The organism is Pseudomonas sp. NPDC088322 (assembly GCF_044740745.1).
GTDB lineage: Bacteria > Pseudomonadota > Gammaproteobacteria > Pseudomonadales > Pseudomonadaceae > Aquipseudomonas > Aquipseudomonas shirazensis.
In genome coordinates this window covers 1-115343 of record NZ_JBIURK010000005.1, presented here as the reverse complement: position 1 = coordinate 115343, position 115343 = coordinate 1, and the positions used below count along the sequence as shown (strand labels likewise).

Genomic DNA, 115343 nt, shown 5'->3' with positions numbered 1-115343 from the left:
GATAACTCTTTGCTGCAAGCCATGGTCTTTATATGCCCCAAAGCCTGAATGCTGCCTGACAGGAGATTGCCGGCCACGGCGTCGTGATCGTTGATCATCTGATTGGCCATGGCTGGGCACATCAGTGGGGTGCGTTGCTTTGCTGGCGCCCTTGCGGCGTTATCAAGCAGCCGCCACCTGTCCGCTGCTGATGCTGCTCACTTCAAACTGCCCCACCAGTTTTTGCAGTTTGTTGGCATTGAGCCGCACGGTCTCGGCACTGCCTTGCAACACCACTACCGTCTCACGCATCTGCGCCGAAGAGTGGTCGACCTGTTTGATTGTCTTGCCGTAGTCAAGGCTGCGCTTGTTCAACTGCTGAATGACCGCAAACATGCTTTCCACCGCTTGATGCAACTGCACGTTTTCCGAGGACGCGTCTTCGGCCAGGCGCAAGCTGTTATCGACGTTCTTGACGCCTTCCTTCATGAAGCTGACGGCGGTTTGTGTTTCATTCTGCAAGCCCTCGACCATCTGCCGAATATCATCGGCAGCCCGAGAGGTACGTGAGGCGAGGCTACGTACCTCATCGGCAACCACGGCAAAACCTCGCCCATGTTCGCCTGCGCGTGCGGCTTCGATGGTAGCATTGAGTGCCAGCAGGTTCGTCTGGTTGGTGATGTCACTGATCAGCCCGGTAATGTTGCCGATTTGCGTCATGCGGCTGTCGAGTAACTGCACGCTTGCGGAAGAGCGCTCGACCACATCCCGAATCGACTGGGTGCCTGTCTGCACCGCGAGAAACTGCTCGCGAGCACGGGTTACGACTTCGTCCATCGCCTGTTTCATTTGTTCGGCACTGGCAGAGGCTTGTTGAATTTCACCCAGTTGCTCTTCAACGATGATCATCATGCAATGCACCGCTTCGGCCACCTCGGCCGAGGTGATGCCGGCTTCCTGGCTGCGCCCCAGCATCATCTGATTGGTGGCGCCGACGGTGCGACTGGCCTTCACTACCTGGCCGACCACCGAGTCCAGATTATCGATGAAGCTGTTGATCCAACGCCCCATGTCGCCGGTCTCGTCGTTGGCCATTCGCGCGGTGTCCAGACGCTGACGAAGGTTGCCCTCGCCCTCGGCAATGGTCCTGATCACGCCTGTCATCTCGCTCAACCGTTGCGCAAGCCGTTTAGGCCCCAACAGGCTGAACAACGCAGCGGCGCAGACCATGCCCAAAACCTCCAGGGCATCGATCATGCCCTGTGTGAGGCCGCTGTAATGTTGAATCGTGTAATTGCAGGCAAAGAGCCCTGTCATGGTTGCGAGATAAGGTTTCATCAGGCCATAACTGAGTGAGCGTCGACGGTAAACTTCCTCCAGATCGGCCTCGCACATCATTCCCCAGCGATCAGGTGAGCCTGGCAGTTGGAACGTAACTCCCTTGCCCACCACCGGGATGTGCCGATAGTCCGAATAACCGGGATACGTCACGAACAGATTGGAGCCCATGCGGATTGTTTCGCGCACACCTGGGTGCAACTCTTGTGTCGCCGGGTCGGTGAAGCGCAGTTCCAACTCAGTATGCCGTTGAATCTGCACGGTCTTGTAGGGCGTGTGTACGCCACTTTTCAGATTGTCTGCGTGGGTAAACGTGCCGTCCTCGAAACGTGAACGCGACAACGCGGTTCCCGGCACGACCGCAGGATCAAAGCGTGATTGCGCCATGAACAGATAATTGTCGCCCGACTCGGCATAGATGTGCCCGGCCTCACGTTGTATAAGATCGCCCAAGACATCGTTTGGCACACGACCGCAAAGGCAGCCTAGAACTTTTCCTTCGGCCATCAATGGCTGATAAAACATCAACGTGACTTCATCGTGAAAGCGTGAAGTCGATGGACCGATCTGCAACGTCAATGGATCGATGTAGGGACCATGTAGAAACGGTGCTTTCAATCCTTCGGCCAATGCGCGGGTGTTCTCAAGCTTATTGTTGCCGCGTCCGCTCCAGGTGGAGGTGATGACCTTGCCGTCGACACCCACAACAAACAGCTCGGAGAAATCTTCGGCTTGGCTGAGCTTGTCCATCAGCGCACGCCTGTCGGTATGGGCAATATCCCGACCGAGCGTTTCCGCCAGTTCCGCGAGGTGTTCCCATTGCTCGCGGGTCCAGTTGTGTAGCAACTGCACGCGGGTTTGTGCAATGGCTTCAAAGGTTTGTTCGATCACAGGATAGGCCGACCGATTGAGCCGGCATGACCACCCCATCGCAATCTTTCCTGTTTTGCCGAACCAGGGTAGCCAGTTCTTTTCGCTAGAGGATAACTGCATGACTTTACTTGAAAGCGACATTTGCCTCTCCAACCGCGACACTCGGATGGCAAATTGATAGCAAATAGCAAGCCAGGTCGTAAGCACCCTACCAATTACCTTAATCGTAAGGTCGTCTGCGGTCGGCAGCGTTGCGCGCGCTTGAGCCTATGAGCCTGGGTGCTTCAACGTGGTGCGCAGGAGATCTGCATGCACTGAAAAATGCTGGTTGATGAGCGAGTGAAAGGTTGTGTGTGGGGGCTGTTGCAAGCGTGCTCCATTTGCTACCGATTACGACCGTGCTGCAAAATCGAAATCGCACGCTACCTGAATCCCCCGGGATTTCAGTCACAAGCTGTCCGGATCGCCAAAAAACATCTGTATCCGCGACCTCAACCACCGCTCTGCCGGGTCATTATCCTGCGCTCCACGCCAAGCCATGTGCAGCTCAAAGCTCTGCACCTCAATCGGCAGATCCTCCGCCCGCAACCCACCGCCTGCTGTCAGCACTGCGGCGGTGTAATCAGGCACCGTAGCGACAATGTCGGTCCCGCCCAGCAAACTCCCCAACCCATTGAACTGCGGCACCGCCAGCACCACATGGCGCTTGCGGCCAAGCTCATCCAGCGCTTCATCGATGAACCCGGACAGGTCGCCAGCGAACGACACCAACGCATGCGGGCGAGCGCAGAAGTCGTCCAGGGTGATGCTGCCGGGCATGCTGTCGGCACGCAGCAGCTTGGGCTTGCTGCGCCGCAGCACCTTGCGCTTGGCGTTGGCCGGGAGGTCATTGGTGTAACTCACTCCTACCGAAATTTCGCCTGAGCCGAGCAGGGTCGGCATCAACAGGTAGTTGACTCGGCGCACCACCAGCACGATACCTGGCGCCTCGGCGCGGATGCGTTTGAGCAGTTGCGGCAGCAGGGCGAATTCGGCGTCGTCGGACAAACCAATGCGAAACACCGAGGTGCTGGTAGCCGGGTCGAACTCGGCGGCGCGGCTGACGGCGGTGGAGATCGAGTCGAGCGCGGGGGAGAGCAGGGCGAAGATTTCCTGAGCACGCGCCGAAGGCTCCATGCTGCGGCCGGTACGCACGAACAACGGGTCGTCGAACAGATTGCGCAGGCGCGACAGCGCAGCGCTGATCGCGGGCTGGCCGAGGAACAGCTTCTCGGCGGCGCGGGTCACGCTGCGTTCGTGCATGAGGGTCTCGAACACGATCAGCAGGTTGAGGTCTACACGACGCAGGTCGTTACGGTTCATCGATGCGCTTAGCCTATCGCCAGAGGTGGGCAGGGGTGAATCTTACGGCCAAAGGCTGTTACCCTGCACCGATTTCCGGGAGCCAATCTGCGAATTTGCAGGGGGCCCAATCAATGACAGGCATGTCGACTATTAATCGCCACTGATGGTCTAACGGTGAAAGCCCGGATAAAGTTCGTGGTAATACGAGATTCACACAGGCGAGGTATGCGATGTCCCGCATGATCCGATTCCACTCCTTCGGCGCCGCCGATGTGCTCCGCATCGAGGAGCAGGGCGCGCCGTCGCCCGCTGCCGGCGAGCTGCAGATCCGCGTCGAAGCGATTGGCGTCAGCTGGTATGACGTGCTCTGGCGGCAGAACCTGGCACCGTCCAAGGCGCGCTTGCCAGCCGGCATCGGCCAGGAAATGGCCGGCGTGGTCACCGCAGTAGGCGCTGGCGTCGACGATATAGCTGTTGGTGATCGGGTAGCGAGCTTCCCGGCCACCAGCGCCAATGATCATCCGGTGTACGGTGACGTTATCGTCTTGCCGCGCACGGCGATCACCCGCTACCCGGATATTCTCTCTCCGGTCGAAGCGAGCGTGCATTACACGCCGCTGCTGATCGCCTACTTCGCCTATGTTGATCTGGCGCGGGCCAAGGCCGGCCAGACCGCGCTGGTCACTGATGCCAGCCACTGCGCCGGGCCGGCATTTGTCCAGTTGGGCAAGGCGCTGGGCTTGAAGGTGTTTGCTGCAACCAAGGACCCGGAACAGCGCGAATACCTCTTGGGCCTGGGCGCTGACAAGGTCATCGTCACCGAGGAGCAGGATCTGCTCATGCAGATCGGCAAGTACACCGATGGGCGCGGCGTGGACATGGTCCTCGACGGCCTGGGTGGGCCGCAGATGTCGCTGTTGGGCGATGTTCTGGCGCCGCGTGGCAGCCTGGTGCTGTATGGCCTGCAAGGTGGCAACCAGACGCCGTTCCCAGCGTGCGCGGCGTTTCAGAAGAACATCCAGTTCTACGTGCACTGCATCGGCAACTTCATCGGCAAGCCGGAGCTGGGTATCAGCCAGGACCAGGTCGCCTTGCAGCGCGCGCTACGCGATATCAACCAGTTCACGGCTGACCAGTTGCTGACGCCGCAGATCATCAAGGTGTATCCGTTCAGCCAGGTGGTCGAGGCTCATCGCTACATGGACGAGTGCCCATGCGGTGGCCGGGTGGTACTGGACATGGGCCAGGTTTGAAACCTGCTGCCGCCAGGCTGGCGGTAATCAGTCCCACCTTTGAGAGGGCCGCATTGCGGCCCTTTTTCGTTGTTGATTGCGGCTAATTCCGTATCAAAGCGTTACTTCGGATAAATCCTACGCGCTTTAAGTAAATATCCTACAGCTTGCCCTGTCGCTGAAACTTCTCCGTCTAATTTACGATGGAGCTGCTTGATTGTTGTGCTTGCTTGCTGATGGTTTTCTCGTTAATTCTTGAATGAAGCGTTTATTCCCAGAACTTTGGCGTTAATCGCCCAGGACGAACTCATCAGCTTGCAAGGCTCACAGCACGCGCCGCAGTCACAGGCGCTCAGGCGCTGGTCCGGAGGAGGGGCGAGCGGCGCTTGTGCCTAGAGGATGTAAAGCTCAGCAACTAAGCCATGGTTTCGCAATTGCTTGTGGGAAATTTCCCAAAAGTTTATCGACACATTGAGATTGCTCATACTCGGTAGTTCGAGGATGAGTGGTCTGAAACAGGGAGTGCCGTCATGAGCAATATCCATGAACAAGCGTTGGAATATGTCTACACGCAAGTGCTTGAGCACTTGATGGAGCATATGTCGCAAGCACTGCGCGCTTCGATGCAGCTGCTGATTCAACGGCTTATGGTCGCAGCGGGAGGGGTTGACTGTCTTGGCCAGTTTCAACTGCTGGTGATTCACGGCGCAGACCGTGACAGCGCTTTGTTGCTGAGCACGCTGCGCGCAGCTCAGCTGACCATCGCCCAGCGTGCGCCGCAGACGTTCAGGCTGAAAGTGCTGGTTGCCTCGCTGCCGGCGGCCAGCGAGGCCGTGTTGGACTATCACGAGCGGTGTTTCAGCACCTTGTTTCTGCAGGACGATCCGCGCGTGGAGTTGCTGATGATCCAGGGCCAGCACCTGGTGCCCTTCAGCCGCAGGCCGCAAACACAGCACGCGGACTGGATACCGACCCGCGATGCGTTATTGCTGTTTGGGCATCTCAATGGCGGCGCGGCAGAGGCGCTGCTTGGCAGCCGCCTGCATTTGCAGATGGCCAGCGCGTGTAACCAGGTGCTGAGCGATGCGCAAGGCGTACTGGCACTGATCACCATGCTGCCGCCCCGCCAGCGCTACCGCTACCTGGCGTGGTGCCGGCGTTGTTTGCGCCTGGCTGACGAGCCCGGCTTGCACCCGCTCTCGCTGGATATCGCCTACCTGATCAGGGCGCTGGCCTGGCTGCATGACGTTGTCGCTACGCCGTCGCAAGCTGCGCTTGCGCCTACCGATAGCAGCGATGGTGCGTCCTTGCAGGTGATCGCAGTTGGCGACCTGCTCGATCAAAAGCCGGCAGACCTTGAGTTCGAGCGGCTGTTGAAAGCGCCCCTCGTCGCGGCTGGGTGTTTGCCACCGCTGGCGTTGTGCTTTGAGGTGGATGCCTTGATCCAGCTTCGCCAGTTGCGCGAGCGCATTGTCCAGCGTCGGGTCAAGGGCGCAAACCTGCGGCTGGGCCTTAAACCACGCACAGAACAGGCCGCCGACGAAATGGCGCAAGCGCGTCTGATGCAGGTGCTGGAACTGACCGAGAAGCAGTTGATCTGTTTGCTGCATGCCCCATTTGCCGGTCACGGTGCTGGCCTGGTGAGCTTTATCGAGTGCTATCACCCGGGGATGCTGGTGGCCATGCCCTACCTGCATCGGGCCCTGCTGGGCAAAACATGCCCCGATGGCGTCCTGCATTGGCTGGTCGAGGCAAGCGGCTTGAGCCTGGTGCAGTTGCGTGCGGTGTATGGGCGGCAGGTGGGGCAGCCCGCCAGGCGCATGCTGGAGTACCTGGCCCGACGCGACATGGCCCTGTGCTTGCTGCGCAGTGCCGATGAGCTGACGACCACTGATCCGGAGTGCTTGCCAGGATCAGCTGTCTGTATGTATAACCAGTAGCTGTCCCCGCTGCCTGACCCGTACCGTGATTGCCCATTCCGTCGAAGACCCGCTCTACTACCTGCATAACTTTCGCCAGGTGCTGGGGTGGGTCGCCCAGCGTTACCACGATCTGCTCGATGAGCCCGAGCAGGCTTTTCTGATTGCGTTCGAGCGCCTGCCGCAGCCCGCCCAGGCGCTGCTGGTACGTATGGTGATGCGCAAAGGTGAGCTGTTTCGCACTGACAAGCTGACCTATGCCGAGATTGGTGATGCCCACTCAGCCCTGCGACCGCTGGGAGAGCTGGGCTGGATCTGCGAGCGCGCGCCACTGACGATCGAGCAGTTGTTCGCCTTGCTGCGCAAAGACGAACTGGCAGAGTGCTTTGCCGCGCAGTTGGTCAGGCCACGGGCAGCCAAGGCTGATCTGCTGCTGCAGCTGCAAGCCCTGCAGCTGGAACCAAGGCCGCTGGCCCAATGGTTCGCCGGCTTTGACGTGAAGGTCATCCACTGGCGATTGCAGCCGCTGTGTGATCGGTTGCGCCTGCTGTTTTTTGGCAACCTCTACCAGGATTGGTCAGACTTCGTGCTCGCCGATACCGGCGTGCTGCGCTTTGAAAAAGTCCCTTTCAGTGATGACTCGCGCGCCCTGCGCAAACGTGCCGAAGTCGACCTGGCCATGGCCCTGCATCACTGCGCCGAGCGCCTGGAGCAGGGCGAGGCGCCGGCAACCCTGCTGGCGGAACTCGACGGCCTGCACAGTGACAACCCCTGGCTGGCGCGGCGGCGCTCGCGGTTGTTGTTCAGCGTTGGCCAGCACTGCGAGCGCCTGGCCGAATGGCAGCTGGCATTGGCGGTCTACGAGCAGAGCCGGCATCCTGAGGCACGTATTCGCCAGGTGCGTGTGCACGAGCGCAGCGAGCAGTGGAGCAGGGCGTACAGGCTTGCTGAGCAGATGGCCAGTGCGCCTGCCAACCCGCTCGAAACACAGGCCCTGGCGCGCATGCTGCCGCGCCTCGCACGCAAGCTCGGCGGGCCACCGACGCCGCGGCGGCGGGTTGGTGCGGTTACCCTCCTCGAACTCGAACTGCCCGCCGAGATGGCTGCGCTGGGTGTCGAGCGGGCCGTGCAGGAGCACCTGGCACAGGAGGGTGGCTCGGTGCACTACGTCGAGAACACCTTGTTCAACAGCTTGTTCGGGCTGCTGTGCTGGGAGCCGATCTTCGCGCCCGTGACCGGGGCGTTTTTTCACCCGTTTCAGAGCGCGCCGCAGGACTTGCATGACACTGACTTTCGCGAGCGCCGCAGCGCGCTGTTCGACAGCTGCCTGGGGCGGCTCGATGATGCCAGCCATGGCGAGTTGATCCGCGCGTGTTATCAGGCCAAATATGGCCTGCAGTCGCCGTTCGTGTTCTGGTCGATGCTGCCCACGGAGCTGCTTGAACTGGCCCTGAGCTGCCTGCCGGCAATGCATCTGAAACAGTGCTTCCTGCGCTTGCTGCAGGACATCCGCAACAACCGCACCGGTATGCCTGACCTGATTCAGTTCTGGCCGGAGCAGGGCAGCTACCGCATGATCGAGGTCAAAGGCCCGGGCGATCGGCTCCAGGACAATCAACTGCGCTGGATCGAATTCTGCCGCGAACACGGCCTGCCGGTTACCGTCTGCCATGTGCGTTGGGCGGCTGCCCAGGCATGAGTTATACCGTCGCCGTGCGCGCCTTGTGCGAATTCAGCGCCAAGGTCGGCGACCTCGACCTGCGCTTTACCCCATCACCCACTGCGCAGGAGGGCATCGCCGGCCATCGCCGGGTAGTGGCACGCCGCGAGGGGGGTTATGAAGCTGAAGTCAGCCTGCAAGGCCAATACCTCAGCCTGCAGGTGCGTGGCCGCGCCGATGGTTATGATCCGGCGCGCAACCGCCTCGAAGAAATCAAGACCCACCGCGGTGATCTGGCGCGCCAGCCTGCCAACCATCGCCAGTTGCATTGGGCGCAGGCCAAGGTCTACGCCTGGTTGCTGTGCCAGGCGCGGCAGTTACCCAGCATCGACGTAGCGCTGGTGTATCTGGATGTCGACAGCGACCGCCAAACGCTGATCAGCGAGCACTACAGCGCAGCAGATCTGCAGCTGTTTTTCGAGGTTCAATGCCAGCGCTTTCTTGCCTGGGCCCAGGCACAGGAGCAACGTTTGCAAGCGCGCGACCAGGGCTTGCAGGCAATGAGTTTCCCCTACCCGCAGTTTCGCCAGGGCCAGCGCCAGTTGGCCGAGACACTGTACAAGGCCGTCAGCACCGGTCGCTGTCTGATGGCTCAGGCCAGTACCGGCATCGGCAAGACACTCGGCACGTTGTTTCCATTGCTCAAGGCGGTGGTGCCGCAGCAGCTCGACAAGGTGTTCTTCCTGACCGCCAAGACCCCGGGGCGGGCACTGGCCCTGGATGCCCTGCGCCAGCTCACCGCCGCCAGCCCGCAGCCGGCTCTGCGCAGCCTTGAGCTGATCGCGCGGGACAAGGCCTGTGAATATCCAGGCAACGCCTGCCATGGCGAGTCGTGCCCGCTGGCCAAAGGCTTTTATGATCGCCTGGCGGCTGCCCGCGAGGCCGCTGGCGCTGTGCCGGTGCTGGATCGCGAAGCGTTGCGCGAGGTCGCGCTGGCGCATCAGGTGTGCCCTTATTATCTGGGTCAGGAGATGGCGCGCTGGGCTGACGTGGTCGTGGCGGACTACAACTATTACTTTGATGCCCACGCATTACTGTTTGGCCTCGCGCAGCTCAATCAGTGGCGCGTGGCAGTGCTGGTGGACGAAGCACACAACCTGGTCGAGCGTGGTCGGGCGATGTACAGCGCCAGTTTCGATCAGGGCCAGTTGCTGACGCTTCGGCAAAGCAAACCGCAAGGGCTGAGCAGCGCGCTGGATCGGCTCAACCGCCAATGGAATGCCCTGCATAAAGACCAGCGTGTCCCGTATCAAGCCGGCGAGCGCCTGCCAGAAGCCTTTATCGGGGCGTTGCAGCAATGTGTTGGCTTGATCCAGGAGCAGCTCAACCAATCGCCTCTGGGCATTGATCCGCTGCTGCTGCAGTTTTTTTTCCAGGCCCTGCAGTTCACGCGCATTGCCGAGCTGTTCGACGAGCACTTTCTGTTTGATGTCAGCGTGCGTAATGGCCCGCGTAACAGACGCCTGAGCACGCTGTGCCTGCGTAATGTGGTCCCGGCCCGCCTGCTTGGGCCGCGCATGAGCGCTGCGCGCAGTGTCACGTTGTTTTCTGCCACGCTCAGCCCTCGGCATTACTATGCCGATCTGCTTGGGATGCCGGCCGACACGGCCTGGCTCGATGTTGCCGCGCCGTTCCAGGCCGAGCAATTGCAGGTACGCATCATCAGCCAGGTGTCGACGCGTTACCGCGAACGGCAGGCGTCACTGGCGCCCATCGTCGAGCTGATCGCCGAGCAGTACCGCAGCAAGCCTGGCAACTATCTGGCCTTTTTCAGCAGCTTCGAGTACCTGCAACAGGTGGCCGCACTGCTTGCCGAGCGCTATCCGCAGTTGCCGCGCTGGGAGCAGGCCAGCGGCATGGACGAAGCTGCGCGCGAAGCGTTTCTGGCGCGCTTTGTCCCGGATGGCGAGGGCATTGGTTTTGCGGTGCTTGGCGGCGCATTCGGAGAGGGCGTCGACCTGCCGGGAACCCGCTTGATCGGCGCATTTGTTGCCACGCTGGGTTTGCCACAGGTCAATCCGATCAATGAGCAGTTCAAGCAACGCTTGGCCCGGCAGTTCGGCGCCGGCTTTGACTACGCCTATCTGTACCCCGGCGTTCGCAAGGTAATCCAGGCCGCAGGGCGGGTCATTCGTGGCGATCAGGACCGCGGCGTGTTGCTGTTGATCGACGAGCGCTTCGCTGAAACACGCGTTCAGCAGATGTTTCCCAAATGGTGGCAGATAGCTAGCGAATAATCCCCGCAGGCCCCATCGCACGGCATTGCAACTCCCAGTACACTGCGTGTTCCAACACTCACATTCGTTGAACTCGAGGTTTCTGCATGACGCTCAGTCCTTTGGCAGGCAAGCCGGCTCCGGCCAGTGTGCTGGTCGATATTCCCCGCCTGTTGACCGCCTATTACACCGGCCGCCCTGATGCGTCCGTGGCAGCCCAGCGCGTGGCCTTCGGCACCTCGGGGCATCGCGGTACGTCGCTGGAGTTGAGCTTCAACGAGGCGCATGTGCTGGCGATCACCCAGGCCATCTGCCTGTATCGTGAGCAGCAAGGCATCGACGGGCCGCTGTTCATCGGTGCCGATACCCATGCGTTGTCCGCGCCGGCGGCCGCCAGCGCGCTGGAAGTGCTGGCCGCCAACGGCGTGCAGGTGATGCTGTCCAAGGACGATGAATACACCCCAACGCCTGCGGTGTCGCACGCGATCCTTTGCTACAACCGCGGCCGCCAGAGCGGCATGGCAGATGGCATTGTCATCACGCCGTCGCACAATCCACCGCAGAGCGGTGGCTTCAAGTACAACCCGCCCAATGGCGGGCCGGCCGACAGCGACGTGACCAAGTGGGTCGAGGCCAAGGCCAACGAACTGCTTGGCGCAGATCTGGCTGGGGTAAAGCGCATGGACTATGCGCAAGCGCTGCAAGCGCCGACTACCCAGCGTCACGACTACTTGGGCAATTACGTCGCCGACCTGGAAAACGTGATCGATTTCGAGGTAATCCGCTCGGCCAACCTGCGTCTGGGCGTCGATCCGCTGGGCGGTGCCGGGGTACGTTACTGGCAGGCGATTGCCGACCACTACCAATTGAACCTGGAAGTGGTCAACACCGAGGTCGACCCGACCTTCCGCTTCATGTGCGTTGACTGGGACGGGCAGATCCGCATGGACCCGTCCTCGCCTTACGCCATGCAGGGCCTGATCGGCCTGCGCGACCGCTTCGATGTGGCCTTTGCCTGCGATCCTGATCACGACCGCCACGGCATCGTTACCGCCGAGGGCCTGTTGCAACCCAACAACTACCTGGCCGTGACCATCGACTACCTGTTCCGCAACCGCCCGCAATGGCGCAGCGATGCTGCAGTGGGCAAAACCGTGGTCAGCAGTGGTTTGATTGACCGCGTGACTGCAGCGCTTGGCCGCACCCTTTACGAAGTGCCAGTCGGTTTCAAGTACTTTGCTGCGGGTCTGTTCGACGGCTCGCTAGGCTTTGGCGGCGAAGAAAGTGCCGGCGCCTCGTTCCTGCGTCGCGACGGATCGGTCTGGGCCACGGACAAGGACGGGCTTATTCCAGCCTTGCTTGCCGCGGAGATGACTGCCCGCACCGGACGTAACCCGAGCCAGATCTATGCCGACCTCACTGCGAAGCTGGGCAAGCCCTACGCAACCCGAGTCGAGGCCAAGGCCGATCCACGGCAGAAAGCCCTGCTGAGCAAGCTGGCGCCCGAGCAGGTGACGTCGACTGAACTGGCGGGCGAGCCAATCGAGCAGATCCTCAGCCACGCGCCGGGTAACGCTCAGGCGATCGGCGGGCTCAAGGTGATGACGGCCAATGGCTGGTTTGCCGCGCGGCCGTCGGGCACCGAAGACATCTACAAGATCTACGCCGAGAGCTTTATCGACGAGGCGCACTTGCAGCGCCTGGTCAAGGAGGCTCAGGTGCTGGTGGATGCAGCTATCGCCTGACCAGCGAGCTGAGTTGAATATCGAAAGCAGAGAAGGGGCCTTGTGCCCCTTTTTTGTGGGCGAGCCTTGCGGCCTTCAGAGATAAGGCATTGCCGCCAATCATCGGCAATTTACATAGCCCCCTAATCAAGGCTTTGACATTCACTGCCTAAGCAGTAATATTTGCACACACATTTGTCTGAGCTGGGGTGCAAGCCGATGTCGCATTTCAGTCCTGAAAACTTCCAGACCTGCACGATCGGCATGCTGCTTGGCCGAGCGGCGCTGCTCAAGGACCGCATTCTTGATGCGCATCTCGAGGGCGAAGGTGTTACGGCCGCGCAATTCAAGGTGCTGATCATCGTCACTCAGTACCAGGTCGACACCCCGGCCGAGCTGTGTCGCTACCTGGGCCTGGACAGCGGCTCGATGACGCGCATGCTCGACCGCCTCGAACACAAAGGGCTGATCCTGCGCAATCGCTGCCCGGACGACCGCCGTCAGGTGCGCCTGGCCCTGACCGCCGACGGTCAGCGCCTTGCAGATCGCGTGCCCGAAGTAGGCGCAGCGGCAATGAACGAACTGGTCGGCGTGCTCCAGCCTGAAGAATTGCAGACCCTCGAAGGCCTGTTGGCCAAGGTCCTGCTCAATGCCGGCGACCCTCTGACGATCCGCCGCTTCGGCGATCGTTGATCCCTGTTACGAATTCTCCAAGGTACTGTCATGGCCACTCCTGCGGACACAACCCAATCTTCCCCGGCTCCGGAAAATTCGCGCAAGCGCAAGACCTGGCTGCTGGCCGTGCTCTTGCTGGTGGTACTCGGTGGCGCTGCTGCCTGGGCCTGGTACAGCCTGGTCGGGCGCTGGCACGAGAGCACCGATGACGCCTACGTCAACGGCAACGTGGTGGAAATCACCCCGCTGGTGACCGGCACGGTTACCAGTATCGGCGCCGACGATGGCGATCTGGTGCAGGCCGGCCAGGTCTTGCTGCGATTCGATCCCGCCGACAGCGAGGTTGCCTTGCAGTCATCCGAGGCAAAGCTGGCGCGTACCGTGCGCCAGGTCCGCGGCTTGTACAGTAACGTCGACTCGCTCAAGGCACAGATGCAAAGCCGCGCTGCGGAATTGAAGAAAGCCCGCGATAACTACAACCGGCGCAAGGTCTTGGCCGACAGCGGGGCGATCTCCCGTGAAGAGATCTCCCATGCCCAGGATGACCTGAGTTCCGCGCAAAGTGCCTTGGACAGCGCCCAGCAGCAGCTGAACACCAGTACTGCGCTGGTTGACGACACGCTGTTGGCCTCGCACCCGGAGGTGATGGCTGCCGCTGCCGATGTACGCCAAGCGTATCTGGATAACGCTCGCACTACCTTGGTTGCACCCGTTACAGGCTATGTTGCCAAACGCACCGTGCAGTTGGGCCAGCGCTTGCAGCCGGGCACTGCGACCATGGCCGTGATCCCGCTGGATGAGGTGTGGATCGACGCCAACTTCAAGGAAACCCAGCTGCGCAATATGCGCATCGGCCAGCCGGTAGAGATCAGCGCCGATCTGTATGGCAGCGACATCAAGTACACCGGCACCATCGACAGCCTCGGTGCCGGTACCGGCAGCGCGTTTGCCTTGCTGCCTGCGCAAAATGCCACCGGCAACTGGATCAAGATCGTCCAGCGGGTGCCAGTGCGTGTGCACCTTAACCCCGAGCAGCTGCGCGATCATCCGCTGCGCATCGGCTTGTCGACGGTGGTTGAAGTCGACCTGCACGATCAGACCGGCCCGACCCTGGCGCAACAGCCTCCGCAACAAGCCAGCTACAGCACCCAGGTGTATGAGCGCCAACTGGTCGACGCTGACCGGCTGATTGCGCGCTTGATCCATGACAACAGCGCCGCAGGCAAGACGGCGCAGCGATGAACAACAACGGCGCTGCGCAGTTCACTCCGCCAAGCCTGCTGCTGACCACCATTGGTCTGTCGCTGGCGACGTTCATGCAGGTACTCGATACCACCATCGCCAACGTCGCCTTGCCGACCATTTCCGGCAACCTCGGTGTCAGTTACGAGCAGGGCACCTGGGTGATCACCTCGTTTGCGGTGAGCAACGCGATTGCCTTGCCGCTGACCGGCTGGCTAAGCCGGCGTTTTGGTGAGGTCAAGCTGTTCATCTGGGCGACGCTGTTGTTCGTGATGGCGTCATTTCTGTGCGGGATCGCCCAGTCGATGCCTGAGCTGGTTGGCTTTCGCGTGCTGCAAGGGGTGGTCGCCGGGCCGCTATACCCGATGACGCAGACCTTGCTGATTGCAGTGTATCCACCGGCCAAGCGGGGGATGGCGCTGGCGCTGCTGGCGATGGTGACGGTTGTTGCACCGATTGCCGGGCCGATCCTGGGCGGCTGGATTACTGACAGCTACAGCTGGCCGTGGATTTTCTTCATCAACGTTCCAATTGGCCTGTTCGCCGCTGCCGTGGTGCGCCAGCAGATGCGCACGCGACCGGTCGTGACCAGCCGGCAACCGATGGACTACATCGGTTTGATCACCTTGATCATTGGGGTGGGGGCGTTGCAGGTGGTGCTCGACAAGGGTAACGACCTGGACTGGTTCGAGTCGTCGTTCATCATCATGGGCAGCCTGATCTCGGTGGTGTTCCTGGCCATCTTCATCATCTGGGAGCTCACCGACCGCCACCCGGTGGTGAACCTGCGGCTGTTTGCCCATCGCAACTTTCGCGTCGGCACCATCGTGCTGGTTGGCGGCTACGCAGGCTTTTTCGGCATCAACTTGATCCTGCCGCAATGGCTGCAGACGCAGATGGGCTATACCGCCACCTGGGCCGGGCTGGCCGTGGCGCCGATTGGCTTGCTGCCGGTGATCATGTCGCCTTTCGTGGGCAAGTATGCGCACCGCTTCGATCTGCGGGTGCTGGCCGGCCTGGCATTTCTCGCGATCGGCGCCAGCTGTTACATGCGCGCCGGCTTCACCAGCGAGGTGGACTTCCAGCACATTGCCCTAGTGCAGCTGTTCATGGGCATCGGCGTGGCGCTGTTCTTCATGCCGACCTTGAGCATTCTGCTGTCTGACCTGCCACCGCAGCAGATCGCCGATGGCTCAGGCCTGGCGACATTCCTGCGGACCCTGGGCGGCAGCTTTGCGGCATCGCTGACAACCTGGATCTGGATTCGCCGGGCCGATCAGCATCACGCCTATTTGAGCGAGCACATCAGCCAGTACGATCCCGCCACTCGGCATACGCTTGAGCAACTGGGGGGCGCCAGCCCGCAGAGCTACGCGCAGCTTGAGCAGATCGTCAACAGCCAGGCCTACATGATGTCGACGGTGGACTACTTCACCCTGATGACCTGGGTATTCGCCGGCCTGATCCTGTTGGTATGGTTTGCCAAGCCGCCGTTTACGGCCAAGGCCGGGCCGGCCTCAGCGGGACATTAGTTGTCAACTCAGGCAAGCAAGCGTTAGCCTTGTGCCATCAGTCGCCCAGGGGCAATCGATGGACAAGGTTATCGTGATTACCGGCGCCAGCCGTGGCATCGGCGCTGCTTCAGCGCGGCTTGCCGCTGAGCAAGGCTATCGTATCTGCATCAATTATCGTGCTGACGATCAGGCAGCCGAGCGCATCCTTGCCGAGGTCCGCGAGCGCGGTGCCGAAGCGATTGCCGTGCGTGCCGATGCCAGTGTCGAGGACGAGGTCATCCAGCTGTTCCAGCGCGTTGACCATGAGCTTGGGCCGGTAACGGCACTGGTCAACAACGCTGGTACCATCGGCCCGCAGAGCCGCCTGGAAGACATGTCCGAGTTCCGCCTGCTCAACCTGATGAAAACCAATGTGGTCGGGCCGATGCTGTGTGCCAAGCATGCTTTGCTGCGCATGGCCCGTCGGCACGGCGGCCAGGGTGGGGCGATCGTCAATGTGTCGTCGTTGGCGGCGCGCCTTGGTTCACCTGCGGAGTACGTTGATTACGCTGCGTCGAAAGGCGCGTTGGATACGTTCACCATTGGCTTGGCCAAAGAGGTGGCCGGCGAAGGCGTGCGCGTCAATGGGGTGCGGCCCGGTTATATTCTCACCGGCTTTCATGCGCTCAGCGGTGATGCCGAGCGCGTGCACAAACTTGAGGCAGGGTTGCCGATGGGGCGGGGCGGCCAACCAGAGGAAGTCGCCGAGGCGATTCTCTGGCTGCTGTCGGATAAGGCGTCCTACTCGACCGGCAGCTTTATCGAACTAGGCGGCGGGCGCTAGCCGAAATCCCCGTCATTCAGGACCGGCTTGCGATGGTGCTGACGGCGCCAACAGTTGACTAACGCGTTGGGCCAAGGTCTTAAGGTCAAAAGGTTTGAGCAGTATCTGCGAATTCATGCCTGTGCCGTTGTCGGTGCCTGTCGCGTCCAGCGTCTGCTCGAGCTGCTTTGGCTCACCGGAGGGCAAGACCTGGCCGTAGAACTCGACCCAGAAGTCCGCCTGACGGGGGGCAACTGGCGAATAGTTCTGCCCAGTGGGTCGATCCCGGCATGGGTGAAGCAAGCTGTATTAGTCAGTACATGCCGATAGTCGCTCAGCGGGCCTGCCGGGCCGTCGAAGAATTCGATGATGCAACAGCCCATGTCCATGGTGTCGAAGACAAAGCGATAAAGACTTTGCTCGCTTCACTGGCGCTGCGCGAGTTGTGCTTCAAGGGCGTTGTTGCGTTGCTGCAAGGCGTCCAGTTGCTGGCGCAAGGCGCGCAGTTGAGGGGTCGTGCATATTTGCATCCTGCGCTATATCTCACTGCGCAACTGTAGCTTGACTGGTCGGTCACCGCTAGAACGAGCGCACAATTCGCCCCAAGGTTTCCATGGCTTGCTCGGCGCTCGCATCCCATGGGCTGCCGTAGTTCAAGCGGATGCAGTTGCCGAAGCGCCGGGTCGGCGAAAAGATCGGCCCAGGGGCAATACTGATGCCTTGTGCGGCAGCCATATGAAACAGCTTCAGCGCATCCATTTGTTCTGGCAGCTCAAGCCACAGGAAATATCCACCAGAGGGCTGACTGACCCGCGTCTGCGCCGGGAAGTAGCGCGCAATCGCTGCCAGCATGCTCGCCTGCTGACCCTCCAGCGCATAACGAAGCTTGCGCAGGTGACGGTCATAGCCGCCGTGCTGCAGGTAATCGGCGATGGCCGCCTGCGCAGGCATGGATGCGCACAGCGAGGTCATCAATTTGAGCCTCTCTACCTTCTGCGCAAAGCGCCCGGCCGCGACCCAACCAATGCGATACCCCGGCGCCAGGCTTTTGCTGAACGAGCCGCAGTGCATTACCAGGCCATCGGTGTCGAAGGCTTTGGCCGGTTTGGGCGCTTGCTGCGAGTAGTACAACTCAGCATATACATCGTCTTCGATGAGCGGCACCTGATGCTGCCGGAGCAGTTCTACCAGTTCCTGCTTCTTGTGCTCAGGCATGCTCGCACCGACCGGGTTCTGAAAATTGGTCATGCACCACACCGCCTTGACCGGGTGCTTGTCCAGGGTCTGTGCAAGCACCCCAAGGTCCATCCCTTCACGCGGGTGTACGGGGATTTCCACAGCCTTGAGCTTGAGCCGCTCCAGTACCTGCAAGCACGCATAAAATGCCGGCGCTTCGATGGCCACCAGGTCGCCTGGCTCGGTGACTGCCTGCAAGCACAGGTTCAATGCCTCGAGCGCGCCATTGGTGATCAACAGCTCTTCCATCGGCAACATCAGCCCGGCGACCATGTAGCGCAGGGCGATTTGCCGGCGCAGTTGCGGGTTGCCGGGCGATAGGTCGGTGACCGCCATGCGCGGGTCCATTGCGCGGTTGGCGCTGGCCAATGAGCGCGACAGGCGTTGCAGTGGGAACAACGCAGGGCTGGGGAATGCCGAGCCAAACGGAACCGTATTGGGATCTTTGATCGAGTCGAGGATGGAAAATACCAGCCCGCTGACGTCAACCTCGGTTGACTCGCTGACTGGCGCCATGATCTGCGGCTCACTCATCTGCTGCGGCGCATGCGCATTGACGAAATAGCCTGAGCGCGGTCTGGCACGGATCAAACCTCGCCGCTCGAGCAGGTAGTAGGCCTGAAACACTGTCGACGGGCTGACCCCGTGGGTCTGGCTGGCGTAGCGCACAGAGGGCACCCGCTGGCCAGGGCCGAGTACCCCGGAGCGGATCAGTTCAGCAATGTCATCGGCAAAGCGTTCGTAGCGTTTCATGGGCGGTCGGCAGGCATGGTGATGGCTCAGTGTAAGGGATCAGCGGTTCAACGGCGCGACGAAGCGGCTGCGCGCGCTGCTGCGAATGCTTGGCTCGTCGCTGTCCTGGATCTCGAAGGTCAGGTCCTGGGCGCTGCTGCTAGGCCGCTCTGCAAGCATCGCGACCGATACCGGCAGCTCGCCCATTTCGCCGGCGCGCAAGGTGAATTCGGTGCTGCCGTGCAGCTCGAAGCCGTCCGCATCCACCAGGCGCAGCTGGTAGCGCTGTGGCTGCTGGGTCTTGTTGATGACCTTGAGCAAGTAGATATTCTCGATCTGGCCCAAGGCGTTTTCGCGGAACAAGCCGCGGTCCTTGATCACATCCAGCGACACCATCGACCGCTCCTGCAGGGCGAGCACCAGGGCGCCGATCATGACCACCAGCGCGGTTACATAGCCGAGCAGGCGTGGGCGCAGCCAGTGGGTGGAGCCGCCTTGCAAGGTGTGCTCGGACTTGTAGCCGATCAGCCCGCGCGGGTAGCCCATCTTGTCCATCACCCCGTCGCAGGCATCGATGCAAGCGGCGCAGCCGATGCAGGCCATCTGCAGGCCTTGGCGGATATCGATACCGGTCGGGCAGACCTGCACGCACAACGTGCAGTCGATGCAGTCGCCCAGCTGCTGCGCGCGCGGGTCGCTGCCTTTCTTGCGTGGGCCTCGCGCTTCGCCGCGACGCGGGTCATAGGCGACGGCCAGGGTGTCCTTGTCGAACATCACACCCTGAAAGCGCGCGTAGGGACACATGTGCATGCACACGGCTTCGCGCAGAAAACCGGCATTGAGGTACGTGGCGCCGGTGAAAAACAGCACCCAGAACAGGGCAACACCCGTCAGCTGCAAACTCAGCAGCTCCTGCGCCAGGGGGCGGATAGGCGTGAAGTAGCCGACAAAGGTCAGCCCGGTAAGTACGGCAATGGCCAGCCACAGCGCGTGTTTCAAGCTCCGCCGGGCAACCTTGTTCAGGCTCCATGGCGCTGCTGCCAGCTTGATGCGCTGATTGCGATCGCCTTCGCTGATTTTTTCGCACCACATGTACAACCAGGTCCAGGTGCTCTGCGGGCAGCTGTAACCGCACCAGACTCGGCCTGCGAAGACGGTGATGGCAAACAGGCCAAAGGCGCTGATGATCAGCAGCGCCGACAGGAGGATGAAGTCCTGCGGCCAAAAGGTGGTACCGAATACGTGAAATTTACTGCCAGCAAGATCCCACAGTACTGCCTGGCGGCCATCCCAGTCCAGCCAGGCCGTACCGAAGAACAAGGCAAACAAGGCACCGGCAAAACCGATCCGAAGATTGCGGTAGATGCCGCTGAAGCTGCGCGTGTGAACGGCGCCGCCGCTGTAACCGCTGCCTCTTTGGGCTGCTGGGGGTGTTACCTCAATCACGTGGTACGGAATCTTATCGCTCATGTCGCGTGGCTCATCAGGCTTCAACAGACCCGGGCACTATGGGCCGGTGACTGTTTGCAGCACAGACTCAGCTAAGGCGATAAAAACCGTATCAGTTATCTGGTGGGCCGCGGCGAACCCTTAGATTACCGAGCCAGGCTCACTTGCCTTCAGATGCCTGCGGCTATCTACCGCACCGATAACAGTGAGCGCGTCAGCCTCCGCTTCGGTGATCGGTATCCGCTCCCCGGCAAGCACAGCGACGGACATGCGCAGCTGCTCGTCAGTGACGATCTCGACTTCCGGGCCAGTGCCCTCGATCCGCAGCTTGTCGCCGATGAGCGTGCAGTGGCGGCTGTTCTGGTCAACTTCTATAGGCATGTCAGCGTCCTCTGGGTGGTTGCTATTAGTGACCGCACGGTTGCCCGGGTTGCTGCATTGGCTGATCGAACGGCACTTCGGCGTGGGCTGAGGGGTCAACCGTCAACACGGGCAGAGGAGGGTGTTAATGGAAAGCGGCTGGGAGAGGATTCTGGTTACTATCCAGACCGAGTTTGCCGATGTGACCAATGTCGAGGAGGTCACACGCATTCTGGTGCGTTTGCTGATGGCCGCGGTGTTGGGCGCCGTGCTGGGCTTTGAGCGTGAACACCGCGGCAAGTCTGCTGGCGTGCGTACGCACATGCTGGTCTCCGTGGGTGCAGCACTGTTCGTGCTGGCGCCGAGTATGGCCGGCGCAGATGCTCAGGCGCTGAGCCGGGTAATCCAGGGCATCGTTGCAGGTATCGGCTTTTTGGGTGCGGGTACCATTCTCAAAGGCAATGGCAAGGATCCCAGCCACGTCAAGGGGCTGACTACTGCGGCGGGCTTATGGATGACCGCAGCCATTGGGACGGCTGCCGGGATGGGGCGGGAGGCAACTGCGCTGATCAGTACGATCCTGGCGCTGCTGGTGCTGAGCACCATGCCCAAGCTGGTAGACAAGGTCGAAGGAGGCAACGATCAGAAGCAGCGGGAAGAAGAGGGCTGATAGCACTGAGGGGAGCCGAAGCTCCCCTCAAATCGTTGCTGCCTGCTCTGTTGTTATTATTGAAGACGGGCCTTTTGTTGTTTTTGTAAGCCTGCCTCGGTGCTGCGAGCAACCCCCATGCGGGGTCAAGAGCAAACGTATTTTTTTGAGCGCTGACCTGCTTTCATCATGTTGATCCGACCGTGACTGTGGCTACCTGGAGGTAGTTTTGTTGTTCTGTGTCAGGCCGCGGGGTTAACCCCCAGGAAACCAGTTCTACTCCAAAAAAATCTGCTTGCTACGCCTCTGCCGTGTTGTTCTTGTTATGTCAGAGCCGTTACCTGTTGTTTTTATTGGGTGTCACGTTTTTGTTCTTGTTATGCCAGAGATATAGCAGGTGGCGTGCCAACTTTTTAAAAACCTTGTAAATCAAGGGTTTGGCTATTTTCTGCATCTTCTCGCTGCGGGAAATTCTGTCGAATTGTTTCCCTGTTACCCGAATTTCCGCTGCGCAACGTGGGGGCGGTAACACCAGGCCCACACATTGATGACATTAGCGTGACTCATTGTGCGCTTCGGGCCCGCGCGACACGCGAGCCTGTCGGTCGCCCCAGCACCTGGCTGATGCGCTGGCCGGCGGCGATCAGCCGGTCGAGGTCTATGCCGGTTTCGATCCCCAACCCCTGCAGCAGGTACAGCACATCTTCAGTGGCGATGTTGCCGGTAGCGCCCTTGGCATAAGGGCAGCCGCCAAGCCCGGCGACCGAGCTGTCAAACACCTGGATACCTTCCAGCAGGCTCGCGTAGACGTTGGTCAGGGCCTGGCCATAGGTGTCATGGAAGTGCCCGGCCAGTTGTGCACGCGGCACCTGCGCCGAGACCACTTCAAACAATCTGCGTGTGTCACCGGCAGTGCCGGTACCGAGGGTGTCGCCCAGCGATACCTCATAGCAGCCCATGTCATGCAGCGCCTTGGCGACCGGAGCAACCTGCTCGGCGCTGACCCGGCCTTCATAAGGACAACCAAGCACACACGACACGTACCCGCGCACCCGCACACCATGGCTGCGCGCTGCTTCCATGATCGGTTCGAAGCGCTGCAGGCTGTCACTGATCGAGCAGTTGATATTGCGCTGTGAGAACGCCTCGGTAGCAGCGGCGAATACAGCTACCTCTTTGACACCCGCAGCAACCGCGTCTTCAAAACCACGCAGGTTCGGCGCCAGCGCTGCGTAGGTGACCCCAGGAAGCTGCTTGATCGCGCTGAATACTTCGGCCGAGCCGGCCATCTGTGGGACCCACTTGGGCGAGACGAAACTGCCCACCTCGATGTAGGACAAACCGGCCTCGCTCAGATCATCGACCAGGCGCACCTTGTCGGCGACGCTGATCGGCTGGGCTTCGTTCTGCAGGCCGTCGCGCGGGCCGACTTCAACCAGGCGAACGTGTGTTGGCAATGACATGGCAGGGTTCCTGTGGCGAGTCAGCACGTGCTGTCGGAAGGTTTGGGCGTGGCGGCAAGCGCTTGCTCGCAACGCTCCTGAGCGGTATCCAGTTCAAGGTGCATCTGCTCAATATCGAGCATCTGCTGCTCCAGCTGAGCGCGCCGCTCGGCAATTTTCACCAGCATGCTGTTGAGCTGCTTGAAGTTGCCGCCGCTCGGGTCATAGAGCTCGATCAGCTCGCGGCACTCGGCCAGGGAAAAGCCGATGCGCTTGCCGCGCAGAATCAGCTTGAGCGTGACTTTGTCGCGGGCACTGTAGATGCGCTCCAGCCCGCGCCGCTCAGGGCTGATCAGGCCTTGCTCTTCATAGAAGCGGATGGCCCGAGTAGTGATGTCCAACTCACGGGACAGGTCGGAGATGCTGTAGGTCTGGGTGCTCATGCTTGGGCTCGGAAGATTTATCGCACTAAGCTACTGGGAGCTTTACGTTTACGTCAAGGCATCCTGGGCTTATCCGCCCTTGGCGGAGCACGTGGGTGGTTCAGCGCTGGCAGGCATGCTAAAAGTCAGACTGATCATTTATAAATTGAATCCTCTGATGTCTATCAGCGTTAAATCGAATAGGGCGTTGTTCGATCTCGACTTGTTGCGGGCGATCGTTGTGGTGGCCGATTGCGGCAGCTTCACAACTGCCGCAGCCCGCTTGCACTCGACTCAATCGACCATCAGTCAAAAAGTCAGGCGGCTGGAAGAAATGGTCGGCCATCGCCTGCTGGTGCGGGGCAATCGTGATGTGTTGCCTACCGATGCCGGGCAGACCTTGCTTGGCTATGCCAGGCACATGCTGGCGCTCAACGATCAGATGCTCGAAGCCCTGGCCGGCGCGATGGTCGGCACTACGGTGCGGCTTGGGGTGCCGGAGGATTTCGTCGGCGGGCGCACGACCAATGCGCTGTCTGACTTCAGCCGGCGCCATCCGCAGGTCAAACTCGAGGTGACCAGCGGGCTTTGTCGCGACCTTAGCCAAGCCTACGACAATGGTGAGCTGGACCTGGTGCTGCTCAAACAGCGGCGCAACAGCCGCGAAGGGGTGGCCTGCTGGCCCGAGCGCCTGCAGTGGATCGATAGTGCGCGGCTGCCGGCGTTCGAACTCGATCCAATTCCTCTTGTGACCTTCCCCCCGCGTGGGCTGTACCGCGATGACATGATCAACGCCATCGAAGGCATGGGCCGGCGCTGGCGCATCAGCTTCACCAGCTCCAGCCTGAGCGGGATTCAAGCGGCGGTTGCCGATGGTATGGGTGTGAGCCTGCTGCCGCCGCGTGCTGCGACGGCTGAACACCGCGTACTGGGTAGCGAGCACGGTTTGCCGGAGGTCGACAGCTACGAGATTGTCATAGTGCACAGGCCAACTGCCGAGCAGATGGTGCGCTCGTTGGCGCAGGTGCTGACAGAGCTTCTGATGGTCCATGCCATCTGACAGGCACGCAGATTGTCCTGTCAGCGAGACAATCAGTGCTGTTTGCACCGTCTATTGCACGATTATCACCGCAGGTAAGCTTGTACCCAGTCAAAAAGGAGACCTCTCATGAAAGACATTCTGGGCGTTCATCAAGCCCCTGCCGGGCACTGGGTGGGCGATGGTTTTCCGGTGCGCAGCCTGTTTACTTATGACCAACTGGCTCGGCATATCAGTCCGTTTCTGCTGCTGGACTACGCCGGCCCGCACGATTTTGCGCCCACCACCGCTCGGCGCGGCGTTGGCGAACACCCGCACCGCGGCTTTGAGACCGTGACCATCGTCTACCAGGGCGAAGTCGAGCATCGCGACTCCACGGGCGCCGGCGGTTTGATCGGGCCGGGGGATGTGCAGTGGATGACCGCTGCCGATGGCATCATCCATGAAGAATTCCATTCGCCAGCGTTTGCCCGCAGCGGCGGAGCACTGGAGATGGTGCAGCTGTGGGTCAATCTGCCGGCGCGGGACAAGCGTGCCCCGGCGGGTTACCAGACACTGCTGGCAGCGAATATTCCGGTTGTGCCGCTGGCAGACCAGTGCGGCAGCCTGCGAGTCATTGCCGGCGAGTTCGAGGGCGCCGCGGGCCCGGCGCGCACATTCACCGCGATGGATGTCTGGGATGTCCGCCTCAACGCCGGCGCAACGCTGCAACTGCCGGTCGCCACTGGGCGCAACGCCGCCATAGTCGTGCTGCGCGGCAGCGTAACGGTCAATGGTAACCGCGCAGCCGGCCCGGCCAGTTTGGTGCTGCTTGACCGAGCCGGCGCGGGGGTCCACCTCGAGGCGCAGGCGGGTGCGGTCCTGCTGCTGCTCAGCGGTGAACCGATCGACGAGCCAATCGTTGGCTATGGGCCTTTTGTGATGAATAGCCAGGCGCAGATTGCCGAGGCGTTGGATGACTTTCAAGCGGGTCGATTTGGACGTATGGGTGGTAGGCATGGCGCCGCCCACTGAGCGGCAGGCATAGGCGGACCGCCCGTCGCGCGAGGGCGATGGCAGATCGAACGGTCGTCATGGCTCGGCGATCTTCCACTAAGGTGCTAGTGGGTGGCTGGGCAGTGGATGTTCTGGCGAATGGACCGCCGCTTGAAATTGAGCAACCTCAGCTGACGCCTCGCCCTTGACGGTGCACTCAAAGACAACAGGCCATCCCATGAAGAGGGTCGTACCATGTCGTTGATAGGTGTTTCAATGTTGGAAATGCGGCAAATCATCGAACAGGCCTGCCTGCCTGATCGGTGCGAGGTCAGTTGCCCTGATGGTGCCAGCCTGACCATCCGGCTGGGCGAGGGCCAAAGCTTGAAGCACTGCGTAACCCTGACTGATGTGCCGATCGATAGCCTTAACAGTTGCCGCGATCTGGTGGGTTTGGTTGCAGAGCTGCGCGCTCAGCAACGTCAGGCACAGCAGCCGGTTGCAGCCAAGCGGATCGCCTGACAGCGAGTCGTCGATGTGTGCTGCGGCGCCGATCGCGGTAAAGGGCCGCAGCTAAGCGGCCCCGTTGTGCTGACTCAGCGCTGCGGATTGAGTGTCAGGTGCACATGACGGTTGACATCCTTGTACAGCAGGTAGCTGAACGGACCCGGGCCGCCGGCATAGCAAGCTTGCGGGCAGAACGCGCGCAGCCACATGAAATCGCCAGCTTCAACTTCAACCCAATCCTGGTTCAGGCGATACACGGCTTTGCCTTCCAACACGTAAAGACCGTGCTCCATCACATGCGTCTCGGCGAACGGAATCACGCCGCCGGGCTGGAAGGTGACGATGTTGACGTGCATGTCATGGCGCATATCGGCCATGTCGACAAAGCGCGTTGTGACCCAGCCACCGTTGGTGCCCGGCATCTCGATCTTGGTCGCATTGTCGCGGTGGGTGACGAACGCTTCTGGAATATCCAGGCCTTCGACGCGCTGGTAATGCTTGCGCAGCCAATGGAAGGTGACGTTGGCCTTGCTGTGGTTACGCAGGCTCCACTCGGCGCCTGGTGGAATGAACGCATAACCGCCAGGCGCCAGGGTGTGATGCTTGCCCTGCAGGGTGATGTCGATTTCACCCTCGACCACGAACAATACCGCTTCGGCGTTCGGGTCCAGCTCTGGACGCTCACTGCCGCCTTCCGGAGCGACTTCAACGATGTACTGCGAGAAGGTCTCGGCAAAGCCGCTCAGAGGGCGAGCGATAACCCACATGCGCATCTTGTCCCAGAACGGCAGGTGGCTGGTGACGATGTCACGCATCACGCCTTTGGGGATAACGGCATAGGCTTCGGTGAACATGGCACGGTCAGTCAGCAGCTCGGTTTGAGCGGGGTGCCCACCGTGAGGGGCGAAGTAGGAATGGTTCGACATGGACAGTCTCGACTTGTTGTTCTCTCCCCGTGCCGGAAACCGCACCGGCCGGTGCGCCGCAGGGGATGCACGGACAGGATAGGGTCCGTGCACAGCCATCCACAAATTAAATGTTGAAATACCCGCTATTCGATTACTGAATGCTCACCTTGCGCCCCGCGTGGTTCTCGGGCAAGCGATCACCTTGGCCGAACAGCTTGTGGCGCAATGTGCCTTCCGCGTAGGCCACAGGGTAGCGGTCGCGCCGTTGTAGCTCTGGAATCAGCAGCTCGACGACATTGCTCAAATCATCCGGTTGTACGGCGTAAGTGAGGTTGAAACCATCGACACCGGTCTGGTCGAGCCAGCGCTCCAGTTGGTCGGCAACCTCGCTGGCGGAGCCGATCAAGACTGGGCCGCGGCCGCCAAGGCCGATGAATTCGGCGGCTTCGCGCACCGTCCACTGCCGGCCTGGGTCGGCCGCGGTAAAGGCGGCCAGGGCTGCGCGGCCAGCATCATTCTCGACATATTCAATCAGCGCATCCGGATCGAGGCCGGCGAAGTCGATGCCGGTCCAGCCGGACAGCAGCGCCAGCGCGGCGTCAAGATCCACATAACTGCGGTATTCGGCAAAGCGCGCCTGCGCCTGCTCACGGCTGTCCGCGACGATCAACAGCGCCTGCGCGTAAATCAGCACCTCGTCAGGGCCGCGTCCCGCCGCGGCGCTGGCCTGGCGCACGCCGTCAGCATAGCGGCGCAGCACCGTCGGCGTCGGTCCGCTGATGAATACGCACTCGGCGTGCTCCGCAGCGAAGGCCTGACCGCGCGCGGAGGCGCCGGCCTGGAACAGCACAGGCGTGCGCTGCGGCGAAGGTTGGCACAGGTGCATCCCGGGGACCTGGAAATGGTCGCCGTGATGGCCAATCGGATGGACCCGCGAGGGTTCAATGTAGCGGCCCGATTCGCGGTCCAGCAGTACGGCATCGTCATCCCAGCTTTTTTCCCAGAGCTTGTACAGCACCTGCAGGTATTCATCGGCCAGGTCGTAGCGCTGGTCATGGCCCAACTGCCGAGCCAGGCCAAGATTGCGTGCGGCGCTGTCCAGGTAGCCGGTGACGATATTCCAGCCGACCCGGCCATTACTCAGGTGGTCCAGGGTCGACATGCGGCGGGCGAACGGGTACGGGTGCTCGTAGGTCAGCGAGAAGGTCACGCCGAAGCCCAGATGCTCGGTGACCCCGGCCATGGCCGGGACCAGCAGCAGGGGATCGTTGACCGGGACCTGCACGCCCCCACGCAAGGCCGCTTCGGGCCCGCCTTGGTAGACGTCGTAGATGCCCATGACATCGGCAATGAACAGCGCGTCGAACAGGCCACGTTCAAGCAGACGAGCCAGGTCAGTCCAGTAATCCAGCCGGTTGAACGCCACGCTGGTATTGCGCGGATGGCGCCACAGCCCGGGGGACTGATGACTGGCGGCGTTCATGCTGAAGGCGTTGAAGCGAATCGGGCGGGGCATGCGAGGCGTTCCTTGGCGTCAGGGCAGGACGGCGGTCGGGTACACCGCGTCAGCCACGGTCAACTTGTGTGGGATCAGACCCAGGCCCTGGAAGGTGTCGGCCAGTTTTTGCTGTTCGGCAACGATTGCCGGGGTAATCGGCACGGCGTTGTAATTGCGGCGCTCGCTGGCCACTTCCAGCACCTCAGCCTTGATCCCTAGTTGCGGTGCCAGCAGGCTGGCAACTTCCGCTGGCTTGGCATTGGCCCACTGGCTGACTTTGGCCAGCTCGCTGAAGAACGTCTTCAGCCATTCGCGGTGCTGGTCGGCAAAGCTCGCGGTGGAGAGGTAGAAGGTCCGGTTGTTGGTCAGGCCGCTACCGTCGCGCAGGTTTTTCAAGCCCGGTTGCTGCTCGGCTGCTGCCAGGAATGGGTCCCACAGCGTCGAAGCCTGCACGCTACCCGACTGTAGGGCGGCGACGGCATCGGCGGCGTTGTTGACGTATGCCGGGGTAATGTCCTGATAGCTCAAGCCAGCTTGCTGCAACGCGACGGCCAGCAGGTATTGGGCATTCCAGCCGCGGCCAGTGGCAACTCGCTTGCCCTTGAGCTCCTGCACGCTGGTGATGTGATCCTGTTCGCGTACCACCAGGCCAATCCCGCGCGGGTAGGGCTGTTCAGCCGCCAGATAGACCACAGGCTTGCCAGCGGCCTGGGCGAACACCGACGGTGCATCAGCGGCGTGACCCAGGTCGATCGCACCGGTGCTCAGCGCTTCTAGCAGTTGCGGGCCGGCGGCGAATTCGTGCCAGCTGACTTTCACGCCCTGTGCAGCGAGCGCCTTTTCCAAGGCGCCCGTGCCCTTGAGGATGTTTACGCTGTTGAATTTCTGGTAGCCGATGCGCAAGGTCTTGGCATCGTCGGCTATGGCTTGTGACCAAGGCAGTATGGAGCTGACGACACTGGCCAGCAGGCCGCCGAGCAAGAAACGGCGGAGGGGAGAAAAGGCACGGTTGGACAAGGCGGGTGCTCCTGAGCGAAGGCTGGAATGTGGGCTCCAGCGTAAGGGAGGCGGCTCAAGGCTTTCAATTTCTTTATTCCATTTGGTTAGATTGTTTTGTTATTTTTATATCCTTTTGTGTTTGCGGGGTTTCAGCGTTATTCCTTGTGTGTCAGCTCTGCGACCAGCAGTAGCGATTGCGGAACGGTGCTTTGTGGATGCTGCGGTTCCTGCAGTTGGAGGAGGGTTAGTCCGGCCATGTCCAACGCCGCGAGCCAGCTTGTCAACGTGCGCATGTACCACGGCATCGGCTTCCAATCACCCTTGAACCCAGCGAAGGATTCTTCACGCCAGCCATCTTGATAATCACCGTTGGCGGCGCTCCATGGGTGTAGCGACTGGATCACCAGCACGCCGCCCGGAGCCAGCAAGGTGGTCATCGCGCTCAGCAGCGGGATGATGTCCTGATGAAGCAGTGCGAAGTTGGCGCAAATCGCGTCGTAGCATTTGCCGAGTCCCACATCGCCGCTGGCGAGTTGTTCGTAGCTGCAGTGGTGGACGGGTGACGAGCCGGCTGCGCGTGCTGCCTCGACCAGGGTTGAATCGCCATCCACGCCTACGGCTTCGATACCCCGAGCAGTGAGGGCGCGCAACAGCCATCCCTCACCGCAGCCGAGGTCGAGAACCCGCTGTGGCTGGCGTGACAGGATGGCCAGCAGGATCGCTTGATCGGTGACCTGGCGGCGGCTTTCGATACTGCCACTGCGCACGGCTTCGATCCAGGCGTGGGCGTTGTCATGCCAGCTTTGCTGGAGGCGGGTTTCAGGGTCGGGGGAGGACATGGCTGGCTCCGGCAGTGACAGATAGGTACAAGCTTAGGCGGTGCACTGGGCCCAGTGACATCGATACTTCAGCCGACCAGCCAGCCGCTGTCGCCCTCGATCAGCGTGCCGCCATGGTCAGTGGTGTCCCCAAGTCGGGCCACGGCCTTGCCTGCGATGGCGTAACTTGGCGAGCCGCTTTCAATGACGGCGCCGCAGCTTATGCGGTCGCCAACACAAGCAACCTCGCGCCCGCCGACCCTTGTCGCAGAAGTGCCCGAGACCACTTCGCCGATGCCGTGAATTGGGCAGTCATGTTTGTGGCCGATCAGCACAATGGGTTTCATCGGTGAAGGACTCCTTGGCTGTAGTGGACTGGTTGCCGGGCTTGGCTCGTCTACGGGTAGCGCGTGGTTTTTTCGCCGGCCGCTGGCCCGGGCGTATGGCCCACAGATGGGCGTTCGCACGCAGGCGCTCCTGGATATGAGGCGGCCTGTCGGCCAAAGTGGTTAGCGGCGGGATGGGTTTGCCGGGCAATCCTGCTTCGCGGATGATTTTTGGCCACCGAGGTTTCCAGCACAGCAGCAGGCTTAGCCAGTGGCCCAAACCGAGAATGAGGAAGGCGGGCGAAATAAGAATGAGGCCTAACTTGATGATCCGCGACGAATTCCAGAAGTAGTGGGTAAGGCCCTCGAACTGCGGAGTGAATGCCTGCCATGGCCAAGGGAAGTGTGAAGTGATGCGTGGGCGGGGTAGGCCCTCGGGGCCTTCGTCCATGAAACGGCGGATGAATTCCCATTCGGCCTGGATTTCAGATTGATTGTTTCCTGCTTTTCCAACCCACGCACACTCTGGATAGTGGCTTCGTGTAAACGATTGTGACCAATATAGGAATAGCGGAAAACCAACCCCTCCTGCGATTGCAGAGTTGTGATTAGCGCCTGAACTGCTCACGCCAATCCATGGGAGTGTCACTAGACCACCGCAGTAGTGCGGTCGATGTAGATAGACCTGTTGAGTTTTGCGATTGAAGCGTATGATTAAATGTCGTGACGTGAATATCTCCAGTCGCGATATTGGTAGTCCTAATTTAATGTATGCAATCGTAAAGCCAGAGCTCAGAAGTCCAAGGTAGATGCTGAGTGCAAGTGCGAAAAAGTCCACGGTAGAACCGTCGGTGGGATCTTCATACGGTACGGCGAAGGCGAAATTTAACGAGCCTGCTATCCCTGCTGTGATAGTGGCAAACAACGCTAAGGACAATATGGTGATAAGGCCGCGCTTGCCTTCCCCCATGCCACATCTCATTTCTATATTCGTATCATCGTATACATAAACCGCCCCCCTTGAAGCGGGTGCCAAGCTAGCACTCAATCTAGCGGCAGCAAGGCTTTCGATTTCGTCGCTTTCATACGCGGGTATGTCCGTAATATCAATGTCGGTAGGGAGCTTGTTTCGTGGTTCATCAGTCTCAGATCGTATTACAGTCTGCCAGTAGCCCCATTCAAATAAGAACATTAGAGGGTCTCCGATACGGCATTAATAAATGATGCAAGTTCTTCTTGGTCTAGCTCATAAAATTTGGTGTTTTTGCTTCGGCTGAAGCAGCATTTTTCACACCATTTCTCCAGTTCGTTCTCATCTATGACCAAGAGTGTAAACGTCATTCCGATAGCTACTACGCCACCTATCCACCCCATTCGACTTAATAGCAATAGCAGTGCGCGATTCCCTGCTAGGGTCTTGGAGAATGCAGCCAAAAGTTTCGCGGGGCCGCTTATGTGTTTACTAGATGCATTTAGTGCTAGCCACCGGAAGTAGGCGCCTGCTTGGGAGAACGCGATTCCTCCTTGCCCGCTCAGAAGGATAAAGGTCGCGAAAGCCCTCGTTGAGTAGGCTCCGGCTAACATGCCTTTTTTGAGATCGCGTGTATCTCTGTAATTGGCGCCTGCGCTGAGGGCATCGTTGATGTCCCACGCGATGCTCACTGCTCCTCCTGCGCTGGCCATTGCGGCCCCCCAGACACGATACCGGCCTAGACTAATGCTCGCTCCCCTCGCCGAGGCACTCCTCCTTTCAAGAGATGCCAGTGCTTGCTCTGTCCCCACAGCCAACAACTCCATCCCCGCCGCCGCACTCGTCAACGCCCCCGCAGCCACTTCGCTCCAGAACCGTCGATCCTTATCTTCTCGCCTGCCTTGCAGCAGCAACAGGCTCGCTTCCAGCAACAGCAGCGCGCTGCTGACTCGCAGGCGGTAGAAGCTGTTGCTGTGCGCGCCGTTCAGACTGTCGACATAGGCCTGATCAAGCCGGCGCATGATCGGTGCGGCAACGCGGCCCGGTGAGGGTGTGTGGCCGGCCTGCGCGTGTTCGGCCATGCGCAAGTTGAGTGCTTGCTCACCCAGCGAAGCAGTAAGGAGAGTTACCAGACGCCTATGCAGTGCTCGGTCTACAGCGTTGGGCGCACCGGCGCTCAGGGCTTCACGCCCTAGATGACCAATCCAGGCCAGTGCGCCGGCAGTATTGACGTGGCCATGTTGGGCTAATTGCTCCAAATGGCCGTCGATTGCGCTGAATTGGGCCGCCAGTGCCTTGGCTTGTTGCAGTGCGGTTTCCAGTTTTTGCCAGTCGTCCGCTGGCCCGTGGAGAATGCGCATATCGCTTTGGGTCTTTGCCAGTACCTCGGCAACCGATTTCTGATTGAACACATAAGCGCGCATGGCCAAGTTGCTCGCTTCAACTTCGCCGCTCTGCCACCAACGGCTGAGCAACTGCGCGCCTTTGACGGTGCCTTCCATACCCAGCACGCAGAGGCCGGTCTGGTGTGCAAAGCACAGACCGCTGCTGAGGTCTTCCTGATCGTAGAGATCCAGCGCTGCAAGCAGTCGCGGATGCTGCAGCCACATCAGGTGGTCGCCTGCCCGGGCATCAGCCTGGCGTTGCGCTTCGCGGCTAACGGTCTCGAACCAGCCCAGCTGAACGTGCATGGCGGGCAGATCGACCCTTGGCAAGTAGCGCTCTTCGAAAGCCTTGGCAAACTCGCCAGTGGCAGCACGCGCTTCGAGATCCTTGCGCTTGAACTGCGCATCAACTTCAAGAATGCCTTCGCGTGTCTGCGCCCACCATTCGCGGGTTGGACCGGGCGGCAGGCTTTGTGCGCCATCTGTCAGGTACTCACGCAGGCTCTGCGTGTGGCGGCTCAGCAGCGCGCCGACCTTGCGCTCACTGAACTCGGCGTGCAGTTGAGTGAACGCTTGTGCCACCAGCACCTTGCGCTCGTTGCTGATCCCCGGCTGGTCTGGTTCAGCGCCGGGGGTGGTGGTTTCCAGCCAGCCTTTGAGGTGTTCCAGGCCCGCGTTGCGCCAGGCATTGAGATCCTGGGTAATGCCGATCGCGTCTTCCACCACGATGGCGATACCTCGCGGCGTATCGCTGTTTGGCTTTGGCTTGAGCATCTGCCGAGAGGCCACCAGCGACATGATCTTCGGCGTCGAAGACAGCTGTGCGTCAAGCATCTTGCGCAGGTCTGGATCGTTCTCTGCGGCGAAATCGGCCACCAGGTCGAGTTGACCGTAAGTCAGTACATGCGACTCAGGGACTGAGCAGGAAGGGGCGGCATACTTGGCCACGTTCACAGCCGGCAAGCTGGAAGCCTGGTGGAACAGCCGCATCAGCGTAGCTCTGCTCAGTGGGTCAGGGCTGTAGAACAGCCGCAGCCCGATCAGGTCATCGACATCGTGGATAGTCAGAGCCCATGCCAGGTTGCGCATCACGTCCTGCGCCGTCAGCGAGGCCGGCGGGGCTTGCCAGGGGTCATCGAAGCTGGAGATGGCCAGTGAGCCATCTGCCGAAATGCGGAAAGGGTCAAGAAATAACAACCTGTTGCCTATTCGGCGAGCTTCCATGACGTAAAGAAATCCTTCACGCAGTGGCCGTATCGCGTAGGCAGCCTGAGTAAAGGCGCCAGCCTGATGCGCGTGATGCAGGTTGTCTGGCAATTGCGGCAGGCGCTCGCGTAAGCCGGAGTTGCCGCCGACGGCGGCGTAGCGCAGTGGCAGAATGGTGAAGCTGCGGGTGCAGCTGACTGCAGGGCCTGCGGCTAACGGTACGCTGAGGGCCTCGCAGGCAGCCCGATTAATAGCGAAGAGCTTGTCCATGCTGATCATGGTGGCGTCCTTATCGAGGCTGGCAGGAGAGGGGCGCTAGCAGGGCGTCTGCCAGCGGGCGTTTGAGCTCGCTTGCTTCGGCAACGGCCTGCTTCCACGCGGCCGACTCAGCCAGCGCATCGCCGTTGAGGGTCATCATGGTCACGTAGCTGATCAGGTCCTGCTGGCGGCTCAGGCCAGCTTTGCGAGCTGCACTCAAATGCGCGCGAGCAATGCCTAGGCGAATGGTGTGGCATTGGCCGGTCATGCCCGCAGCTGCCATCGCGGTGCCGATGGCGTCGGCCAAGGTGTATTCCAGCGGGTCGCCGGTCAGCGCCTGCCAGCACGCGGAGTCCAGCGCGAAGGCGTTGCCTTGGCTGGTCGGCGCGCGATCCTCTCCCTCGAGGCATACCCAGCGCTCGCGACCTGGGTCAGGTACCGGTATCCATATTTTATGGATAGGCGCGAGCCACTCGCGTACCGCCGGCAAGTCGCGCCGTGCATGCAGAACCTGGAGACTGCGTGCGATGTGCCAACGCAGCAGGTAGCTATTGCCATCAGGCGCGACCGTGCGATTGGCCTGGCTCAGGTGCACGAGCAGTTCTGGCGGCGGCATCGCACTGACGATCCACGCGCAGATGCCCTCTTTGCCGTAGTGTTCGACATCCCAGTAGTTGCCCCACTGACCGTCCAGGCCATAGTCGGGCGCTGGAGTGATCAACCGTGGCCCAAGCGCCTGCAGGTTGGCGAATTCGGGCTGCTGAAGTAATGGCAACGCGTATTCCTTGATACGGCGCAGCAGTTCGCTGCGATCTCGCTCGCTCAAGCGGCTTATCTCGACGATGCCAGTCAGGCGGTAACGCGGGTTGCGCAGTACGTCGACGATCTCGTTTCCAAGATTGGTGGCCGTTGTGGTCATGCGTTGACCCCTTCGAGGCGGACAACACTGCGCCCCTCTTGAATCGCTTTGAGCAGGCAACTCAGGCAGACAGGCTCACCCGGCTCAGGCTTGCCGCTGATGCTGAAGGCGTAGGAACTCCCCTCAGGTGCTTGACCGATAGGGCCTTTGAAATTTATCGCGACACCGTCGAGGGTTATCCCGGAAGCATCCAGGCGTAACGTGCCGCCCGGCGATTTGACCGAGAAGCTGCCAGCGACCTCGATCTCGAAGTCCTGGGTCTGGTAGCGAATAGCTTGGCCGGCTTTCAGGTCGACGTGGCCAGCGACCTGTTGTTCGAGGTGCCCGCCGATATCGACGGTGTGGTTGGCAGCTGTGGTGTCGCGGCGGTGGTTGCCGACCTGCTCGATGCGGTCCTGAGCGATAGTGATGCTGTGGTGGCGGCCGATTTCGAGGACGTCATCGCGACCAGTTTGATGCTGACGATCCTGACCAATCGAAACCTTTTCATCATTGCCTATCGACTCTGTGCGGTCATGGCCGACGCTGAGGGTTTCGTCACGCTCGACTTGCTCGGCGCGATCATTGCCGACTTTGGTGGTTTCGTTGTGGCGGACCACGTTGTTCTGGTCTTTCTGGGCGTGAATGAACACCTCTTGCCGGTCCAGCTCATCCTCGAAGCGCAGCTCATTGAAGCCTTGCCCTTTGTGGGTCTGGCTTTTGATGGTCATGCGGGTCTTGTGCTGCGGTAAATCATAGGGCGGCAGCTGGTTGGCGCAGTAGGTGCGGCCGGTAATCAATGGCTGATCGGGATCGGCATTGACGTATTGAACGATCACTTCCTGGCCGACTCGCGGTATGGCCATCGATCCCCAACTGCCACCTGCCCAGCCCTGGGCAACGCGGATCCAGCACGAGCTGAACTGGTTGTCCTTGCTTTCTCGGTCCCACGGAAAGCTGACCTTGACCCGCCCCCACTGGTCGCAATAAATCTCTTCCTCGGGCGGCCCGACCACCGTCGCCATGTGCGGCCCGTCAATGCGCGGCCTGGCCAACAAAGCGGGCTTCCAGTCGATGCGGCCCGGTACCAGCTCAGCATGCTGGACATAGTGTGTGCCCTGATCGGCATCCGCCGCCTCTTCCTGCAGACTGGTGAACTGGCTGCCGACGTGACGCACGCTGATCACCCGCCAGTGGGCGTTGAGGTCCTCACGGGGATGATTGATCAGATTGAAGCTCAGCCCAGGTTGCAGACGAACATCGTCGCCTTCCACTTCAGCCAGGCGCACCGCGTGGCGGCGTGCGGTCAGCCGCGTCTGGGTGAACGGCTTGCCAACCACATCGAGGTTGTAGCGGCCGGGATAGTCGAAGCGTTCGTACTTGTTGCAGGGCAGCTTCCACTGGCTGGCAACCACCCCGTGTTGTTGGCGGTAGGCTGGCCGCAGGAAGGTATAGTCGCGCTGCTGCTGGTGAGTGGTTGCCACCTGCTCGCAATAGCGAAGCCTGCGCAGGCAAGGGCCGGCGGGATCGCCGCCACTGTTGGAGTGATACAGCACGCTGAGCGGGTCGGCGGTGCCATCCTCGGCATAGCTGCGTAGATCGTCTGCGGGCTTGATGACGCTTCTGTTGATCTGCCCGAGGCTCATCACCCGGTCGGTCACGCGCAGGGTGTGGGCAGTAGCGCTGTGGTCAAAGCTGTAGATGTAGCCTTCTTCTGCAGCCAGACGTGCAATGAAGTCGAGGTCGGTTTCGCCGGCTTGCACGCAAAACTCGCGGACCTGGTGGTCGCACGTGGTGCTGAATTCGATCTGGGTCAGGCCTTGGCGCTTGAACATGACCTCGAGGATCTGCGCTGCGCTCTGCTGCTGGAAGATTCGCCAGTTGGAGCGCAGGCGTGCGCGTGCCAGTTGTGGTTCGATGACGGCTTGATAGCGGGTGCGATAGAAACCACTTTCGCCCTGGCTAAGGCTGCTGATCAAACCATGCACGTAGCGTACTGGCTGCTGGTCGCGGCAAATGGTGAACAGCGCTGGCTTGTCAATCAGCTCGGCGAAATCGACATCAGCTCGGTAGCTGATCAGCTCCAGCGTGAGCTTGAAAGGCGTGCTGAGGGTTTCTTCGAGGGTGAACGACACCACTTCGAACGGCGTGCGGCTGGCCAGAGGCTCGAAGCGGAAGCTCAGGTCGGATTGGCTGGGCATGGGACGTCCTTTTCAGCGTCTGCAAGCGTCGCCGATAGGGCCGATGAGTTGCCGACGGGGCTGGGGCGGGGCCGCTGTTTTCACGGCTTTGATTGCCTGCCAACCATACCGGGGTAGGGCTTTTGAGGGACCTATCCGGCTTCTGAGAAGGGCGTAGGAAAATTCGCTATCGAGGGTGAAAGGCTACCCGGCTGGCTACCTAGGCCCGACGCGTCGGCAGCAACGCCAACGCAACCCCACCGAGCACCACCAGCGAAGTCAGGCCCAAGCGCCAGGTCAGTGGCTCGCCGAGCAACAACACCCCACCAAGCGCTGCCAGCACCGGCACACTCAACTGCATGGTCGCCGCCTGCTGCGAGCTGATGCACTTGACCACGCTATACCAGAGGCTGTAACCGGCACCGGAGGCCAGCACGCCGGATCCGAGCGCATACAGCACGCCTTCGCCGCTCCAGTGCAGCGATGCGCCGCTCAGCGCCATTGCCACAACAGCGCCAAGCACCAGCGGCAAGCTGCGCAGGAAGTTGCCTGCAGTTGCCGCCAGCGGGTCGGCTGACCCTTTGCCCAGCAGTGAATACGCGCCCCATGCAATGCCTGCGGTAAGCATGACCAACGCGCTGGCAAGCGGCGGTGCGTCGGTGCCGGGTAACAGCAATGCAAGCAGTCCGGCGAAGGCAATCAACATCCCTAGCAGCACCTTGCGCTGCAGCAGTTCGCCTCGACACATGCCGAAAGCGTACATGCTGATCTGTACTGCCCCGAACAGAATCAGCGCGCCGGTGCCTGCACCCAGTTGCAGGTAGGCGAGCGAGAACAGCCAGGCATAGGCGAACAGGGCCAGTCCTCCGGTCCAGCTGCCTGCCGGATTGCGAGGCCGCCGAGTGCAGTACACCAATGCGGCGAGCACTAGCGCGCCACTGCCGAGCCGGATCGCCGTGAAGGCGGTGGCATCAATGGCGCCGTCGCGCAGGGCCAGACGGCAGAATACCGAGTTGGCGGCAAACGCCAGCAAACTCAGAAGAATGGGCAGCAGCAGCGATCGGTGGGTTACCGGCACGCTGAACGTGGTCTTGTCGTGCATAAGCAACAGTGGCCTGAACGGCTTGGCGAGCAAGCCTGCGTCGGGTGGTCGTGGACGTAGTCTTGCCGGGCTTGGGCTGGACCGCAACGGTACTTTCGAGATGTATTGCTTCGTCAGGTGCACGAATCATCTGTGCCAGGCCTGATTGCTCGACGGCAGATGGCTATCTAAGCTGCAACGGCATTCTACCAACCAGAGAAATTGGCCATGTCCGCACGAATCGTTCTGACCGACACCGGCACCACAGATGTACTGCAACTGGAGACTGTGCAACCGCAGCAGCCGGGGCCGGGTCAGGTCTGGCTTGAACAGACCGCCATCGGCGTCAACCCGCTCGACCTGCTGCAACGCAAAGGTGCTGCGCCGCTGGTGCTGCCAAGTGGCTTGGGGCTGGAGGGTGCAGGGCGGGTGACGGCTGTGGGCGAGGGCGTCGCCTCATTGCAGGTTGGCGATCGGGTTGCCTATGCCACCGGCCCGATTGGCAGCTACGCCAGTGGCCGCTTGTACCCGGCCGAGCGTCTGGTCAAGTTGCCGGCCTCGGTCAGTGATGAACAGGCCGCCGCAGTGTTGTTCAAGGGCATCACCGCACAGTACTTGATCAAGACAACCTATTCAGTAGGTCCCGGCAGTCAGCTGCTGGTCTACGGTGCTGGTGGCGCGGTGGGCCAGTTGCTGGTGGCTTGGGCCAGGCACTTGGGGGCGACGGTGATTGGTGTTGTGTCCCGGCCTGAAAGTGTCGGTCGCGCACAAGAGGCAGGCTGCGCGCACGTGCTGGTATTTGATGCGGCGACCTTGGCCGCCCAAGTCAAGGAACTGACTGCGGGGCAGGGCGTGGACGTGGTGTATGACAGCATCGGTAAAGTGTCGCTGCAGGCCTCACTGGACAGCCTGCGAACGCGCGGGCTGCTGGTGTCGTTCGGGGCGACCTCGGGTGCCCCTGCGCCCATCGAGGTGAGCACGCTCAATGCCAAGGGCTCGCTGTACCTGACACGGCCATCGCTGGCCGCCCATACCCAGACTGCCGAGGAATATCAGCAGCGCGCGGCAGACGTGCTGGAGGCTGTCAGCCAAGGTATCATCCTGCCGCGTATCTGGCGCCGCTACCCGCTGGCTGATGTTGCCCAGGCTCATACGGATCTGGAGCAGGGCCGTTCCGAGGGGGCGCTGATACTGATCCCTTGACCTTGTTTGAGAGCCTGCCCATGGACGCCTTCGACAGCCGCCGCGCGGATGAACTGGCAAGCTTGCTGGCCTTGCACGAGCAAGGTTCATTCGCCGCTGCCGGGCGCCAGCTCGACCGCCACCCGTCGGTGCTGTCGCGGCGTTTGAGTGCGCTCGAACAGCGCCTGGGAATTCGTCTGGTTGAACGCACTACCCGCCAGTTGCGTTTCACCGATGAGGGCGAGCGACTGGTGCAGCGGCTGCGCCAGGCCAGCCGCTTGATCGATGAAGCCGAACAGGAAGCGGCCGAGGGCGCTGCGACCGTCCGGGGGCGTCTACGCCTGGCGCTGCCGGCGGCGATGGGCAGGCGCTGGCTGAGTGGGCTGCTGGCCGACTTCGTCCTGGCGCATCCGCAGGTAACGATGGAGGTCGAGTACTCAGACCGTTTTGTCGATCTGGTGGCTGAAGGTTTTGACGCGGCAATCCGTATCGGTGAGCTGGCGGACAGCCGGTTGGTGGCAAAAAAGCTCTGCGATCATCTGCGCATTCTGTGCGCATCGCCGGAGTACCTGGCCAAACATCCCACGCTTCAAGTCCCTGCTGACCTTGCCGAGCATAACTGCATGGGTTTCAGTGGCTTGCGCTCGTTTCCTGAATGGAACCTAACGGCCGGCGCGCGGCATGTAAGCGTCAAGGTCTCAGGTTCACTGCGCAGCAATGACAATGAAGCCTTGCTGGAGGCTGCCCGCCGGGGTGTCGGCATTATCGCTGGCGGCGACTGGTTGATGATCGAAGACCTGGCCGCCGGCAGGCTGGTACGCGTGCTGCCAGACTGGCAACTGGATGTCACGGCCGGAATCTACCTGGTACGGCCCTCGGCGCGATTGCACACTGCAGCCGTCGGCGCACTCAAGGACTGGCTGCAGCGCTCATTCCATTCAGGGCCACCATGGCGAATCAAGGCCTAGAATATTTATCAGGAAGTTCTTATAAGTTACTGATTTATAGCGTTATCGCTTGGCAATAGCGTGTTGCAAGCATTGGTCATAATAGGTTTTCTTGATGGCCGCAGGCTTGAGTCGGGAGCGGCTGTTGTAGGTCTGTTCCGTGATCCCGAAGGCGGTCATGCGCATCCACGGTTTGGGGAACTTGCGCGCCTGCAGGCGCTTGCGCGTGGCGTACACGTTGACCCCGGAAAGCTTGGCTTGCTGCGCCTCAGCGGCAATCTGCGACCCCCAGCTACACACGTTGCGATCGTTCTGGCTCAAGGCTTTGGCCTGGGCTGTGATAGCGAAGGTCGCCAGCAGGCACCCGGCCATGGTTGCTAGAAATACCCGCATGATGCTGTCCTAAGCTTCTGAAGGAAAACGAAGTTTGCCTTCGCTTTCGAGGTTTGGGGGCCAGCAATTTGCCGCCATCCAGCACGGACGCCGAGGTACGAAACAGGCAGTGCCAAAGTATCAATAAAAACCCGCAGTCTGCGTATGTGATCGTACAACTGCTTGCGCTATCATGGTGCCTGTCTCTCAAGGTGAACTACAGGGCATGACAGAGCAGCAGGTACAGGCAAGGACCCGGCGCAAGCCGCGCAGTCTGGCCCAGGAATTGGTCACGGTGCTGACCGAACGCATCCGCAGTGGTCAGCTCAAGCGCGGCGACAAGCTGCCGACCGAGTCGCAGATCATGGCTGAGGAAGGCGTCAGCCGCACCGTAGTGCGTGAGGCTATCTCGCGGCTGCAGGCTGCCGGGCAGGTCGAGACCCGTCACGGTATCGGCACGTTCGTGCTCGAGGCCTCACCTGGCAGTGGCTTTCGCATCGATCCCGCCACCGTGGTCACCCTGCGTGAAGTGCTCGCGGTGCTGGAGCTACGCATCGCCCTGGAGATCGAGTCTGCCGGGCTGGCGGCGCAGCGCCGTACCGACGAGCAGTTGAGCGGGATGCGTGCGGCCCTGGATGAGATCAACGAAGGCGCTGCGCACGCGTCCGATGCGGTATCGGCAGACTTCCAGTTCCACCTGCGGATCGCCCAGGCCAGCGGCAATCATTATTTCGCCGACATCATCAATCACCTTGGCACCAGCATCATCCCGCGCACGCGGCTCAATTCGGCGCGTATTGCCCAGGATGACCAGGCGCATTACATGAGCCGTCTGCGCCACGAGCACGAAGCGATCTACGAGGCGATTGTGCGGGGCGATAGCGAAGGGGCGAAGATGGCGATGCGCATGCATCTGTCCAATAGCCGTGAGCGGCTGCGCCAGGCGCATGAGGCTGCAGAGGCGCAAGGGGTGTAGATTTCTGGGGCCGCGCAGCGGCCCCAAAAAGCTTAAAGCGAGCCGTCACTCCACTGCCCATTCACCAACCGACGCAACCCCAGCGGATTGCCATCCTTGAGCGCCTCAGGCAGCAACGCCTGCGGGTAGTTCTGGTAGCACACCGGCCGCAGGAAGCGATCGATCGCCAATGTCCCCACCGAGGTCCCGCGCGCATCCGAAGTTGCCGGATATGGCCCGCCGTGGACCATCGCATCGCAGACCTCAACGCCAGTCGGGTAGCCGTTGACCAGGATCCGGCCAACTTTCTCTTCCAGCAGCGGGACCAACCAGGAATACGCCTCGAAGTCTTCTGCCTCGCCGATCAGGGTTGCGGTCAGCTGGCCACGCAGGCCTTGCAGGGCTGCGCGCAGTTGCTCGTTGTCCTGCACCTCGACCGCCACGGTGGCCGGGCCAAACACCTCTTCCTGCAGCAGTGGATCGGCATTGACCAGCAGGCTGGCGTCCGCTTTGAACAGCTGCGCACGCGCCTGTGAGCCTTCCTGCGCCTGACCCGCCAGGTGCTCGATGCCGGCATGCGCCTGTAGATGCTCAAGGCCGCTGACATAGCTGCGCAGGCCGCCGGCATTGAGCATGGTTTGCCCGGCCTGAGCATCCAGCGCCTGGCCAACATTGGCCAGCAAGGTGCTGAACTCAGCAGAACGCAGGCCAATGACCATGCCTGGGTTGGTGCAGAACTGCCCCGCGCCCATGCACACCGAGCCTGCCAGCTCGCGGGCGATGGCTTCGCCACGCTTGGCCAGCGCACCCGGCAGGACGATCACCGGGTTGATGCTCGACATCTCGGCAAATACCGGGATTGGCTGCGCACGTTCTGCGGCTATGCGGCACAGTGCGTCGCCGCCTTTGAGCGAGCCGGTGAAGCCAACCGCCTGGATCGCTGGATGCTTGACCAGCCACTCACCGACGCCGCCACCGAAGACCATGTTGAACACGCCTTTGGGCATGCCGGTGCGCTCGGCGGCGCGGGTGATCGCGCAACCGACCAGGTCGGCCGTGGCCATGTGGCCGCTATGCGCCTTGAACACCACCGGGCAGCCTGCGGCCAATGCTGCTGCGGTGTCGCCGCCAGCGGTGGAGAAGGCCAGCGGGAAGTTGCTTGCGCCAAACACCGCGACCGGGCCGACACCAATACGCATCTGGCGTAGATCGACCCGCGGCAAGGGTTGACGATCAGGCAGGGCCAGATCGATGCGCGCACCGAGGTAGTCGCCACGGCGCAGCACCTGTGCAAACAGGCGCATCTGGCCGCTGGTGCGGCCGCGCTCACCCTGGATGCGGGCAGCGGGCAGGGCGGTCTCGCGGCAGACGATGGCGACAAAGGCGTCGTCCAGTTCGTCCAGCTCGGCGGCGATAGCATCGAGGAAGTCGGCGCGACGGGCGGGTGCCAGCTGGCGGAATTCAACGAATGCTGCGGCGGCAGCGCGGGCGGCCTGGTCCACTTCGGTTTCGGTGGCCTGCACGAAGCTGTAGGGCAGCGCTTCGCCAGTAGTGGCGTCCAGGCTTTGCAGGCGTTGGTTGCCAGCTGCGCTGCGCTGGCCGTTGATGAAGTTGTGGCCAAGAATCTCAGGCATGTCTTGCTCCTGTTGAAGTACACAATGGATAGGACAGATCCCTCTGCGGCCCACGCTGCAAGCGCGGCGGCAGAGGGCAAAGCGATCAGGTGATCGGTGCCGGGTTGAACAGGGTGATGTCGTTGTGCAGGCGGTGCTGTTCGGCCCAGGTCTGCTTGCGGCCGCTGGCCACGTCCAGGTAGTAATGGAACAGCTCCCAGCCCAACTCTTCGATGCTCGAGCGGCCGGTGGCGATGCGCCCGGCGTCGATGTCGATCAGGTCTGGCCAGCGCTGGGCCAGCTCGGTGCGGGTACACACCTTGACCACCGGCGCCATGGCCAGCCCGTACGGCGTACCGCGGCCGGTGGTGAACACGTGCAGGTTCATCCCCGCCGCCAGTTGCAGGGTGCCGCAGACAAAATCGCTGGCAGGGGTTGCGCAGAAGATCAGGCCCTTGCGCTCGACCCGTTCACCCGGGCCAACCACCCCTTGAATGGCGCCGCTGCCGGACTTGACGATCGAGCCCAGCGACTTCTCGACGATATTCGACAGGCCACCTTTCTTGTTGCCCGGGGTGGTATTGGCGCTGCGGTCGGCCGCGCCTTGCTCCAGGTAACGGTCGTACCAGTCCATCTCGCGCACCAGTGCATCGGCTACGGCCGGTGTTTGCGCGCGGGAAGTAAGCATGTAGATGGCATCGCGGACTTCGGTTACTTCCGAGAACAGCACGGTGGCACCGGCGCGCACCAGCAGGTCGGCGGCAAAACCCAGCGCGGGGTTGGCGGTGATACCGGAGAAGGCATCGCTGCCGCCGCATTGCATGCCCAGGATCAGCTCTGCGGCCGGCACGGTCTCGCGGCGGCGCTGGTCGAGCTTGATCAGACGCGCTTCGGCCAGCGCCATGATCTGTTCGATCATTTCGACAAAACCGAGGCTGGCGTCCTGCAGGCGGTACAGCCACGGGTCGCTGAGGTCTACCGAGGGGTCGTTTTCATGCATGACCTGGCCGGCCTGCAGTTTCTCGCAGCCCAGGCTGATAACCAGGGCTTCGCCGCCAAGGTTCGGGTTACGCGCCAGGTTGCGCACGGTGCGGATCGGGATGTAGGCATCACGGGCATTGATTGCCACGCCGCAGCCATAGCTGTGGGTCAGTGCCACCACATCATCGACATTGGGGTATTTGGGCAGCAACTCGCTGCGGATGCGTTTGACCGCATGGTCGAGCACGCCGGTCACGCATTGCACGGTGGTGGTGATGCCAAGAATATTACGCGTACCGACGGTGCCATCGGCGTTGCGGAACCCTTCAAAGGTAAAACCCTCCAGCGGCGGCAGAGGGGCAGGGACGGCGTCACAGCGCGGCAGGCTGTCGAGTTCGGGGGCGGCGGGCATCGCCAGCTGGCTTTCCTGCACCCAGCTACCTTTGCGTAGGGGTTCCAGGGCATAGCCGATGATCTGCCCGTAGCGCCGCACTGGTTCGCCTTGGGCGATATCCAGCGTGGCGACCTTATGGCTTTGTGGTACTGCTTCAACCAGGGTCAGGCCGTCGGCAAAGCGGGCGCCTTCGCCCAAACCACCGTCGTTGACCACCACCACTACGTTGTCATCCTCGTGCAGGCGCACGTAGCGGGGCGAGTCGGAAGTTTCGATCAGCTGCATGTTCAGGCCCTTCTTGTAGTTATCTCAGGCTTTGTTCGAGACGCCTGCACCCGCTTCAGCAGGTGCAGGCGCAATTACTCAGTGGCGCGAGCTGGCCAGTTCGCTGCTGGCCGGCTGAGCCGGTTCATCGTTGGGCACGTCACGCAGCTCGATACGTTTGATCGGGCCGACGATCACCAGGTAGCTCAGCACCGCGATCAGGGCGTTGGCACCGACATACACCAGTGCCCACTTGAACGAGCCAGTAGCGCTGATGATGTAACCGATGATGATCGGCGTGGTGATCGAGGCGATGTTGCCGAAGGTGTTGAACATGCCGCCGGACAGCCCGGCGATCTGCTTGGGCGAGGTGTCCGATACCACCGCCCAGCCCAGCGCACCAAGGCCTTTGCCGAAGAACGCCAGGGCCATGATCGCCACCACCATCCATTCGGCGTCGACGTAGTTGCAGATGACCATGCTGGTAGAGAGCAACAGGCCGACCACGATCGGCGCCTTGCGGGCGAAGGTCAGTGAATGACCACGACGCAGCAGACCATCAGACAATACGCCACCCAATACACCGCCGACGAAGCCGCAGATCGCTGGCAACGAGGCGATGATGCCCGCCTTGAGGATGGACATGCCGCGTTCCTGCACCAGATACACCGGGAACCAGGTCAGGAAGAAGTAGGTGATGCCGTTGATGCAGTACTGGCCAAGATAGATACCGACCATCATGCGACTGCTCAGCAGCTGCTTGATGTAGGCCCACTTCGGCCCGCTGGCGCCGGCTGCCTTGGGTTTATCCATGTCGACCAGGCCGCCGTTGCGCTCGATATGGTCGAGTTCTTCGGCACTGATCATCGGGTGTTCTTTAGGGTTGTAGATCAGCTTCATCCAGGCCGCCGAGAAGGCGATACCCAGTACGCCCATGACCACGAATACGTGTTCCCAGCCCCAGGCGTGGACGATCCAGCCCATCAGCGGTGCGAACAGGACAGTAGCGAAGTACTGCGCCGAGTTGAAGATGGCCGATGCGGTACCGCGTTCAGCAGTCGGGAACCAGGCCGCCACAATGCGGGCGTTACCCGGGAACGACGGCGCCTCGGCAAAACCGACCATGAAGCGCAGCATGAACAGGGCGATGATCGCGTTGGCCACCGGTAGGTAACCGACAAAGCCCTGCAGCACAGTGAACAGCGACCAGGTAAAGATACTGAAGGCGTAAACCTTCTTTGAACCGAAGCGGTCGAGCAGCCAGCCGCCGGGGATTTGCCCGAGCACGTAGGCCCAGCCGAAGGCCGAGAAGATATAACCGAGGGTGACCGCGTCTATCCCTAAATCTTTCTGCAGACTGGAGCCAGCGATCGAAATGGTCGCTCGGTCTGCATAGTTGATCGTGGTCACGACGAAGAGCATGAACAAGATCAGATAACGTACATGCGTTTTTTTCGTCGCTTGCATGAAGGTGTACTCCCACTAGTTATTTTTGTGCGGGGATCGATAAGACCGGAGCGGGCGTGGCCTCGCTCCGGTTGCGGCATTGGCAGGCCGCGGGGTCGCTTATTGCGGGCCCATCTTGTCCATAAGGGCGGCGAGCATTTCATACTCTTCGCCGGTCAGGTCGGTCAGTGGCGAACGCACTGGGCCTGCGTCGTAACCGGCGATCTTGGCGCCGGCCTTGACGATGCTGACGGCATAGCCGGCTTTGCGGTTACGGATGTCCAGGTACGGCAGGAAGAAGTCATCAATCAGTTTGCCGACGGTGGCGTGATCTTCGCGAGCGATCGCATGGTAGAAGTCCATCGCGGTCTTGGGCACGAAGTTGAACACCGCCGAAGAGTACACCGGCACACCCAGCGCCTTGTAGGCAGCTGCATACACTTCAGCGGTCGGCAGGCCGCCGAGGTAGCTGAAGCGATCGCCCAGGCGGCGACGGATCGACACCATCAGCTCGATATCGCCCAGGCCATCCTTGTAACCGATCAGGTTCGGGCAACGCTCGGCCAAGCGCTCGAGCAGCGGCGCGGTCAGGCGGCAGACGTTACGGTTGTAGACCACTACACCGATCTTGACCGACTTGCACACGGCTTCAACGTGGTCGGCTACACCGTCCTGGCTGGCTTCGGTCAGGTAGTGCGGCAGCAGCAACAGACCTTTGGCACCCAGACGTTCGGCTTCCTGGGCGTACTCGATGGCCTGGCGAGTAGAACCACCGACGCCGGCCAGAATTGGTACCGAATGCTCGCACGTATCGACTGCAGTCTTGATCACCTGGCTGTACTCGCTGGCGGCCAGGGAGAAGAACTCACCAGTGCCGCCGGCGGCGAACAGCGCAGTCGCGCCATACGGGGCAAGCCATTCCAGACGCTTGATGTAGCCCGCCTGATTGAAGTCGCCCTGGGCATTGAAGTCGGTTACCGGGAACGACAGCAGACCGTGGGAGAGGATGGACTGCAGCTCTAGTGGATTCATTGTTATTGGTTTCCTGTGGCGCTTTTGGGGTGGTGAATCAATCTGAGAGGTAAGTTATCGTACAACCTAAGAAATGACTAGTCCCTTGCCACAGATTTTTTCTCGTAGTCGCTTTCCGCACAAATGCGGCAGGTACTCGCAGGGGGATAGGTGTGAGGTCAGGGCGCGGGATGGAGGGAAATAATAAAGCAGCCTTTAGTCATCATATCTCTGCACGGATGGCAGAAAAAAGGATCGCGGGGACAGGCACACGCCCGCCCCGCGCTGCCACGGTAGGTGTTCTGGGACCAGCAGAGGGTGACCGGGGAAGCGGGGGCGGCCTTGCGCCACCCCGCGATCAAACTAACGAAGCAGAGACTCAGGCAGCCTGGTTGCGCTTGCTGGCCTGGGACTTGCGGACCTGAGCGCGGCAAGCATCGCCAAACGCCTCGAAAATCTTGATCGAGTCAGGGTTTTTCGCCGCTTGCCACTCGGGGTGCCACTGCACAGCGAACAGGAAGGGCGAGATGCTCGGGCCGTGGATGGCTTCGACCAAACCGTCTTCAGCCTGGGCGATTGGCTCAAGGCCCTCACCCAGTTTGCGCAGGCCTTGACCATGCAACGAGTTGACTCGGATCTGGTCAGTGCCCAAGGCATCCCGCAGCCAGCTGCCCGGCTTGATGGTGACGCTGTGCACGGCCTGGTATTGCACTTCAACCGGATCCTCGGGGTTTTCCCGGTGATCGTTGAAGCCCGGCTCGGCGTACACCTTCTGGTAGATATCGCCGCCCAGTGCGACGTTGATTTCCTGCATGCCGCGGCAGATGCCGAAGATTGGCAGGCCACGGGCCAGAGCCAGTTTGACCAGCGGGATGTCGAACAGATCGCGGTTCTTGTCCTGGCCTTTGCCTGGCGTCTCGTTCTCCTGGCCGTACAGGGCCGGGTCGATGTTGCTGCCAGCGCCGGTCAGATAGACGCCGTCGGCCATATCCAGATAACGCTCGAGGTCATCGGTGCCGCAGCAGGTCGGAACCAGCACAGGCAGGCAGTCGGCGAAGTCGACCAGGGGGGTAATGTATTTGTGGGTCATGACCTGATAGTCATGGCCTTTGCGCTCTTGGCTGCCCATGGTCATCAGGACGACGGGTTTGCGCAGGGAAGTTTGCTTGTTGCCAATGTTGCTGTTGGACATATGTCACCTTGGGACAGGTGCTTCCTGTCGATATTGTGCAGGCGCACGGCCTGGGCCTTGTGTGCGGCCTGGAGCCCCGAGCACTGCCGGCTCGCTGAAGGAGACGATGCCGGTCGGGGCTTGTCTCTAGCTTGCCAGAGCCGTTCGATATGTCAAACGAGGCGTGAGCGCTTTGGCGCCGGTTTCAGGGCGCTTGAGGGAAGCGGAGCCTTGGCTGGCAAGGGTTTGGCAGGGGTTTTGGTAAATATAATTAACGACGCAGTTGGATCATTGCAGCGCTGCAATGATCCAGCCCTTGCACTGCGGCTTATCAGTGCAGAATCTGCTTGAGAAATGCCTGGGCCCTGGCAGTTTTGGGTTGCCCAAAAAACGTTTGTGGCGGGCTGTCTTCGATGATCTGGCCACCCTCAAGAAACAGCACACGCTCTGCCACCTGGCGGGCAAAGCCCATTTCATGGGTTACGCAGAGCATGGTCATGCCGGTGCCGGCGAGCTTCACCAGCACATCCAGGACTTCGGCGACCATCTCCGGATCGAGCGCCGAGGTTGGCTCATCGAACAGCATGATCCGCGGCTTCATGCACAGGGCACGGGCAATCGCTACGCGCTGCTGCTGGCCGCCGGAGAGCTGGCTGGGGTATTTGTCGGCCTGACTGGCGATGCCGACCTTGCTCAGGTACATCCGCGCCCGCTCTTCGGCGTCCTTGCGCGACAGCCCGCGCACGCTGGTTGGGGCCAGCAGGCAGTTGTCGAGCACGCTCATGTGTGGAAACAGATTGAAGTGCTGGAACACCATGCCGATTTCGCTGCGCACCTGAGCGGCCTGACGCGAGGGCTTGGCCAGGTCAATGCCGTCGACATGAACGCTGCCTTGCTCGGCGATTTCCAAGCGGTTGATGCAGCGGATCAAGGTCGATTTGCCTGAACCGGAGGGTCCGCAGAGGACGATACGCTCGCCTTCGCGGACCTGCAGGTTGATATCGCGCAGCACGTGGAAGGCGCCGTAGTGTTTGTTCAAGCCTTCTATGTCGATCAGCACTGGGCGGCTATCGGCTTCAGGGGCAAGGCTGGCAAGGTTCAAAGGTGCGGTCATGTTGTTGTTCTCCCGCTGGTTTAGTCAAAGCGTGCTGCGCGGTAAGGCGCAGGGTCGGTGAACGGCTGCTCGCCGGTCATCATCTCGGCGAGCAGACGGCCGGTCACCGGGCCCAGGGTCAGGCCGTGATGGGCGTGGCCAAAGTTGAACCACAGGCCCTTGTGCCGCGGTGCGGGGCCGATTATCGGGCGCATGTCCGGCAGGCAGGGACGCAGGCCCAGCCAGGGCTGCTCATCCAGGCGTTCGCCGAGCGCGGGGAACAGCCGACGAGCCAGGGCTTCGCAGCGCTGCAACTGGATCTCGTTGGCCGGGGCGTCGCTGGCCGCAAACTCGATGCCGGTAGTCAGGCGGATGCCCTGCGCCATCGGCGCCAGCACATAACCACCCTGGGTGTCGCAGATCGAATGCTGCAGTTGCGCGTCGCCGCGGGTGCCATAGTGCATGTGATAGCCGCGCTTGATGCCCAGCGGAAACCGATAGCCCAGCGGGCCGAACAGCTCGGCCGATTGCGGCCCCAGGCAGATCACGACCTCGTCGGCCGTGACCGCGCCACGCTGGCACTGCACCTGCCACTGACCGTCAAGCTGGCGCAGGCTGCGCGCATCACCATGGAGGAACTGCCCGCCGCGCTCGACGAACAGCGCGGCATAGCCGCGGGTCAGGCCGCCAGGGTTGCGCACGGTCTTCGGGTCGAGCCAGTGAATGCCGCCTACCACGCCACCGTCCAGTTGCTGCTCGCGGGCCTGCAGTTGGTCACGTTCGAGGATTTCGTACTGCAGGCCATAGCGCGCCAGGTTTTTTACGTCCTCCTTGGCCTGAACGAACAGCCTCGGGTCGCGAAACACTTCGATCCAGCCTTTGGCCTGGACCAGTTCGCTGAGCCCGGCAGCGGCAATCAGCGCGTCATGTTCCTCGACGCTGCGCTGCACCAGCGGCAGCATATCGGCGGCGGCGCCGGCCAGCCGGCCGGGTGCTGACTGGCGCCAGTAACGCAGCAGCCAGGGCGCCGCCTTGGGCAGGTGCAACAGGCTGTAGCGCACATCCGGCTGGCGGTTCAGGCCATAGCGCAGCAGTGCGCCGACGTTGCGCGGGAAGGCATAGGGGATGACGCTGGAGCGTTCGATCAGGCCGGCGTTGCCATGGCTGGTGCCGCTGCCTGGCTGGTCACGGTCGATCAGAACGACCTGGCGGCCGCGCGCTTGCAACTGCAGCGCGGTACTGACACCGACGATCCCGGCGCCCAGAACAATGGTTTGGCAATGCATGGAGCGTATCCTTGGGTCAGTTCAGGTGGCGGCCGAGGCGGCCTTCCAGGTATTTCAGGGTGCGCCGGACGATTTCCACGATCAGCAGGTAGAGCACGGCGGCCCACAGGTAGATCTGGAAGTCGAAGCTGCGCGAGAACGCCAGCTTGGTCACGCCCATCAGGTCGTAGATGGTGACCAGCGAGGCAATCGCACTGGCCTTGATCATCAGGATCAGCTCATTGCCCAGCGGGCCGATGGCGACCAGCAGCGATTGCGGCATGACCACCTTGAAGAACGTGGTCGCGCGCTTGAGGTTGAGCGCGCGGGCGGCCTCGAACTGGCCTGGGGCGATTGCCAGCAGGCTGCCGCGGAAGATCTCGGCCTGATAGGCGGCCGTGTTCAGGGTGAATGCCAGCAGCGCGCAGTACCAGGCCTCACGGAAGAACCACCACAGCCCGACGTCCTGCCAAAAGCTCTTGAACGAGCCAAGGCCGTAATACAGCAGAAACAGCTGCGCGAGCAGTGGTGAACCGCGGAAGAAGTAGATATAGCCAGCCGCCATGCGATTGAGCACGGTCTTGTTGGAAATCCGCGCCAGCGCCAGCAGCAGGCCAAGCACGGCGCCGAGGGTGAATGAAATGGCCACCAGCTTGGCAGTCACCAGCAGACCATCGATGAAGCGCGGCCCGTAGCGCTGCAGCAGGTCGGGGTCGACCACCAGCGCCAGTAATTGTTCGAAGCTCATGCCCGCGCTCCTTGCAGGTGGCGGCTATAGCGCCGTTCGATGAAGGCAAACACGCGCCCGGACAACGCCGAGAACAGCAGATAGCCCAGGCAGGCGACGCCATAGAAGAACATCGGCTCCTTGGTCACGCTGACGGCGAGGTTGGTCTGGCGCATCAGGTCGACCAGCGAGATAGTCGAGACCAACGACGTGTCCTTTAGCAGCGACAGCCAGTTGTTGGACAGGCCGGGCAGGGCGATCCGGGTCAGTTGCGGCAGTACCACCTTGAAAAAACCGGTGCGTTTGCTCAGCCCCAGGGCCGAGCAGGCTTCGAGCTGGCCCTTGGGCAGGGTCTTGAACGCTGCCAGCCAGATTTCGCTGGAAAACGCAGCAAACACCAGGCTGAAGGCGATCATGGCCGCCAGGAAGGTATTGATCAGTACCTCACCTTCATAGCCCATCGCCGCCAGCAGCCTTTGTGCCGCGATCTGGCAGCCGTAATAGATGATCAGCAGCGTGAGCAGTTCAGGCAGGCCGCGAAACACCGTAGAAAAGGTGGTAGCCCAGGCCCGCGGCAGGCGCTTGCGTGAGCGCGCGGCCATTGCCACCAGCAGTCCCAGCGGCAAGCCGATCGGCAGGCAGGCCAGCGCCAGTGACACAGTGACCAGCGCGCCGGCCAGCAACGCCGGGCCCCAACCACCGCTGGCAAAAGACAACAAAGACAATTGATCGAGCATGGGTGTTTCCCCAGCCAGGTGAACGTGGCGGCGCGCAAGGCAGGGCGCCCACGGCGCGAAGCCTGCCTTGCGCTGACCGATCAGTTATAGATGTCGAAGGCGAAGTACTTGCTGGCGATCTTCTGATAGGTGCCGTTGGCGACAATCTCGCTCAGCGCCTTGTTCAGCCGCTCGCGCAGTTGCTGATCGTCCTTGCGTACGGCAATCGCCGCATTGGCCTTGGTCTGGTTGACGTCACCGAGCACCTTGCAGCAGTCCTTGCCGTTTTTCTGCTGCCAGTCGAGCAGCGGAAACTTGTCGGCGATGACTCCGTCCAGGCGGCCGGCAGCCAGGTCGGCATTGGCCTCATCCATGGTCGGGTAGAGCTTGACGTTGGCGCCCGCCGGGCCATACACGTCCTCGGCATAGATAGCCTGGGTCGAGGACGACTGGGCGCCGACCGTGTAGCCCTTGAAATCGGTCTGGGCATCGGTGATCGGGCTGTCCTTGGCGACCGCCACGGACAGTGGTGTGCGGTAGTAGTGGTCGGTGAAGGCGATCTTCTTGCGCCGTTCTTCGGTGTCGATCATCGAGGCGACTACGGCATCGTACTTTTTCGCCATCAGTGCCGGGATGATGCCTTCCCAGTCTTGCGCCACCAGCGTGCACTCGACTTTCATCTGCTCGCACAGGGCGTGGGTGATGTCGATGTCAAAGCCATGCAGCTTGTTATCGGCATCGACATAGTTGAAGGGCGGATAAGCGCCCTCTGTGGCGAAACGCAGGGTCTCGGCGCTGGCCGCACCCGCCAGCAGCAGGGCACACGCACCCACCATAGCCATGGTCTTGTTCATCTCGCACCTCTGGGTTGCACTCTTGCTATTGTTGTTTGTCCGCGGGCCACGAGGTGTAGCCGACGAACTCGTTATGTAGAGCGGCAGTCGCTTCCAAGCGTTTTTCAACATCCGGCCCGAGCTTCTTGCAGACCTCGTTGACCATCAGGTGCACCCACGACAGCATCGCCGAGGTGGATTCCCAGAACAGATTGAATTCGGTGGGGATGCGGAACACCTCATCGGCGTTGGCATCGGCCCAGTCACAGAAGGTGTCGGTCACCAGCGTGACCGGGATGCCTGCCTGGCGTGCCTTCTGGCACAGCAGCAGGGCATGGCGCGAATAGCGGCGGGCCTCGAACACCACCAGCGCGCAGTGTTCGGGGCGGGTCAGCAGCACGTCGCCAAAGTGCCCGGCGCTGCCATCCACAGCCTGTACGCCATCGCGCAGGTAGTGCAGCAAATGGGTCATGCACTGGGCGACGCCGCGTTCGGTCTGAAACCCTGCGACAAATACCCGTGGCCGCTGCGCCAGGCGCTGAGCAACCCGGTGCCAGGCCTCGCTACGGCTGTATTCATGGACGCGCACCAGTGCGGCGATCTCCAGCTCCAGGCTGCCGGCGCTCCGGCTGTCGTCGTGCTGCTGGCGGTATTCCTGCAAGCGGTCACCGACCAGCCACGGCCCGTCGCCGAGGTCGTTCTGCAGGTCCTGCTTGAGCGCCTTGAGGTGGGCGTAGCCGAGCGAGCGGCAGAAGCGGCCTACGCTGGATTCGCTGACGCCGAGCTTTTCCGCGATGCTGGCGGAGGTCTGAAACGGTACTTCATGCAGGTTGCCGAGCATGTAGCTGGCGATCGTGCGGCCTGAGGCAGCTGCGCCGTGCAGGCTGTTCTCCAGGCGTTGCTTGATCGATTGGCTCATGTCGGACTCCGGTTGGGTAGGGCGTGGAATAGAAAATGAATGTTTTCTGTCATCAAGTCAACAATTGACAGATAGCTGTCATGTGGCTGACAGTTTTCACCCGTGGCACACTCCGAGCCAAACAATTTCAACAAGGAGCTCCAGATGTCTGCATCTTCGACCAGCGGTACCGTGCGCATGCCCTTTGCCGAACTGCAGACGTTATTGCAGGCGATCCTTGAACAGCACGGTTGCAGTGAGCCGGTGGCGGCAGCGCTGGCATTCAACTGTGCCAGTGCCCAACGCGACGGCGCTCATAGCCATGGGGTGTTTCGTATCCCGGGCTACGTATCGACGCTGGCCAGTGGCTGGGTTGACGGCAAGGCGCTGCCCGCGGTGACCGACGTCGCCTCCGGCTATGTTCGCGTCGATGCCGGCGGTGGCTTCGCCCAGCCCGCGCTGGCGGCGGCGCGGCCGTTGCTGCTGGCCAAGGTGCGCAGTGCCGGGATCGCGGTGTTGGCGATCCATAACTCGCATCACTTCGCGGCGCTGTGGCCGGACGTCGAACCGTTCGCCGATGAAGGCCTGGTGGCCTTGAGCGTGGTCAACAGCATGACCTGTGTAGTCCCGCACGGTGCGCGCCAGCCGTTGTTCGGCACCAACCCGATTGCCTTTGCCGCGCCCTGCGCCGAGCATGATCCGATCGTGTTCGACATGGCCACCAGCGCCATGGCCCATGGCGATATCCAGATCGCGGCCCGCGAAGGGCGGCAACTGCCGCTGGGCATGGGGGTAGACGCCAAGGGCCAGCCGACCACCGATCCGCAGGCGATTCTCGACGGCGGCGCGCTGTTGCCGTTTGGCGACCACAAAGGCTCCGCGCTGTCGATGATGGTCGAGTTGCTCGCGGCGGCGCTGACCGGCGGTAACTTCTCCTGGGAGTTCGACTGGTCGGCGCATCCCGGGGCGAAGACGCCATGGACCGGGCAACTGCTGATCGTCATCGACCCGAGCAAGGCCGAAGGCGAGCGTTTTGCGCAGCGCAGCCGTCATTTGCTGGAGCAGATGCAGGCGGCCGGCCTGTCACGCATGCCCGGCGAGCGGCGCTATCGTGAGCGGGCCACGGCCGAGCGCGAAGGTGTCGCACTGAGCGAAACCGAGCTGCAGGGCCTGCGCCAATTGCTCGGCTGATCGTCATGTTGCATGGGTTGAAATACCTGGGCCGTGCAACCTTGCACAGACCCGTTGCAGCAAGGTGATGTTTCTCTGCCCCGACTCCGGGTATCCTCACTCAAGCTTTTCCGAACTGTGCTGATTCAAGGAGCTGTCCGCTGTGTTCAAACATGTCGATGCCTATGCCGGCGATCCGATCCTCTCGTTGATGGAAACCTTCAAGGCCGACCCGCGTGCGGCCAAGGTCAACCTGAGCATCGGCCTGTACTACGATGCTGCCGGCATCGTGCCGCAGTTGGCGGCAGTGGCCGAGGTTGAAAAACGCCTGGCCAACCAGCCTCACGAGGCTTCGCTGTACCTGCCAATGGAAGGTCTGGCCAGCTATCGCCAGGCGATCCAGGCGCTGCTGTTTGGTAACGACCACCCGGCAGTGACCGGCGGCCGTGTGGCTACCGTGCAGACCGTAGGCGGCTCGGGCGCGTTGAAAGTCGGCGCCGACTTCCTCAAGCGTTACTTCCCGCAGTCCGAAGTCTGGGTCAGCAATCCGACCTGGGACAACCATCGCGCCATCTTCGAAGGTGCGGGTTTCAAGGTGAATACCTACCCGTACTTCGACACCACTACCCGTGGCGTCGACTTCGCCGGCATGCTGGCTGCGTTGCAGACTCTGCCCGCAAACAGCGTGGTGCTGCTGCACCCGTGCTGCCACAACCCGACCGGTGTCGATCTGGACCAGAGCCAGTGGCAGCAGGTTGTCGAAGTGGTCAAGGCACGCGAGCTGATCCCGTTCCTCGACATTGCCTACCAAGGCTTCGGCGAAGGCCTGGAGCAGGATGCCTACGCCATCCGCGAAATGGCCCGTGCCGGCGTGCCGTGCCTGGTCAGCAACTCGTTCTCGAAGATATTCTCGCTGTACGGCGAGCGCGTTGGCGGTCTGTCGGTGGTGTGCGACGACCAGGCCAGCACCCAGAGCGTGCTTGGCCAGCTCAAGGCAACCGTGCGCCGCAACTACTCCAGCCCACCAGCATTCGGTGCGCAACTGGTTGCCGGCGTGCTCGGCGATGCCAGCCTCAATGCACAGTGGGCAGCAGAAGTCGAAGTGATGCGCCTGCGTATCCTCGAGATGCGCCAAGGTTTGGTCGACCTGCTCGGTGAGCTGCTGCCAGGGCAGGACTTCACATTCTTCCTCGAACAGCGCGGCATGTTCAGCTACACCGGCTTCAGCGTCGAGCAGGTCCGCCGTTTGCGTGACGAGTTCGGCGTTTACCTGATCGACAGTGGCCGGGTGTGCATGTCCGGCCTGCGTCCAAGCAACCTGCGCCAGGTTGCCGAGGCGTTCGCCGCAGTCCAGCGCTAATCAGGGCAGGGGCCGGCAATCGGCCCCTTCCAGCCGGTCTGGCAACACGGGGTTGCCCCTGGGTTGTCATGACAAGTGCAACCGCCGCTCGGACAGGGCTTCGCAAGCGCCACCTTTCAGTGCACAATCGCGCCCCTCTTTTTCGGTTGAGGTGCGCGAGCCTAGTGTTTCGCCACGCTCAGCCTGTTGCAGTCTTGCGAGTGGAGTTGCACCCGGATGAATGAGCAGGCCTCAAGCGTTGAACAACGCTTCGAACAAACCACCAGTGCCACCCTCGGCAGCTGGGCACGACAAGATACCACCTGGATGCTCGGCCTGTTTGGCACCGCGATTGGCGCCGGCACCCTGTTCCTGCCGATCAACGCAGGCCTGGGCGGTTTCTGGCCGCTGCTGATCCTCGCCGCGCTGGCGTTCCCGATGACTTATTACGCCCACCGCGGCCTGACCCGCTTCGTGCTGTCCGGGCGTGGCGGCGACATCACCGAGGTGGTCGAGGAGCATTTCGGCCTCAAGGCTGGCGCGCTGATCACCGTGCTGTACTTCTTCGCGATCTTCCCGATCCTGTTGATCTACAGCGTGGCCCTGACCAACACCGTCAGCAGCTTCATGGAGCATCAACTGCACATGACCCCGCCACCGCGGGTGTTGTTGTCGTTTGGCTTGATCCTCGGCCTGCTGGCCATCGTGCGTTGCGGTGAACAGGCCACGGTCAAGGTCATGAGCCTGCTGGTGTACCCGTTCATCGTCGCCCTGGCCTTGCTGGCGCTGTACCTGGTGCCGCACTGGAGTGGCGGTATTCTCGATACCGCGATGCAGGTGCCATCGGGCTCGGCGTTCCTGCACACTGTGTGGCTGGCAATCCCGGTGATGGTGTTCTCGTTCAACCACTCGCCGATCATCTCCGCGTTTGCTGTCGACCAGAAGCGCCGTTACGGCGAGCACGCCGACGAGCGCAGCGGGCAGATCCTGTCGCGTGCGCACCTGTTGATGGTGGCAATGGTGCTGTTCTTCGTGTTCAGCTGCGTGCTGACCCTGGACAGCGCCCAGTTGGCCGAAGCCAAGGCGCAGAACCTGTCGATCCTGTCGTACCTGGCCAACCACTTCAGCAACCCGACCATTGCCTTTGCTGCACCGCTGATTGCCTTCATTGCCATCGCCAAGTCGTTCCTGGGCCACTACATCGGTGCCAGCGAAGGCCTCAAAGGCATTATCGGCAAGACTGGCCTGCGCCCCGGGGCCAAGGCTCTGGACCGCATGGTCGCAGCGCTGATGCTGGTGGTGTGCTGGATTGTCGCCACCCTCAACCCGAGCATCCTGGGCATGATCGAATCGTTTGGCGGGCCGATCATTGCCGCGCTGCTGTTCCTGATGCCGATGTACGCCATCCGCAAGGTGCCGTCGATGCGCAAGTACAGCGGGGCGATGTCCAACCTGTTTGTGGTCTTCGTCGGCCTGGTCGCGATCAGCTCGGTAGTCTACTCGCTGGCCGCCAGCGTGCTCGGCTGGTGATGGCTTCCATATAAGAGGATGCCCGGACCGCCTGCTGCGCTCCGGGCATTTTTTTGTTCACACGAATTCCCCGGCAGTAGAACAATTTCATCGCTACCCATAGGCTTGAGCGGCGCTTCATGCTTAACTCGGTGTCCTTTTCAAACACCCGCATAAGGATTCCGCTCATGGCTCAAGTGACCCTCAAAGGCAACCCGGTTCAGGTCAAAGGCAACCTCCCGCAAGCTGGCGCTCAGGCACCTGCGTTCTCGCTGGTTGGTGATGGCCTGGCTGACAAGTCGCTGCAAGACTACGCCGGCAAGCGCAAAGTGCTGAACATCTTCCCAAGCGTTGACACGCCAACCTGCGCGACTTCCGTGCGCAAGTTCAACGCCCAGGCCAACGAGCTGAACAACACCGTTGTGCTGTGCGTATCGGCCGACCTGCCGTTTGCTCAGGCGCGCTTCTGCGGTGCCGAAGGCCTGGAAAACGTCCAGAACCTGTCGACCCTGCGTGGCCGCGAATTCCTCGAAAACTACGGCGTAGCCATTGCTGACGGCCCGCTGGCTGGCCTGGCGGCACGCGCTGTTGTCGTCATCGACGAGAACGACAAAGTGCTGCACAGCGAGCTGGTTGGCGAAATCGCCGAAGAGCCGAACTACGAGGCGGTCCTGGCTGTCTTGAAGTAAGCGCAGCGGGGCCGCTCTGCGGTCCGCGCACGCAACAAGCAATACCCTGAAACGGCCTGGACCCTGCTCCAGGCCGTTTTCATTTAAAGTTCATCGCGTTAGCAACGTCAGCCCAAGGTAAATGCCCTGTAAAGCTGCTTTGCTAAACCGATATCAGTGCTTATCGTTCACCCTCCCAAGTCGCCGTTTCCGAACAAGGTTCGTTCAAGCCATGCAAGCTCCTGTCTCCCGCTCCCCCCGTCGCTGGCTGTTTGGCCTGCTGATCCTGGTCCTGGTGGCCCTGTTGGCCTGGTGGCTGTGGCCTGCCGCGTCGACGCCCAAGGATCAAGCCGGGCGCGCAGGCAAGAGCGGCCGGCCTGGTTTTGGCAGTTCTGCCGAGGCCGTGCCAGTGCGGGTAGAGCCGGTGCAGGTGGGCGACTTCCCGCTGTACTACAAGGCCCTGGGCACCGTGACCGCCAACAACACGGTCAACGTGCGCAGCCGCGTCGCCGGCGAGCTGGTCAAGGTCCACTTCAAGGAAGGCCAGCAGGTCAAGGCCGGCGACCTGCTGGCCGAGATCGACCCGCGCAGCTACCGCATCGCTTTGCAGCAGGCCGAAGGCACCCTGGCGCAGAATCAGGCGCAGCTGAAAAACGCCCAGGTTGACGTGGCCCGCTATAAAGGCCTGTACGCCGAAGACAGCATCGCCAAACAGACCCTGGACACCGCCGAGGCGCAGTTGGCGCAGTTCCAGGGCCTGATCAAGACCAATCAGGCCGCAGTCAGCGACGCTCGACTCAACCTCGACTTCACCCAGATCCGCGCACCGATCAGCGGCCGCCTGGGCTTGCGTCAGCTCGACCTGGGCAACCTGGTCGCGGCCAACGACACCACCGCGCTGGTCGTGATCACCCAGACCGAGCCGATCAGCGTCGCCTTCACCTTGCCGGAAACCGAATTGACCACCGTGCTCGAGCGCTATCGCAGCGGCGCTGTTCTGCCCGTCGAGGCCTGGGACCGCAACGAGAGCAAGCTGCAGTCCAGTGGCGTGCTCGGCAGCCTGGACAACCAGATCGACACCACCACCGGTACTCTCAAGTTCAAGGCGAGCTTTGCCAACAAGGATCAGGCGCTGTTCCCCAACCAGTTCGTCAACGTGCGCCTGCTCGCCGACACCCTCAAACAGGTAGTCATGGCCCCAGCGGCTGCGATCCAGTTCGGCAACGATGGCAGCTTTGCCTATGTGGTCAACGCAGAGAGCAAGGTCAATATCCGCAAACTGAAGGTTGGCCCGAGTGATGGCGAGCGCAGTGTGATCCTCGACGGCTTGGTCGCCGGTGACCGCTTGGTACTGGAAGGTACCGATCGCCTGCGTGAAGGCAGCGCGGTAGAAGTGGTGGAGGACAGCTCGCAAGTACCGACCACCCCCGGTCAGCATCTGCAAGGCCAGGATGGCAGCGGCACCAGCGAGGCTGGCACGTCGGGCAAGGCGGGCGCATGAACCTCTCGCGGCTGTTCATCCTGCGCCCGGTCGCCACCACGCTGAGCATGCTGGCGTTGGTCCTGGCTGGCCTGATTGCCTACAAGCTGTTGCCGGTAGCGGCCTTGCCCCAGGTCGATTACCCGACCATCCGGGTCATGACTCTATATCCCGGTGCCAGCCCGCAGGTCATGACCAGCGCCGTCACTGCGCCGCTGGAACGCCAGTTCGGGCAGATGCCGGGCCTGACCCAGATGGCCTCGACCAGCTCCGGCGGCGCCTCGGTGCTGACCCTGCGCTTCAGCCTCGACATGAACATGGACGTTGCCGAGCAACAGGTGCAGGCCGCGATCAACGCCGCCAGCAACCTGTTGCCCAGCGACCTGCCAGCGCCGCCGGTGTACAACAAGGTCAACCCGGCTGATACGCCGGTACTGACCCTGGCAATCTCGTCCAAGACCATGCCGTTGCCCAAGCTCAACGATCTGGTCGATACCCGGGTTGCGCAGAAGCTTGCCCAAATCAGCGGTGTGGGCATGGTCAGCATTGCCGGCGGCCAGCGCCAGGCCGTGCGGATCAAGGTCAACGTCGATGCCCTGGCGGCCAACGGCCTCAACCTGGAAGACGTACGCACCTTGATCGGCGCGTCCAACGTCAACCAGCCCAAAGGTAACTTCGACGGCCCCACCCGGGTGTCGATGCTTGATGCCAACGACCAGCTGCGCTCCCCCGAGGAATACGCCAACCTCATCCTCGCCTACAACAATGGTGCACCGCTGCGCCTGAAAGACGTGGCTGAAATCGTCGATGGCGCCGAAAACGAACGCCTCGCGGCGTGGGCCAACGAGAACCAGGCAGTGCTGCTGAATATTCAGCGTCAGCCCGGCGCCAACGTCATCGAAGTGGTCGACCGCATCAAGGACCTGCTGCCGTCGATCACCGACAACCTGCCGGCAGGCCTGGATGTGATGGTGCTGACTGACCGCACTCAGACCATCCGCGCTGCGGTTACCGATGTACAGCACGAGTTGCTGATTGCCATCGTGCTGGTGGTGATGGTGACGTTCGTGTTCCTGCGCCGGGTCAGTGCCACCATCATCCCGTCGATTGCCGTACCGCTGTCGCTTATCGGTACTTTTGGTGTCATGTATCTGGCGGGTTTTTCCATCAACAACCTGACGTTGATGGCGCTGACCATCGCCACCGGCTTTGTCGTCGATGACGCCATCGTCATGCTGGAGAACATTTCCCGCCATATCGAGGAGGGCGAGACGCCGATGCAGGCCGCGCTCAAGGGCGCCCGGCAGATTGGCTTCACCCTGATCTCGTTGACCTTCTCGCTGATTGCCGTCCTCATCCCGCTGCTGTTCATGGCTGACGTGGTCGGCCGCCTGTTCCGCGAGTTCGCCATCACTCTGGCGGTGGCGATCCTGATTTCGCTGGTGGTATCGCTGACCCTGACGCCGATGATGTGCGCCCGCTTGCTCAAGCGCGAGCCCAAGGAAGAAGAGCAGAGCCGTTTCTATCGCGCCAGCGGCGCCTGGATTGACTGGTTGATCGAGCACTACAGCCGCGGCCTGCGTTGGGTATTGCGCCACCAGCCGCTGACCCTGCTGGTTGCCATCGCCAGCATGGTGCTGACCGTGGTGCTGTACATGGCAGTGCCCAAGGGCTTCTTCCCGGTGCAGGACACCGGGGTGATCCAGGGCATCTCCGAAGCGCCGCAGTCGACCTCGTTCGCCGCCATGAGCGAGCGTCAGCAAGCGCTGAGCAAGATCATCCTGCAGGACCCTTCGGTGCAAAGCCTGTCGTCCTACATTGGCGTGGATGGCGACAACGCCACGCTGAACAGTGGCCGCTTGCTGATCAACCTCAAAGCCCACGGTGAGCGCGACGTCAGCGCCACTGAAGTGATCGCACGCCTGCAGCCGCAAGTCGACAAGCTGGTCGGTATCCGCCTGTTCATGCAGCCGGTGCAGGACTTGAGCATTGAAGACCGGGTCAGCCGTACCCAGTACCAGTTCAGTTTGTCGTCGCCAGACGCCGACATGCTCGCCACCTGGAGTGGCAAACTGGTTCAGGCCCTGCAACAGCGGCCCGAACTGCGCGACGTGGCCAGCGACCTGCAAGACCAGGGCTTGCAGGTGTACCTGGTGATCGATCGGGATATGGCCAGCCGGCTGGGCATCAACGTCTCGCAGATCACCAACGCGTTGTATGACGCCTTCGGTCAGCGGCAGATTTCCACCATCTACACCCAGGCCAGCCAGTATCGAGTGGTCCTGCAGTCGCAGAACGCCGCCAACATCGGCCCGGCGGCGCTGGAGTCGATTCACGTCAAGGCCAGTGATGGCGGTCAGGTGCGGCTGTCGGCACTGGCACGTATCGAGCAGCGCCAGGCGCAGTTGGCGATCTCCCACATCGGTCAGTTCCCGGCGGTGATGATGTCGTTCAACCTGGCACCCGGTGTGGCGCTGGGTGAGGCGGTGGCGGCGATCGAGCAGGTGCAGCAGGAGATCGCCATGCCGATTGGCGTGCAGACCCGCTTCCAGGGCGCTGCCGAGGCCTTCCAGGCATCCCTGTCGAGCACCTTGTTGCTGATTCTGGCGGCTGTGGTGACGATGTATATCGTGCTCGGCGTGCTCTACGAGAGTTACATCCACCCGATCACCATCCTCTCGACCCTGCCGTCGGCGGCGGTCGGCGCCTTGCTGGCGCTGCTGATCAGCGGCAATGACCTGGGCATGATCGCCATCATCGGCATCATCCTGCTGATTGGTATCGTCAAGAAGAACGCGATCATGATGATCGACTTTGCCCTGGAGGCCGAACGCAACCAAGGCATGACCCCACACGATGCGATCTACCAGGCGGCGCTGCTGCGCTTCCGGCCGATCCTGATGACTACGCTGGCGGCGTTGTTCGGCGCGGTGCCGTTGATGCTTGCCACCGGCTCCGGCGCCGAGCTGCGCCAGCCGCTGGGGCTGGTGATGGTTGGCGGGCTGCTGGTCAGCCAGGTTCTGACACTGTTCACCACACCGGTCATCTACCTGTACTTCGACCGCCTGGCCCAGCGCTGGCGGCCACGCGATGACGCCAAGCAGGCGCAAGCATGAACCTGTCCGGGCCATTCATTCGCCGGCCGGTCGCGACCATGCTGCTGAGCCTGGCGATCATGCTGCTGGGCGGGGTCAGTTTTGGTCTGCTGCCGGTGTCGCCGCTGCCGCAGATGGACTTTCCGGTAATCGTGGTCTCGGCCAACCTGGCCGGCGCCAGTCCCGAGGTGATGGCCTCCACCGTAGCCACGCCGCTGGAACGCAAGCTTGGTGCCATTGCTGGCGTTACCACCTTGACCAGCAGCTCCAACCAGGGCTCGACCCGGGTCATCATCGGTTTTGAGCAGGGCCGCGACATCGATGGTGCCGCGCGGGAAGTGCAGGCGGCGATCAACGCCACCCGCAACCTGCTGCCCAGCGGTATGCGCAGCATGCCCACCTACAAGAAGATCAACCCGTCGCAGGCGCCGGTGATGGTCATCGCGTTGACCTCCAGCGTGCTGCAGAAGGGGCAGCTGTACGACCTGGCCGATACCATTCTGTCGCAGAGCCTGGCCCAGGTCAGTGGAGTAGGGGAAGTGCAGATCGGCGGCAGCTCGCTGCCGGCGGTACGCATCGCGCTCGAGCCGCAGCTGCTCAACCAGTACAGCCTGTCGCTGGATGAGGTGCGCACGGCGGTGAGCAATGCCAACCAGCGCCGGCCGATGGGCTTTGTCGAGGATGCCGAGCGCAACTGGCAGGTGCGCGCCAACGATCAGCTGGAAAAAGCCAAGGACTATCAGTCGCTGGTAATTCGCCAGAAGGACGGCGCCATCCTGCGTCTGTCGGATGTCGGCACGGTCACCGATGGCGTCGAGAACCGCTACAACAGTGGTTTTTTCAACGACCAGAGCGCGGTGCTGCTGGTGATCAACCGGCAGAACAACGCCAACATCATCGAGACCGTGGCGCAGATCAAGCAGCAACTGCCCGCGCTGCAGTCGCTGTTGCCCGCCAGCGTCAAGCTGGACATCGCCATGGACCGCTCGCCGGTGATCAACGCGACGCTCAAGGAAGCCGAGCACACCTTGCTGATTGCTGTAGTGCTGGTGATCCTGGTGGTCTATCTATTCCTTGGCAACCTGCGTGCCTCGCTGATCCCAAGCCTTGCGGTGCCAGTGTCGTTGGTCGGCACCTTTGCGGTCATGTATCTGTGTGGCTTCTCGCTGAACAACCTGTCGCTGATGGCGCTGATCCTGGCCACCGGGCTGGTGGTCGACGACGCCATCGTGGTGCTGGAGAACATCTCCCGGCATATCGAGAACGGCCAGCCGCCCATGCGCGCGGCGTTTCTCGGCGCCAAAGAGGTGGGCTTTACCCTGCTATCGATGAACGTCTCGCTGGTCTCGGTGTTCGTCTCGATCCTGTTCATGGGCGGCATCGTGCGCAGCCTGTTCCAGGAGTTCTCGATCACCCTGGCGGCGGCGATAATCGTCTCGTTGATCGTTTCGCTGACGCTGACGCCAATGCTCTGCGCGCGCTGGCTCAAGCCCCACGAACAACAGCCCAACCGCCTGCAGCGCTGGAGCGACCGCCAGCATCAGCGCATGGTCGCCGGGTACGACCGCAGCCTGGGTTGGGTCCTGCGCCATCGTCGCCTGACCTTGTTCAGCCTGTTGCTGACCATCGGCGTCAATGTGCTGCTGTATGTGGTGGTACCCAAGACCCTGATGCCACAGCAGGACACCGGCCAACTGATGGGTTTTGTGCGTGGCGACGACGGCCTGTCGTTCAGCGTGATGCAGCCGAAAATGGAAATCTACCGGCGGGCGCTGCTGGCTGACCCGGCGGTGCAAAGCGTGGCCGGCTTCATCGGCGGCAACAGCGGCACCAACAATGCCATGGTGCTGGTGCGCCTGAAGCCGATCAGCGAACGCAAGATCAATGCCCAACAGGTGATCGAGCGCCTGCGCAAGGAGCTGCCCAAAGTACCCGGCGGGCGCTTGTTCCTCATGGCCGACCAGGACCTGCAGCTGGGCGGCGGTGGCCGCGACCAGACCTCTTCGCAGTACCTGTACACCCTGCAGAGCGGTGATCTGGCTGCGCTGCGCGAGTGGTTCCCCAAGGTCACCGCGGCGATGCGCGCGCTGCCCGAGCTGACCGCCATCGACGCCCATGACGGTGCCGGCACTCAGCAGGTAACGCTGGTGGTCGATCGTGATCAGGCCAAGCGCCTGGGCATTGATATGGACATGGTCACCACGGTGCTCAACAACGCCTACAGCCAGCGGCAGATCTCGACCATCTACGACAGCCTCAACCAGTATCAGGTAGTGCTGGAGATCAATCCCAAGTATGCCTGGGACCCAAGCACGCTGGAGCAAGTCCAGGTGATCACCGCCGACGGCGCGCGGGTGCCGTTGTCAGCCTTTGCCCGCTACGAGAACAGCCTGGCCAACGACCGAGTCAGCCACGAGGGCCAGTTCGCCTCGGAAGACATCGCTTTTGACGTGGCCGAGGGCTACAGCACCGATCAGGCCATGGCCGCGGTCGAGCGGGCAGTGGCCCGGCTGGGCCTGCCGGAAGACGTGATCGCCAAGCTTGGCGGTACCGCCGACGCGTTCAGCAAGACTCAGGAAGGGCAGCCGCTGATGATCCTCGGCGCCTTGGTGCTGGTGTATCTGGTGCTGGGGATTCTCTATGAAAGCTACATCCACCCGCTGACCATCCTCTCGACCCTGCCATCTGCTGGCGTGGGTGCACTGCTGGCGATGTACGTAACAGGCGGCGAGTTCAGCCTGATCTCGCTGCTGGGGCTGTTCCTGCTGATCGGCGTAGTCAAGAAAAACGCCATCCTCATGATCGACCTGGCTCTGCAACTGGAGCGCAACGAAGGCCTGTCGCCGGAAGAGTCGATCCGGCGTGCTTGCCTGCTACGCCTGCGCCCGATCCTGATGACCACCATTGCCGCCATCCTCGGCGCCTTGCCGCTGTTGCTGAGCAATGCCGAAGGCGCCGAGATGCGCCAACCGCTGGGCCTGACGATTATCGGCGGGCTGGTCTTCAGCCAAGTGCTGACGCTTTATACAACGCCTGTGGTCTACCTCTACCTCGATCGCCTGCGTCACCGATTCAACCATTGGCGCGGTGTACGTACCGACGCTGCACTGGATACCCCGCTATGAATTTTGCCCAAACTCCGCTTCACCGTGCCTTGCAGCTGCTGGGCCGCGGCCGTGGCTCGCGCCTGTTTGGCGCCAGCCTCTGCGTGCTGATGCTCAGTGCCTGCACCTTGAGCCCGGATTACCAGCGGCCCGAGCTGAGCACGCCTGCCCAGTTCAAGCAGGCCGAAGGCTGGACTCAGGCCAAACCGTCGGATGCGATTGCCCGTGGCGCCTGGTGGGAGCTGTACGGTGATGCCCAGCTCAACAGCCTGGTCGAGGAGCTCAACCGCAGTAACCAGACCGTTGCCCAGTACGAAGCGCAGTATCGTCAGGCCACCGCATTGATCCGCAGCAGCCGCGCCTCGTTGTTCCCCAGCCTCGATCTGTCGGCAGGCAAGAACCGCTCGGCGCAGGGCACCGGTAGCAGTAGCTCGAGCCTGTCGAACAACAGCAGCGGTATCCGCAACACCTACACCACCCAGCTTGGGGTGAGCTGGGAGATCGACCTGTGGGGCAAGCTGCGGGAAACCCTCAATGCCAACGAAGCCAGTGCCGAGGCGAGCTTTGCCGAGCTGGCAGCGATGCGCCTGAGCTTGCAGTCGGAGCTGGTGCAGAACTACCTGCAACTGCGTGTGATCGATGAGCAGAAGCGCTTGCTCGAGGCCACCGTGGCCGCTTACGAGCGCTCGTTGAAGATGACCGAAAACCAGTACCGAGCTGGCGTGTCCGGGCCGGATGCGGTCGCCCAGGCGCGCACCCAGCTCAAAAGCACCCAGGCCGACCTGATCGACCTGATCTGGCAGCGCGCCCAGTATGAGAACGCAATTGCCGTGCTGATGGGCAAGGCCCCCGCGGACTTTGCCCTCGCTGACAGCAAGTCGATCCCGGCGCTGCCGCAGGTGCCGCTGGCGCTGCCGTCGCAATTGCTCGAGCGGCGCCCTGACATTGCCTCGGCGGAGCGCAGTGTTATGGCTGCCAACTCGAGCATCGGCGTGGCCCGCGCGGCGTATTTCCCGGACTTGAGCCTGAGCATGAGCGGCGGCTACTCGAGCAGCAGCTTCAGCAACTGGATCGAGCTGCCGAACCGCTTCTGGTCGGTCGGACCGTCATTGGCCATGACCTTGTTCGATGCCGGTAAACGCAGCGCTGAAGTGGACCGCACCGTCGCGGTGTACGACCAGACCGTGGCGCAGTATCGGCAGACCGTGCTCGATGGCTTCAGGGAGGTGGAAAACTACCTGGTCCAGCTCAAGGTCTATGGCGATGAAGCAGTCGTACGCCAGGAAGCGCTGGAGGCCGCACGCCAGTCGCTGCGCCTGACCGAAAACCAGTACCGGGCCGGCCTGATTGGCTACCTGGACGTGGTCAATGTGCAGGCCACTGCGCTGAGCAACGAACGCAGCGTGCTCAATTTGCTGCAAGGGCGGCTGATCGCCAGCGTGCAATTGATCGCCGCGTTGGGTGGTGGTTGGGATAGTCAGCAGGCGTTCAGCCAAGCGCAACAACAGGGCGAATCCGACTAGGGTTTGACGCCGTGAAAGCGGCGTTTTTCCCGGTTTGGACGCGCCCGTTCTGCATGCTGGCATTCTTATGGCCCAGTCCCGCGAAATGCCGTGCGTTTCGCCAAGGCTTGAGTACAATCAGCGGCTTTTCCGGGCCCTCCCTGCGCCCGATGCCGGAACCCCCATGCTAATCGGTAGTTATTCCCCCGCGCTGGTGTTGATCTCACTGTGCGTGGCTATTCTTGCGTCCTATACCGCACTGGACCTGACCGGGCGCATTGCCACGGCCAAGGGGCGTGCCGTTCATCTGTGGATGTGCGGCGGGGCGCTGGCGATGGGCAGCGGGGTCTGGTCGATGCATTTCATCGGTATGCTCGCCTTCAGCCTGCCGATCGACCTTGGCTACGACCTGACTCTGACACTGGTGTCGTTGCTGATCGCGGTGCTGTCCTCAGGTTTTGCCCTGTGGTTGATCAACCAACCCAGCCTGCCTCTGCTGCAACTGGCCTGCGGCGCGTTGATCATGGGCACCGGCATCAGCAGCATGCATTACATGGGCATGGCCGCGATGCGCATGCAACCAGGGATCGATTACGATCCTCAATTGTTCAGCGCTTCACTGGCGATTGCGGTATGTGCATCCGCAGCAGCGCTGTGGATCGCTTTCCGCCTGCGCCGGCAGACCCCTTACGTGCGGCAAATCCGCGGCGCTGCGGCCGTGCTGATGGGCATTGCGATCGTTGGCATGCACTACACCGGCATGGCCGCGGCAAGCTTTCCTGAGGGCAGTTACTGCGGCGCGCTTGGCACAGGCCTGAAAGGCGATGGTCTGGTCTACCTGGTACTGATCACCACCCTCGCCGTAATTGCAGTGGCCTTGCTCACGTCGGTGCTGGATGCACGCCTGATTGCGCGGACTACCGAACTCGCCCGCTCGCTGACGCTGGCCAACCAGGAGCTGACCCAGCTGACCCTGCACGATATCCTCACCGGCCTGCCCAATCGCACGCTGTTGGCTGACCGCATCGAGCAGGCCATCGGCAAGGCGAGCGAGCAGGGCACCTGCTTTGCCCTGATGTTCATCGACCTGGACGGGTTCAAGCCAGTCAACGATGCCTTCGGCCATCATGTCGGCGACCAGTTGCTCAAGGCCGTGGCCGAGCGCCTGCGTGGCCACTTGCACAGCCAGGACACGCTGGCGCGCATCGGTGGCGATGAGTTTGTGCTGCTGGTCGAGCTGCAAGAGCCGGGTGACGCAATGGGCGTCGCAATCAAGCAGGTGAACCTGGTGTCGCGGCCGTATCGAGTGGCGGAACACGACCTGCAGTTGACTGCCAGCATTGGTATCGTGCTTTATCCAGGTAACGGCATGGATCAGCACGAGCTGCTGCGCAACGCCGATGCGGCGATGTACCACGCCAAAAACGCTGGCAAGAACGGCTACAGCTTTTTCGACGTCTCGATGAACAGCGATGCACGCCAGCAGTTGCAGTTGCTGCAGGACTTGCGTGTCGCGCTGCAACAGGGCCAGTTCCGCCTGCATTACCAGCCCAAGTTCGACGCCGTCCGGCGGGTGCCGATCGGTGCCGAAGCCTTGCTGCGCTGGGAGCATCCGCAACATGGCCTGCTGTACCCGGACCGCTTCATCAGCCTGGCCGAGAAAACCGGGCTGATCATTCCAATCGGTGAATGGGTGCTTGGCGAAGCCTGTCGGCAGATGCGTCAATGGCTCGAGCAGGGGCATAAAGACTGGCGCATCGCGGTAAATCTGTCGGCCATCCAGTTTTGCTACGCCGGTCTGGTCGACGGGGTTGCCCAGGCATTGCAGCGCAATCAGCTGCCCGCCAACAACCTGACCCTGGAGATCACCGAGACCACCGCCATGCGTGACGCGGATGCCAGCCTGCTGGTATTGCAGAGGCTGTCCGATATGGGCGTGGATATTTCCATCGACGATTTCGGTACCGGCTACTCGAGCCTGATGTACCTCAAACGTCTGCCGGCCAATGAGCTGAAGATCGATCGCGGCTTCGTCCGCGACCTGGAGCATGACAGCGACGATGCAGCGATCGTCTCGGCAATCGTGGCTCTAGGCCAGGCGCTGGGCCTGCGTATCGTTGCCGAGGGTGTCGAGACCGACAGTCAGCAGGATTTTCTCACCCGTCTGGGCTGTGACTCGTTGCAGGGTTATCTTATGGGCCGACCGGTGCCGGCAGAGCAATTCATGGCAGGGCTCGCGCCGCGCGAAGCGCCTCAGGTCAGCTAGACCGCAGTGCGCAGGACAAAGGAGGGGATGAAAGCGGCCATTGCATCTTCGACAGCTTCAATGATGCGCTCGACATCGCTGGCGGCCATGATCGCGCTGCAGGGGATACCGGCGATGGCCAGCACGGTTTCGCCCGACTCGCGATCGAACAGGCGCACAATCATGCTGCGCGGGGCATCCATGCTGGCTTCAAAGCCCAAAGGATGGAAGTGCCAGCGCATCACCTGGCAAGCATTGGGAAACGTCATCTTGTTCATGCTTGCCTCCTCGACCTTGTGTAGGAAAGGGTTGAGTGTTGCGCTGTCAATTGGCGCCAAGGACTGTAACCTTAGCACCTGAGGCGGTAGTTTCTCGTACAAAAGATGACATTTATACCAGTGCTTGACCTCGGTCACGGCTAGCGCATTGAGGCAAACGTTTTCGTCGGCATATTCAGCCCAACAAGCCCGCGGCGATATTGATGGTGATCCCCAGAATCGCCGTATTGAAGACAAAACCCACCAGAGATTGCGCCAGAACCACCCGGCGGATGCCGCGGTCGGCAACGCCGACGTCGGAGGTCTGGACGGCCACGCTGAGGGTGAAAGCGAAGTAGTGGAAGTCCCAGTAGTCCGGGTTGCGCTCGCCATCGGCAAAGCGCAGGGGCGGTTCTGGCAGTGCCGAGGTGTAGAACAGTCGCGCGTAATGCAGGCTGAAGATGCAGCCGATCAGCAGCCAGGAGCCGGCTACGGTCAGCCCGGTGTACAGGTAGTGCACCGTCAACTCGCTACCGTGCAGGTCTTGCCTGGCTGCCAGTTGCAGCACCACTGCAGCCAGGCTGGCAATTGCCGCCAGGCAGACCGCGAACAGCACCAGGCCGGCATTCTCGTCTTCGATCTGCGCGACCTGGCGAACCTTGGCCGGTGTGGCCCGCCAGCTGAGCCACAGCACCAGCAGCACATACAGCCAGACACCCAGGTTCCAGCCGGCCAGCAGGTGCTGGATCAGGGTTTCGGCCGGAATCAACCAGCCGCCAACCAGCCCGGCAAGGGTGGCGATCGTCAGGCGAGGGTGAGAGCGGGTCAGACGGTGCAGTGCCATAGGGCCTCGCTGGCAGGGACGGTGAGCTTTACTTTAGCGCTTTGGGCTGGCGCGGTGCATAACATCGCAAGCGTCGGTGCACACGGGCACTTGCTGGTCAGCAACGGCGTGGTGTTTCCGGTACCATCAGGGCAGCTCGAAGGGCCAAACCTGTTGCATATCAAGATGATGGCATTGATTGCAGCTTGAAGTTCAAGGAATAGGATTCATGTTTTGACCGATTCTCTGCAAAACCCCCTGTTGCAGTATCTCGCCCGGCTGGCGCCTTCCAGTCAGCTGACCATGCGCTACATTCTGCAGGACGCCGCCGACCGGCTCGGCTTCATCGACTGTGATATCGCCGACGTGCCCTGGCACCGCCTTGAGCCTGGGCACATCATCGCCCTGGTCGCGGCGCTGCGCGCAGACGGTTACGCGCCCAATACCTCTTCGCTGTACGTCAATGCCGTGCGTGGGGTGATGAACGAAGCCTGGCGCCAGGGCTTGATAGGGCATGAACAGCTGCTGCGCATGCGTGAGGTCAAACCGGCGACCGGCAGCCGGCTGCCGCCCGGGCGCAATCTGCGGCGCAGCCTGATTCGTGAACTGATGGATGCCTGCGCCGCCGACTCGCGGCCGCAAGGTGTGCGGGACGCTGCGATCATTGCACTGCTGTACGGCACCGGCATGCGCAAGTCCGAGTCGGTGGATATCAACCTGGCGCAGGTCGATTTCACCGAGCGCAGTTTGCAGGTAGTGGGCAAGGGCAACCGGCAGTTGGTCAAGTACGCACCGGCCTGGGCGTTCGAAAAACTCCAGGCGTGGCTGGACTTGCGCCGTGAGCAGCTACCTGTCGGCGAAGCCGATGATGAGTTCCTGTTCAATCGCATCCGCCGCGGCAACCACATCACCCGCGCGCGCATCACCAAGCATGCGATCTATTACATCGCTCGCCAGCGCGGCGCGCAGGTCGGGGTCAAGATAATGCCGCATGATTTTCGCCGGGCGTTCATTACCCGGGTCATTGAAGAGCATGATCTGTCGATTGCGCAGAAGCTGGCCCACCATGCCAATATCCAGACCACAGCGGCCTACGACCGCCGCGATGACAACGAGCGGCGCAGGGCGGTGGATCGGTTCGACTACTGAGGCGCTTGGCTATGCAGGTCAGGCGACGTCGATCAGCACGATTTCGCTGTCTTCCAGCGCCGTCACGGTCAGCACCGGCTCCTGCTCGATGGCCAGACCATCACGCGTCTCCACCCGCACGCCGTTGACTTCGATACTGCCTTTGGCGGGTACCAGATAGCCCCGGCGGCCTTCATCGAAGCTGTAGCGTGCGGTTTCACCGGCCCTTAAGGTGGCGGCTACCAATCTTGCGTCGGCACGGATCTGCAAACTCTGCTCGTCGCCGCTGCGACCGCTGGCCAGGGTCACAAAGCCTTCACCGCGTTCGCCTTTGGGAAACGGGCGAACGTCCCAGGCCGGTGCTGCGCCAACACGTTCAGGGATGATCCAGATCTGGAAAATCCGCGTGTCGACCTTCTCCAGGTTGTACTCGCTGTGGACGATGCCGCTGCCAGCACTCATGACCTGCACATCGCCGGCCTCGGTACGGCCCTTGTTACCCAAGCTGTCCTCGTGGCTGATCGCCCCTTCACGGACGTAGGTGATGATCTCCATGTCCCGATGCGGATGCGGCGGGAAGCCGCTGCCGGCGGCGATCAGATCGTCATTCCAGACCCGCAGGTTGCCCCAGTGCATGCGCGTTGGGTCGTAGTATTCAGCGAATGAAAAATGATGATGAGCATCGAGCCAGCCGTGATTGGCGTGGCCCAGGCTGGCAAAAGGTCTTAGGTGCAGCATGGCAGTCGGCTCCCTGAATAGCGTTGGATGGACGCCATGATGCAGCTAAAAAGAATCGAATATAAGCGTAAATAACGGCTCAAAACCATCGTCTTAGCCGATGTATAGAGCTGCAGTCAATTATGCGATTCATCGGCTAATAGGCTGATGTGCAAGCAATTGCTGGCGATTTTTACGCGTTGCAGCCACCATAAGCCGATGTATTGATCGCACTGGAGTGACCGTGTCGCACGAGCTTCCCCAAAGCCCCGCCCAACTGATTCCACCTGCCCAGTTGCCCTGGTTGCGCCGTTTGGCCGCACGACTGTTGGGCCGAGGCTTGAGCCGGCTGCAAGCGCAGCACCGCGACTCGTGGTTTCTCGGCCACGCCACCGGGCAGCGCAGTGGCCATGTCGATGGCTTGCGCGAGGGCTTTGAGCAGGGCCGCGCCGAGGGTTATGAAGCCGGCCGGCAGGTACTGGTGATTCGTGATACCCGTCCAGAGCAGGGCGCAGGCCCCGGGCAGGACAACAACCTGTTCGACGACTGGCGTTTGCCGGTCACTGCTGAACTGAAAAAGCGTTTCAAGGCTGATGTTGCCCAGCGTCTGCCCGCAGCTGCGCAGCCCAGCGCCGCGCAGTGGAAGCTGATCTTCAGCGACACACCGTCGACCTGTGTGGTAGCGGGCGCAGGCGCTGGCAAGTCGACTTCGCTGGTCTTGCGCATCTTGTTGTTGCGCCACTACCTGGGCTACGAGCTGGATGCGATGACCGTGGTGACCTTTACCCGCGAGTCACGGCTGGATTTCATCAAGCGTCTGCAGCAGGTTTTCGATCACTGGCAGATCAGCCTGGCGCCCGCTGCAGCCCGTGAGCTGGTGCGTACTTTTCATTCGCGTATCCTGCCGCTGGTGCGCAGCCTGCCGGGCTTTGGCCAGCTCCGCGCATTCGAGAACCTGGGCAACGACAACGAGGGTCTGAGCGAAGCCGATAGCAACCCATTCGATCTGCGCCTCAATGATGCCCAGCGCCAGCAACTGAACAGCTGCTACAGCGACCTGCTTGGGGGCAGTCCGCGCTTTGCCGAGCTGATCTCAGCTCTGCGTCGCGAGGCCTTGCAGCTCAAGCCGTTGGACCCGGATCACCCGGATGTGCAAAAGCGCGCGCAAGTGACCCAACTGGCTGCTCAGCGCGATGAAGAACTGTGTGATGTGATTGAGGATCTGTGGTTCGGCGCGGGCGCCTGGCCGATCAAGGGCATCGAGCCTTGCCGCGAAACGGTGCAGATCCGCGGTAGCCAGTTTCACGTGCACGGCCGCCTGGCTGGGCAGGACGCCCTGGTGGTACTTGGCTTTGATCCAAGCGAAAGCGCCCAGTACCAGCGTCCCGGGGCCAAGCTCACCGTCCGTGCAGAATGGGCGGTGAAGCGCACCCTGTTTCAAGCATTCTGCGATAAGCCACTGATCTGGCTGGATAACTATGCGAGCGCCAAGCGCTTGGCTGCCACTTTGGCAGGTGATGCGGTGGCTGGTCCGGGCTTTGAGTACAAGGTCAATGGCGAGCTTGCCCAGGCGCCTTTGCTCGATGCATTTGTCAGCGCCGCCGCCTTTATCGAGAACCTCGGGCTGGATGTCAGCGCCGCCGTGAGCGCCATGAGTTTCCCTCCTGGCGATAACGATGCGGTGTTTTTCGAGGCGCTGGCGTTGTTCTGGAAAGCGCTGGAGTCACATCTGTTGGCGCAGTCTCCACCGGTGATGAGCTACAACCGCATGTTCGCCTTGTTTGGCGAGAACAACCCAGAAAATCTGCGGCTGTTGCCCGATCCATTGCTGCGCCCGTTGGCGCACCTGATGATTGACGAGTTTCAGGATGTCTCGCCACAGATCGTCAGCTGGTTGCGAGCCAGCCTCGCGGAGATTCGACGGCGCGGCCCAGCCATGCATGTCGCACGCAACGCCCAGCATGCATCACTGATGTGTGTGGGTGATGATTGGCAGTCGATCTACGGCTGGCGAGGCAGTTCGCCCAAGTACTTCATCGAATTCAGCAAGACGTTCCCGTCGCCGGCGAACACGCGGGTGATGCTTATCGACAATTACCGCAGTCAGCAGCACGTGATCGATGCGGCAGAGCACATGGTCAAGGGCACCGCGGCGATTGCCGGTAAGAAAGCCCGGGCCAGTGGCCCCGCGGCAAGCCTGCCATTGTCGCCGGTCAAGGTGCTTGAGCGGGATGAGGCTGCGCTTGGTCAGACGGTGATCGAGCACTATAAACGCGGCGAATCAGTGATGATACTGTTTCGAAAAAGCAGCGATAAGCTTCTGATTTCAGAGCATATAAAAGAAGTATGCGCGATGGATGCGAGTGTGCCGGCAGCGCAACGTCGACTGCGTCAGCTGACCTACCACAGCGCCAAGGGGCTGCAGGCCGATACGGTATTCATGCTCGGGGACTGTCAGTACCTGACCAGCTCTCCATACAAGAATCAGGTCTATCGTCTGGCTGGGCTAGGCCGCGCCGGTGATGCGCAGGCATTTGATACGGCGCAGAAGGAAGAGGTGCAGCGGCTTGCCTATGTCGCCATGACCCGAGCGGTCAGACACTGCTATTGGCATGTCGAAGCGGCTCGCAGCGAAACCGCAAAACTGCCGCGGGCGGCTACCCAGGTAGATGGCCGGCAGGCCTTCTTCGAAGACCTGCGCGGCAGTTAGCAGCGTCAGGCGGTGGTGCTTTCCAGGCTCCGGGTAATGCTCTCGAACAAGCCTTGCTCAACGGCTTTCTGCTCCAGTAGCAGTGCATCGATCGCGGTTTGATACTGAGCCGAGTTCAGCGGGATCCTCAGCAGATTGCCGCTTGTGTCCAGCAAGGGTAGGCCCAGCGCCGTCTGCAATGTATTGATGACCGATGCCGAGAGCTGGGTGACCGGCTCGTTGCTTTCGTCCAGGCAGTAGTCGATGTAGTCGAGCCCGGCACGCCAGTAGTCGGTCAACGCCAGGAACTGATCAGCGTTTTGCCGGCGCACGCTATGTTCCCACGCTGGTTGCTCCAGCAACCAGCTGTGCCGGGCCTGAGTGTCCAGATCAAGGCGGCGGACTTCGTTGGCTACGTTGCTGCGGATTTGCGCGTTGAGCATCGCTATCTGTTCGTACAGCATGCCGCTGCTCGGTTCCGGATAGTCGAGAACGGGCGCCAGTTGCTGACGCAAGGCCAGGCGAATCTCGATGTCGTCGATCAGCCCTGCATGCAGCTCCAAGTCCGGTGCGGCGTTGACGTCGTCGAGCGGGTCCAGCGCTGGCAGGTTGACCTCGTCACCGGTGAGGTCGGCTTCTTGCAGCGCGGCCTTGCGCAAGGTGCGACGCAGCGCGATGCGGTCGGCCAGCGCGTCGACCTGAGCACGCCTGAACAACTTGCGGTAGAGCTGCAACTGAGTTGCCAGAGGGCTTTCACTGCGGCTGGCAAGGTGAGTGAGTACTTCGATTTCCAGTGCACTGAAGCCATCCGTGCCGGCATCCCCACACGTTGGCGGGAACGCCTGGGCGACCTCGTCGAGCGATTGACGCAGCGCGCTGTCTGCCGCAGCTTGCTCGAGCAATGCCCAGACGCGCTTGGCCAGCGCCTCAGGCTGACGACGCGCTTCGGCAGACTGCACCAGTCGTTCCAGCACCCCGGACAGTTCAGTGTTCTCGCCATGATCGAAGAGTGAGATCCAGAGTTGCTCCTGTGCCGGCGTGGCATTGCCTCGCCAGAACATTTGCCACTGCGCCACCTCTGCCTCGTGCTCGTAGGCGTTGACACCGATGTTCAGCAAGCGCAAGCGTGTCTCTGCCTCCAGGTTGTTATAGTTGAAACGCCAGATTCGCCCCGGCAAGCCCGCACCCAGGTCTCGAGCGTACGGCGTGCGCATCACCGCCGCGAGGTCCGGTACGGTGTGGATCCGATTGAATGACAGTTCCAGCTGGCGCAGCTGGTAATGTGGCTGGCTCATGAGGGTGGTCAAGCCCGGTGGCCAGGCCTGCAACTGACAGTGGCCCAGCGACAATTGATTCAAACGTGCCATGTAGCTCAAGTCAGGCGGCACACCCAGCGGGTTGAAGTCCAGATGCAGGGCCTGCAGGTTGATCAGGTTCTGGAAGGCCTCGGCCAATGCCTGATCGAGGACGATGCGGTTGTTGCTCAGTCTCAGTGCGTCGAGCCGCAGGGTGGCCAGAAAGGTCATCTGGGCATGATCCAGAGTGAGCTGGTTATAACCCAGATCGAGAATGCGCAGGCGACGCATGGCCCCCAGAACTTGATGTGCAGTGGTAGAGAGTTCACTCAGGGCGCAGCCGGAAATCTTCAGCTGGATCAGATCCGGAGCCCCACGCAGCGCGGTAAAAATCGCTTCGCCGGGCAGTTGCGGATGGCTAATCAAGGTCAGTTTTTCCAGCTTCGGGAAGTTTGCAAAGAAATCGGCGTGAAGTCGTTGCAACTGCAGACCGTCGATTTTCAACGAGCGAATGTGCGGGAAACGCGCGGTTAGTACCGGCAGCTCGGCCAGGCGAATGTGTTCAAGTGTCAACGTGTCGCGCTCGGCACCACCTTCACGGCGCCAGGAACGTTTCAACACCTCGGCGCAGTGCTGGCGCTCGTCACGTTCAAGGATGTCCGCTGCGGCATTGGTCCATCGTGCCAGTTCATGGTGCAGGGTCCGCTGCTCGGTTTGCAGCTGCTGAATGGCTGCTGCGAGGTTGTCGCCCTGGGCCAGTTCGGCTTGTAACTGGTTGATTTGGCTGCTGTCCAGCTCTGGGTACAGGGCTTGCAGTCGTCGTGCTGGAGTGGTTCCGCGCGGTCGTGGTACACCGCGACCACTGAGGGGATAGCCGATCCGCCCGTCTGCCAGGCGCAGTGGTGAACGCACGCTCGAGGGTAGCGGCTGTTGCCCGATCAGCTTGGCAGCCTGGGCACGGTCAGCTGCTGCCGCGCTGAACAGCTGCGTGTCACGCAGTTCAGGTTGGCGGGCTTGCAGACCCTCGATCAACAGGCTGGTGTCGGTGTTGGCGAGAAACGGGCGATACAGGCCAAGAATCGCCCGATCGAGGCGCGCGCGTGCCAGCATCAGGCGTGCCTCCTCAAGCACACGCAGCGGAATACGCCCCGATTGAGCATTCATCTGCTGGCGTTCGACGCTGCTGGCGTGTGCTTCAATTTCTTCGGCAGCCACTCGGGGCAGGCCGGCAAATTGTCCGCGCAGGCGCGTGACCGCAGTCGTGGCTGGTGCCTGAGAACCGGGGTAAAGTTTGTCGAACACGTCCTGACGGCTGGCTTCGAGGTTGTCGGCCAACTGGTACTGCAAGGCTTGCGCGCGCTCTGTTTCGGTCACGCTTGCGTCACTCAGGACGCTGGCATCTTCCATCTGCGACAGAACGACCTCGGCCAGCTCGCCGTTTTCCAGTTCACTGCGGCTGATCTGGATCACCACTTCACCCAAGGCTTGCGCCTGGGCTCTGTAGAAGGTCGACGCACCCCAGCGTTCGCTGCCTTCGAAGACCTGAATGACATGATCCTGCGGCCAGCGCGGTAGCTGCACAAGCTCGGGCAGGGCGAAGTTGTAAGAGGCCGCCAGAGGGCGGGCGTAGCGTACGCTATCAATGATCTCGCTGACTTGTCGATCGGCTTCAAGGCGGGCCAGGGCATCTTCGAGCAGTGACGGCATCTTCTCGCCTGCCACATGCACGCGTTGCAGCACGCCGTCGTCAAGCCCCGTGCTGCGCCAGGCGCTGTCGAGGTCGGACGCACTCAATGATTCAGCCAAGCGGCCAAGCCGGCGCAGCAACGTCGGGCGATCCCACTCCAATGGCGATTCGTGGGCCAGCCGCCAGGCTCCGCCGGCGCTACGCTCGAGCGCCGGTGAATACGCCTGGCGATTCTGCGGATGCAGTACCCGCCAGGCATCGTCCGCAGCTTGCTCCGTTTGATAAAGTGCTTGATCGATGCGTACGTAGGTCCGCCCGTCGAGGTGATACAGCCCCGCTTGATCGGGTGCCTGCAAGGCAGATATCTGGATGTCGCTGGCGTAGCCGGACAGGCTCGCATGCCAGAGTCGTTCTTCATCGCCCACGCGGATACTCTGCATTGCGTCGATAAAGCCGGAGGCCTTGAGGACAGCGCCACCGCCGCCGATTGCGCCGACGACCGCAATATTGAGCAGGACCGATTCCAGCTGCGCGATGGCCTCGGCGTTGTCGCCGTCTTCCCAGGCACTGATGCCCTGGAAAACACTGCCCATGATCTGCGCTGCGCCCAGCGTAAGCATGAGCGGGTTTAGCACCGGGATGAAGAAGGCGGCTACGTTAAGTATCGTCATGCCCATGTCCAACCAGTGGAGCAGTTGTTTCTCGCGCACGTTGGCGTCGATGTCGGCAGTGGGCACGGCAATGCTGCGCGCATCGCTCTTGAGCCTGGCCACGTGCCTCGCTTCGAGGGTTGACCAGGGGTGGCTGGGCAACGGCGTGAAGACGATATCCAGATGAACCGATCGCCGTGGGACCAGCGCCTGCCCGTCGTGGTCCTCGCTGTTCTCGTACAGTGCCCGCATGAGTTTGACCTTTAGCTGCGGTTGCTGGCTCTGAGGGACAAAAGCGAGCAAGCGCTTGCGCACCTGCGGGTCGAGCAGTGCCTGCTTGAAGGCAGTGAAACTGTCTGCGATCGATGCATATTCCCTGATCTGATCTGTTGTCCCGGGGATGTACAGTATGGCCGGGCCGCCCTCGGCACTTCCCGCCCGAGAGATGAACATGACTTCGTGGATCGGTACGCCCAGCAGCAGGATCTGCGAGCATTGCAGTGCTTGGTCGGCGCTGGCGTTGTCAGCACTCAGCGCGTGCGCTGCGGCGGCGTTCTGACTGCTCAGCAGGCCTTTGAGGGAGGCGATGCGTGCCTGCAGTCGAAACTCGTCGCGGCGCGCCTTGATCGCGGCATCGCGGATCTGGCTGGCCTGCGTGCCGTCATAGACACTGCTCAAGTGATCTTGAAACTTCTGGCCCAGATCCAGCGCCCGGCAGTGCCCGATGAAGTCGGCAAGGCTCAGTTCCGGCAGGCCAGTGATCTGCTCTGCGCTGCTCTGCAGCCGGCTCAGGCGCGTGGTGTCTTCAGGCCCTTCAAAGTTGTGCAGGGCGGCTTCAAGCAAACTGCGCAGTTGTGGTTGACCTTTGGCAATCACCGGCAACGGCGTGGTTGGCACGCTCGGCCCACCCGGCGGGACGGTCGGTTGCTCGACCTGCGTGGCTTGATAGACATACTGTGCCTGGTCAACCGAAGTGCTGAGCGCAAGCCGCTGTTGCAGTAGCGGGCGGCAGAAGGTACTGATGCCCTTGAGCGGACTCAGCAACGCTTTCAGCATCTGCTGGCTGCGGTCGCGCTCAGCAACTGCCCGGCGAATGGCATCCTGCTCGATGGGCAGGGCCTTGGCGTACCACGGGTAAGGTGCGCCCGTGGAATCCAGATAGTCCTTGCGTGCGCGGGTGAGCACCTGTTTGACATGGTCAGGGTGCAGCTCCTTGCTCCAGGTGGGCAGGCTACGGACGATTTGCGCGTGATGAAACGGGGGGTTGCTCATGGTCGCACTCCTGTCGAATTGGAGCGCCATCGAACCCTACGGCAGATCGGCCCTGGCGGTATATAACGCAGTTCAGGCGCGACATCTGTAGCCGGCTGGCGATCCCGGCAAAGGCGATTATGCTTGAACTTACCTTGCTGCGATCCGAGGCGGTCTGCTTCGTCGTGCTTCGCGCAACCGTGATCCAAGAAAAGCCCAAGGGCCAGGGTGCGGTGCTCGACTGTGTAGTACTCCGGCCTACTCATGCACGACGGAGGCAACCCATGGCGGCGATCAACAGCACATCGACGGGCAGCGCGCCCAAGCACAGCATTACCAAGGAGGAGCGCAAGGTCATCTTTGCCTCGTCCCTGGGCACAGTCTTCGAGTGGTACGACTTCTATCTTTACGGTTCGCTGGCGGCGATCATCGCCAAGCACTTCTTCGCCGGTGTCAACGAAACCACGTCGTTCATCTTCGCGCTGCTGGCCTTTGCTGCAGGCTTTGCCGTGCGCCCGTTTGGCGCAATCGTGTTCGGCCGCCTCGGCGACATGATCGGGCGCAAGCACACGTTCCTGATCACCATTGTGATCATGGGGGTGTCTACCGCAGTGGTCGGGCTGTTGCCCAGTTACGCGACCATCGGTGTAGCAGCCCCGGTCATTCTGATTACCTTGCGGCTGTTGCAAGGCCTTGCGCTGGGCGGTGAGTACGGCGGCGCCGCGACATACGTTGCTGAGCACGCACCCAAGGGCAAGCGGGGTTTCTTTACCGCCTGGATCCAGACCACCGCGACCATGGGCCTGTTTCTCTCGCTGCTGGTGATCCTTGCCTGTCGTACGGCGCTGGGTACCGAGGCGTTCGAAGCATGGGGTTGGCGTATACCGTTTCTGCTGTCGATCGTGCTGCTGGCTGTCTCGGTGTACATCCGCCTGCAGCTCAACGAGTCGCCGGTATTCCTCAAGATGAAGGCTGAGGGCAAGCAGTCCAAAGCACCGCTGACCGAATCGTTCGCCCGCTGGGATAATCTGAAGGTGGTGATCATGTCGCTGCTTGGCGGCACTGCGGGGCAGGCGGTGGTGTGGTACACCGGGCAGTTCTACGCGCTGTTCTTCCTGCTGCAGACCCTGAAGATCGACCCGCAGACGGCCAATCTGCTGATTGCTGGCTCGTTGTTGATCGGCACCCCGTTTTTCATCATCTTCGGTAGCCTGTCCGACCGCATCGGCCGCAAGAAAATCATCATGGCCGGTTGCATCATTGCGGCGTTCACCTACTTTCCGATCTTCAAGGCCCTGACTCAATACGGTAATCCGGACGTGTTTGTCGCTCAGGCGCAGAACCCTGTGGTGGTGATTGCCGATCCTGAGCAGTGTTCGTTCCAGTTCGATCCGGTGGGCAAAGCCAAATTCACCAGCTCTTGCGACGTGGCCAAGAGCTTGCTGGCCAAGCGTGCGATTCCCTACCAGAACCAGCACGCCGAACCTGGCAGCCTGACCCAGATCCAGATTGGCGAGCGGCAGGTGCCCAGTTTTGATGGCAGCAGCTTGGCCAGTGCTGACTTCAAACTCCGCAATGACGCGTTCACCGCCACTCTCGGCGCAGCCTTGAAAGAAGCCGGCTACCCGGAAAAAGCCGACCCGAACAAGATCAACTATCCCATGGTGCTGTTGCTGCTGACGATTCTGGTGATCTACGTGACCATGGTTTACGGGCCGATTGCCGCCTGGCTGGTCGAGCTGTTCCCGGCGCGCATCCGCTACACCTCGATGTCGCTGCCGTATCACATCGGCAACGGCTGGTTCGGTGGTTTTCTGCCGACCGTGGCGTTCGCCATGGTCGCGGCCACGGGCGATATCTACTATGGGCTGTGGTACCCGATCATCATTGCGCTGATGACGGCGGTGTTGGGGATCCTGTTCCTGCCCGAAACCAAGGATCGGGAAATTACCTGACGCCCTGGGACTGCCTGCGGGAGCGGCCTCGGCCGGCTCCCGTCGGGCCTCGGTTCAGGCTATGTCAGCGCGTAACGTGAAGGCGTAAGCGGTGTCGACTGGCGCACGGTCAATGCGCCGCGCAGCAGATTCGAAGATGAACTCGAACGTGGGCTCATACAGGCCATCGCGCAGCACGGCACCGGCCAGTACCTCAACCTGGTACCAGCCGTTTTCCAGCTCGATGATCGGCCGGTTGCGCATTTGATAGCGCGCCAGTAGATCGCCCATGGTCTTGTTGGTGAAATGCTGCAGAATCCGCCAGGTGAACAGCATCACCGCACGATTTTCCACCCGTAACCAATAACCCTCTCGGCGGTGTTTGAGTTGGCTACCTGGCTGGAGCAGGGCGGCGCTGACTTCATCAAGGCTGAAGATAACGGTATAGGGCAGGTTTTCGATGCCGGCCAGAGGCAGCACCACGCCTTCCAGCACTGCCCGATCCCCGCTGTCAGTGTGGGTGAATTCATAGGCAAGGTCGTCGGGCAGGCCGTTTTCTTCCTTGAAACGGGCGAGCAGCTGGATGTCGCCAAGCAAAAAATAATCAATCTGATCGTTGAGCACTTCGTTGAATTCGTAGCGCATGGGTCATTCCTTGCGTTGACGACGCTGGTGCTCAGTGGCGCTGAGCGATCTGGATCAGGTTGCCGCAGGTGTCATCGAACACGGCGACGGTGACCGCGCCGAGGTCGGTAGGTGGTTTGGTGAAGGCGACACCGGCTGCGCAGAGGCGGGTGTACTCAGCCTGGATATCCTTGACCGCAAATGAGGTGGCGGGGATCTGGTCCTGGCGCATGGCGATTTTGTAGGCTTTTGCCGCCGGGTGGTCGTCAGGCTCGAGGAGCAATTCGACGCCGTTGGGGACGTCAGGCGAGGTCAGGGTCAGCCAGCGATGCCGACCCATGGGTACATCTTCTTTGGGGGCAAAACCCAATACGTAGTGATAGAAAGCCAAAGCCTTGGCCTGATCGTCGACAAGAATACTGGTGACCACAATCTTCATGGGGCACATCCCTCTGTGACGCTATTGTTTTTATTCAAGTAAAGACGCTCGGGTGAACTTCACCAGTGCGTCTTTCAAGTAGAGGCAGCGCCGCTTTGCCGAGTTCCCAGGCGGCTGCACAATAGCGTTGCAGTAGCGTCAGCTGGACTGGGCGACGTGCCCGTCCAGCTCGTCGAGGTTGTCTTCTTCGCCAGGCATGGCGGTGATCACACTGAAGTCGCTGATTTCGATCTCGCCTTCGCCGTAGCCCAGCAGGTGGAACGAGAAGGCCTTGCGTACACTCGGGTTATCGAAATCGAACTCCAGAACCATGGGCTCGTCGGCGGTCGCGACCATTTGTTCCGGCAGGCCGACTTGCACGTCCTGTTCGAACTCCTTGGCCTTGAGCTGCAAGTGCGCGACATGGGCCGGGTCCAATGCGCGAACCTCCAGGCGAATGCGCGTGCGCGAACCTTCGGGCATTTCCAGGTACTGCGCGCCGATGAGGTTGTCTGTCCAGTCATTGTCGGCGTGTTTGCCCAAGGCGATGCGGTTGGTACCGCCAAACTGGTAGCGCAGGTTCAGCGGGCTTTGCAGCAGCGAGCGGTCAAGGGTGGTGGCCAGATCGGCCAATTGCTGGCCGACGTCGTCTCTGCTCGGGCCGAGGTATTTGGCCGTGTCGGCAATGAACCCAGTGCTGGCGTAGTTGCGGCAGCGCTGCTGGAAGTCACACTCGGTATAGGTGCCTTGGCCGTTGTGGTAGCGCAGCATGCCGTTGGTGAACGAGATCATCTCGCGACCGCTATCGTACTCGCGGAACAACGAGCGGCCGCCCAGCGCCGCTGGGATCGGCAATTCGAAGTAATCGAGGATCGACGTGGTCAGGTCGACATGCCCATAGGTGCCGTTCTTTATCTGTGGCAGGCTGGCCTGTTCCGGCGCCAGGGTCAGGTTGAAGCCCCAGGAGGAAGCCAGGCGCACACCGTCGATGCCATGGGATTCATCCGAGGTAATCACGACCAGCGTGTCCTTGAGTACGCCCTCGCGCTCCAGCGTATCGAGAAACGCGCCCAGCGCATCGTCCAGATACGCCACTGCCGCGTGCTTCGGGCTGTCGAAGCGCTGCAGGTAGTCCTCAGGTGCTGAGTAGGGCTGATGAGTGCCTACCGTAAGCAGGTTGAGCATCCACGGCTTGTTCTGTTTGCGCAGTTGGCTCAGGTAGGTGTGAGCGCCTTCGAAAAACGCGCGGTCGTCCTTGCCCCAGGGGAACTCCAGATAGTTGGCGTTGCTGAACCACTCCAGCCCATGCACATCTTCGAAGCCAATGTGCGGCATGACCCGGTCCTTGGCCATGAAGCGCAGTCCGGCGCCCTGCAGAAAATGCGTGCTGAAACCCGCTTGACGCAACTGCGCGGGCAGACAGGCCTGGTTGCGTTGCTCCTGGGTCAGCAGTTCGACACCCTTGGGGGTGCCGTTGGCGAGCTTGTCATAGTCGCCGCAGAGCATCGCGTATAGCCCGCGGATGGTCTGGTGGGTGTGCAGAACGTAATCCGGAGTGTTCATGCCACGCTCGGCCCAGCGGCTGAGGTTGGGCATCAGCTCCTCGTCAAAACGGCTGTGCAAGGCCTTGCGGTTGGCGCGCACGTAAGCGCCGGGAATCCCCTCCAGGGTAATCACCAGGACGTTGCGGGCGCTGCCAGGGCCGTCGAGCAGCCGCGGCGCGTTGAGGTCGGACTGGGTCAGACCGGCGCTTTCCAGCACCGGGACCGGCAGATTGTCGCCAAAGTGCTTGTTCGCCTTGCGCTGCAGATCACCCACGCCTGCCGAAAGCAACTGATGGGGCAGGTTGAATTGACGCCACTGGTCAGCGTCGGACGGTAGCAGGTGCTGGCCAGCCCAGTGCGTGCCAAGCAACAGTACTGGCAGCGCCCAGGCTTTGCGCGGCAATGCCTGCGACACGGCGCCGCGCGTCAGCCAGATGCTCGCCAGCCAGGCCACTACGGCTGCCAGCAACACCCAGGGCAGCCAGGCGTGGGCGAGGGCGCCACCGGTGGAGTTTTCCATGAATTGGGGGTCGAACAGATAATTCAGGTCGGCGCTGGCCGGCAGCCTGCCTACCGCGCTGACCAGCTCCGCCGAGGCCACCAGCAGCGCTGCCCAGGCGATCAATACGGGCATCGCCAGCCACCAGGCGCAGCGGTGCAGAGTCAGCACCAGCAGGCTGCCAATGGCCAGATCGGATAAGTAACCAAATGGGTTGGACCAGCCCAACAAAGCGCGCACGCCCAAGGGGATCACCAAGACCAGTACGGTCAGCGCCCACAACCGTGCGCGGGGGTGGCCGAGTATAATTTTCACCAAAGCGTCCTTCCTGCCATCAAACAGTCACACAAATCTGTTGGATGATAACAGGCGTAGCTCGGCGAGGCCGGATTGGATAAGGCAAGTAACCAAAACGCGGGTCGCCGAAGCGCCCGCGTGTGCTTGCCGGATCAGAAGTAGTAAGGGAATTTCAAGCTGAAGGAAAAGTCTGGCGAGTCGTCGGTCAGGCCGATCGACAGGTTTGGCACGATGGTCAGGTTGTCGGTCGCAGCCAGGGTCATGCCGATGTTGAAGTTGGCAGCGTTGTAGTCGCTGTTGCTGATCGACTGCCAGTCGCCACCGTCAGGCTTGATCTTGCTCTTGCTGGCAAACTGGTCCGACACCGAGAAGGACATACTCATCTTCTCGTTCAGGGCAAAGGCGATACCGGCACCGATCTGCCACGAGTTGCCCAGTTTGACGTCGCCCGGCACCTTGCTGTTGGCCTGGGCACTGATGTCGCTGAACGAGTCTTCCATGTTGTAGGTGTAAGACAAGCTACCGAACAGCACCGCCGGGTCGAAGGTCTTGACCAGCGAGATGCCCGGCGTGATCGCCCATACGCCGTTGCCGGTCGGCAGGCTTTCGGGCACCGACAGGTTGTCGTTGGTGGGGTCGTTGACCAGCTTGATGCCGTACGGATCCTTGCCGGTCGGGGCTTTGACTCGCAGGGTGAATACCGCGTCCGGCCAATCTTCCGATTCATCGAGGAATTTGTAGGCAACGCCGACGTTGACATCACCTATGGTCGGGTCGCGCGTCACGGTGGCATCCGAGGTGACGGGGCCGGCTCCGCCAGCGCCTCCTGAAGAGTAGGTCGACTCGCGGTACACCACAGGCACGTTTATATCGAACTGCCAGCGCTGATCGAGGTTGTAGCGCGCCGTCAGGTCGAGGGTCCAGTTGTCGGCCTTGATCCGGTCCAGGTTGATGTTGCCGAGGAAGATCGAATCCAGCGCGAGGAAACCATTGAGGGTCAGTGCGCGGGTGTCGTAGTGGGTGTAGGTGATGCCGGTTTCGACACTGAACTTGCCGCGGCCAAAGAAGCCGCTGGCCTCGTCATACAGGTTGGAAACGCTCTGCGCCGGCTCCGAGTCGTCCTGCAGAGACTGCCCGTACGAGCTACCGGATGCACCTGGCGCTCCGGCGGCCACGCTCTGGCCACCCTTGACCGATTCGGCAGGGGAACGGGTCAGGCGCTTGGGCGGTGGCGCGGCCGGTGGCGCAGCTTCAACCTGACGCACTCGTTGCTCAAGCACCATCAGCGCATTCTGCTGCGCCTCGTAGCGCTGTTTGAGCTCGATCAGTTCTTGTTTGAGCGCTTCGACCTGAGGGTCGGCAGCGGCGTAAAGCAATGTCGCCGGAGTCAGGCTACTCAGACAAACGATAGCTCTGATCGTGGTCAATCGATGCATGGGTTAGCCGTCCCTTCTGACTACATGTGATGAGACAGAGCGTAGATCAGAATCCTAGAGTGCGAATGCCTTTGAGCTGGTCCAGATTACCGTTCATGGCGCCCGCGCCGGCGACGTTGTCACGCAGCACGACATTGAGCGAGGTGATGTTGCGAACCTGGTTGCCAGCGCCGAGCAACGTGGTGTTTTGCATCAGTCCACCTTGGGCCAGGCGTTGCACTGTACTGCCCTGGTTGTTGCCTGCGGCGATGTTCAACTGAATGCCGGAACCGCTTGAAGAAACGCTCAACGAGCCTGCACCGTTGGCGCCGACCAACTGCGTGCCGGCCGCTAATACCTGGCCTTGGGGTTCGCTGGCAGGAGCCTGGTTGCCGCGGCTGACATTGATATCGACATCGTTGTAGGCAGTGTTGTGATCGCCAGCGGCACGCACTACCTGAGTGACCCCGGTGGTGCTGTTGAGTCCGTTGCCGCCCGTCACGGTGCCAGTGCCAGGGGCTTGCGTCGAAGCTGTGCCGGTGCCTTTTTCGTCGATCAAGGACACATAGAACTGCGGCTTGATGGTGGATTGCTGGATCTGCATCGACGAGCGTGCGCCGATCACCTCGCCTTTGGCGTTCTCCCAGGTGCTGCTCATGACCAGGCCAAAGCTGACAATGCGCCCCGGCAGCACGTAGCGGCCGCGCAGGTTGGCCAGTTCCTGGTCCTTGAGTTCGATCGGTTGCAGTACCTGGGCATGGCTTGGCAGGCTGGCGGCGAGGCAGGTCAGTGCCAGCCACAGTGGAATCTTCATCGCGTGCTCCCGGAGCTTGCTGCCCCTGTTGTTAGTGTTAGAAGAAGTCGCTCTGGATAAAGCCGAAGTCCATCAACTCGGCGTCTTGCAGCGGGGTGAAGCCATTGACGCGGCTCTTGGCGGTCAAAGGTTGGGGTGGGTCGAGCAGGGCATTGCTCTTGTCGTAGCCCTGGCCAATGATGGCGAAGATGATGCCGTTCCAGCCCTTGATGAAATCTTCGGTCTTGTAGCGTTTGTGGCCCAGGACCGGGTCGCCGATATAGACGAAGCCCTTGTCGACCTTCTGCATCACCACGAAGTGCTTGTAACCGCGGATATCCATCAGCACCACGACCGGGATACGGATGCTGTTGAGGGTGTCGGTGGTGACGCGGTAGCCGCGAGCGCGCATGCCCAGGCTTTCCACATAGCGCTTCATGTCCAGCATCGAGAAGCCTTGCACGCGGACGATGTCCTGATCGGCGTGGGCAAGCATGCCCTCGATGATCTGTTCTTCGTTGACGTCCAGCCAATAGGCCTGGCGCAGAATGGTTGCCAACGCTGCTGCGCCGCAGCTGAAGTCGGTCTTCTGCTGCACCAGGTCAGCGAACTTGCGCTCGCGAACACTTTGAATGGGTTTGTACACCACCGCACCATTGGGCAGCACGGAAAGTGGCATTTGCGCCGCTTCACTCAGGCTGGCCAGGCAAAGCAAACACGCCAGGGCGATAATGCGCATGATCGGGCCTTCTGCTTCGGGTGAGAAAGGCCCCCTTGGCAGGGGGCATTCGAGGCAACACTCAGAACGAGGTGTTGGAGATCGCCAGCGAGTTGCTTTGCTGGTTGCCGACACCGGATGCGACGTTGACGCCCAGGTTGCCGCTGCCGCCGTTGACCGAACCGCTCAGGGTAGCGGTGTTGGTCACAGGGTTGGCCCAGCCGGTAGGAGTCAGGACCTGGAAGGAAACAGTGTTGCTCAGGTCATACGAGTTGGCTTCGCTGTAGCTTTTGGAAATGTCGTTGGAAGACTCGGAAGCCGCCTCGACTGATTTTTCATAGGCAGAAGCAGAAGCGTTCTCGTAGGAAGACTCGCGGGATTTATCGTAGGAAGAATCGCGCGCTTTGTCGTAGGAGTAGTCACGCGACTTGTCATACGAAGAGCCGAAGGATTTTTCGAACGAAGAATCGTAGCTGGTCTGGTGCGAGGTATCGACCGAAGCGTCCAGCGAGGCGTTGAGCGAGCCGCTCGCGGTTTCGCTGCGGGTGCGTTCACGGTCGCCGTTGGTGAAGGTCATCGAACGCGCTGCGTCGGCTGCGGCGGCAAGCGTTGCGCTCAGCGAAGCCGAGCTGCTGCTGTTGGCGTTGCCGCTGGCCGAGCCATTGACATTGGCATTGTTGGAGCCACTGGCGTTGGCGCTGCCCGAGCCGCTGGCTGACCAGCTGTTCGATCCGCTGGCGCTGGAGCTGTGCGAGCCGCTCGACGCGGCGGCGTTGGAGCCGCTCAGGTTGAGGCTCGACGAGGAACTCCGGTCGTCGGTCGAATTGAAGGTGCCTTCGCGTGACGACGAACCGCTGGAGGAGGTGGTGAAGCTCAGCGTTTCGACGGTGTAGCTGCGATCTGCACGGTTGTTGACGGTTAGCCCTGGGCCGTTTTGATCGGCGCGGGCAGTGGCGACCGAGTTACCGATAGGCGAGTTGGTATTGGCGATCGCCATGGTGTTTTTCTGTTGGTTGAGGTCGCCGCCGGCAATGTTGATACCGACGTTGCCGCTGGTGCCAGACGCCGAACCGGACATCACCGCCGAGCTCTGGGTCGACCAGTTGTTGACCTTGTTGTTGTTGCTGTATTGCTTGACGTCGGCAGTTGCGGTGGCGGTGCCGAACACGAAGCTGTTGTCCAGGCTGGAATCAGAAGCAGCGTTGGCGATGGCCGCGGCGTTATCCTGTTGGTTGCCGTTACCGGCCGCAACGTTGACGCCGACGTTGCCGCTGGCGCCGGAGCCGGAGCTGCTCATTTCGGCTTCGTTGATGGTGCCTTCATTGTGAATCGTGTTGCCTGTACTGCTTTGGCGGTCGATTGCATTGGCAGTTGCGCTAATAGGGATGATGGTCGTGCGGGGCTGGTTGTTGTTGCCACTGCCATGCCCGTTGCCACGCCGATCATCAGCTTGTACAGCTACAGCCATGATCGCAGCAATTGCGAAAACCAGAGGCTTGATTGCCATCGAAGGTTTCATGGTGATTCTCCGTACTTATTTTAGGTTAAGTGTTGTTCTTACCTGTTTGGGTCAGTCCACGACCCGGACGCTCAGGGTGTTGGCCGTTCGATTTCCTACCCCGGCGCTCTGATTCAACTGAATGACCCCACGGCTGCCGGTGAATGCCTGGTTACCGGTAGTGACCTGGCGACTGCCAAGGTTCGGGTCAGCTGGATCGGAGTTGTTGAGCAGCGCCACGTTCTGTTGCATGAGGACGCTGTCGTCGATGCTTTGCGGCTGGTCACTGATGCTGATGCGCAGCGCATTGGCTTGCTGGTTGCTGGCGCCGCTGCTCTGGTTTACCCCCAGAACACCGTTGCCGTTGGTAAAGGCGTTGCCTTGAATGCTGGCAGTGGCGTCCATGTTGGCGTCTACCGTGGTGTGCAGGCGCTGGCGGATCTGCGTGGTGGCGCTGGCGCCGTGGCCATTGGCAAGGGCGCGGGCGTTGGCTTGCTGGGAAAAATCACCCGCAGCCTGGTTGACCGCCATGTTGCCCTGGTACTGGGCGCCGGAGCTGTCGATGCTGGCGTTGTTGACAATGGGGGACTGGGCGAACGCAGGGGCTGTGAGGAGCGTGGCCAGCATCAGCAATGAGCGCTTCATGTCATTGGCCCCCGCCGATGCTTTTCAGTACGCCGAGGCCTTGCTGCACGTTGGAGTTGACCATGTTGGCGATGCCGCTGCCCGAGCCTGTGGAACGCCCGCCGGCCAGATTCGGCAGTTGGTTCTGGGTGCTGATGTTGCCGCCCAGGTTGGTGGTCTGCTGGGTGATCAGCGAACTGATGCCTGCGCCGCTGCTGATCGAGGCGAAGTCGCCATCGCTGAGCTCATTGGTTTGCCTGAGGATCTGCGCGGAAGGGTTGGTGTTGACGGTGACTGGGCTCGGGTCGGGGATCAGCGGTGCTCGCACTGCATTGCGCGTCTGCACGTCGCGGGTGATGACGATCAGCCCATTGTCGGCCTGGGCCGGCAGCGCCAGGCTTGCCCCCAGTGCGCAACCTGCCAGTAACAGGTGAAAGGTGCCTTTATCGAGTGTCGCCACGGTGGCAATTCCTTCTTCGGATCGCTGGCCCTGATCAGCGTTGCGAAGGAGGAGAGCAGGAGCCGTGCCGCTTTTACTAATTGCTTGGGAATCAGTCAGCTACGGCCACATGCTGTTTACGCATCGCAGCAGCTGTTTCAGCACTGACACAGTTTCCCGGGCAAACAAGCGACGCATCGGCTCTGGCCATACCTGAACGGCGTTTGGTCGAAGCTGTATCACCAACGTGACAGCACCGCTGTTTGCGCCGCAGGGCACGTAAACACAGGGACTTGGACCCAGTTCGGTGTGTCAGGGGGTTAACACTCGGTAGCACAGGCCGGCGATTTGCCATCAAGCAGGCGCTGGACTGCAGCTAAAACCGCAGCGCTGCGTTGCGGCCAGCTGCCGCCGATGATTTGCACCGGTTGCTGGTGGCGTTGCAGCCAGTCCAGGCTGTCTGCAAAAAAGGCCTGACGCTCGTGCAGGTCCGGCTGGCAACGCTGACCATCGGCGACCCAGTCGGCCCCGGCCGGGTCTAGCAGCAGGTGCAGGTCGTAGCGCCGCGCCAACAGCGCCTGTTCGATATCAGGCGGGCAATCGCCGAACAGAGCCTTGCTCCAGAGCATGTTGCTCAGCAGGTGGGTATCGAGGATCAACAGATCAGGCTGGCGGGCCCGCGCGCTGTCTTCCCAGGCCAGCTGCCCACGGGCAATGGCCGGGATGTCGGCGAAGCATGTATCCCGGCCCTGCTCGTCAATGAAGTGGCGGACATACTCGCCCACCAGTTCGCCGCCGAAGTGTGCCTGGATTTCGCCACTGAGCCAGCTCTTGCCACTGGACTCCGGACCGCACAGCACCAGTACCTTCATGCCTGCACCAGGGCAGGGTCGCGCCGCCACTCGAACCAGCCACGTACGGCGATCAGCGTGAACAGTGCATACAGCGCGGCAGTCAGGTACAGGCCTTTGTACAGGAACAGGCCGACGAAGATCACGTCCAGTACGATCCACAAAGTCCAGCACTGCAGGCGCTTCTGCGCCATCCACAACTGTGCCACCAGGCTGAAGCCGGTCAGCGCTGCGTCGAGCCAGGGCTGCGCGGCATCGGTCCAGTGCGCCATCGCTGCGCCCAGTGCCAGGCTGGCCAGCAGGCCCAGGCCCAGCCCGGTCAGCATCGGTGTGGTCTGCAGGCGCGAGACCTGGCGGGCGTCTTCGCGGTGGCCAGGGCGAGTCCACTGCCACCAGCCATACAGCTGCAACACGGCGTAGATCAGTTGCAGGAGCATGTCCGAGTACAGTTTCACTTCATAGAAGACCCAGCTGTACAGCACCACCATCACCAGCCCGATCGGCCAGCACCAGGGGTTCTGCTTGACCGTGAGCCATACGGCGATGACGCCGAGGGCGGCGGCGAAGAGTTCCAGGCCGGACATCGGCGATCCTTGGGGCAGGGGAAGGGCGCGATTGTAGCCTGTGGGGCGGGGCAGGTGTAGCTGTCTGCGTAAGGCCACTGGATCAGGCAGCAAGAGCTGATCCAGTGGCTGTAGGCATCAGACGCGGAACTGGCGCAGCAGTTGTTCCAGTTTTTCGCTCAACTGGCCCAGGGCGAGGCCGGCAGCGCTTGACTGGCGGGCCGCCTCGGCGGTTTCCAGCGACAGCCCGGCAGTGTCGGTGACATTCCGGTTGATCTCCTCGACCACGTGCGATTGCTGCAGGGTGGCACTGGCAATCGAGGCGTTGAGCGCAGTCAGGTTGTTCAGCACCTGGCTGATCGCATCCAGGCTGGAACCGGCTTCGCGGGCCTGTGCGACAGTCTGGCGCGAGGCCTCGCTGGAGGTATCGATAGCTTTCACCGCAGCCTCGGACTGGCCTTGCAGGTGCTCGATCATGGTCTGGATTTCAGCGGTCGACTGCGCCGAACGTTGCGCCAGCAAGCGTACTTCGTCCGCCACGACGGCAAAGCCGCGGCCTTGCTCGCCGGCCCGCGCTGCTTCGATGGCAGCGTTGAGGGCCAGCAGGTTGGTCTGCTCGGCAATCGAGCGGATCACCTCCAGTACACCGCCGATTTTGGTGCTGTGCCCGGCCAGTTGGCGAATCACCTGAACGGCCTCGTCGATGGTCAGCGAAAGGCGGTCGATCTGCGCCAGGCTACCGTGGATCGCCTGCTGGCCATGGCTGACCTGCGCTTGCGCGGCGCGCATTTCGCTGGCGGCCTGTTCGGCGTTCTTGGCCACATCCTGCACGGCATAGGTGACTTCGTTGACTGCGGTGGCCACCTGGTCCATCTGCAGCGATTGCTGGGTGCTGCGCAGTTGCGCTTGCCCGGCGTTGTCGCCGACCTGGCCGGCAGACTGGGCAAGGGCATGGGCGGCACCCTGCAATTGGCCAATCACCCCCTGCAACTTGCCGTTGAAGCGGTTGAAGTGCTCGCCCAGGTAGGTGACTTCATCCTTGCCATGGGTATCCAGGCGCTGGGTCAGGTCGCTTTCGCCGCTGGCAATGGTGCCCATCGCCTGTACGGCCTGCTGCAACGGACGGGCAATGCTGCGCGCGATGAGCATCACCAGCAGCGCCATCAGCAAGGCGATGCCCAGGCCGATCAGGCAGGCATCGCGTACCTGGCGGGCGAACTCGGCTTGCACGTCATCGACATAGACGCCGGAGCCGATGATCCAGCCCCACGGCTTGAACAGCTGGATATAGGAGGTTTTCGCCACCGGCTCGCTGGCGCCGGGCTTGGGCCAGCGATAGTCGATCTGCCCGGCGCCCTGACTGCGAGCCACTGTGACCATCTCGTTGAACAGGGCAAACCCGTCCGGGTCGCGAATGGCCGACAGGTCTTGGCCATCGAGCTTGGGGTTGACCGGGTGCATGATCATCCGCGGGCCGAGGTCGTTGATCCAGAAATAGTCCTGTACGTCGTAACGTAGGCTGCGCACCATTTGCAGCGCCTGTTGCTGCGCGGCGTCACGGCTGAGCGTGCCTGCGGCCTCAAGCCCTTGGTAGTAGGCCAGCACCCCGGCTGCGGTCTGTACCACGTGTTCGGTCTTTTCAGCCTTGGCCCGATACAGGTCACCATGGATCTGGCGCAGCATCACCAGGCCCAGCACCACCAGCATTGCCACTGCCACCAGCAGGATCAGCCACAAGCGACGGCTGATCGACATCGACCTCAAGGTCTTCATAACAGGGCACTCCCGGATTGTTCTTGTTATTCAGGGGCATCCAAGCATGTGTGGCCTGCGAACCGTACTCGACCAAAGGCCAAGTGCCTGGCGCGGCATTTCATGGTGGATCCAGGCAAGCCTAAAACAGGCTCGTCTGTTAGCATCTCGGCCGCTCAAGATGAAACCTTTAGGCATCTCGAACTTTTCGACTGGCGTAGCGACCAACAGTCGCTGTAAAACTGCCGGGCCGCGACGCGGCCACTATCAGTAAATCAAGAACAACGGCGCTGCAGTCAGCAGTGCCACAGCGGGGGAACAATGGATTTTTGGAGTGCCTTTCAGGCAATCATCTTAGGCATCGTCGAGGGACTGACCGAGTTTCTGCCGATTTCCAGTACCGGCCACCAGATCATTGTCGCCGATCTGATCGACTTTGGCGGCGAGCGGGCGATGGCCTTCAACATCATCATCCAGCTCGGTGCAATCCTGGCGGTGGTGTGGGAGTTTCGCCGCAAGATCATCGAGGTGGTGCTGGGGCTGCGCAGTGAGCCGAGCGCACGGCACTTTACCGTCAACCTGCTGGTAGCGTTCCTGCCGGCAGTGGTGCTTGGGGTGCTGTTCGCCGACTTCATCCACCATCACCTGTTCAACCCGATCACCGTGGCTGCGGCCCTGGTCGTCGGCGGGGTGATCATGCTCTGGGCCGAGCGCCGCGACCACCGCATCGAAGTCGAGCACGTCGACCAGATGAACTGGACCCACGCCTTGAAAATCGGCCTGGTGCAGTGCCTGGCGATGATCCCCGGCACTTCGCGCTCTGGTTCGACCATCATTGGCGGCCTGCTGTTTGGCCTGTCGCGCAAGGCAGCTACCGAGTTCTCGTTCTTCCTGGCCATGCCAACCATGGTCGGCGCTGCGGTGTACTCCGGTTACAAGTACCGCGACCTGTTCCAGCCCGCCGACTTGCCGGTGTTTGCCATTGGCTTTGTGGTGTCGTTCATCTTCGCCATGATTGCCGTGCGTGGGCTGCTCAAGTTCATCGCCAACCACAGTTATGCGGTGTTTGCCTGGTACCGCATCGTGTTCGGCCTGCTGATCCTGGCGACCTGGCAGTTTGGCCTGATCGACTGGGCAACGGCGCAAGGCTGATATGGCCCGCCCGCAACCGGCAACCTCACGCCCGCGCGGCCACGCCCCGGGCGAGGGCGTGCGCAACCTGCGCTTGAAGCTGCTGGCATTGGCTGGGTTGTGTTTGCTGCCGGGACTCGGCGCCGCGCAGATGGCCTGGAGCGGGCAGTCATGGCTGCCCTTGGCGCTGTATCCGTGTGTGAGCCTGATCAGCCTGTTGCTGTATTGGCAGGATAAACAACAGGCTCGCAACCAGGCCTGGCGCACGCCAGAAAAGGTCCTGCATGCCAGCGAGCTGCTGGGCGGCTGGCCCGGAGCGTTGCTGGCGCAGCAGCTTTTCCGGCATAAGACGCGCAAGTTGTCGTTTCAGCTGACGTTCTGGGCCATCGTTGCGTTGCACCAGCTGTTCTGGCTGGATCAGGTGCTGCTGGGTGGGCGTTGGCTGGCGCTGCTGCCTACATAAGCGGCAGCGTTGCCGCTCAAAGCAACAAACCCGCTTGCAGCCGTTTTGGCAGTTTGCGCACCACCAGCTGGTGCGAGCGCTGCAGCAAGTCAGCCAGCTCCTTGCGCCCCATCGCATAAGGCGCTGCCACGCTGATCCAGCGGGCACGGGCCAGATAGGGCGCAGGCTTCACCCCCGGACGGTCGACGTAGCCGAGAAACAGCTCATCGGCGACCTTGAACGACAGCCCGGCACCGCCCAGATCAAGCACCGCGAACATCTTGTTGCCGGCCACCGAAAACACCCGGATACCGCCCCATTTGTAATCTTCTCGCGCGCCCGGTAAACCCAGGCAGAAGGCTGCTGCTTGTTCGGGGTTCATGCTTGCGTCAGACATACCGCTCTCCACAGGCCTCAAAGGCTGCTGCCAGGTGATCAATCCACACACGAACCGCGGGCAGCATGCCGCGCCGGTGCGGGTAAACTGCCTGCAGCCAAGCGCCAGGCAGCGACCATTCCGGGAGCAGCCTGACCAGCTCGCCACGCTCCAGCTCTTCTTCGCAGTACAGGCTTGGCAGGAGCGTGAAGCCCAACCCGGCGAGCACCGCAGCCTTGCGCAGGATGAAGTCATCAATCGCCAGGCGCGGCTCCAGCGCCAGCTCCTGCTCACGGCCATTGGGCCCGAGCAGGCGGATGTGCACCAACCGATCCGCTTCGGTCGCGCCAAGGACCGGCAGCGTCGCCAACTGCGCCGGCTCGGTCAGGCCTTCGGCGAACCCTGGGGCGGCCACCAGATGCATCTGCGCCTGACGCAGACGTCGGGTAGCCAGGGCAGGGTCTTCATCGCCCAGATCACGTACTCGCATGGCGACGTCGATGCCCTCGCCAATCAGGTCCACGCGCCGATTGAGCAGGACCATGTCGAGCTGCACCAGCGGGTATGCCAGCAGAAAGCGATTGATCACCTCCGGCAGGAACGTATGAGCCAACGCTACCGGACACGACACTCGTAGCCGCCCGCGCGGTTCGCTGGTCATGCTTGCGACCGCTTCGTCGGCCATCTGCGCCTCGAGCAGCATGGCCTGGCAGTGCTGCAGGTAACGTTCGCCGATCGCCGTCAGCTTCAGCTGGCGGGTGGTGCGTTGCAGCAGGCGCGTGCCGAGGCGCTCTTCCAGCTCGGCGATGCGCCGCGACAGGCGTGACTTGGGTATCCCCAGCTGGCGCCCGGCGGCGGCAAAGCCACCGGCTTCGACCACCCTGGCGAAATAAAACAGGTCGTTAAGATCTTGCATTCACGTAGCCCATTGTTCTACCGATGGGACAATCTAGTGCATTCTTAGCTACTAATCATCTATTCGATAGCTCTGTAGGATTCTCTCCATCGAGATCGCTCCTATCGCGGTCGCCAATCCTGGAGAGTCCCCATGAAACTGTTGCACATCGATTCGAGCATCCTCGGCGACAATTCCGCTTCCCGCCAGCTCAGCCGCGAAGTGGTCCAGGCCTGGCAGGCTGCCGACGCCAGCATCGAAGTGGTGTACCGCGACCTCGCTGCCGACGCCATCAGCCATTTCGCGGCTGCCACCCTGTTGGCTGCAGGCACCGCTGAAGAAGCGCGTGATGCAGCCCAGGCGTTCGAGGCCAGGCTGAGCCAGGAAACCATGGACGAATTCCTCGCTGCCGACGCGGTAGTGATCGGTGCGCCGATGTACAACTTCAGCGTGCCGACCCAGCTCAAGGCCTGGATCGATCGCGTTGCGGTAGCCGGCAAGACTTTCCGCTACACCGAGGCCGGCCCAGAAGGCCTGTGCGGCAACAAGAAGGTGATCCTGGTGTCGACTGCTGGCGGCCTGCACGCCGGCCAGGCCACTGGCGCTGGTCATGAAGATTTCCTCAAGGTGTTCCTGGGCTTTATCGGTGTCACCGATCTGGAAATCGTCCGCGCCCACGGCTTGGCTTATGGCCCTGAGCAGCGCACTGCAGCCATCGACGCTGCCCAGGCGCAGATCGCCGGCGAGCTGTTCGCAGCCGCCTGATCACGGTTCAACCAGATGGAAGCGGGCAGGTGGCGGCGAATTTTGCTGTCATCTGCCCGCAATCGTTGTGTGTTTCATCCAGTTTTCATCTGCCCTGAGCCATAGAGCCTTAAGCTGATGTCATCCGCCCATCTGCGGGGGAGACGCCGGTGACCTACCTCTCAAGAACGATTGCCGCGCTGGTAGTGCTCACCAGCTTGATCGGCCATGCGAATGCCGCGCCTTGGGTCGCTGGCCTGCACGCTCTACAACTCACCGATCCGGTAGATGCGCGGCCCATGCACGCTTTGGCTTTCTATCCTGCCAGTGGCGCGACCCACAGTCTGCGTATCGACGGCTATCAGCTGCGCGCTGCCGAGGAAGCGCCGGTGGCGCTTGGGCATTTTCCGCTGTTGGTCATTTCCCACGGCAATACCGGGAGCCCACTGGCGCTGCATGACCTGGCCACAGGCCTTGCCCGCCAGGGCTTTGTGGTCATCGCCTTGACCCACCCTGGTGACAACGCCCGTGATCCGAGCCGGCTGGGTACCCTGAGCAATCTGTACGGGCGCCCGCTGCAGGTCAGCGCGGCGATCACTGCCGCCCGGGCAGATGCGTTGCTGGGCCCCTATCTGGACGACGGCAAGGTCGGCGTTATCGGCTATTCGGCAGGTGGCGAGACCGCGCTGATCCTGTCCGGTGCGCAGCCTGATCTGGAGCGTCTGCAGCGCTATTGCCAGGAACGGCCGACCGACGCCGATGCCTGTAAAACCCATGGTGTGCTGATTGCCGACCGCAGTGAACTGGCGCCCCATGCCGACCCGCGCGTCGGCGCTATGGTGTTGATGGCGCCGCTTAGCCTGATGTTTGGTAGGCATGCCTTGAGCAACGTCCACCTGCCGGTACTGATGTACAGCGGCGACAACGACCAGTTGCTCGCGCTGGAGCACAACGCCGATGCGCTGGCGCGCAAGTTGCCGGTGACACCCGATTACCGCCTGCTGGCCGGCGCCGGGCATTTCGTATTCATGGCGCCTTGCGATGACGAGCAACATGCACGCATGCCGCTGCTCTGCCAGGACGCTGCCGGTATCGACCGGCGCCAGATCCACCGCTCGTTGCAGCGTGAAACGGCTGATTTCTTTACCCAGGCGCTTGGTGCACCAGAACCGGCAGAACGCTCAGCCGCGTTGATTTCGCCGCGCCAGCAGTAGCGTCAGGCCTACTCCTGATAGCGCCAGCAGGGCGGTTACGCAAAAGATCGAGGCGTAACCTAGATGTACGGCGACCGCGCCCATTACCGGGCCGGCAATGGCCAGCGCCAAATCGAAGAACACCGCATAGGCGCCCAGGCCGGCACCACGGCTGCTCGGTGGCACATGCTTGATCGCTTCGACGCCGAGCGCCGGGTACACCAGCGACAGGCCAAAGCCGGTCAGGCCAGCGCCGAGCAGAGCAAATCCCGGTGAGGGGGCCAGCCACAGCGACGTCAAGCCGACCACTTCGGTCGCCATGCAGGTTATCGCCACCGTATAACCGCCAAAGCGATTGACCGCGTTGACGAACAACAAGCGCGAAATGATGAAGCACACACCAAAGGCGCTCAGGCACAGCGCAGCGCCGGTCCAGCCGCGTTCGAGGTAGTACAAGGTGACGAAGGTGGTCAGCGTGCCGTAGCCGATCGACGCCAGCATCAGGCTCGTGCCGCACGGCGCCACGCGCACGAACGCTGACCAGAAGCCAAGGCGCTCGCCACGCACTACCACCACATCGGGTCGTTGACGCAGGGCGAACAGGCCAACCACTGCAAGGATCACCAGCAACGGGCCGAGCACGCTGAAGTTAAGCCCAGCCACCAGCAGCACCCCGACGGGTGCACCTATCGCAATGGCACCATACGAGGCAATGCCGTTCCAGGAGATCACCCGTGCGGTGTGCTCGGCACCGACCTGATTTATGCCCCAGCTCAAGGTCGCTACACCGATCAGGCCTTGCGCCAGCCCGAGCAGCACGCGGCCGCCGAGCAGCAGCGCCAGGCTTGCTTGCGGCCAAGCCAATGTCCAGGCCGAGAACAGCGTCAGCACTCCGCAACCGATGATCGCCAACAGCCCGTAGCCAATTGCACGTTTGCCGCCCAGGCTATCCGCCACCCGCCCGGCAAACGGGCGGCTGAGCAGCGTGGTCAGGTATTGCAGGCCAATGGTCACCCCGGCGATTACCGCGCCATAGCCGAGTTGGTCATGCACGTGGCCGGGCAGTACCGCGATCGGCAGGCCGATGCAGAGAAAGGTAATGAAGGTGTAGAAAACGATCGCAAGAATCTGGCGGGTGATGGCAAAGCCTTGATCAGGGGAGGGCACTTGTGCAGTCATGGGCTCGTTCGCTGGCGGGCGGTGGGGCGTGCCCCATCATGGCGGTTGCGCGAGGGAAATGAAAGCAGGCTAACGAATTGCCAGTACTACGGCGTGGATTGGCGTGGCCCTGTAAACGACGACGGGGCAAGCCCGCGCCCACATGACCGAATGCCTCGGTTCACATGAGCGCAGGCTTGCCCCGCACTGGGTTCAACCTGTCAGCGACAGATCAGACCACGACGCCCTGGCTACGCAGGTAGTCGTCGTAGGTACCGCTGAAGTCGACTACGCCTTCTGGCGTCAGCTCGAGGATGCGAGTGGCCAGCGACGACACGAACTCACGGTCATGGCTGACGAACAACAGCGTGCCCGGGTAGTTTTCCAGCGCCAGGTTGAGCGCTTCGATCGATTCCATGTCCAGGTGGTTGGTCGGTTCGTCCATCACCAGTACGTTGGGCTTTTGCAGGATCAGCTTGCCGAACAGCATGCGGCCTTGCTCACCACCGGAGATGACCTTGACCGACTTGAGGATCTCGTCGTTGGAGAACAGCATCCGGCCCAGGGTGCCACGGATCATCTGCTCGCCCTGGGTCCACTGACCCATCCAGTCGAACAGGCTGACGTCATCTTCGAAGTCGTGGGCGTGGTCCTGCGCGTAGTAACCGACCTCGGCGCTGTCGGTCCACTTCACCGCACCTGCGTCTGGCTGCAGTTCACCGACCAGGGTACGCAGCAAGGTGGTCTTGCCGATACCGTTGGGGCCGATGATGGCAACACGTTCGCCGGCTTCGACGGTGAAGCTGAAGTCCTTGAACAGCACCTTGTTGTCGAACGCCTTGGCCATCTTCTCGATGGTCACGGCCTGACGGTGCAGCTTCTTGTTCTGCTCAAAGCGGATGAACGGGCTGACCCGGCTCGATGGCTTGACTTCGGCCAGCTGGATCTTGTCGATCTGCTTGGCCCGCGACGTAGCCTGCTTGGCTTTCGAGGCGTTGGCCGAGAAGCGGCTGACGAAGGTCTGCAGCTCGGCGATCTGGGCTTTCTTCTTGGCGTTGTCCGACAGCAGCTGCTCGCGCGATTGCGTCGCTGCAGTCATGTACTCGTCATAGTTGCCAGGGAACAGGCGCAGCTCACCGTAGTCCAGGTCAGCCATGTGGGTGCAGACGCTGTTGAGGAAGTGCCGGTCGTGGGAAATGATGATCATGGTGCTGTTACGCGCCGTGAGGACCGTTTCAAGCCAGCGAATGGTGTTGATGTCCAGGTGGTTGGTCGGCTCGTCGAGCAGCAGCACGTCCGGGTCCGAGAACAGCGCCTGGGCCAGCAATACGCGCAGCTTCCAGCCCGGTGCGACTTCGCTCATCGGGCCGTTGTGCTGCTCCAGCGGGATACCCAGGCCAAGCAGCAGCTCACCGGCGCGCGAGTCGGCGGTGTAGCCGTCCATCTCGGCGAACTCGGTTTCCAGTTCGGCGACAGCCATGCCGTCTTCTTCGCTCATTTCCGGCAGCGAGTAGATGCGGTCACGCTCGGCCTTGACCTTGAACAGTTGTTCATGGCCCATGATGACCGTGTCGATCACGGTGAAGTCTTCATAGGCGAACTGGTCCTGGCGCAGCTTGCCCAGGCGGGTGTTCGGCTCGAGCATCACCTGGCCACCGGACGACTCGAGGTCACCGCCGAGGATCTTCATGAAGGTCGACTTGCCGCAACCGTTGGCGCCGATCAGGCCGTAGCGGTTACCGTTGTTGAATTTGACCGAAACGTTTTCGAACAGCGGCTTGGCGCCGAATTGCATGGTGATGTTAGCGGTGGAGATCAAAGGGCTTACCTATCAGTCACTTACGGGGCTGGCTTTTCAGCTGATACCGATTTGATACCAATCTTGAGTTTTTCCAGCTCGCTCCAATCGGAGCTTGAGTTGAGCCAACGGGCATACGTCGACAGCAGCATTTGAACGCTGTGACCCAGCTGTTGGGCAATAAATGCGGGATTGAGGCCGGACATTGCGCACATTGTCGCATAGGTGTGGCGGCAGTTGTATGGGGGGCGACGTCTGATCCCCATTTCATTCAGCACCGGCGCCCACTGTTTGTGTAGATCCGACGTCTGCCTGATGATGGTGTTGGCCTCAGCCAGGGTGAACGGGTCGATTTCTTTCCTCGAGCGCTTTGGCAGCTCAATCAGCGCTGCTGGGTTCTTGGTCAGCATACCCTCACGGGTTGCGGCATCCAGAATCGTCGCGAGTCTGGTGATCGCGTTGCGCTTCACGTCGGCTGACGTCCAGTCTGTTTCAGCGATGACGCGGCGGAGCAGGGTCTATGTGAAACGGATGCGGAGGGAGTTGCGGAAGATCTCGATTCCTCTGGGTAGGGATCCATTGGCTTTCCAGCCATTTCGTCATATCTCCTTTTGCTGTAGATGATCCGACCGCCGTGCTTGATTTCGAGAGTCACGTTCCACAGCCTTCAAATGGCACTGCGAAGTGGCGCACAATAAGAGGTGCTTCTGTGGACGACCCTCGAATATGTCTTCATAACCAAGGACGGTGCTCATGAATGTCAGGTGTCTTTTACCCCTTCTGCTATTGGCCGGCTGTGCTTCACAACCAAATCATCAGGGTGTCAACTGGGGTGAAGGCGCTTGCCCCAAGCCCGATCCAAAAGATATCTCTGCTACCAACCACCTAATTATCCAAGATGGCAAAACCCTGAAGTGTCAAATCCGTCCATACGTATGGAATATGGCTTGCCAAGGAATTGTTGACGGGAACACTGATGGAGTTGTTTGTCAGGACAAGGGCGGAAACCAGATGATTTTCTTGTTTGATGAGAAGGGAGTGCTGACTACCCACCGCAGTTTGAGAGCCGGATAGAGCGGAGTTGAGCAACGGCGATCATGACTTCACCCAAAAGATAGGTTCGATCAGATGCTCTCCGTTGCGCACGGCTTCAATCTTGGTCTTGGCTCCGCCGGCTCCGCTTTCGTACGCGGTGAATATTAGTGTCGCTCGTCGGCTTTTTGAGTAAGTAGCGAACCTTCACGCCGCTTGCCAAGGTCGCTTAATCAGTGGCTACTATTAATTACTTGCGGATGAACTCTCATGGACACTGAAAGGCATGAGCGCCAATATCAGGCGTACCAGGCTCTCAAGGGTCTGAGCGACTTGGCTGCTGACACGATGAAGCAAATAGCCTACGAGCAGATGGAACAGATTGATTGGGAGGAAACGTGCCGCCAGCACCGTGATGCCTTCGCGCGCTGGATTGAATATGCCGATGCACAGATAGGCGGCATGCGCCCGACTGTAACCATCCGGCGCTGAGGCGCGCCAGGCTTTGCACCGGTCGACATCACCCTCCTAGAAGTCAGGCAGGTCAGGGCGCTGGAACATTCCGTATTCGTCACGACGACCGTGGCTGGCTCAGCTTGATATCTTCAGACATGATGATTCCTTGGCCGCACTTCTAAGGTCATTCGGTGTAATCGGGAGGATTAATGACTTAAGTGGTACTGCAAGGGTCTACCGAATAAGCGTGCCATTCGGCTGGCCTTGGACATCGGTGATTACAGTGACAAAGCTAGACAGGGAGAGGCGATTTCAAGCTTATGAGCTGCTACGCAAGCTGGACATGCAAACCGCTGCGACGATGAGCCAGGTGGCCTACGGATGCACTACTGGTGCTGGATGGGACTATGTCTGCGCCCAGCATCGGGAGGCGTTCGATGAATGGATGAGCTTCGCCGCAACTCTGGATAAGCCCAATGTCGATTCGTAAGGCGGTTCCGCTCGTCCGGTGAAGCCCTCGGCCTCTTAAGCCGCAGTTGATTACCGCCTCGCTTTCGCTATCTTGCTTACTACAACCTCATAACTATCTGAGTCGTAGGAGTACGGCATGCGAATCCGCGGCGATATTTTCTGGGGTTGGGCTGACCCCACGCTTCACCACCGAATTCATGATGAGACTCTGGACGATGGAACGTTTATTGATGTCCAGGTACGTCTGTCGCGAACTGGTAGCACTCAGATGTTCATCGGGGTATATGCACCACGCGGTATGGCCATTCATGAGGAGGCCTACGATGCACGTCCTGGTGAGTCGATGAGCAGGGCGCTGGCTTGGGGCGTGGGCCGGGCACGGCACGTGGCCACTGAAGGTTTGCCTGCCTCGGATGTGCTCTGAAGGCGCTGGCGGGCGCTAGGGCTGTTTGAAACTGGTAATAGATGAGGGGTCTTAGTTACTAGATGTAGGCGCTTTCTCTGACGAAGTAAGCAAGTGCGAGTGCATCTGCGAAGTGAGTACCTCGATTCTTTCACTCATTTGCTTTGTTACTTCCGTGAGGTGTGTATTTTGCTCCAATAACTGCAGTAGCTGCCGGCTGTGAATCTCTGCGTCCCGCTGCCGTCTTTGATTGGCCATGGCAATTGCCTCTCGATGTCGTGCGTCTGCTTCAGAGGTCGCTTTGTCGCGGTCGGCTTGGCGAGTTTGAGCCAGAAGAATTAAAGGGGCCGCGTAGGCCGCCTGCAGACTAAACGCTAGATTCAGTAGAATGAAGGGGTAGGGATCGAACGCTGACAGTCCCGATAAGCTGATACCAATCCAGATAAGAACCACGAGTGACTGGGAACCTAGGAACAACGGTGTGCCAAAAAAACGGGCGAAAGCTTCGGCTCTGCGGGCAAATGCATCATTACCAAAGGGGTGGTGCATATGCTCATGGGCGCGATGAAACCTGAGATGGTCGACGTCTTCAGGAGCTTCATGAGGTTTAGACTGATCAGAGGTTAACGGGTCCATCTGCTGGCTCCGTGGTGATTTCTCATGTCCAGTCTAGACTAGCCCCCAGAATTCCCAGTAGGCGCCGCCTTTAGCGAGCAGGCGTTATCGTTGAATAGGGGAAGGCGCTGGCGGGCAGCGGGGGGGGCGCGTGAGAAGCTCAGGTGAGTGAGGAATGGTGAAAATCGATGTCCGCAAGGAATCGGTCAACCTGCGACAGGGGTTAGCCGATGTCCTCTATCGACCCAACGCCGCCTTTCGGACATCTTCATGGGTCGCTTGGACATGGAAAGTAAGGCTGCAATCGTTCGGTTTCTCTTTTGACCACGGCGTAGCATTCGCAACTCAGCTCCTCCAGACGAGTCCTGTCCAGGATCTTGATATGTCCCCGACTGTATTCGATGACCCCCAGCCGCTGGAGCTTGCCGGCAGCGTCGGTCACGCCTTCGCGGCGTACACCCAGCATGTTGGCGATCAATTCCTGGGTCATGATCAGTTCATTGCCTGGTAGGCGATCAAGCGACAAGAGCAGCCAGCGGCACAGTTGCTGGTCGATGGCGTGGTGGCGATTGCACACCGCCGTCTGGGCCATTTGCGTGATCAGTGCCTGTGTGTAGCGCAGCATCAGCATCAGCATCTCTTCATGGCGGTTGAACTCGTCCTTGAGTTGCTGGCCGGGCAAGCGATAGGCATGCCCGGCACTTTGCACAACGGCACGACTGGGTGTGCTTTCGCCGCCCATGAAGACTGCCACGCCGATCAAGCCTTCGTTTCCGACCACCGAAATCTCGGCCGAGGCGCCGTTCTCCATCACGTACAACAGTGACACGATGCAATCGGTGGGGAAATACACATGCCGCAGGGCACCGCCGGATTCATAGAGCACTTTGCCCAGTGGCAGCTCGACCGGTTCGAGATGGGGTAGGAGGCGCTCCAGCGCTGGCCCCGGAAGCGCTGCCAGCAGGTAGTTCTGTTGTGGCCTGGGTACAACGAACATATCAGCCGCCCTTCGAGGGAAAATTTCCTGAGGGGGACAGGTTACTCCAAAGCGCACTAAGCGCGGCAACGCACCGAATCCGCCGCAGCGATCTGCGATGCTCAAGAGAACGTCGCTGCATCTCAGCGCTCAAGATCGGCTTCGACAGTTCTGTCGTGCCCTTGTATTTCTGGCTGATGCGCTTTGACCGGGCATGTCACTAATACCTGATGTTCCTTGCCATCATCCGACAGTTGAAGCGTGTCCTGGCCTAGCAACTCGCCGTCCAGCATGATCGCAAGCGTAGTGGTCGTGCCTGGCCGCACCTCGATATGGTAAGTCGTTGCCCCATAACGGTATTGCAGCGTGTAACCAGGCCATCCCTGCGCCAGCAGCGGTTTGATGTGCAATGAAGTGCCGACACGCTGCAAGCCGAGCAATGACTCGACGATGAAGCGGTACGTCCAGCCGGCCGACCCGGTGTACCAAGTCCACCCCCCACGGCCCGCATGGGGCGGCGTGCCATAGACGTCGGCAGCCATGACATAGGGCTCGACCTTGTAGGTTTCGATCCGCTTGGCGACTTCATGGCCCGCGGGGTTGATCATGTGGAGCAACCGCCACGCCCTGGCATTGTCGCCAAGCTTGGCGAAGGCCATGCCGGCCCAGACGGCGGCATGGGTGTACTGGCCACCATTTTCTCGTACACCCGGCACATAGCCCTTGATATAGCCGGGCTCAAGCGCGCCCTTGTCGAAAGGTGGATCGAGCAGCAGGACCGCGCCTGTGTCGGGCCGTACCAAGTGCTGCTCGACCGAGGCCATGGCCGTGCGGCGTCGGGTCTGCGAGGCGGCGCCCGACAGTACCGACCAACTTTGCGAGATCGAGTCGATGCGGCATTCGTCATTGTTGGCCGAGCCCAGGACCTGGCCATCGTCAAACCAGGCGCGCCGGTACCATTCGCCGTCCCAGGCATGCTCCTCGAGACTGGCCTGCAGCAGGGCGGCCTGCCGGGAACAACGTTGGGCGAAAACAGGGTCTCCATGCAGCTGGGCAGTGATGGCAAACTGCTGCAGAACGTCGAAACCGAAGAAGCCCAGCCACACGCTTTCACCGCGGCCCAGCTGGCCGACCCGGTTCATCCCGTCGTTCCAGTCGCCCGTGCCGATCAAGGGCAGGCCGTGGCTGCCGCGCTGCAGGCTGTGTTCGATGGCGTGGACACAGTGCTGGTAGAGGCTTTCCACCAGGTGCGATTTGCCCGGCAGGTCGTAATAGGATTCTTCCCCGACATTGAGCGGACGGCCCTCAAGGTAACCCACGGGTTCTGCCAGCACGCTGAGGTCGGCGGTGACATTGACATAGTGGCTGGTCGCCAATGCCAGCCACAAGTAATCGTCTGAACAGCCACTGCGCACCCCCCGATCGAGAGGCGGATGCCACCAGTGTTGCACGTCGCCTTCGGCATATTGATGGGCTGCGCACAGCAACAGATGACCACGCACGCTGGCGGGGTCGGCATGGATCATCGCCATGCTGTCTTGCAGTTGGTCGCGAAAGCCGATGGCCCCGCCGGACTGATAGTAGCCACTGCGGGCCTGGAAGCGACAGGCGATCACTTGGTACATCAGCCAGCCATTGACCATGACATCGATACTCGGGTCGGGGGTCTGGATTTGAATCACCCCCAGTTGCGCACGCCAATGCTCGCGTACCGTCGCCAGTTGCGCGCTGGCCGCCGCCAGGCCGCGGTATTGATGAACCAGGCGCAGGGCTGACGCCTTATCCCTGGCTGCCCCGAGCCGGAAGACCACGTCCTGCTCTTCACCGTTGTCGAGGTCAAGGGCAACCTGTATTGCCGCGCAGGGATCCAGGCCGCCACCGGTACGGCCCGACAGCCGCGCGTGCTGCAGTCCCGCTGGTGTCTTGAGACTGCCGTTGCGACCGATGAATTCAGTGCGATCGCCGCTGATGCGGATGTCGCTCGAGTCGGTATCGAGGAACGCCACCCGTTCGCCAAACTCGATCGAATAGGCGTTCCTGGCGAACAATGCGCCGCTGCTAGGGTCGGCTTCCGTCACCACATGCATCGCCGATTTGCTGCGCAAGTCGCCCAGTACCCACTCGACATAGCAGGTCGTCGACAGGCGTCTGGCGCGGCCTGAGCGATTCCGAATCTGCAAGTGCGAGAATTTGATCGAAGCGTCCAGCGCCACATACACCCACAACTCGGTGTGGATTCCGTCTTCATCGTGCTCGAACACGCTATAGCCAAAGCCGTGCCGGGTCCGGTACGCGCCAGTACCGGGACAAGGCTGCGGCGTCACCGACCAGAAATACCCGGTTTCTTCATCGCGCACATATATCGCCTCGCCGCTGGCGTCGGTGATCGGGTCGTTATGCCAGGGGCTCAGGCGAAATTCGTGAGCGTTTTCCATCCAGGTGTAAGCGCCACCACTTTCGGATATCACCGTGCCGAAGTGCGGGTTGGCCAATACGTTGGCCCATGGCGCCGGCGTCGGCCTGCCAGGCTGCAAGGTCATGACGTACTCGCTGCCATCGGCACTGAAGCCGCCATAGGCATTGCCCAGCAGCAGACCTTCGATAGCCGGCAGGGTCGCTTGTGTTGCCTTTGCCTGGTGCTTGAACGTGGGGACGAGCGCCGGGTGTACCGGGATGGCATGGCGCCGATGAACCTGCTCGGCGATGCCGCCGTTGTCTTCGCTCAGCACCAGGCGTGCAACCGACAGGATCAGCGTACGGTCCTCGTTCGACAACTGCTGTGCCGGCCGCACGAAAATGCCCCCGGGATGATCGATCAACGAGGCTTCGCTGCCGGATGTCACCACACCTATGATCAAGTCCTGGAGTTGCTGGCGATAGCCGGCCTGATCTTCGTTCCAGATCACCAGGTCGACCATCAGCCCCTTTTGCCGCCAGTAGGCATGGGCCTTGACCATCTGGTGCACGAGTTCGATGTTCTCGACGGTGGAAATCTGCAGCAGGACGACGGGCAGGTCTCCGGAGATCGCCTGGCCCCAGAGGCTCGATTGATTACGTCGATTGGCCATCAAGATGCTGTTTTCCGCGCGCAACGAGGCATTGGCGTAGAGGATCGAAGCAGCCATCTGTTCAAACAGGCGCGCATCATCCTGCGAGACATTGAGTTGGCGCAGCAACACCTGGCTGTGGGTCCAGGCCAAGTCGAAGACCCGATCGGCGAGGTGGCGGTCGCGGTATTTATTGATCAGGTACAGACAGCCCTCACGGCTGTCCGCGACGCCGGTCACCAGGTCAATGGTCGCCGTTTGCCCGGGTTCCAGCGTGATACGGCAGCGGATGGCTACGATCGGATCCAGCACCGAACCTGCGCTGCCGGACAGCTGCTGGACATGGCCATCGAGCGCCGCTGGTGCGCAAGCGTTGCGTCCGCGACCTATAAATCGCGCTCGATCGGTCTCGTAGGAAATGGCGTCGATGTCCACGCCGTGGGCGGCCAGCAGGTGGCACATCCAGGGCACGGCTTCCTCAGTGGAGCGCCGCCTGCGGGTGCAGACGATGGCCTGCAGCGCCGGCACCAGTTCGGTCTGCACGAACAGGTTGCTGAAGGCCGGGTGCATGGCATCACTGACCGCCGGCGCCAGTACCACCTCGGCGTAGGAGGTAATCTCCAGGCTACGGCTTACGCGGCCGCGGTTGGTGATGTGCAGCCGGCGCAGTTCGATATCGTCTTCGGGAGACACGACGATCTCCGTGTGCGTATCGAAGTCGAGCTCGCGAACACGAAACTCGGCCCGGGAGTCGCTGAAAATCGCCTCATGGCTCTCTGGCCGGTGCAGGGTCGGCTGGTGGGCCGAGGACCAGAATACGCCGCTGCTGACATCGCGCAGGTAGCAGAACATGCCCCAGTTGTCGCGGGTCGCGTCTTCATGCCAGCGGGTCACGGCGATGTCGTTGCAACGGCTGTAACCGCCCCCGGCACTGCTGAGCATGACGTGGTAACGGCCGTTGGAGAGCAGTTGCACAGCGGGGCGTTTGCGCCCGGGATCGGCGAACACGCGCAGCCTGGTTTCCTGCGTCTCCGGGTTTTCCCCTGTGGCACGTGCCTGGGTTGCATGCAGGTAGGGCGCGGCGGTTTTCGGTACGCGCTCCTGCAGCAACAACACGGTCGCCTGGAAGGCCGGGATCGACTCGAAACGGCGCTGCATGGGAAGGTCCAACAGCACGCTGGTCAAGGCCAGCAGGCTCATGCCCTGATGGTGCGCCATGAACGAGCGCACGACCGCATAGTGCTGGCCGCGCGGCAGGCGTGCCTCGGTGTAGTCGACCGCTTCGTACAGGCCATAGCGCCCTGCCGAACCTTGGGCCGCCAGGCGTTGAAGGTTGCGACAGGCCGCTTGCGGCTCGACCATCAGCGCCAGGGCGCTGGCGTACGGTGCAATCACGGTGTCCTCGGCCAACCCGCGCATGAGCCCAAGGCCTGGAACGCCGAAGGCCCGGTACTGATAATTGAAGTGGGCGTCGAGGGTGTTATAACCCGACTCGGACACGCCCCAGGGGATGCCCAACTGGTTCCCATGCTCGATCTGCAAGGCGACGGCCGCGCGACAGGTCTGCTCCAGCAGCGTCCCTTCATAGCTAGGCATGATCAAGTTGGGCATCAGGTACTCGAACATCGATCCGGACCAGGAAAGCAGCACCGGCCCCCCACGATTGTTGCTGAGCAGGCGTCCGAGGGTGAACCAGGCCTGTTGCGGCAGCTGGCCCTGGGCGATGGCCACGAAATTGGTCAGGCGTACCTCTGAAGCGAGCAGATCATAATAGCCGTGGTCCAGCCTGCGTTCGTCGGCGTTGTAGCCTATCGAGAACAGGTCACGCTGGGCATCGTAGAGGAAGGTGAAGTCCATGCTGGCCAGTGACGCGCAAAATTCGGCCAGGTGCTCAAGATGAATGATTCGTGCGCGGGCCAGGCGTTGTACCTCCTGAACTTGCGCCTGATCGGCGGGCAGCCACAGGGTGCAATCGAGCTCGGCCATTTGCCGCAGGGTGAGTGCGGGTGGCTTGTCCCGGGCGGGTGCCGACGGTAGCTCGAAGAGTAGTCGTTCTGCCCGCAGATCCATGCACTGCGCCTGTAATGCCTGTAGCCAGTAATGGGCTTCTTCAGCAGCCCTGGGCGGACTGTCGATTGTTAAAGCAGCCGTTAGATCGAGTAATGACAGGAGGTTGTCCGGGGTGTCCTGGACCAGCGCCGACTCTACCTTTACGCGCAGTTCAAGCACGGCACGGTCATCGAGGTTTACGCCCTCTAACGCCTGTTGAAGCACATCGAGGGTGTCGCCCAGGCCGCTCAGGGTGCTTCGGTCAAACAGAGGCGTGTCGATCAATCCCAGCAGCCCCGGTCGTAAGGTGAGCAGCATGCCCGCCAGGTTGCCGCTGTCCACGGTGGACAAATACCTAGGCGCCAGCGGCTGCAGTGTCTTGGTGTCGTACCAGTTGTAGAAGTGCCCTTGATGACGCTCTAGGCCGGCCATGGATTCAAGCATTGCAGTGATGCGTTCCAGCAAGCGCCCGCCGCTCAGGTAACCGAAATCGTGGGCCGCCAGGTGCGAGAGCAAGGCCATGCCCATGTTGGTCGGGGAGGTCCGGTGCGCAATGGTCAGCTTGGGTACTTCCTGGACGTTATCCGGCGGCAACCAGTTGTCCTCAGGGCTCACGTAACGATCAAAGAACGCCCAGGTCTGGCGTGACAGCATGCGCAGGAAACGCAGGTCTTGCGCTGACGGACTAAACTCCGCGGGTGTGGTCGGCAGGCTGATCCACCAGGCAATCGCCGGGCTTGCCAACCACACCAGCAGCAAAGGCGCCGCCAGTGCGAGTACGGCGAGGGAGGGGAGCAGGGCCGCGAATAGCAGCAGCGCCAGTGCCGGGGCAATCCACATGCTTTTATACATGTCTGACAGACCGGTGCCACTGGAACGCTCCACCTCACGGGAAGGTTGCCATTGCAGCAGGCGGCGTTTGCTGACCAGCATGCGCCACAATGAGCGGCCAATCGCATCGAAGCTCAACAACGCATCGGACGGCAACCAGACAATCGACAAGAGCGCGCGCATGAAATGCTGGCCCGAGGTCCGTAATGCCCCGCTGAGGTGTTGTCCTAGGGGAATATCGGCCGCTTTCTGCACCAGCGCCAGTACTGACTGCAGCGTGGGTTGGACAAAGACCAGGATGACCACCGCCAATGTCCAGGAGATGGCTTCGCTCGAACCCAACCATCCCCAGACCAGCATGGCCAGGAAGGCGCCTGGCTCCAGGCTGCGGCGCAGGTTGTCGAGAATCTTCCAGCGGGCAAGGTTGCTCAGGGGGTTGCGTGCGAATCCTCCCTCGGGCTTCGGTGCCCACGGCAAGGCCCAGTACAGCACTTGCCAGTCTCCGCGAATCCAGCGGTGTCGGCGCTTGGCATCGGCGCTGTAGCGCGACGGATATTCCTCATACAGTTGTACATCGCTGAGCAACCCGCAGCGGGCGTAGCAGCCTTCGATCAAGTCATGGCTGAGGATGCGGTTATCGGGCAGGCAGCCTTCGAGTGCCTGTTCGAAGGCATCGACGGCATAGATGCCCTTGCCGATGAAGGAGCCGTTGTGGAACAGGTCCTGGTAAACATCGGAGACGGCGCGGGTATAGGGGTCGATACCCGCATCGCTGCCAAACAGGCGGGCGTAGGTCGAACGTGCCGTGCTCGGCAAGCTGATCCCTACGCGTGGCTGGAGGATGGCGTAGCCGCTGACGATCTTACCGCTCTGTAGATCGAATACCGGATGGTTAAGCGGGTGCATCATGGTACCAATGCACTGACGCGCGACATCGCGGGGCAGCAAGGTGTCGGTGTCCAGGGTGATGACGAAGCGTACCGCGCTCAGTGGCGCGATATCACCGACGATCAATGCGAAGCGCTCCTTTCCTTTACCAAGCAGCAACGCGTTGAGCTCCGCGAGCTTGCCGCGCTTGCGTTCATACCCCATCCAGACCCGTTCGGTCGAACTCCAGTGCCTGGGCCGGTGCAGCAGGAAGAACCGGTCGACCTGGCCATCGGCATATTTGTGGTTGAGCGCCTCAATCAATTGCCGCGCCAGAGCGAGCAGTTCGGCATCCTCGGGCATCACCTCGGCAGGAGCGTCCATGAAGTCACTGAGCAGCGCAAAATGCAGATTGGCATCGCGATTGGCCAGGAATCTCACTTCCAGGCCTTCCACTAGCGCCTCGATGTCGTCGGCGTTGGCAAACATCGTCGGCACCGCCACCAGCGTCCGTGCCTCGGCCGGTATGCCTTTGCTGTAATCTAGGCGCGGCAGAAGCGAGGAGACTACCGTGAGGGTCACCAGCCAGTTGACCAGGCCAATCGCCAGACTGCTGGTCATCAATAGCGCTGGCACGGCGAGCAGGACCAAGCCCCAGGTTGGTGTGCCGCGGTGATAAGCGCTGCTGAGAAACGGCCAGGCTAACAGCAGCGTCAGCAGCAGTGCAGGGCACAGGTAGAACTTCAACGGGGCGCTCTGCAGCAGGCGCTTCCAGCGTTGGTGCAGCGGCACGCTGGCGTGCAGCGCCTGCTCAAGGTGGGGCAAACCGCCAGCCACCAGGTAATAGCCCACATGCCCGTTCACATGGCTCATGAGCTGTGGAGTGCTAGCCAGTTCGATGGCCGCTTGTGCCACCTCGGTTTCAGACTGCACGCAATGCCGGGCGAGGCGTTCGATCACATGGCGGTAACGATCGCGGGTGGCAAAGTCCATGTTCGCGTAGACGCCTGCCGGATCCGTGCACAAGACCTGTTCGACATGGCTGAGCAGCTCGACGAACTCGCGCCAGTCGGTCGCCGTCAGCAACCGCAGGCTGGCGAAGCTGTTGCTGATGGACACCTGGTCACCGGCTTGCTGCTGGGCATCCATCTGCACCAGGCGTTCTACGGTCAGGCCCGACTCGCCTAGCGTTTGTTCTATCCAGGCCATCGGCAATATTAATGCTGCGCTTTGCCCGTGCAGCCTGCGCGCCAGTTCTGCTACGAATGATGGCGTCATTGGCGGTGCCGATCGCGCCATGTCGGCAACGGTCAAGACCACGCTCTTGGCGTCGCGCTCGGCCATTTCGATCAAGCGATCGGCCCAGTCATCGGCAAGGTTACGGTCATCGCGGTTTGCCATGACCCGAGACGCCACGCGCCGCAAGTTCTCAATCAGCGCCAGGCGCAGCATGATCGGGATGGCCCATAGCTCGCCCAGGGTCAGCGGGGTGATGGTCTGATAAGAGGCGATGAAACAATCCAGGCTGGGCGCATCAACCCAGCCATCGCCGTGAGCGATGGTTTCCAGCGCTATGTCGTAAACCCGCGGCAGGCCGGCCGAAGGACCTTCGGCCAGGCGTGGCAGCTCGCGACTATAGCCGTCGGGCAGGTGGGTTCTGGCGGTACGGATGTTTTCTTCGATGAGGTAGAAGTTGTCCAGCAGCCATTCTGCCGCAGGGGTGGCGCGTCGGCTGGACAATTGCACGGTCATGAGCGCTGCGCAGCTGCGTTCCAGCAGCAGTTGATTGTCAGTCAGGCGGCCCAGCAAGGCGTCCTTTCTTGACAGGCGCCCGAGCACATGTTGGCGGGCCAGTACGATGCCGTGATCTGCCATCTGCTGCGCATTGAACAGGTCGGAACGCAGGATGGGCTCGTATTCGAACTTGTGCCGCGCTGCACTCCACCGAAGCCAGATGGCCGGTGAGCGCCATAGGCTGGACAGGGTGCGAGTCAGGATATTTTGCATGAATTCCTTCGCACGACCCGCGCAGGGCAAGTCGCATGTGGAATGAAGGCGGTTCTACGCCAGGCCAGGTGTGCGGGGCGTTGCGCCGCCGGGTGCAGCGTTCCACTGACGAGTGTGGGGTGTTCATGGGGGGGAGTCTGTTCGCTAGCGAACATAGGCAGGATCGCCGCTACGGGCTGTGTTAGAGGTGCACGATCCAAGAGGCCGCTTTTGGCTGGCTGCTGCTTTTGGCGAGAGACAGCAATCGGGGGCTTATCCGTTTTCTGTGGTGGCTGTTACTGCCCCTTTCGCCCTTACGGCGAGTCACTTTTTTGGCAAACGCCCCAAAAAAGTAACCAAAAAAATGCTTGGCTCCACATCCGGCCCCTCCGCTGCGCTGCGGGGTTCCCTCGCTCCGGTCTTGCTCCCGGGAGGACCGCGCTGTACGGGCCATCCTGGCCCGCAGCGCTTGACGGGCATCCATGCCCGTCACCTCCCTTCGCAAGACCTG

87 protein-coding genes and 1 pseudogene are annotated in these 115343 nt (G+C 61.4%); 35 read left to right on the top strand and 53 right to left on the bottom strand.

The window, feature by feature from the left end; genetic code table 11:
• Nucleotides 1-162: 162 nt before the first annotated feature.
• Together ACIOAU_RS14100 and ACIOAU_RS14095 are read right to left on the bottom strand one after the other, a co-directional pair.
• Entirely contained in the window at nucleotides 163-816 is a 654-nt protein-coding gene (locus tag ACIOAU_RS14100; RefSeq protein WP_401183339.1) for a methyl-accepting chemotaxis protein, read from the bottom strand.
• Between the two features lie 1821 nt (nucleotides 817-2637).
• Complete coding sequence (locus ACIOAU_RS14095; RefSeq protein WP_101319826.1) at nucleotides 2638-3552, bottom strand: LysR family transcriptional regulator; 915 nt, start codon at nucleotides 3550-3552, stop codon at nucleotides 2638-2640.
• A 212-nt stretch (nucleotides 3553-3764) separates the two neighbouring features.
• On the opposite strand from ACIOAU_RS14095, the gene ACIOAU_RS14090 reads away from it, so the two are divergent.
• The 10 genes from ACIOAU_RS14090 (at nucleotide 3765) to ACIOAU_RS14045 (ending at nucleotide 17138) form a co-directional block, all read left to right on the top strand.
• On the top strand, nucleotides 3765-4787 hold the full coding sequence (locus ACIOAU_RS14090; protein WP_101319824.1) for a zinc-dependent alcohol dehydrogenase family protein: 1023 nt from the start codon (nucleotides 3765-3767) through the stop codon (nucleotides 4785-4787).
• 509 nt (nucleotides 4788-5296) lie between these two features.
• Nucleotides 5297-6706, top strand: a complete 1410-nt coding sequence (locus ACIOAU_RS14085) for a hypothetical protein (protein WP_401182677.1) — start codon at nucleotides 5297-5299, stop codon at nucleotides 6704-6706.
• A gap of 25 nt (nucleotides 6707-6731) precedes the next feature.
• Entirely contained in the window at nucleotides 6732-8384 is a 1653-nt protein-coding gene (locus ACIOAU_RS14080; RefSeq protein WP_401182674.1) for a VRR-NUC domain-containing protein, read from the top strand.
• Nucleotides 8381-10642: an ATP-dependent DNA helicase gene (locus ACIOAU_RS14075; protein WP_401182671.1), complete on the top strand. Its 2262-nt coding sequence runs from the start codon at nucleotides 8381-8383 to the stop codon at nucleotides 10640-10642. The genes ACIOAU_RS14080 and ACIOAU_RS14075 overlap by 4 nt, the downstream gene beginning before the upstream one ends.
• A gap of 86 nt (nucleotides 10643-10728) precedes the next feature.
• The gene (gene pgm / locus ACIOAU_RS14070; protein WP_188036086.1) at nucleotides 10729-12366 is read left to right on the top strand and encodes a phosphoglucomutase (alpha-D-glucose-1,6-bisphosphate-dependent); all 1638 of its coding nucleotides are present in this window, start codon (nucleotides 10729-10731) and stop codon (nucleotides 12364-12366) included.
• A gap of 198 nt (nucleotides 12367-12564) precedes the next feature.
• Nucleotides 12565-13038, top strand: a complete 474-nt coding sequence (locus tag ACIOAU_RS14065) for a MarR family winged helix-turn-helix transcriptional regulator (protein ID WP_101323035.1) — start codon at nucleotides 12565-12567, stop codon at nucleotides 13036-13038.
• A gap of 30 nt (nucleotides 13039-13068) precedes the next feature.
• On the top strand, nucleotides 13069-14262 hold the full coding sequence (locus ACIOAU_RS14060) for an HlyD family efflux transporter periplasmic adaptor subunit (RefSeq protein ID WP_150572570.1): 1194 nt from the start codon (nucleotides 13069-13071) through the stop codon (nucleotides 14260-14262).
• A complete protein-coding gene (locus tag ACIOAU_RS14055) occupies nucleotides 14259-15794 on the top strand; it encodes a DHA2 family efflux MFS transporter permease subunit (RefSeq protein WP_150572569.1) in 1536 nt (511 codons plus the stop codon). The genes ACIOAU_RS14060 and ACIOAU_RS14055 overlap by 4 nt, the downstream gene beginning before the upstream one ends.
• A 58-nt stretch (nucleotides 15795-15852) precedes the next feature.
• Nucleotides 15853-16599 carry an SDR family oxidoreductase gene (locus ACIOAU_RS14050; protein WP_401182666.1) on the top strand — a complete coding sequence of 249 codons (747 nt, stop codon included), beginning with the start codon at nucleotides 15853-15855 and terminating at the stop codon, nucleotides 16597-16599.
• A 269-nt stretch (nucleotides 16600-16868) separates the two neighbouring features.
• Nucleotides 16869-17138 (top strand): hypothetical protein, encoded by a 270-nt coding sequence (locus ACIOAU_RS14045; RefSeq protein WP_150569118.1) that lies wholly within the window; start codon nucleotides 16869-16871, stop codon nucleotides 17136-17138.
• 19 nt (nucleotides 17139-17157) lie between these two features.
• Here the strand turns inward: ACIOAU_RS14045 and mapR are convergent, their stop codons facing one another.
• The 3 genes from mapR to ACIOAU_RS14030 all read right to left on the bottom strand — a co-directional run bounded on the left by mapR (nucleotide 17158) and on the right by ACIOAU_RS14030 (nucleotide 20376).
• A complete protein-coding gene (mapR, locus tag ACIOAU_RS14040) occupies nucleotides 17158-18567 on the bottom strand; it encodes a GntR family transcriptional regulator MpaR (RefSeq protein WP_150569119.1) in 1410 nt (469 codons plus the stop codon).
• A gap of 39 nt (nucleotides 18568-18606) precedes the next feature.
• Nucleotides 18607-20016: a cytochrome c oxidase accessory protein CcoG gene (gene ccoG, locus ACIOAU_RS14035; RefSeq protein WP_401182661.1), complete on the bottom strand. Its 1410-nt coding sequence runs from the start codon at nucleotides 20014-20016 to the stop codon at nucleotides 18607-18609.
• Nucleotides 20017-20136: 120 nt separating this feature from the next.
• Nucleotides 20137-20376, bottom strand: a complete 240-nt coding sequence (locus ACIOAU_RS14030; protein WP_103437523.1) for a DUF3203 family protein — start codon at nucleotides 20374-20376, stop codon at nucleotides 20137-20139.
• Nucleotides 20377-20503: 127 nt separating this feature from the next.
• Between ACIOAU_RS14030 and ACIOAU_RS14025 the strand changes: the two genes are divergently transcribed.
• Nucleotides 20504-21025 (top strand): MgtC/SapB family protein, encoded by a 522-nt coding sequence (locus tag ACIOAU_RS14025; protein ID WP_101319794.1) that lies wholly within the window; start codon nucleotides 20504-20506, stop codon nucleotides 21023-21025.
• A 542-nt stretch (nucleotides 21026-21567) separates the two neighbouring features.
• Here the strand turns inward: ACIOAU_RS14025 and ACIOAU_RS14020 are convergent.
• Nucleotides 21568-22467: a hydroxymethylglutaryl-CoA lyase gene (locus ACIOAU_RS14020; RefSeq protein ID WP_101319792.1), complete on the bottom strand. Its 900-nt coding sequence runs from the start codon at nucleotides 22465-22467 to the stop codon at nucleotides 21568-21570.
• Nucleotides 22468-22487: 20 nt separating this feature from the next.
• Nucleotides 22488-22889, bottom strand: coding sequence for a MerR family DNA-binding transcriptional regulator (locus ACIOAU_RS14015; protein ID WP_101319790.1), 402 nt, complete (start codon nucleotides 22887-22889; stop codon nucleotides 22488-22490).
• A 157-nt stretch (nucleotides 22890-23046) separates the two neighbouring features.
• On the opposite strand from ACIOAU_RS14015, the gene ACIOAU_RS14010 reads away from it, so the two are divergent.
• The 3 genes from ACIOAU_RS14010 (at nucleotide 23047) to ACIOAU_RS14000 (ending at nucleotide 25404) form a co-directional block, all read left to right on the top strand.
• Nucleotides 23047-23928, top strand: a complete 882-nt coding sequence (locus tag ACIOAU_RS14010) for a LysR substrate-binding domain-containing protein (protein WP_150569121.1) — start codon at nucleotides 23047-23049, stop codon at nucleotides 23926-23928.
• Between the two features lie 108 nt (nucleotides 23929-24036).
• Complete coding sequence (locus ACIOAU_RS14005) at nucleotides 24037-24921, top strand: pirin family protein (protein ID WP_150569122.1); 885 nt, start codon at nucleotides 24037-24039, stop codon at nucleotides 24919-24921.
• A 216-nt stretch (nucleotides 24922-25137) separates the two neighbouring features.
• A complete protein-coding gene (locus tag ACIOAU_RS14000; RefSeq protein WP_101319784.1) occupies nucleotides 25138-25404 on the top strand; it encodes a DUF1652 domain-containing protein in 267 nt (88 codons plus the stop codon).
• A 74-nt stretch (nucleotides 25405-25478) separates the two neighbouring features.
• Here the strand turns inward: ACIOAU_RS14000 and ACIOAU_RS13995 are convergent, their stop codons facing one another.
• The 10 genes from ACIOAU_RS13995 to ACIOAU_RS13950 form a co-directional block, all read right to left on the bottom strand.
• Nucleotides 25479-26315 carry a bifunctional allantoicase/(S)-ureidoglycine aminohydrolase gene (locus ACIOAU_RS13995; RefSeq protein ID WP_101319782.1) on the bottom strand — a complete coding sequence of 279 codons (837 nt, stop codon included), beginning with the start codon at nucleotides 26313-26315 and terminating at the stop codon, nucleotides 25479-25481.
• Nucleotides 26316-26448: 133 nt separating this feature from the next.
• The gene (locus ACIOAU_RS13990) at nucleotides 26449-27813 is read right to left on the bottom strand and encodes an LLM class flavin-dependent oxidoreductase (RefSeq protein ID WP_401182653.1); all 1365 of its coding nucleotides are present in this window, start codon (nucleotides 27811-27813) and stop codon (nucleotides 26449-26451) included.
• A gap of 18 nt (nucleotides 27814-27831) precedes the next feature.
• Nucleotides 27832-28812 carry an aliphatic sulfonate ABC transporter substrate-binding protein gene (locus ACIOAU_RS13985; protein ID WP_401182650.1) on the bottom strand — a complete coding sequence of 327 codons (981 nt, stop codon included), beginning with the start codon at nucleotides 28810-28812 and terminating at the stop codon, nucleotides 27832-27834.
• A gap of 137 nt (nucleotides 28813-28949) precedes the next feature.
• Nucleotides 28950-29633, bottom strand: a complete 684-nt coding sequence (locus ACIOAU_RS13980) for a class I SAM-dependent methyltransferase (RefSeq protein ID WP_401182647.1) — start codon at nucleotides 29631-29633, stop codon at nucleotides 28950-28952.
• Between the two features lie 68 nt (nucleotides 29634-29701).
• Entirely contained in the window at nucleotides 29702-29959 is a 258-nt protein-coding gene (locus ACIOAU_RS13975; protein WP_150572562.1) for a PAAR domain-containing protein, read from the bottom strand.
• The gene (locus ACIOAU_RS13970) at nucleotides 29925-30908 is read right to left on the bottom strand and encodes a DUF6708 domain-containing protein (protein ID WP_401182644.1); all 984 of its coding nucleotides are present in this window, start codon (nucleotides 30906-30908) and stop codon (nucleotides 29925-29927) included. The genes ACIOAU_RS13975 and ACIOAU_RS13970 overlap by 35 nt, the downstream gene beginning before the upstream one ends.
• Before the next feature lie 221 nt (nucleotides 30909-31129).
• Complete coding sequence (locus tag ACIOAU_RS13965; protein WP_401182642.1) at nucleotides 31130-33778, bottom strand: T6SS effector BTH_I2691 family protein; 2649 nt, start codon at nucleotides 33776-33778, stop codon at nucleotides 31130-31132.
• A 10-nt stretch (nucleotides 33779-33788) separates the two neighbouring features.
• Nucleotides 33789-34676: a DUF4123 domain-containing protein gene (locus ACIOAU_RS13960; protein WP_401182639.1), complete on the bottom strand. Its 888-nt coding sequence runs from the start codon at nucleotides 34674-34676 to the stop codon at nucleotides 33789-33791.
• Nucleotides 34673-36856 (bottom strand): type VI secretion system Vgr family protein, encoded by a 2184-nt coding sequence (locus ACIOAU_RS13955; protein WP_401182636.1) that lies wholly within the window; start codon nucleotides 36854-36856, stop codon nucleotides 34673-34675. Before ACIOAU_RS13955 ends, ACIOAU_RS13960 begins: the two co-directional genes overlap by 4 nt.
• A 199-nt stretch (nucleotides 36857-37055) precedes the next feature.
• Nucleotides 37056-37937 carry a DMT family transporter gene (locus tag ACIOAU_RS13950; RefSeq protein ID WP_150572558.1) on the bottom strand — a complete coding sequence of 294 codons (882 nt, stop codon included), beginning with the start codon at nucleotides 37935-37937 and terminating at the stop codon, nucleotides 37056-37058.
• Nucleotides 37938-38144: 207 nt separating this feature from the next.
• Here ACIOAU_RS13950 and ACIOAU_RS13945 point away from each other — a divergent pair, with 207 nt between their 5' ends.
• Together ACIOAU_RS13945 and ACIOAU_RS13940 are read left to right on the top strand one after the other, a co-directional pair.
• Nucleotides 38145-39119 (top strand): quinone oxidoreductase family protein, encoded by a 975-nt coding sequence (locus tag ACIOAU_RS13945; protein WP_401182633.1) that lies wholly within the window; start codon nucleotides 38145-38147, stop codon nucleotides 39117-39119.
• Between the two features lie 20 nt (nucleotides 39120-39139).
• A complete protein-coding gene (locus tag ACIOAU_RS13940; RefSeq protein WP_150569133.1) occupies nucleotides 39140-40066 on the top strand; it encodes a LysR family transcriptional regulator in 927 nt (308 codons plus the stop codon).
• Between the two features lie 42 nt (nucleotides 40067-40108).
• Here the strand turns inward: ACIOAU_RS13940 and ACIOAU_RS13935 are convergent, their stop codons facing one another.
• Nucleotides 40109-40438 carry a hypothetical protein gene (locus ACIOAU_RS13935; RefSeq protein ID WP_401182630.1) on the bottom strand — a complete coding sequence of 110 codons (330 nt, stop codon included), beginning with the start codon at nucleotides 40436-40438 and terminating at the stop codon, nucleotides 40109-40111.
• A gap of 205 nt (nucleotides 40439-40643) precedes the next feature.
• Here ACIOAU_RS13935 and ACIOAU_RS13930 point away from each other — a divergent pair, with 205 nt between their 5' ends.
• Nucleotides 40644-41393 (top strand): FadR/GntR family transcriptional regulator, encoded by a 750-nt coding sequence (locus ACIOAU_RS13930; RefSeq protein ID WP_101319755.1) that lies wholly within the window; start codon nucleotides 40644-40646, stop codon nucleotides 41391-41393.
• 32 nt (nucleotides 41394-41425) lie between these two features.
• Here ACIOAU_RS13930 and ACIOAU_RS13925 read toward each other — a convergent pair whose 3' ends face one another.
• The 11 genes from ACIOAU_RS13925 to ACIOAU_RS13875 form a co-directional block, all read right to left on the bottom strand.
• Nucleotides 41426-43006, bottom strand: coding sequence for an aldehyde dehydrogenase (NADP(+)) (locus ACIOAU_RS13925; protein WP_401182627.1), 1581 nt, complete (start codon nucleotides 43004-43006; stop codon nucleotides 41426-41428).
• A gap of 85 nt (nucleotides 43007-43091) precedes the next feature.
• Nucleotides 43092-44645 (bottom strand): galactarate dehydratase, encoded by a 1554-nt coding sequence (gene garD / locus ACIOAU_RS13920; protein ID WP_150569135.1) that lies wholly within the window; start codon nucleotides 44643-44645, stop codon nucleotides 43092-43094.
• A gap of 78 nt (nucleotides 44646-44723) precedes the next feature.
• A complete protein-coding gene (locus tag ACIOAU_RS13915; RefSeq protein ID WP_103437500.1) occupies nucleotides 44724-46091 on the bottom strand; it encodes an MFS transporter in 1368 nt (455 codons plus the stop codon).
• Between the two features lie 99 nt (nucleotides 46092-46190).
• Nucleotides 46191-47102, bottom strand: a complete 912-nt coding sequence (kdgD, locus tag ACIOAU_RS13910) for a 5-dehydro-4-deoxyglucarate dehydratase (protein ID WP_150569136.1) — start codon at nucleotides 47100-47102, stop codon at nucleotides 46191-46193.
• Between the two features lie 358 nt (nucleotides 47103-47460).
• A complete protein-coding gene (locus ACIOAU_RS13905; RefSeq protein WP_188036069.1) occupies nucleotides 47461-48273 on the bottom strand; it encodes a gamma-glutamyl-gamma-aminobutyrate hydrolase family protein in 813 nt (270 codons plus the stop codon).
• Nucleotides 48274-48583: 310 nt separating this feature from the next.
• A complete protein-coding gene (locus tag ACIOAU_RS13900; RefSeq protein ID WP_150569138.1) occupies nucleotides 48584-49366 on the bottom strand; it encodes an amino acid ABC transporter ATP-binding protein in 783 nt (260 codons plus the stop codon).
• A 20-nt stretch (nucleotides 49367-49386) separates the two neighbouring features.
• Complete coding sequence (locus ACIOAU_RS13895; protein WP_401182623.1) at nucleotides 49387-50631, bottom strand: FAD-dependent oxidoreductase; 1245 nt, start codon at nucleotides 50629-50631, stop codon at nucleotides 49387-49389.
• Nucleotides 50632-50647: 16 nt separating this feature from the next.
• Entirely contained in the window at nucleotides 50648-51358 is a 711-nt protein-coding gene (locus ACIOAU_RS13890; RefSeq protein ID WP_259073466.1) for an ABC transporter permease, read from the bottom strand.
• Nucleotides 51355-52074, bottom strand: a complete 720-nt coding sequence (locus ACIOAU_RS13885; RefSeq protein ID WP_259073468.1) for an ABC transporter permease — start codon at nucleotides 52072-52074, stop codon at nucleotides 51355-51357. The genes ACIOAU_RS13890 and ACIOAU_RS13885 overlap by 4 nt, the downstream gene beginning before the upstream one ends.
• Nucleotides 52075-52154: 80 nt before the next feature.
• Complete coding sequence (locus ACIOAU_RS13880) at nucleotides 52155-52907, bottom strand: transporter substrate-binding domain-containing protein (protein ID WP_150569142.1); 753 nt, start codon at nucleotides 52905-52907, stop codon at nucleotides 52155-52157.
• 25 nt (nucleotides 52908-52932) lie between these two features.
• Nucleotides 52933-53805 carry a MurR/RpiR family transcriptional regulator gene (locus ACIOAU_RS13875; RefSeq protein WP_401182618.1) on the bottom strand — a complete coding sequence of 291 codons (873 nt, stop codon included), beginning with the start codon at nucleotides 53803-53805 and terminating at the stop codon, nucleotides 52933-52935.
• A gap of 144 nt (nucleotides 53806-53949) precedes the next feature.
• On the opposite strand from ACIOAU_RS13875, the gene ACIOAU_RS13870 reads away from it, so the two are divergent.
• The 9 genes from ACIOAU_RS13870 (at nucleotide 53950) to ACIOAU_RS13830 (ending at nucleotide 69917) form a co-directional block, all read left to right on the top strand.
• Nucleotides 53950-54975, top strand: a complete 1026-nt coding sequence (locus tag ACIOAU_RS13870) for an Ldh family oxidoreductase (RefSeq protein ID WP_150571724.1) — start codon at nucleotides 53950-53952, stop codon at nucleotides 54973-54975.
• A 142-nt stretch (nucleotides 54976-55117) separates the two neighbouring features.
• Nucleotides 55118-56314 (top strand): amino acid aminotransferase, encoded by a 1197-nt coding sequence (locus ACIOAU_RS13865; protein ID WP_150571723.1) that lies wholly within the window; start codon nucleotides 55118-55120, stop codon nucleotides 56312-56314.
• Between the two features lie 216 nt (nucleotides 56315-56530).
• A complete protein-coding gene (locus ACIOAU_RS13860; protein ID WP_101319726.1) occupies nucleotides 56531-57823 on the top strand; it encodes a serine/threonine transporter in 1293 nt (430 codons plus the stop codon).
• A 167-nt stretch (nucleotides 57824-57990) separates the two neighbouring features.
• Entirely contained in the window at nucleotides 57991-58491 is a 501-nt protein-coding gene (tpx, locus tag ACIOAU_RS13855) for a thiol peroxidase (RefSeq protein ID WP_101319724.1), read from the top strand.
• Nucleotides 58492-58702: 211 nt separating this feature from the next.
• Nucleotides 58703-59971, top strand: coding sequence for an MdtA/MuxA family multidrug efflux RND transporter periplasmic adaptor subunit (locus ACIOAU_RS13850; RefSeq protein WP_150569144.1), 1269 nt, complete (start codon nucleotides 58703-58705; stop codon nucleotides 59969-59971).
• Nucleotides 59968-63066, top strand: a complete 3099-nt coding sequence (locus ACIOAU_RS13845) for an MdtB/MuxB family multidrug efflux RND transporter permease subunit (protein ID WP_150569145.1) — start codon at nucleotides 59968-59970, stop codon at nucleotides 63064-63066. Before ACIOAU_RS13850 ends, ACIOAU_RS13845 begins: the two co-directional genes overlap by 4 nt.
• Nucleotides 63063-66170, top strand: coding sequence for an efflux RND transporter permease subunit (locus ACIOAU_RS13840; RefSeq protein ID WP_101319715.1), 3108 nt, complete (start codon nucleotides 63063-63065; stop codon nucleotides 66168-66170). The genes ACIOAU_RS13845 and ACIOAU_RS13840 overlap by 4 nt, the downstream gene beginning before the upstream one ends.
• Complete coding sequence (locus tag ACIOAU_RS13835) at nucleotides 66167-67672, top strand: efflux transporter outer membrane subunit (protein WP_401182613.1); 1506 nt, start codon at nucleotides 66167-66169, stop codon at nucleotides 67670-67672. The genes ACIOAU_RS13840 and ACIOAU_RS13835 overlap by 4 nt, the downstream gene beginning before the upstream one ends.
• Before the next feature lie 163 nt (nucleotides 67673-67835).
• Nucleotides 67836-69917 (top strand): bifunctional diguanylate cyclase/phosphodiesterase, encoded by a 2082-nt coding sequence (locus tag ACIOAU_RS13830; RefSeq protein ID WP_259073479.1) that lies wholly within the window; start codon nucleotides 67836-67838, stop codon nucleotides 69915-69917.
• Here ACIOAU_RS13830 and ACIOAU_RS13825 read toward each other — a convergent pair.
• Nucleotides 69914-70174 (bottom strand): DUF1652 domain-containing protein, encoded by a 261-nt coding sequence (locus ACIOAU_RS13825; RefSeq protein ID WP_220633693.1) that lies wholly within the window; start codon nucleotides 70172-70174, stop codon nucleotides 69914-69916. The two genes, ACIOAU_RS13830 and ACIOAU_RS13825, sit on opposite strands and share 4 nt — an antisense overlap.
• 175 nt (nucleotides 70175-70349) lie before the next feature.
• The gene (locus ACIOAU_RS13820; protein WP_150569150.1) at nucleotides 70350-70997 is read right to left on the bottom strand and encodes a DUF1345 domain-containing protein; all 648 of its coding nucleotides are present in this window, start codon (nucleotides 70995-70997) and stop codon (nucleotides 70350-70352) included.
• A 213-nt stretch (nucleotides 70998-71210) separates the two neighbouring features.
• Here ACIOAU_RS13820 and xerC point away from each other — a divergent pair, with 213 nt between their 5' ends.
• Nucleotides 71211-72125 (top strand): tyrosine recombinase XerC, encoded by a 915-nt coding sequence (gene xerC / locus ACIOAU_RS13815; RefSeq protein WP_401182608.1) that lies wholly within the window; start codon nucleotides 71211-71213, stop codon nucleotides 72123-72125.
• Between the two features lie 18 nt (nucleotides 72126-72143).
• Here the strand turns inward: xerC and ACIOAU_RS13810 are convergent, their stop codons facing one another.
• Nucleotides 72144-72842 carry a pirin family protein gene (locus tag ACIOAU_RS13810; protein ID WP_150569152.1) on the bottom strand — a complete coding sequence of 233 codons (699 nt, stop codon included), beginning with the start codon at nucleotides 72840-72842 and terminating at the stop codon, nucleotides 72144-72146.
• A 223-nt stretch (nucleotides 72843-73065) separates the two neighbouring features.
• Here ACIOAU_RS13810 and ACIOAU_RS13805 point away from each other — a divergent pair, with 223 nt between their 5' ends.
• The gene (locus ACIOAU_RS13805; RefSeq protein ID WP_401182605.1) at nucleotides 73066-75531 is read left to right on the top strand and encodes a UvrD-helicase domain-containing protein; all 2466 of its coding nucleotides are present in this window, start codon (nucleotides 73066-73068) and stop codon (nucleotides 75529-75531) included.
• Between the two features lie 5 nt (nucleotides 75532-75536).
• Here ACIOAU_RS13805 and ACIOAU_RS13800 read toward each other — a convergent pair whose 3' ends face one another.
• Nucleotides 75537-80414 carry an NEL-type E3 ubiquitin ligase domain-containing protein gene (locus ACIOAU_RS13800; RefSeq protein WP_401182602.1) on the bottom strand — a complete coding sequence of 1626 codons (4878 nt, stop codon included), beginning with the start codon at nucleotides 80412-80414 and terminating at the stop codon, nucleotides 75537-75539.
• A 263-nt stretch (nucleotides 80415-80677) separates the two neighbouring features.
• Here ACIOAU_RS13800 and ACIOAU_RS13795 point away from each other — a divergent pair, with 263 nt between their 5' ends.
• Nucleotides 80678-82348 carry an MFS transporter gene (locus ACIOAU_RS13795; protein WP_220633689.1) on the top strand — a complete coding sequence of 557 codons (1671 nt, stop codon included), beginning with the start codon at nucleotides 80678-80680 and terminating at the stop codon, nucleotides 82346-82348.
• A gap of 54 nt (nucleotides 82349-82402) precedes the next feature.
• On the opposite strand, the gene ACIOAU_RS13790 is transcribed toward ACIOAU_RS13795, so the two are convergent.
• The 12 genes from ACIOAU_RS13790 to ACIOAU_RS13735 all read right to left on the bottom strand — a co-directional run bounded on the left by ACIOAU_RS13790 (nucleotide 82403) and on the right by ACIOAU_RS13735 (nucleotide 94383).
• Nucleotides 82403-82972 (bottom strand): hypothetical protein, encoded by a 570-nt coding sequence (locus ACIOAU_RS13790; RefSeq protein ID WP_101319694.1) that lies wholly within the window; start codon nucleotides 82970-82972, stop codon nucleotides 82403-82405.
• A gap of 31 nt (nucleotides 82973-83003) precedes the next feature.
• Nucleotides 83004-83390 carry a VOC family protein gene (locus tag ACIOAU_RS13785; protein ID WP_101319692.1) on the bottom strand — a complete coding sequence of 129 codons (387 nt, stop codon included), beginning with the start codon at nucleotides 83388-83390 and terminating at the stop codon, nucleotides 83004-83006.
• A gap of 138 nt (nucleotides 83391-83528) precedes the next feature.
• Nucleotides 83529-85727, bottom strand: coding sequence for an LTA synthase family protein (locus tag ACIOAU_RS13780; protein ID WP_401182597.1), 2199 nt, complete (start codon nucleotides 85725-85727; stop codon nucleotides 83529-83531).
• A gap of 134 nt (nucleotides 85728-85861) precedes the next feature.
• Nucleotides 85862-87145 (bottom strand): hypothetical protein, encoded by a 1284-nt coding sequence (locus tag ACIOAU_RS13775; protein WP_103437478.1) that lies wholly within the window; start codon nucleotides 87143-87145, stop codon nucleotides 85862-85864.
• A gap of 46 nt (nucleotides 87146-87191) precedes the next feature.
• A complete protein-coding gene (locus tag ACIOAU_RS13770) occupies nucleotides 87192-87938 on the bottom strand; it encodes a hypothetical protein (RefSeq protein WP_101319688.1) in 747 nt (248 codons plus the stop codon).
• 37 nt (nucleotides 87939-87975) lie between these two features.
• Nucleotides 87976-88656 (bottom strand): C39 family peptidase, encoded by a 681-nt coding sequence (locus ACIOAU_RS13765; RefSeq protein ID WP_150569157.1) that lies wholly within the window; start codon nucleotides 88654-88656, stop codon nucleotides 87976-87978.
• 61 nt (nucleotides 88657-88717) lie between these two features.
• Entirely contained in the window at nucleotides 88718-90154 is a 1437-nt protein-coding gene (locus ACIOAU_RS13760) for a heme utilization protein (RefSeq protein ID WP_401182592.1), read from the bottom strand.
• A 51-nt stretch (nucleotides 90155-90205) separates the two neighbouring features.
• Nucleotides 90206-90778, bottom strand: a complete 573-nt coding sequence (locus tag ACIOAU_RS13755) for an adhesin (RefSeq protein ID WP_150569159.1) — start codon at nucleotides 90776-90778, stop codon at nucleotides 90206-90208.
• A 1-nt stretch (nucleotide 90779) separates the two neighbouring features.
• The gene (locus ACIOAU_RS13750) at nucleotides 90780-91217 is read right to left on the bottom strand and encodes a hypothetical protein (RefSeq protein ID WP_101319680.1); all 438 of its coding nucleotides are present in this window, start codon (nucleotides 91215-91217) and stop codon (nucleotides 90780-90782) included.
• A gap of 299 nt (nucleotides 91218-91516) precedes the next feature.
• Complete coding sequence (locus ACIOAU_RS13745) at nucleotides 91517-92068, bottom strand: AAA family ATPase (protein WP_101319678.1); 552 nt, start codon at nucleotides 92066-92068, stop codon at nucleotides 91517-91519.
• Nucleotides 92065-92631 carry a nicotinamide riboside transporter PnuC gene (pnuC, locus tag ACIOAU_RS13740; protein ID WP_150569160.1) on the bottom strand — a complete coding sequence of 189 codons (567 nt, stop codon included), beginning with the start codon at nucleotides 92629-92631 and terminating at the stop codon, nucleotides 92065-92067. The genes ACIOAU_RS13745 and pnuC overlap by 4 nt, the downstream gene beginning before the upstream one ends.
• A 117-nt stretch (nucleotides 92632-92748) precedes the next feature.
• Nucleotides 92749-94383 (bottom strand): methyl-accepting chemotaxis protein, encoded by a 1635-nt coding sequence (locus ACIOAU_RS13735; RefSeq protein ID WP_401182587.1) that lies wholly within the window; start codon nucleotides 94381-94383, stop codon nucleotides 92749-92751.
• Nucleotides 94384-94683: 300 nt separating this feature from the next.
• Between ACIOAU_RS13735 and ACIOAU_RS13730 the strand changes: the two genes are divergently transcribed.
• Nucleotides 94684-95514 (top strand): undecaprenyl-diphosphate phosphatase, encoded by an 831-nt coding sequence (locus ACIOAU_RS13730; protein WP_188036052.1) that lies wholly within the window; start codon nucleotides 94684-94686, stop codon nucleotides 95512-95514.
• A gap of 1 nt (nucleotide 95515) precedes the next feature.
• The gene (locus ACIOAU_RS13725) at nucleotides 95516-95956 is read left to right on the top strand and encodes a DUF1294 domain-containing protein (RefSeq protein WP_150571709.1); all 441 of its coding nucleotides are present in this window, start codon (nucleotides 95516-95518) and stop codon (nucleotides 95954-95956) included.
• A gap of 16 nt (nucleotides 95957-95972) precedes the next feature.
• Here ACIOAU_RS13725 and ACIOAU_RS13720 read toward each other — a convergent pair whose 3' ends face one another.
• Nucleotides 95973-96317, bottom strand: coding sequence for an MmcQ/YjbR family DNA-binding protein (locus ACIOAU_RS13720; RefSeq protein ID WP_401183336.1), 345 nt, complete (start codon nucleotides 96315-96317; stop codon nucleotides 95973-95975).
• 7 nt (nucleotides 96318-96324) lie between these two features.
• Entirely contained in the window at nucleotides 96325-97227 is a 903-nt protein-coding gene (locus ACIOAU_RS13715) for a LysR substrate-binding domain-containing protein (protein ID WP_101319665.1), read from the bottom strand.
• A 132-nt stretch (nucleotides 97228-97359) separates the two neighbouring features.
• On the opposite strand from ACIOAU_RS13715, the gene ACIOAU_RS13710 reads away from it, so the two are divergent.
• Together ACIOAU_RS13710 and ACIOAU_RS13705 are read left to right on the top strand one after the other, a co-directional pair.
• The gene (locus ACIOAU_RS13710; protein WP_401182583.1) at nucleotides 97360-97971 is read left to right on the top strand and encodes an FMN-dependent NADH-azoreductase; all 612 of its coding nucleotides are present in this window, start codon (nucleotides 97360-97362) and stop codon (nucleotides 97969-97971) included.
• 149 nt (nucleotides 97972-98120) lie between these two features.
• Complete coding sequence (locus tag ACIOAU_RS13705) at nucleotides 98121-99164, top strand: dienelactone hydrolase (protein WP_188036048.1); 1044 nt, start codon at nucleotides 98121-98123, stop codon at nucleotides 99162-99164.
• Here the strand turns inward: ACIOAU_RS13705 and ACIOAU_RS13700 are convergent.
• From ACIOAU_RS13700 to ACIOAU_RS13690, 3 genes and pseudogenes are all read right to left on the bottom strand, one after another.
• Nucleotides 99132-100322 carry an MFS transporter gene (locus ACIOAU_RS13700; protein ID WP_401182579.1) on the bottom strand — a complete coding sequence of 397 codons (1191 nt, stop codon included), beginning with the start codon at nucleotides 100320-100322 and terminating at the stop codon, nucleotides 99132-99134. The two genes, ACIOAU_RS13705 and ACIOAU_RS13700, sit on opposite strands and share 33 nt — an antisense overlap.
• Before the next feature lie 211 nt (nucleotides 100323-100533).
• Nucleotides 100534-102120 (bottom strand): ABC-F family ATPase, encoded by a 1587-nt coding sequence (locus tag ACIOAU_RS13695; protein ID WP_401182576.1) that lies wholly within the window; start codon nucleotides 102118-102120, stop codon nucleotides 100534-100536.
• A 20-nt stretch (nucleotides 102121-102140) separates the two neighbouring features.
• Nucleotides 102141-102617: pseudogene (locus tag ACIOAU_RS13690) on the bottom strand (hypothetical protein); the annotation flags it as partial.
• 784 nt (nucleotides 102618-103401) lie between these two features.
• Between ACIOAU_RS13690 and ACIOAU_RS13685 the strand changes: the two are divergent.
• Together ACIOAU_RS13685 and ACIOAU_RS13680 are read left to right on the top strand one after the other, a co-directional pair.
• A complete protein-coding gene (locus tag ACIOAU_RS13685; RefSeq protein ID WP_150569167.1) occupies nucleotides 103402-103623 on the top strand; it encodes a hypothetical protein in 222 nt (73 codons plus the stop codon).
• A gap of 571 nt (nucleotides 103624-104194) precedes the next feature.
• On the top strand, nucleotides 104195-104482 hold the full coding sequence (locus ACIOAU_RS13680) for a hypothetical protein (RefSeq protein ID WP_259073516.1): 288 nt from the start codon (nucleotides 104195-104197) through the stop codon (nucleotides 104480-104482).
• 51 nt (nucleotides 104483-104533) lie between these two features.
• On the opposite strand, the gene ACIOAU_RS13675 is transcribed toward ACIOAU_RS13680, so the two are convergent.
• The 3 genes from ACIOAU_RS13675 to ACIOAU_RS13665 all read right to left on the bottom strand — a co-directional run bounded on the left by ACIOAU_RS13675 (nucleotide 104534) and on the right by ACIOAU_RS13665 (nucleotide 114853).
• Nucleotides 104534-105097, bottom strand: a complete 564-nt coding sequence (locus ACIOAU_RS13675; protein ID WP_150571700.1) for a DUF1003 domain-containing protein — start codon at nucleotides 105095-105097, stop codon at nucleotides 104534-104536.
• A gap of 247 nt (nucleotides 105098-105344) precedes the next feature.
• Nucleotides 105345-106073 carry a Crp/Fnr family transcriptional regulator gene (locus tag ACIOAU_RS13670; RefSeq protein WP_188036370.1) on the bottom strand — a complete coding sequence of 243 codons (729 nt, stop codon included), beginning with the start codon at nucleotides 106071-106073 and terminating at the stop codon, nucleotides 105345-105347.
• Nucleotides 106074-106195: 122 nt separating this feature from the next.
• The gene (locus ACIOAU_RS13665) at nucleotides 106196-114853 is read right to left on the bottom strand and encodes a GH36-type glycosyl hydrolase domain-containing protein (protein WP_401182571.1); all 8658 of its coding nucleotides are present in this window, start codon (nucleotides 114851-114853) and stop codon (nucleotides 106196-106198) included.
• Nucleotides 114854-115343 lie beyond the last annotated feature (490 nt).

Bases quoted from the DNA above. Each gene is read 5' to 3' on its own strand.
- ACIOAU_RS14100 (WP_401183339.1), bottom strand. From the start codon at position 816: ATGGACGAAGTCGTAACCCGTGCTCGCGAGCAGTTTCTCGCGGTGCAG.
- ACIOAU_RS14095 (WP_101319826.1), bottom strand. From the start codon at position 3,552: ATGAACCGTAACGACCTGCGTCGTGTAGACCTCAACCTGCTGATCGTG.
- ACIOAU_RS14090 (WP_101319824.1), top strand. From the start codon at position 3,765: ATGTCCCGCATGATCCGATTCCACTCCTTCGGCGCCGCCGATGTGCTC.
- ACIOAU_RS14085 (WP_401182677.1), top strand. From the start codon at position 5,297: ATGAGCAATATCCATGAACAAGCGTTGGAATATGTCTACACGCAAGTG.
- ACIOAU_RS14075 (WP_401182671.1), top strand. From the start codon at position 8,381: ATGAGTTATACCGTCGCCGTGCGCGCCTTGTGCGAATTCAGCGCCAAG.
- pgm (WP_188036086.1), top strand. From the start codon at position 10,729: ATGACGCTCAGTCCTTTGGCAGGCAAGCCGGCTCCGGCCAGTGTGCTG.
- ACIOAU_RS14065 (WP_101323035.1), top strand. From the start codon at position 12,565: ATGTCGCATTTCAGTCCTGAAAACTTCCAGACCTGCACGATCGGCATG.
- ACIOAU_RS14060 (WP_150572570.1), top strand. From the start codon at position 13,069: ATGGCCACTCCTGCGGACACAACCCAATCTTCCCCGGCTCCGGAAAAT.
- ACIOAU_RS14055 (WP_150572569.1), top strand. From the start codon at position 14,259: ATGAACAACAACGGCGCTGCGCAGTTCACTCCGCCAAGCCTGCTGCTG.
- ACIOAU_RS14050 (WP_401182666.1), top strand. From the start codon at position 15,853: ATGGACAAGGTTATCGTGATTACCGGCGCCAGCCGTGGCATCGGCGCT.
- ACIOAU_RS14045 (WP_150569118.1), top strand. From the start codon at position 16,869: ATGGGTGAAGCAAGCTGTATTAGTCAGTACATGCCGATAGTCGCTCAG.
- mapR (WP_150569119.1), bottom strand. From the start codon at position 18,567: ATGAAACGCTACGAACGCTTTGCCGATGACATTGCTGAACTGATCCGC.
- ccoG (WP_401182661.1), bottom strand. From the start codon at position 20,016: ATGAGCGATAAGATTCCGTACCACGTGATTGAGGTAACACCCCCAGCA.
- ACIOAU_RS14030 (WP_103437523.1), bottom strand. From the start codon at position 20,376: ATGCCTATAGAAGTTGACCAGAACAGCCGCCACTGCACGCTCATCGGC.
- ACIOAU_RS14025 (WP_101319794.1), top strand. From the start codon at position 20,504: ATGGAAAGCGGCTGGGAGAGGATTCTGGTTACTATCCAGACCGAGTTT.
- ACIOAU_RS14020 (WP_101319792.1), bottom strand. From the start codon at position 22,467: ATGTCATTGCCAACACACGTTCGCCTGGTTGAAGTCGGCCCGCGCGAC.
- ACIOAU_RS14015 (WP_101319790.1), bottom strand. From the start codon at position 22,889: ATGAGCACCCAGACCTACAGCATCTCCGACCTGTCCCGTGAGTTGGAC.
- ACIOAU_RS14010 (WP_150569121.1), top strand. From the start codon at position 23,047: ATGTCTATCAGCGTTAAATCGAATAGGGCGTTGTTCGATCTCGACTTG.
- ACIOAU_RS14005 (WP_150569122.1), top strand. From the start codon at position 24,037: ATGAAAGACATTCTGGGCGTTCATCAAGCCCCTGCCGGGCACTGGGTG.
- ACIOAU_RS14000 (WP_101319784.1), top strand. From the start codon at position 25,138: ATGTCGTTGATAGGTGTTTCAATGTTGGAAATGCGGCAAATCATCGAA.
- ACIOAU_RS13995 (WP_101319782.1), bottom strand. From the start codon at position 26,315: ATGTCGAACCATTCCTACTTCGCCCCTCACGGTGGGCACCCCGCTCAA.
- ACIOAU_RS13990 (WP_401182653.1), bottom strand. From the start codon at position 27,813: ATGCCCCGCCCGATTCGCTTCAACGCCTTCAGCATGAACGCCGCCAGT.
- ACIOAU_RS13980 (WP_401182647.1), bottom strand. From the start codon at position 29,633: ATGTCCTCCCCCGACCCTGAAACCCGCCTCCAGCAAAGCTGGCATGAC.
- ACIOAU_RS13975 (WP_150572562.1), bottom strand. From the start codon at position 29,959: ATGAAACCCATTGTGCTGATCGGCCACAAACATGACTGCCCAATTCAC.
- ACIOAU_RS13970 (WP_401182644.1), bottom strand. From the start codon at position 30,908: ATGGGGGAAGGCAAGCGCGGCCTTATCACCATATTGTCCTTAGCGTTG.
- ACIOAU_RS13965 (WP_401182642.1), bottom strand. From the start codon at position 33,778: ATGATCAGCATGGACAAGCTCTTCGCTATTAATCGGGCTGCCTGCGAG.
- ACIOAU_RS13960 (WP_401182639.1), bottom strand. From the start codon at position 34,676: ATGACCACAACGGCCACCAATCTTGGAAACGAGATCGTCGACGTACTG.
- ACIOAU_RS13955 (WP_401182636.1), bottom strand. From the start codon at position 36,856: ATGCCCAGCCAATCCGACCTGAGCTTCCGCTTCGAGCCTCTGGCCAGC.
- ACIOAU_RS13950 (WP_150572558.1), bottom strand. From the start codon at position 37,937: ATGCACGACAAGACCACGTTCAGCGTGCCGGTAACCCACCGATCGCTG.
- ACIOAU_RS13945 (WP_401182633.1), top strand. From the start codon at position 38,145: ATGTCCGCACGAATCGTTCTGACCGACACCGGCACCACAGATGTACTG.
- ACIOAU_RS13940 (WP_150569133.1), top strand. From the start codon at position 39,140: ATGGACGCCTTCGACAGCCGCCGCGCGGATGAACTGGCAAGCTTGCTG.
- ACIOAU_RS13935 (WP_401182630.1), bottom strand. From the start codon at position 40,438: ATGCGGGTATTTCTAGCAACCATGGCCGGGTGCCTGCTGGCGACCTTC.
- ACIOAU_RS13930 (WP_101319755.1), top strand. From the start codon at position 40,644: ATGACAGAGCAGCAGGTACAGGCAAGGACCCGGCGCAAGCCGCGCAGT.
- ACIOAU_RS13925 (WP_401182627.1), bottom strand. From the start codon at position 43,006: ATGCCTGAGATTCTTGGCCACAACTTCATCAACGGCCAGCGCAGCGCA.
- garD (WP_150569135.1), bottom strand. From the start codon at position 44,645: ATGCAGCTGATCGAAACTTCCGACTCGCCCCGCTACGTGCGCCTGCAC.
- ACIOAU_RS13915 (WP_103437500.1), bottom strand. From the start codon at position 46,091: ATGCAAGCGACGAAAAAAACGCATGTACGTTATCTGATCTTGTTCATG.
- kdgD (WP_150569136.1), bottom strand. From the start codon at position 47,102: ATGAATCCACTAGAGCTGCAGTCCATCCTCTCCCACGGTCTGCTGTCG.
- ACIOAU_RS13905 (WP_188036069.1), bottom strand. From the start codon at position 48,273: ATGTCCAACAGCAACATTGGCAACAAGCAAACTTCCCTGCGCAAACCC.
- ACIOAU_RS13900 (WP_150569138.1), bottom strand. From the start codon at position 49,366: ATGACCGCACCTTTGAACCTTGCCAGCCTTGCCCCTGAAGCCGATAGC.
- ACIOAU_RS13895 (WP_401182623.1), bottom strand. From the start codon at position 50,631: ATGCATTGCCAAACCATTGTTCTGGGCGCCGGGATCGTCGGTGTCAGT.
- ACIOAU_RS13890 (WP_259073466.1), bottom strand. From the start codon at position 51,358: ATGAGCTTCGAACAATTACTGGCGCTGGTGGTCGACCCCGACCTGCTG.
- ACIOAU_RS13885 (WP_259073468.1), bottom strand. From the start codon at position 52,074: ATGCTCGATCAATTGTCTTTGTTGTCTTTTGCCAGCGGTGGTTGGGGC.
- ACIOAU_RS13880 (WP_150569142.1), bottom strand. From the start codon at position 52,907: ATGAACAAGACCATGGCTATGGTGGGTGCGTGTGCCCTGCTGCTGGCG.
- ACIOAU_RS13875 (WP_401182618.1), bottom strand. From the start codon at position 53,805: ATGAGCCAATCGATCAAGCAACGCCTGGAGAACAGCCTGCACGGCGCA.
- ACIOAU_RS13870 (WP_150571724.1), top strand. From the start codon at position 53,950: ATGTCTGCATCTTCGACCAGCGGTACCGTGCGCATGCCCTTTGCCGAA.
- ACIOAU_RS13860 (WP_101319726.1), top strand. From the start codon at position 56,531: ATGAATGAGCAGGCCTCAAGCGTTGAACAACGCTTCGAACAAACCACC.
- tpx (WP_101319724.1), top strand. From the start codon at position 57,991: ATGGCTCAAGTGACCCTCAAAGGCAACCCGGTTCAGGTCAAAGGCAAC.
- ACIOAU_RS13850 (WP_150569144.1), top strand. From the start codon at position 58,703: ATGCAAGCTCCTGTCTCCCGCTCCCCCCGTCGCTGGCTGTTTGGCCTG.
- ACIOAU_RS13845 (WP_150569145.1), top strand. From the start codon at position 59,968: ATGAACCTCTCGCGGCTGTTCATCCTGCGCCCGGTCGCCACCACGCTG.
- ACIOAU_RS13840 (WP_101319715.1), top strand. From the start codon at position 63,063: ATGAACCTGTCCGGGCCATTCATTCGCCGGCCGGTCGCGACCATGCTG.
- ACIOAU_RS13835 (WP_401182613.1), top strand. From the start codon at position 66,167: ATGAATTTTGCCCAAACTCCGCTTCACCGTGCCTTGCAGCTGCTGGGC.
- ACIOAU_RS13830 (WP_259073479.1), top strand. From the start codon at position 67,836: ATGCTAATCGGTAGTTATTCCCCCGCGCTGGTGTTGATCTCACTGTGC.
- ACIOAU_RS13825 (WP_220633693.1), bottom strand. From the start codon at position 70,174: ATGAACAAGATGACGTTTCCCAATGCTTGCCAGGTGATGCGCTGGCAC.
- ACIOAU_RS13820 (WP_150569150.1), bottom strand. From the start codon at position 70,997: ATGGCACTGCACCGTCTGACCCGCTCTCACCCTCGCCTGACGATCGCC.
- ACIOAU_RS13810 (WP_150569152.1), bottom strand. From the start codon at position 72,842: ATGCTGCACCTAAGACCTTTTGCCAGCCTGGGCCACGCCAATCACGGC.
- ACIOAU_RS13800 (WP_401182602.1), bottom strand. From the start codon at position 80,414: ATGAGCAACCCCCCGTTTCATCACGCGCAAATCGTCCGTAGCCTGCCC.
- ACIOAU_RS13795 (WP_220633689.1), top strand. From the start codon at position 80,678: ATGGCGGCGATCAACAGCACATCGACGGGCAGCGCGCCCAAGCACAGC.
- ACIOAU_RS13790 (WP_101319694.1), bottom strand. From the start codon at position 82,972: ATGCGCTACGAATTCAACGAAGTGCTCAACGATCAGATTGATTATTTT.
- ACIOAU_RS13785 (WP_101319692.1), bottom strand. From the start codon at position 83,390: ATGAAGATTGTGGTCACCAGTATTCTTGTCGACGATCAGGCCAAGGCT.
- ACIOAU_RS13775 (WP_103437478.1), bottom strand. From the start codon at position 87,145: ATGCATCGATTGACCACGATCAGAGCTATCGTTTGTCTGAGTAGCCTG.
- ACIOAU_RS13770 (WP_101319688.1), bottom strand. From the start codon at position 87,938: ATGAAGATTCCACTGTGGCTGGCACTGACCTGCCTCGCCGCCAGCCTG.
- ACIOAU_RS13765 (WP_150569157.1), bottom strand. From the start codon at position 88,656: ATGCGCATTATCGCCCTGGCGTGTTTGCTTTGCCTGGCCAGCCTGAGT.
- ACIOAU_RS13760 (WP_401182592.1), bottom strand. From the start codon at position 90,154: ATGAAACCTTCGATGGCAATCAAGCCTCTGGTTTTCGCAATTGCTGCG.
- ACIOAU_RS13755 (WP_150569159.1), bottom strand. From the start codon at position 90,778: ATGAAGCGCTCATTGCTGATGCTGGCCACGCTCCTCACAGCCCCTGCG.
- ACIOAU_RS13745 (WP_101319678.1), bottom strand. From the start codon at position 92,068: ATGAAGGTACTGGTGCTGTGCGGTCCGGAGTCCAGTGGCAAGAGCTGG.
- pnuC (WP_150569160.1), bottom strand. From the start codon at position 92,631: ATGTCCGGCCTGGAACTCTTCGCCGCCGCCCTCGGCGTCATCGCCGTA.
- ACIOAU_RS13735 (WP_401182587.1), bottom strand. From the start codon at position 94,383: ATGAAGACCTTGAGGTCGATGTCGATCAGCCGTCGCTTGTGGCTGATC.
- ACIOAU_RS13730 (WP_188036052.1), top strand. From the start codon at position 94,684: ATGGATTTTTGGAGTGCCTTTCAGGCAATCATCTTAGGCATCGTCGAG.
- ACIOAU_RS13725 (WP_150571709.1), top strand. From the start codon at position 95,516: ATGGCCCGCCCGCAACCGGCAACCTCACGCCCGCGCGGCCACGCCCCG.
- ACIOAU_RS13720 (WP_401183336.1), bottom strand. From the start codon at position 96,317: ATGAACCCCGAACAAGCAGCAGCCTTCTGCCTGGGTTTACCGGGCGCG.
- ACIOAU_RS13715 (WP_101319665.1), bottom strand. From the start codon at position 97,227: ATGCAAGATCTTAACGACCTGTTTTATTTCGCCAGGGTGGTCGAAGCC.
- ACIOAU_RS13710 (WP_401182583.1), top strand. From the start codon at position 97,360: ATGAAACTGTTGCACATCGATTCGAGCATCCTCGGCGACAATTCCGCT.
- ACIOAU_RS13700 (WP_401182579.1), bottom strand. From the start codon at position 100,322: ATGACTGCACAAGTGCCCTCCCCTGATCAAGGCTTTGCCATCACCCGC.
- ACIOAU_RS13685 (WP_150569167.1), top strand. From the start codon at position 103,402: ATGGACACTGAAAGGCATGAGCGCCAATATCAGGCGTACCAGGCTCTC.
- ACIOAU_RS13680 (WP_259073516.1), top strand. From the start codon at position 104,195: ATGCGAATCCGCGGCGATATTTTCTGGGGTTGGGCTGACCCCACGCTT.
- ACIOAU_RS13675 (WP_150571700.1), bottom strand. From the start codon at position 105,097: ATGGACCCGTTAACCTCTGATCAGTCTAAACCTCATGAAGCTCCTGAA.
- ACIOAU_RS13670 (WP_188036370.1), bottom strand. From the start codon at position 106,073: ATGTTCGTTGTACCCAGGCCACAACAGAACTACCTGCTGGCAGCGCTT.
- ACIOAU_RS13665 (WP_401182571.1), bottom strand. From the start codon at position 114,853: ATGCAAAATATCCTGACTCGCACCCTGTCCAGCCTATGGCGCTCACCG.